At 63.2% G+C, this 115,343-nt stretch carries 92 protein-coding genes, 2 tRNA genes and 2 pseudogenes (2 of these 96 running past the window's edge); 66 read left to right on the plus strand and 30 right to left on the minus strand.

Features of this window, described 5'->3' with window-relative positions:
• Together HMF7854_RS10965 and HMF7854_RS10970 are read right to left on the minus strand one after the other, a co-directional pair.
• On the minus strand, positions 1-410 hold the 5' portion of the coding sequence (locus HMF7854_RS10965) for an ATP-grasp fold amidoligase family protein (RefSeq protein WP_126719125.1). It extends 115 nt beyond the left edge of the window; the window shows 410 of its 525 coding nt (coding positions 1-410); the start codon lies at positions 408-410; the stop codon falls past the left edge of the window.
• 80 nt (positions 411-490) lie between these two features.
• The gene (locus tag HMF7854_RS10970; RefSeq protein WP_126719126.1) at positions 491-1,207 is read right to left on the minus strand and encodes an IS6 family transposase; all 717 of its coding nucleotides are present in this window, start codon (positions 1,205-1,207) and stop codon (positions 491-493) included.
• A 323-nt stretch (positions 1,208-1,530) separates the two neighbouring features.
• Here HMF7854_RS10970 and HMF7854_RS10975 point away from each other — a divergent pair, with 323 nt between their 5' ends.
• Positions 1,531-2,433 (plus strand): alpha/beta fold hydrolase, encoded by a 903-nt coding sequence (locus HMF7854_RS10975; RefSeq protein WP_239016943.1) that lies wholly within the window; start codon positions 1,531-1,533, stop codon positions 2,431-2,433.
• A gap of 530 nt (positions 2,434-2,963) precedes the next feature.
• Here HMF7854_RS10975 and HMF7854_RS10980 read toward each other — a convergent pair.
• On the minus strand, positions 2,964-3,329 hold the full coding sequence (locus tag HMF7854_RS10980; protein WP_126719128.1) for a response regulator: 366 nt from the start codon (positions 3,327-3,329) through the stop codon (positions 2,964-2,966).
• A gap of 134 nt (positions 3,330-3,463) precedes the next feature.
• Here HMF7854_RS10980 and HMF7854_RS10985 point away from each other — a divergent pair, with 134 nt between their 5' ends.
• From HMF7854_RS10985 to HMF7854_RS11000, 4 genes are all read left to right on the plus strand, one after another.
• A complete protein-coding gene (locus HMF7854_RS10985; protein ID WP_126719129.1) occupies positions 3,464-4,204 on the plus strand; it encodes a Crp/Fnr family transcriptional regulator in 741 nt (246 codons plus the stop codon).
• Positions 4,205-4,211: 7 nt separating this feature from the next.
• Positions 4,212-5,621 (plus strand): sensor histidine kinase, encoded by a 1,410-nt coding sequence (locus HMF7854_RS10990; protein WP_185829255.1) that lies wholly within the window; start codon positions 4,212-4,214, stop codon positions 5,619-5,621.
• A gap of 68 nt (positions 5,622-5,689) precedes the next feature.
• Positions 5,690-9,301, plus strand: a complete 3,612-nt coding sequence (locus HMF7854_RS10995) for a chemotaxis protein CheB (protein WP_126719131.1) — start codon at positions 5,690-5,692, stop codon at positions 9,299-9,301.
• On the plus strand, positions 9,301-9,675 hold the full coding sequence (locus HMF7854_RS11000) for a response regulator (RefSeq protein ID WP_126719132.1): 375 nt from the start codon (positions 9,301-9,303) through the stop codon (positions 9,673-9,675). The genes HMF7854_RS10995 and HMF7854_RS11000 overlap by 1 nt, the downstream gene beginning before the upstream one ends.
• Positions 9,676-9,751: 76 nt before the next feature.
• Here the strand turns inward: HMF7854_RS11000 and HMF7854_RS11005 are convergent, their stop codons facing one another.
• Positions 9,752-10,468: an IS6 family transposase gene (locus tag HMF7854_RS11005; RefSeq protein WP_126719133.1), complete on the minus strand. Its 717-nt coding sequence runs from the start codon at positions 10,466-10,468 to the stop codon at positions 9,752-9,754.
• A gap of 298 nt (positions 10,469-10,766) precedes the next feature.
• On the opposite strand from HMF7854_RS11005, the gene HMF7854_RS11010 reads away from it, so the two are divergent.
• From HMF7854_RS11010 to HMF7854_RS11030, 5 genes are all read left to right on the plus strand, one after another.
• Positions 10,767-10,973, plus strand: coding sequence for a cold-shock protein (locus HMF7854_RS11010; RefSeq protein ID WP_126719134.1), 207 nt, complete (start codon positions 10,767-10,769; stop codon positions 10,971-10,973).
• A gap of 1,032 nt (positions 10,974-12,005) precedes the next feature.
• Positions 12,006-12,221: a DUF6894 family protein gene (locus HMF7854_RS16280; protein ID WP_420822376.1), complete on the plus strand. Its 216-nt coding sequence runs from the start codon at positions 12,006-12,008 to the stop codon at positions 12,219-12,221.
• Between the two features lie 122 nt (positions 12,222-12,343).
• Positions 12,344-13,918 carry a Na+/H+ antiporter gene (locus tag HMF7854_RS11020; protein ID WP_185829256.1) on the plus strand — a complete coding sequence of 525 codons (1,575 nt, stop codon included), beginning with the start codon at positions 12,344-12,346 and terminating at the stop codon, positions 13,916-13,918.
• A 158-nt stretch (positions 13,919-14,076) separates the two neighbouring features.
• The gene (locus tag HMF7854_RS11025; protein WP_126719137.1) at positions 14,077-14,715 is read left to right on the plus strand and encodes a hypothetical protein; all 639 of its coding nucleotides are present in this window, start codon (positions 14,077-14,079) and stop codon (positions 14,713-14,715) included.
• Positions 14,712-14,900, plus strand: coding sequence for a hypothetical protein (locus HMF7854_RS11030; RefSeq protein ID WP_126719138.1), 189 nt, complete (start codon positions 14,712-14,714; stop codon positions 14,898-14,900). Before HMF7854_RS11025 ends, HMF7854_RS11030 begins: the two co-directional genes overlap by 4 nt.
• A 427-nt stretch (positions 14,901-15,327) precedes the next feature.
• On the opposite strand, the gene HMF7854_RS11035 is transcribed toward HMF7854_RS11030, so the two are convergent.
• Complete coding sequence (locus HMF7854_RS11035) at positions 15,328-15,591, minus strand: hypothetical protein (RefSeq protein WP_126719139.1); 264 nt, start codon at positions 15,589-15,591, stop codon at positions 15,328-15,330.
• A 142-nt stretch (positions 15,592-15,733) separates the two neighbouring features.
• On the opposite strand from HMF7854_RS11035, the gene HMF7854_RS11040 reads away from it, so the two are divergent.
• The 5 genes from HMF7854_RS11040 to HMF7854_RS11060 all read left to right on the plus strand — a co-directional run bounded on the left by HMF7854_RS11040 (position 15,734) and on the right by HMF7854_RS11060 (position 21,954).
• Positions 15,734-16,863, plus strand: a protein-coding gene (locus HMF7854_RS11040) for an IS3 family transposase (protein WP_126719140.1) whose coding sequence is annotated in 2 segments (ribosomal slippage) — positions 15,734-15,986 and positions 15,986-16,863 — 1,131 coding nt in all. Because the reading frame shifts where the segments join, the coding sequence is not laid out codon by codon here.
• Between the two features lie 187 nt (positions 16,864-17,050).
• Positions 17,051-17,299 (plus strand): biotin/lipoyl-containing protein, encoded by a 249-nt coding sequence (locus tag HMF7854_RS11045; protein WP_420822362.1) that lies wholly within the window; start codon positions 17,051-17,053, stop codon positions 17,297-17,299.
• A 426-nt stretch (positions 17,300-17,725) separates the two neighbouring features.
• Positions 17,726-18,904, plus strand: a complete 1,179-nt coding sequence (locus tag HMF7854_RS11050) for an HlyD family secretion protein (protein WP_126719141.1) — start codon at positions 17,726-17,728, stop codon at positions 18,902-18,904.
• On the plus strand, positions 18,905-20,488 hold the full coding sequence (locus HMF7854_RS11055; RefSeq protein ID WP_126719142.1) for an MDR family MFS transporter: 1,584 nt from the start codon (positions 18,905-18,907) through the stop codon (positions 20,486-20,488). It abuts the gene before it with no gap.
• A complete protein-coding gene (locus HMF7854_RS11060; RefSeq protein WP_126719143.1) occupies positions 20,488-21,954 on the plus strand; it encodes an efflux transporter outer membrane subunit in 1,467 nt (488 codons plus the stop codon). Before HMF7854_RS11055 ends, HMF7854_RS11060 begins: the two co-directional genes overlap by 1 nt.
• Here the strand turns inward: HMF7854_RS11060 and HMF7854_RS11065 are convergent.
• Together HMF7854_RS11065 and HMF7854_RS11070 are read right to left on the minus strand one after the other, a co-directional pair.
• The gene (locus tag HMF7854_RS11065; protein WP_126719144.1) at positions 21,951-22,505 is read right to left on the minus strand and encodes a TetR/AcrR family transcriptional regulator; all 555 of its coding nucleotides are present in this window, start codon (positions 22,503-22,505) and stop codon (positions 21,951-21,953) included. The genes HMF7854_RS11060 and HMF7854_RS11065 overlap by 4 nt on opposite strands.
• Positions 22,506-22,968: 463 nt before the next feature.
• The gene (locus HMF7854_RS11070; RefSeq protein ID WP_126719145.1) at positions 22,969-24,621 is read right to left on the minus strand and encodes a family 43 glycosylhydrolase; all 1,653 of its coding nucleotides are present in this window, start codon (positions 24,619-24,621) and stop codon (positions 22,969-22,971) included.
• A gap of 258 nt (positions 24,622-24,879) precedes the next feature.
• Between HMF7854_RS11070 and HMF7854_RS11075 the strand changes: the two genes are divergently transcribed.
• The gene (locus HMF7854_RS11075; protein WP_126719146.1) at positions 24,880-25,296 is read left to right on the plus strand and encodes a nuclear transport factor 2 family protein; all 417 of its coding nucleotides are present in this window, start codon (positions 24,880-24,882) and stop codon (positions 25,294-25,296) included.
• Positions 25,297-25,717: 421 nt separating this feature from the next.
• Here the strand turns inward: HMF7854_RS11075 and HMF7854_RS11080 are convergent, their stop codons facing one another.
• Together HMF7854_RS11080 and HMF7854_RS11085 are read right to left on the minus strand one after the other, a co-directional pair.
• Positions 25,718-26,434 carry an IS6 family transposase gene (locus tag HMF7854_RS11080; protein WP_126719147.1) on the minus strand — a complete coding sequence of 239 codons (717 nt, stop codon included), beginning with the start codon at positions 26,432-26,434 and terminating at the stop codon, positions 25,718-25,720.
• A 40-nt stretch (positions 26,435-26,474) separates the two neighbouring features.
• Entirely contained in the window at positions 26,475-27,470 is a 996-nt protein-coding gene (locus HMF7854_RS11085; RefSeq protein ID WP_239017039.1) for a recombinase family protein, read from the minus strand.
• 162 nt (positions 27,471-27,632) lie between these two features.
• On the opposite strand from HMF7854_RS11085, the gene HMF7854_RS11090 reads away from it, so the two are divergent.
• Positions 27,633-27,818 (plus strand): hypothetical protein, encoded by a 186-nt coding sequence (locus tag HMF7854_RS11090; protein ID WP_126719149.1) that lies wholly within the window; start codon positions 27,633-27,635, stop codon positions 27,816-27,818.
• Between the two features lie 139 nt (positions 27,819-27,957).
• Positions 27,958-29,733, plus strand: coding sequence for a recombinase family protein (locus HMF7854_RS11095; protein ID WP_126719150.1), 1,776 nt, complete (start codon positions 27,958-27,960; stop codon positions 29,731-29,733).
• Here the strand turns inward: HMF7854_RS11095 and HMF7854_RS11100 are convergent.
• Complete coding sequence (locus HMF7854_RS11100) at positions 29,730-31,481, minus strand: recombinase family protein (RefSeq protein WP_126719151.1); 1,752 nt, start codon at positions 31,479-31,481, stop codon at positions 29,730-29,732. The two genes, HMF7854_RS11095 and HMF7854_RS11100, sit on opposite strands and share 4 nt — an antisense overlap.
• 307 nt (positions 31,482-31,788) lie before the next feature.
• Between HMF7854_RS11100 and HMF7854_RS11105 the strand changes: the two genes are divergently transcribed.
• The 3 genes from HMF7854_RS11105 to HMF7854_RS11115 are packed head-to-tail and all read left to right on the plus strand — an operon-like array spanning position 31,789 to position 33,003.
• Positions 31,789-32,253, plus strand: a complete 465-nt coding sequence (locus HMF7854_RS11105) for a hypothetical protein (RefSeq protein WP_126719152.1) — start codon at positions 31,789-31,791, stop codon at positions 32,251-32,253.
• Positions 32,250-32,651, plus strand: a complete 402-nt coding sequence (locus HMF7854_RS11110) for a hypothetical protein (RefSeq protein ID WP_126719153.1) — start codon at positions 32,250-32,252, stop codon at positions 32,649-32,651. Before HMF7854_RS11105 ends, HMF7854_RS11110 begins: the two co-directional genes overlap by 4 nt.
• Positions 32,623-33,003 carry a hypothetical protein gene (locus tag HMF7854_RS11115; protein WP_126719154.1) on the plus strand — a complete coding sequence of 127 codons (381 nt, stop codon included), beginning with the start codon at positions 32,623-32,625 and terminating at the stop codon, positions 33,001-33,003. The genes HMF7854_RS11110 and HMF7854_RS11115 overlap by 29 nt, the downstream gene beginning before the upstream one ends.
• Before the next feature lie 85 nt (positions 33,004-33,088).
• Here the strand turns inward: HMF7854_RS11115 and HMF7854_RS11120 are convergent, their stop codons facing one another.
• Positions 33,089-34,159 (minus strand): retroviral-like aspartic protease family protein, encoded by a 1,071-nt coding sequence (locus HMF7854_RS11120; protein WP_185829257.1) that lies wholly within the window; start codon positions 34,157-34,159, stop codon positions 33,089-33,091.
• Between the two features lie 759 nt (positions 34,160-34,918).
• Between HMF7854_RS11120 and HMF7854_RS11125 the strand changes: the two genes are divergently transcribed.
• A complete protein-coding gene (locus HMF7854_RS11125) occupies positions 34,919-35,437 on the plus strand; it encodes a Ros/MucR family transcriptional regulator (protein ID WP_126719156.1) in 519 nt (172 codons plus the stop codon).
• A gap of 1,359 nt (positions 35,438-36,796) precedes the next feature.
• Here the strand turns inward: HMF7854_RS11125 and HMF7854_RS16285 are convergent.
• The 4 genes and pseudogenes from HMF7854_RS16285 to HMF7854_RS11145 all read right to left on the minus strand — a co-directional run.
• Positions 36,797-36,907, minus strand: a pseudogene (locus HMF7854_RS16285) (IS6 family transposase); the annotation flags it as partial.
• 453 nt (positions 36,908-37,360) lie between these two features.
• Positions 37,361-37,621, minus strand: coding sequence for a hypothetical protein (locus HMF7854_RS11135; protein WP_126719157.1), 261 nt, complete (start codon positions 37,619-37,621; stop codon positions 37,361-37,363).
• 1,630 nt (positions 37,622-39,251) lie between these two features.
• Positions 39,252-39,620 (minus strand): PilZ domain-containing protein, encoded by a 369-nt coding sequence (locus tag HMF7854_RS16290; protein ID WP_126719158.1) that lies wholly within the window; start codon positions 39,618-39,620, stop codon positions 39,252-39,254.
• A 368-nt stretch (positions 39,621-39,988) separates the two neighbouring features.
• Positions 39,989-40,384, minus strand: coding sequence for a hypothetical protein (locus tag HMF7854_RS11145; protein WP_126719159.1), 396 nt, complete (start codon positions 40,382-40,384; stop codon positions 39,989-39,991).
• Positions 40,385-41,152: 768 nt separating this feature from the next.
• Here HMF7854_RS11145 and HMF7854_RS11150 point away from each other — a divergent pair.
• The 18 genes from HMF7854_RS11150 (at position 41,153) to HMF7854_RS11230 (ending at position 59,663) form a co-directional block, all read left to right on the plus strand.
• Positions 41,153-41,575 carry a hypothetical protein gene (locus HMF7854_RS11150; RefSeq protein ID WP_126719160.1) on the plus strand — a complete coding sequence of 141 codons (423 nt, stop codon included), beginning with the start codon at positions 41,153-41,155 and terminating at the stop codon, positions 41,573-41,575.
• Positions 41,568-41,789, plus strand: coding sequence for a helix-turn-helix transcriptional regulator (locus HMF7854_RS11155; protein ID WP_126719161.1), 222 nt, complete (start codon positions 41,568-41,570; stop codon positions 41,787-41,789). Before HMF7854_RS11150 ends, HMF7854_RS11155 begins: the two co-directional genes overlap by 8 nt.
• Positions 41,790-42,003: 214 nt before the next feature.
• Entirely contained in the window at positions 42,004-42,876 is an 873-nt protein-coding gene (locus HMF7854_RS11160; RefSeq protein WP_239016946.1) for an ATP-binding protein, read from the plus strand.
• A 506-nt stretch (positions 42,877-43,382) separates the two neighbouring features.
• Complete coding sequence (locus HMF7854_RS11165; RefSeq protein WP_126719163.1) at positions 43,383-43,787, plus strand: hypothetical protein; 405 nt, start codon at positions 43,383-43,385, stop codon at positions 43,785-43,787.
• A 329-nt stretch (positions 43,788-44,116) separates the two neighbouring features.
• The gene (locus HMF7854_RS11170) at positions 44,117-44,833 is read left to right on the plus strand and encodes a helix-turn-helix transcriptional regulator (protein ID WP_126719164.1); all 717 of its coding nucleotides are present in this window, start codon (positions 44,117-44,119) and stop codon (positions 44,831-44,833) included.
• A 67-nt stretch (positions 44,834-44,900) separates the two neighbouring features.
• Positions 44,901-45,539, plus strand: a complete 639-nt coding sequence (locus HMF7854_RS11175; protein WP_126719165.1) for an acyl-homoserine-lactone synthase — start codon at positions 44,901-44,903, stop codon at positions 45,537-45,539.
• Positions 45,536-46,954 (plus strand): cytochrome P450, encoded by a 1,419-nt coding sequence (locus HMF7854_RS11180; RefSeq protein WP_126719166.1) that lies wholly within the window; start codon positions 45,536-45,538, stop codon positions 46,952-46,954. The genes HMF7854_RS11175 and HMF7854_RS11180 overlap by 4 nt, the downstream gene beginning before the upstream one ends.
• A 72-nt stretch (positions 46,955-47,026) precedes the next feature.
• The gene (locus HMF7854_RS11185; protein WP_126719167.1) at positions 47,027-47,404 is read left to right on the plus strand and encodes a helix-turn-helix domain-containing protein; all 378 of its coding nucleotides are present in this window, start codon (positions 47,027-47,029) and stop codon (positions 47,402-47,404) included.
• Positions 47,405-47,955: 551 nt separating this feature from the next.
• Positions 47,956-48,600: an NUDIX hydrolase gene (locus tag HMF7854_RS11190; RefSeq protein ID WP_221766438.1), complete on the plus strand. Its 645-nt coding sequence runs from the start codon at positions 47,956-47,958 to the stop codon at positions 48,598-48,600.
• Positions 48,587-50,053: an ADP-ribosylglycohydrolase family protein gene (locus HMF7854_RS11195; RefSeq protein WP_126719169.1), complete on the plus strand. Its 1,467-nt coding sequence runs from the start codon at positions 48,587-48,589 to the stop codon at positions 50,051-50,053. The genes HMF7854_RS11190 and HMF7854_RS11195 overlap by 14 nt, the downstream gene beginning before the upstream one ends.
• Positions 50,050-50,598: a DUF2924 domain-containing protein gene (locus HMF7854_RS11200; protein ID WP_185829259.1), complete on the plus strand. Its 549-nt coding sequence runs from the start codon at positions 50,050-50,052 to the stop codon at positions 50,596-50,598. The genes HMF7854_RS11195 and HMF7854_RS11200 overlap by 4 nt, the downstream gene beginning before the upstream one ends.
• Positions 50,591-51,187, plus strand: a complete 597-nt coding sequence (locus tag HMF7854_RS15940) for a recombinase family protein (protein ID WP_221766439.1) — start codon at positions 50,591-50,593, stop codon at positions 51,185-51,187. The genes HMF7854_RS11200 and HMF7854_RS15940 overlap by 8 nt, the downstream gene beginning before the upstream one ends.
• Positions 51,078-52,199 carry a recombinase family protein gene (locus HMF7854_RS11205; protein ID WP_221766440.1) on the plus strand — a complete coding sequence of 374 codons (1,122 nt, stop codon included), beginning with the start codon at positions 51,078-51,080 and terminating at the stop codon, positions 52,197-52,199. Before HMF7854_RS15940 ends, HMF7854_RS11205 begins: the two co-directional genes overlap by 110 nt.
• A gap of 752 nt (positions 52,200-52,951) precedes the next feature.
• Positions 52,952-53,539 (plus strand): hemerythrin domain-containing protein, encoded by a 588-nt coding sequence (locus HMF7854_RS11210; protein WP_126719171.1) that lies wholly within the window; start codon positions 52,952-52,954, stop codon positions 53,537-53,539.
• Between the two features lie 63 nt (positions 53,540-53,602).
• Positions 53,603-54,382 carry an alpha/beta fold hydrolase gene (locus HMF7854_RS11215; RefSeq protein WP_126719172.1) on the plus strand — a complete coding sequence of 260 codons (780 nt, stop codon included), beginning with the start codon at positions 53,603-53,605 and terminating at the stop codon, positions 54,380-54,382.
• Positions 54,383-55,229: 847 nt separating this feature from the next.
• Entirely contained in the window at positions 55,230-57,191 is a 1,962-nt protein-coding gene (locus HMF7854_RS11220) for a hybrid sensor histidine kinase/response regulator (RefSeq protein WP_185829260.1), read from the plus strand.
• A gap of 508 nt (positions 57,192-57,699) precedes the next feature.
• Positions 57,700-58,242 carry a hypothetical protein gene (locus HMF7854_RS11225; RefSeq protein WP_126719174.1) on the plus strand — a complete coding sequence of 181 codons (543 nt, stop codon included), beginning with the start codon at positions 57,700-57,702 and terminating at the stop codon, positions 58,240-58,242.
• 1,094 nt (positions 58,243-59,336) lie between these two features.
• The gene (locus HMF7854_RS11230; protein WP_126719175.1) at positions 59,337-59,663 is read left to right on the plus strand and encodes a hypothetical protein; all 327 of its coding nucleotides are present in this window, start codon (positions 59,337-59,339) and stop codon (positions 59,661-59,663) included.
• Positions 59,664-60,528: 865 nt separating this feature from the next.
• Here HMF7854_RS11230 and HMF7854_RS11235 read toward each other — a convergent pair.
• The 5 genes from HMF7854_RS11235 to HMF7854_RS11255 form a co-directional block, all read right to left on the minus strand.
• Positions 60,529-61,779, minus strand: coding sequence for a phosphorylase family protein (locus tag HMF7854_RS11235; protein ID WP_126719176.1), 1,251 nt, complete (start codon positions 61,777-61,779; stop codon positions 60,529-60,531).
• Positions 61,764-62,225, minus strand: a complete 462-nt coding sequence (locus HMF7854_RS11240; RefSeq protein WP_126719177.1) for a response regulator transcription factor — start codon at positions 62,223-62,225, stop codon at positions 61,764-61,766. The genes HMF7854_RS11235 and HMF7854_RS11240 overlap by 16 nt, the downstream gene beginning before the upstream one ends.
• Positions 62,222-65,335, minus strand: coding sequence for a hypothetical protein (locus HMF7854_RS11245; protein ID WP_126719178.1), 3,114 nt, complete (start codon positions 65,333-65,335; stop codon positions 62,222-62,224). The genes HMF7854_RS11240 and HMF7854_RS11245 overlap by 4 nt, the downstream gene beginning before the upstream one ends.
• A gap of 425 nt (positions 65,336-65,760) precedes the next feature.
• A complete protein-coding gene (locus HMF7854_RS11250) occupies positions 65,761-71,874 on the minus strand; it encodes a DUF3320 domain-containing protein (protein WP_126719179.1) in 6,114 nt (2,037 codons plus the stop codon).
• A 364-nt stretch (positions 71,875-72,238) separates the two neighbouring features.
• Positions 72,239-72,556, minus strand: a complete 318-nt coding sequence (locus HMF7854_RS11255; RefSeq protein WP_126719180.1) for a DUF5681 domain-containing protein — start codon at positions 72,554-72,556, stop codon at positions 72,239-72,241.
• Positions 72,557-73,532: 976 nt separating this feature from the next.
• Between HMF7854_RS11255 and HMF7854_RS11260 the strand changes: the two genes are divergently transcribed.
• Both HMF7854_RS11260 and HMF7854_RS11265 read left to right on the plus strand, forming a co-directional pair.
• Positions 73,533-73,871: a hypothetical protein gene (locus HMF7854_RS11260; RefSeq protein WP_126719181.1), complete on the plus strand. Its 339-nt coding sequence runs from the start codon at positions 73,533-73,535 to the stop codon at positions 73,869-73,871.
• A gap of 34 nt (positions 73,872-73,905) precedes the next feature.
• Positions 73,906-75,303: an AAA family ATPase gene (locus HMF7854_RS11265; protein WP_126719182.1), complete on the plus strand. Its 1,398-nt coding sequence runs from the start codon at positions 73,906-73,908 to the stop codon at positions 75,301-75,303.
• Between the two features lie 305 nt (positions 75,304-75,608).
• On the opposite strand, the gene HMF7854_RS11270 is transcribed toward HMF7854_RS11265, so the two are convergent.
• Positions 75,609-76,481, minus strand: coding sequence for a hypothetical protein (locus tag HMF7854_RS11270; protein ID WP_126719183.1), 873 nt, complete (start codon positions 76,479-76,481; stop codon positions 75,609-75,611).
• 289 nt (positions 76,482-76,770) lie between these two features.
• Positions 76,771-76,860: transfer RNA gene (locus tag HMF7854_RS11275), tRNA-Ser, on the minus strand.
• Positions 76,861-77,028: 168 nt separating this feature from the next.
• Between HMF7854_RS11275 and hspQ the strand changes: the two genes are divergently transcribed.
• Positions 77,029-77,379, plus strand: coding sequence for a heat shock protein HspQ (gene hspQ, locus HMF7854_RS11280; protein ID WP_239016947.1), 351 nt, complete (start codon positions 77,029-77,031; stop codon positions 77,377-77,379).
• Between the two features lie 39 nt (positions 77,380-77,418).
• Here the strand turns inward: hspQ and HMF7854_RS11285 are convergent, their stop codons facing one another.
• Entirely contained in the window at positions 77,419-80,061 is a 2,643-nt protein-coding gene (locus tag HMF7854_RS11285; RefSeq protein WP_126719185.1) for a TonB-dependent receptor plug domain-containing protein, read from the minus strand.
• Positions 80,062-80,303: 242 nt separating this feature from the next.
• On the opposite strand from HMF7854_RS11285, the gene rplU reads away from it, so the two are divergent.
• The 3 genes from rplU to HMF7854_RS11300 all read left to right on the plus strand — a co-directional run bounded on the left by rplU (position 80,304) and on the right by HMF7854_RS11300 (position 81,807).
• Positions 80,304-80,813, plus strand: coding sequence for a 50S ribosomal protein L21 (rplU, locus tag HMF7854_RS11290; protein ID WP_126719186.1), 510 nt, complete (start codon positions 80,304-80,306; stop codon positions 80,811-80,813).
• 5 nt (positions 80,814-80,818) lie between these two features.
• Positions 80,819-81,091, plus strand: coding sequence for a 50S ribosomal protein L27 (gene rpmA / locus HMF7854_RS11295; protein WP_126719187.1), 273 nt, complete (start codon positions 80,819-80,821; stop codon positions 81,089-81,091).
• 170 nt (positions 81,092-81,261) lie between these two features.
• A complete protein-coding gene (locus HMF7854_RS11300; protein ID WP_126719188.1) occupies positions 81,262-81,807 on the plus strand; it encodes a GNAT family N-acetyltransferase in 546 nt (181 codons plus the stop codon).
• Between the two features lie 118 nt (positions 81,808-81,925).
• On the opposite strand, the gene HMF7854_RS11305 is transcribed toward HMF7854_RS11300, so the two are convergent.
• Entirely contained in the window at positions 81,926-82,810 is an 885-nt protein-coding gene (locus HMF7854_RS11305) for a metal-dependent hydrolase (RefSeq protein ID WP_126719189.1), read from the minus strand.
• A 78-nt stretch (positions 82,811-82,888) separates the two neighbouring features.
• Here HMF7854_RS11305 and HMF7854_RS11310 point away from each other — a divergent pair, with 78 nt between their 5' ends.
• From HMF7854_RS11310 to msrA, 6 genes are all read left to right on the plus strand, one after another.
• Positions 82,889-83,437, plus strand: a complete 549-nt coding sequence (locus HMF7854_RS11310; protein ID WP_239016948.1) for a TetR/AcrR family transcriptional regulator — start codon at positions 82,889-82,891, stop codon at positions 83,435-83,437.
• 48 nt (positions 83,438-83,485) lie between these two features.
• Positions 83,486-84,526 carry a GTPase ObgE gene (obgE, locus tag HMF7854_RS11315; RefSeq protein ID WP_126719191.1) on the plus strand — a complete coding sequence of 347 codons (1,041 nt, stop codon included), beginning with the start codon at positions 83,486-83,488 and terminating at the stop codon, positions 84,524-84,526.
• Complete coding sequence (locus HMF7854_RS11320) at positions 84,523-85,428, plus strand: NAD-dependent epimerase/dehydratase family protein (RefSeq protein ID WP_126719192.1); 906 nt, start codon at positions 84,523-84,525, stop codon at positions 85,426-85,428. The genes obgE and HMF7854_RS11320 overlap by 4 nt, the downstream gene beginning before the upstream one ends.
• A complete protein-coding gene (locus HMF7854_RS11325; protein ID WP_126719193.1) occupies positions 85,428-85,808 on the plus strand; it encodes a DUF423 domain-containing protein in 381 nt (126 codons plus the stop codon). Before HMF7854_RS11320 ends, HMF7854_RS11325 begins: the two co-directional genes overlap by 1 nt.
• A 105-nt stretch (positions 85,809-85,913) precedes the next feature.
• Positions 85,914-86,420, plus strand: coding sequence for a peptide-methionine (R)-S-oxide reductase MsrB (gene msrB / locus HMF7854_RS11330; protein WP_239017040.1), 507 nt, complete (start codon positions 85,914-85,916; stop codon positions 86,418-86,420).
• Entirely contained in the window at positions 86,417-87,028 is a 612-nt protein-coding gene (gene msrA, locus HMF7854_RS11335; RefSeq protein WP_126719194.1) for a peptide-methionine (S)-S-oxide reductase MsrA, read from the plus strand. The genes msrB and msrA overlap by 4 nt, the downstream gene beginning before the upstream one ends.
• Before the next feature lie 4 nt (positions 87,029-87,032).
• Here the strand turns inward: msrA and HMF7854_RS15825 are convergent, their stop codons facing one another.
• Positions 87,033-87,185 (minus strand): hypothetical protein, encoded by a 153-nt coding sequence (locus HMF7854_RS15825; RefSeq protein WP_185829343.1) that lies wholly within the window; start codon positions 87,183-87,185, stop codon positions 87,033-87,035.
• A 132-nt stretch (positions 87,186-87,317) separates the two neighbouring features.
• Here HMF7854_RS15825 and purS point away from each other — a divergent pair, with 132 nt between their 5' ends.
• Positions 87,318-87,548 carry a phosphoribosylformylglycinamidine synthase subunit PurS gene (gene purS / locus HMF7854_RS11340; protein WP_126719195.1) on the plus strand — a complete coding sequence of 77 codons (231 nt, stop codon included), beginning with the start codon at positions 87,318-87,320 and terminating at the stop codon, positions 87,546-87,548.
• A complete protein-coding gene (gene purQ / locus HMF7854_RS11345) occupies positions 87,548-88,216 on the plus strand; it encodes a phosphoribosylformylglycinamidine synthase subunit PurQ (RefSeq protein ID WP_126719196.1) in 669 nt (222 codons plus the stop codon). The genes purS and purQ overlap by 1 nt, the downstream gene beginning before the upstream one ends.
• On the opposite strand, the pseudogene HMF7854_RS11350 reads toward purQ, so the two are convergent.
• Positions 88,213-88,958, minus strand: a pseudogene (locus HMF7854_RS11350) (queuosine precursor transporter). The gene purQ and the pseudogene HMF7854_RS11350 overlap by 4 nt on opposite strands.
• 56 nt (positions 88,959-89,014) lie before the next feature.
• Between HMF7854_RS11350 and HMF7854_RS11355 the strand changes: the two are divergent.
• A tRNA-Arg gene (locus tag HMF7854_RS11355) sits at positions 89,015-89,091 on the plus strand.
• Positions 89,092-89,749: 658 nt separating this feature from the next.
• Here HMF7854_RS11355 and HMF7854_RS11360 read toward each other — a convergent pair.
• Positions 89,750-90,190: a VOC family protein gene (locus tag HMF7854_RS11360; RefSeq protein WP_126719197.1), complete on the minus strand. Its 441-nt coding sequence runs from the start codon at positions 90,188-90,190 to the stop codon at positions 89,750-89,752.
• Between the two features lie 27 nt (positions 90,191-90,217).
• Positions 90,218-90,631 carry a hypothetical protein gene (locus HMF7854_RS11365; RefSeq protein ID WP_126719198.1) on the minus strand — a complete coding sequence of 138 codons (414 nt, stop codon included), beginning with the start codon at positions 90,629-90,631 and terminating at the stop codon, positions 90,218-90,220.
• A gap of 84 nt (positions 90,632-90,715) precedes the next feature.
• On the opposite strand from HMF7854_RS11365, the gene HMF7854_RS11370 reads away from it, so the two are divergent.
• The 6 genes from HMF7854_RS11370 (at position 90,716) to HMF7854_RS11395 (ending at position 101,286) form a co-directional block, all read left to right on the plus strand.
• The gene (locus tag HMF7854_RS11370) at positions 90,716-91,264 is read left to right on the plus strand and encodes a TetR/AcrR family transcriptional regulator (RefSeq protein ID WP_126719199.1); all 549 of its coding nucleotides are present in this window, start codon (positions 90,716-90,718) and stop codon (positions 91,262-91,264) included.
• Between the two features lie 232 nt (positions 91,265-91,496).
• Positions 91,497-94,706, plus strand: coding sequence for a TonB-dependent receptor plug domain-containing protein (locus HMF7854_RS11375; RefSeq protein ID WP_126719200.1), 3,210 nt, complete (start codon positions 91,497-91,499; stop codon positions 94,704-94,706).
• Between the two features lie 235 nt (positions 94,707-94,941).
• The gene (locus tag HMF7854_RS11380) at positions 94,942-95,973 is read left to right on the plus strand and encodes a nucleoside hydrolase (RefSeq protein WP_239016949.1); all 1,032 of its coding nucleotides are present in this window, start codon (positions 94,942-94,944) and stop codon (positions 95,971-95,973) included.
• Between the two features lie 200 nt (positions 95,974-96,173).
• Positions 96,174-99,152: a PAS domain-containing protein gene (locus tag HMF7854_RS11385; RefSeq protein WP_239017041.1), complete on the plus strand. Its 2,979-nt coding sequence runs from the start codon at positions 96,174-96,176 to the stop codon at positions 99,150-99,152.
• A gap of 122 nt (positions 99,153-99,274) precedes the next feature.
• A complete protein-coding gene (locus HMF7854_RS11390) occupies positions 99,275-100,420 on the plus strand; it encodes a M42 family metallopeptidase (RefSeq protein ID WP_126719201.1) in 1,146 nt (381 codons plus the stop codon).
• A gap of 35 nt (positions 100,421-100,455) precedes the next feature.
• Positions 100,456-101,286 (plus strand): aldo/keto reductase, encoded by an 831-nt coding sequence (locus HMF7854_RS11395; protein ID WP_126719202.1) that lies wholly within the window; start codon positions 100,456-100,458, stop codon positions 101,284-101,286.
• Positions 101,287-101,302: 16 nt separating this feature from the next.
• On the opposite strand, the gene HMF7854_RS11400 is transcribed toward HMF7854_RS11395, so the two are convergent.
• Together HMF7854_RS11400 and HMF7854_RS11405 are read right to left on the minus strand one after the other, a co-directional pair.
• Positions 101,303-103,366: a response regulator gene (locus HMF7854_RS11400; RefSeq protein ID WP_221766442.1), complete on the minus strand. Its 2,064-nt coding sequence runs from the start codon at positions 103,364-103,366 to the stop codon at positions 101,303-101,305.
• On the minus strand, positions 103,363-108,747 hold the full coding sequence (locus HMF7854_RS11405) for a HAMP domain-containing protein (protein WP_126719203.1): 5,385 nt from the start codon (positions 108,745-108,747) through the stop codon (positions 103,363-103,365). Before HMF7854_RS11405 ends, HMF7854_RS11400 begins: the two co-directional genes overlap by 4 nt.
• A 274-nt stretch (positions 108,748-109,021) precedes the next feature.
• Here HMF7854_RS11405 and HMF7854_RS11410 point away from each other — a divergent pair, with 274 nt between their 5' ends.
• From HMF7854_RS11410 to HMF7854_RS11430, 5 genes are all read left to right on the plus strand, one after another.
• Positions 109,022-109,447 carry a sugar 3,4-ketoisomerase gene (locus tag HMF7854_RS11410; protein ID WP_126719204.1) on the plus strand — a complete coding sequence of 142 codons (426 nt, stop codon included), beginning with the start codon at positions 109,022-109,024 and terminating at the stop codon, positions 109,445-109,447.
• Entirely contained in the window at positions 109,444-110,541 is a 1,098-nt protein-coding gene (locus HMF7854_RS11415; RefSeq protein ID WP_126719205.1) for a DegT/DnrJ/EryC1/StrS family aminotransferase, read from the plus strand. The genes HMF7854_RS11410 and HMF7854_RS11415 overlap by 4 nt, the downstream gene beginning before the upstream one ends.
• Positions 110,542-110,572: 31 nt before the next feature.
• Positions 110,573-111,001, plus strand: coding sequence for an acyltransferase (locus tag HMF7854_RS16180; protein WP_221766443.1), 429 nt, complete (start codon positions 110,573-110,575; stop codon positions 110,999-111,001).
• Between the two features lie 276 nt (positions 111,002-111,277).
• Entirely contained in the window at positions 111,278-114,457 is a 3,180-nt protein-coding gene (locus HMF7854_RS11425; RefSeq protein WP_126719207.1) for a TonB-dependent receptor, read from the plus strand.
• A gap of 93 nt (positions 114,458-114,550) precedes the next feature.
• Positions 114,551-115,343, plus strand: partial view of a tryptophan halogenase family protein gene (locus tag HMF7854_RS11430; RefSeq protein ID WP_126719208.1) — the 5' portion only. 716 nt of this gene lie beyond the right edge of the window; 793 of the gene's 1,509 nt are visible here — the first part of the coding sequence; the start codon lies at positions 114,551-114,553; its stop codon lies off the right edge, out of view.

The following is a 115,343-nucleotide window of genomic DNA, read 5'->3' on the forward strand; positions in this document are numbered from 1 at the left end:
CAGAATTCCCCGAACCACAGCTTATCGTCGACCTCGTAGAAATCGACCCGCAGGAAATCCCGATCGCCCGCCAGGAATTCGGCGGCGCCCAACATGGCCTTTAGGGTTTTGGGCGGCGGCGCATCGATCGGGTCGTCGCTGAGCGGTCGCCAGTAACGGTCGAACTGCGTCCAGCGATGCTTCTTGCCGCGCTCAGCGTGAAGCTGCACGACCTCGGCGCGACCGCCGAACACATAGATTTTATAGTCCAGAGGCAACTGGGCGCCGGCGCCGCCGAGGAATGGTTCGACCAGCACCAGCTTGCGCGCAGCTCGATAAGCCGGTTCGTTTAGCCAGCCGCCATATTCGCGCGCGAGCCACCGCGGAACCACGCCCCGGGATCGTGCCCAGTCGGAGGGCTCGCGGACCACTACAAACTGGTTGCAGCGGAGGTGTCAGACAAAGGCGAAAGCGTCTCTGCAGCGCGCCGCTCGGTCTTTGATGGTCAGCCCTACTCCACAAGCCCCTGCCACTCGGCCAGGGCGGCCGAGCGGCGGAGCTTGAAGTCGGATCGGCTGACGAGGTGACGTTCGGCATTGAAGTGGTTGTGGAGATTGGCATGGACGGAAGCGAACTTCTGTAAGCTCTTCATCTGCCGAAGCCTGAGCATCGCCCGTTCTCGTCGTCGGAAGGTCAGGTGGCTGTTCTCAACCCGGTTGTTGGCCCACCGGCCAACCTCCTGCTTGGCGGTGTTGCCCAGCTCGCTCATGGCGGCCTTGTAGGAGCGCAGACCATCGGTGGTGATCGCGACCGGCGAGCCATGGCGCTTCAGCGCCTTCTTCATGAACCGGAGCGCTGCCCCCTTGTCCCGCTCCTTCGTGACAAAGCTCTCGAGCACCTCGCCTTCATGATCGACGGCACGCCACAGGTAGCGCATCTCACCATTCACCTTCACGTACATCTCGTCGAGGTGCCAGCGCCACTGGCGAAAGCCCCGCATGCGGCTCACCCGCTGGCGCCGGATGTCAGCCGCGAACAGCGGACCGAAGCGGTTCCACCAGTAGCGGACTGTCTCATGGCAGATGTCGATGCCGCGTTCGAAAAGCAGGTCCTCGACGTTCCGGAGGCTGAGCGGATAGCGGACATACATCATCACCGCGAGGCGGATCACTTCCGGTGAGGTCTTGAAGTAGCGGAACGGGCTGGCAGGGACACGGCGGCGAGGCATGGCGGCTCCCCTACCCGCGCCTCCTTACCGGAAGGTGCATTTGCTCTGACTGGGCCATGGGCATTCATTGACGATTACCGGGAGCTCGGACGGTGAGCTGCCATCGGCGACTTCCGACCCAAAAAAGCGGTCGTGCTGATACAAGTTCGCTCATCCTCGGGGCAGGCATTCTGAACCGGGGTTCTGAAACCCGAAGACTTTGAAAGGCCGTATAGGCCAAACTGGGGAACGAAAAAATCCTTACGACGCTTCTTGGCCGACAAGACCTGATTTGGAGCGATTATGTGAAACGCGAGACAGCACTTTGGATAGGCGGTAGTCTGGTGGCCGCACTAGGTGGTGCAGCGCTCTACACGCGCATCGCCACGAAGCGGATCGAGCGGGAGGTGCCCGTCGACGGCGCTTTTCTCGATGTAGCCGGCGCTCGTCTCCACTACGTAGATCGCGGGACGGGAACGCCGATCGTCCTCCTCCACGGACTGGGCGCACAGCTGCGGAACTTCTCCTACGGCGTTGCTGACGCGCTGGCGTCCGACTTTCGCGTCATCCTCGTCGATCGGCCGGGATCGGGTTACTCGGTATCGACGGGCAGCCAACCCGGCATTTTGGGCCAAGCGGCGATCGTGGCGGCACTCATCGAACAGCTCGAATTGCAGCGGCCACTCCTCGTCGGGCATTCGCTGGCGGGCGCAATCGCGCTCGGGGTTGCGACGCACCATCCCGATTCAATCAGCGGCCTCGCATTGCTGGCGCCTGTGACCCAGCCTCCGCAGTCAATGCCGGCACCGTTAGCAAGCGCGATTAAAGCCGCTCGCATCGGGCGAACGCTGTTCGCCAACCTGCTCGGTACGCCTTTGAGTCGCGCCACATATGGACTGCGCTGGGGCAAGATCTTCGCGCCCGATCCGGTGCCGGCGGATTTCGCGACGCGCGGCGGCGGCGCGCTCGGTGACCGCCCGGTCTCGGTTAATGCCGCGCTCGTCGAACTGGCGAGCGCCAACGAGGACCTGATTGCCATTGTAAGGCTTTATGGCTCGCTAAAGCTCTCGGTCGCGCTGCTTTACGGTCGCGAGGACCAAGTCGTGGACCCCGCGATCGATGGCGAACGTGCGGTCGCAGCCATCCCCGGTGCCACGCTGGAAATGACCGATGGCGGTCACATGCTTCCGGTCGCGCACCCGCAGGCAAGTGCAAGGTTTATCCGCGAGTGCGCCGAACGAATGTAATCGTGAAGACGGCCGATCCGCTCGGCGTCAACTCCGGTTCCGTGCTTGGATAGATCAGGCCGGAATGCGAGCGACGTCGCTCGTATTTTCCTCGGTTATCCTAGATTACTACCATTAAGCGGTTCGATGAGCGCGCGCTTGGCTAGGGCTTATTTCGGGCTGGATGCGGATTCAGGCCATTAGGGTCTGCGAGATCCGCTTACAGTGCACCACGTGTTCCTTGAATGTCGACTGGGCCAGCGTCGCCATATGGCGGCCCGATATCTCTGCCAGGCATTGTCAGAGATCATGCACCGCGCTTTTCCAAGCTGGTTAGTGCGGCAACGACCTGCGCGACGTTCTCTAGATGTTCTGCTTTTTACCGGGTTCAGTTCTACCGTTTGTGCAAGCCTTAAGTAGCTCAGCGCTTTGGTTTGAACCAGATTCTGGTTAGTCTGACAGTACCCTCCGTGCCGCTATGCCTCGATCGAGGTTAGCAAGCTGACAGCGCATCTCTTCAACAAGGATCAGTTTCGATCGCGGGGACTGCGTTACAGCTTGGCGAGCGCCTGTACGATTTGGCGCGCGGTGAACGGTTTCTCCCACCGCTCGACATCGTGATATTCGGCCGGGATCATCTCCGGGGCATAGCCGGTGGTAAAAACGAACGGCACGCCGCGTTTGCGCAGTTCGTCGGCGAGAGGAAAGATCATCTCGCCCCTGAGGTTGACGTCGAGCACAGCTAAGTCGATCGGCTGGCTCGTGAGTGCGCGCGCCCGATCAACCGTATTGACCGGTCCGGCTACTTTCGCGCCCTGATCAATCAGTTCTCTCCTGAGGTCATCCGCAAGGTAAAACTCGTCCTCGACAACGAGAACCCGTCGGCCGGTCAGCTTGCCCGCTTGCGTGTCATTCATCGAGGTCCGTCCTTGCCGCGCACAGGCCAAAGTGCCTGTCCTTGGTAACCGTCACGCGCCTCTGCCAGGTATAACATAGATTGAGCCGATTGGCTCCGCTGTTCAGTAAATCTTCAGAGACAAAGGGAGATCGGATGGAAAACCCGCTGCTCCGCAAGCTGGAACGGTTCACCAAGCTGTCGGCGGACGATCGCGAAGCGCTCGACAGGCTGGCGAGCCAACGTATCCGGCGTCGTCGCCATCGCGAGGACATGATCCACGAGGGCGACAAGCCGGATCACGTTAACCCCATCCTGGAGGGGTGGGCGTGCCGCTACAAAATGTTGGCGGACGGACGCCGCCAGATCCTCGCCTTCCTGGTACCGGGCGACCTCTGTGACCTCCACGTCTATATTCTGCGCGAGATGGACCATTCAATCGGCACTATCACCCCGGTAAAGCACGCCGAGATCACGCTCGAGGACTTCGATCGGGCGATCGACGGGCGGCATCGCGTCATGCAGGCCCTGTGGTGGGACACCCTCGTTACGGCCGCTGTCCAGCGCGAATGGACCACCGATATCGGCCAGCGCAGCGCGATCGAACGGATCGCCCATCTCCTGCTGGAGTTGTTCTACCGGCTTGAATCGGTCGGGCTGACGAACGGCAATGCTTGCGAGCTGCCACTGACCCAAGCCGAGATCGCGGAGGCGATGGGCATGACGCCGGTGCATGCCAATCGCGTCCTTCAGGAGCTGCGAGGCATGGGCGTGATCGAGCTGAGCAGCAAGCGACTGGTCATCCCCGACCGAGCGGCGTTGGGACGAATCGCGCACTTCAACCCCAATTATCTGCACCTCCAGCGTGACGGCAGTCATCTCGATGCCAACGATTGAGGGCGACATGTCCGATGCCGAGCGGCTGAGCGCATACCTCAGTGCCTCGACGGATGTCCGTTACCGCATGAGCGCTGATTGGAGCGAGATGCATGAACTGGTCGGCCAAGACTTCCTCGCCAGCACGGGGGGGACCACCGACCGGTGGTCGATCGACTATATCCACCCGGACGATCAACCGCGTGTCCGCGCGGCAATCGACGAGGCGATCCGATCCAAGAGAATGTTCGAGCTTGAGCACCGTGTCAGGCGGGCAGATGGCAGTTGGGGATGGACGGTCTCGCGCGCGGTGCCGATTCTGGACGCGGCCGGCGAGATCAAGGAGTGGTTCGGGGCTGCAAGAGACGTCACCGCGCGCAAGGAGGCGGAGGCGACGTTACGCGAGGGTGAGCAGCGTTTCCGCATGCTGCTCGAAGGCATCCCGCAGCTCGTCTGGCGCGCCGTCGATCGTGGCCGCTGGAGTTGGGCCAGCCCGCAATGGATCGAATTCACCGGCCAGGCCGAGCAGGACAGCCACGGCTGGGGCTGGCTTGACATGGTACATCCGGACGATCGTGAGATAGCGCGTGCTGCCTGGGATCGCGCGATTTCAATCGGGAGCTTCAATGTAGAGTACCGCCTGCGGATGATCGCGGACGGGCGCTATCGCTGGTTCGCAACCCGCGCGACGCCGGTGCGCAACGAGGCCGGGGAGGTGGTCGAATGGCTCGGCACCTCGACCGATGTCGATGATCTGCGCCAGCTTCAGAAACAACAGCAAATCCTGCTTGGCGAGCTGCAGCATCGGGTGCGCAACAGCCTGGCGGTGATCCGCTCGATCGCGCGGCGAACAGCCGAGACCAGCGACAGCGTGGAACAGCTCAGCATGCATCTCGACGGTCGTTTGAATACGTTTTCGCGCATCCAGTCGGCCGTCACCAGCGACCCGACCCGAGGGCTAGATTTACAGACGATCGTCATCGACGAGTTGATGGCGCATGTCGCTTGGGACGGCGAACACAGCCTCGTTCAAGGCCCGGCGATCCGGCTGCAGTCGAAAGCCGCCGAGACGCTGGCGCTGGCGTTTCACGAACTGGCGAGTAATGCGGTTGAGCATGGCGCGCTAAGCGTTCCCCAAGGCATGGTCAGGGTATCCTGGCGCGTCCAGGCGGGACATGGCGGTCAGGATCGGCTCATCATCATCTGGGACGAGGATCGGCCCGGCCCACCGCTGCCTTCGCCGAGCCACCGCGGGTTCGGCACCGACCTTCTGGAGAGCACGCTCGCCTACGAACTCGACGCCGACACCTCCATCGAATTTCGGCGTGGCGGACTGCTTTGCACGATCACTCTGCCACTGACCCCAGACGTCTCCAGCCAAGCAGGCGGCGAAGGACGTCCTCAGAAGGAGGTTAACTTCCCTCATGGACTGCGATAATGTCCACCGGCAACGAGAGCCTGCTCGCCTGATCCGGTTGGCTTTAGACGTAGCGTGCGGAGAAATCGGTGGCGAATAGCGACAAAGCCTCGGGCAAGCCCACTCCGGGCGGATCGCGAGCTTCTGCCTCGAAAGCTGCTCCTTCTGATCAGCCGTCCGCGAACGACCCGGCAGCGGGACATGGTGGTGGCTTTCCGGTCGTCGGCATCGGTATGTCGGCGGGTGGTCTCGAAGTCGCGACGGCCTTCTTCAGGGCGATGCCAGCGGACAGCGGGATGGCGTTCGTTCTCGTCCAGCACCTCGACCCGACCCGCAACAGCATGTTGGCCGACCTGCTCGGCCGCGAGACGACGATGCCCGTCGTGCAGGTCGAAGACGGGATGCCGGTCGAGCCCAACCGCGTTCATGTCATCGCGCCGGCGAAGACCTTGTTGATCCAAGGCGGCGTGCTGCATCTGGTCGAACCGGAGGAGCCGCGCGGTCATCGTCACCCGATCGATCGCTTCTTCACCTCTCTTGCCGAGGATCAGAAGCAAAAGGCGATCGCGATCATTCTGTCCGGTGCGGGGAGCAACGGGACCGCCGGCCTGCAGGATATCAAGCAGGCCGGCGGCATGGCCATCGCGCAAGATCCTGAAACCGCGCGGTTCGACAGCATGCCGCGCCATGCGATCGCATCCGATGCGATCGACTATGTGCTGGCGCCCGAGCGGATGCCTGAGGCGCTGATCAGCTATATTCACCACAGTCATATCGCCAATCGTAGCCCGGACGCGATCGGCGATGGTTCCTCTACTGATCTGCCCGATGTCCTGGCCTTCCTTCAGGTCGCGACCGGCCACGATTTCCGTCAGTACAAGCGCAACACGCTCGCGCGCCGCATCAGCCGTCGCATGAGCCTCGCGCGCATGGAGAAGCTGGACGACTATCTGACGTTTCTCCGTGCCGATCCCGGTGAAGTGGTGGCGCTCGGCAAGGACTTGATGATCAACGTCACCGCGCTGTTCCGCGATACGGATGCCTGGGCTGCGCTCGACGAGAATGTCATCAAGCCGCTCGTCGACAAGGCCGAGCACAATGCCATTCTCCGCGTGTGGGTGCCGGCCTGCTCTACGGGCGAGGAAGCCTACACGATCGCCATGCTACTGTCGGAGCGTGTCGAGGCATCGAAAAAAGGGCTCGGCGTCAAGATATTCGCCACGGATGCGGGCGACTATAATCTCAACGCGGCGCGCAAGGCGCTCTTTCCAGCCAGCATGGTCGAGAGCCTGTCGGCCGAGCGTCTCGCGCGCTTCTTCGACAAGGGTGCCGACGACACATACCGGATCAAGCCCGCGATCCGGGAGACAGTGCTGTTCGCGCCGCAGAACCTGTTGCAGGACCCGCCCTATTCCAAGATGGACCTGGTGAGCTGCCGCAACCTGCTGATCTATCTCGAGCCGAAAGCGCAGGAGCAAGTGCTGGCGCTGGCCCATTTCGCGCTACGCAAAGGCGGCTATCTGTTTCTCGGAAGCGCGGAGACGATCGGCGAGCGGGACTATCTCTTCCAACCGATATCAAAGCGCTGGCGCATCTATCGGCGGATCGGGCCCGCGAGGTCGGCGGCGATCGACTTCGCCAATTGGCCGAAGCGAGCCGATCTGATCGCGACGCCGGTGCCACCGCCAAAGCTGGCGGACATCGCGACCGCATCTTTGCTCTCGAATTTTGCGCCCGCGTCGGTGCTGGTCGACCGGAATTATCGGGTGCTCCATTTCCACGGAAACACCGACGAGTTTCTGGCACAGCCGTCCGGCGCGCCGACGCTGGATCTGCTGGCGCTGGCGCGTGAGGGTTTGCGGCTGACCATTCGCAGCGCGGTGCGACAGGCGCTCGAAAGCCGCGAAACCGCCGTGCTGCGTGGCAATATCAAGCGCGGCAGGAAGACGGGGTCGGTTCGCGTGACTGCCAACCGGGTCGTCAACGGCAAGGACGCCGGCGAGCTGGTCCTGGTGAGCTTCGCTTTTGACAATGACGCGGACGTTCCCGCCGTTACGGACCACGCCGACATGCCGCCCCGAGCGGCAGCGCCAGAGCGCGACATGGAGGAAGAGCTTCGCGCCGCGCGCGAGGAGATGCGCGGAACCGTGGAGCAGCTCGAGACCACGAACGAGGAGCTGACCGCCGCTAACGAAGAGATTACCAGCGTCAACGAAGAGTTGCAGGCGACCAATGAGGAGCTGGAATCCTCCAAAGAAGAGCTGCAGTCGCTCAATGAAGAGCTGGACACCGTCAATTCCCAACTCGAACGGAAAGTCATCGAGCTGGAGGAGACCGGTGACGATCTTCGCAACCTGCTGATGGGCAATGATGTCGCCACGATTTTTCTCGATACGGCGATGCGGATCAAATGGTTTACCCCTGCCGTGCAGGCGCTGTTCGATCTGATCGAAGGCGATACCGGTCGTCCTATCGCGAACTTTTCCCAGAAGTTCGCCGACGGCGATTTGGTCGAAAAGGCGAAAGCCGCAGTCGAGAAGCTGGCGACGTCAGAGCAGGAGATTCGGGCCGACAACGGCCGCGACTATCGTTTGCGCGTTCTCCCCTATCGCACCCGCGACAACCGCATCGGGGGCGCGGTAGCCACCTTCATCGACATTACGGACCTGAAGGCGACGCAGGCCGAGACTGCCGAGGCGCGCGACTATGCCGAGGCGATCATTGAAACCGTCCGCGATCCGTTGCTGGTGCTTGGCGCCGACCTTCGCCTTCAATCGGCGAACCCGGCATTCTACAAGCTGTTTCAGACTGTCCCGGCCGATGCCGAAGGGCAACTCGTCTATTATCTGGGCGAAGGCCGGTGGAATATCCCCGATCTACGCCGCCTGCTGGAGGAGATGATTCCAGCGCAGAGGCAGATCAATGGGTTTGAGGTCGAACTTACCGTACCGGGGCTCGGCAGCCGGTGCCTTTTACTTAACGCCCGCCGGATCTCCGGAGACGCCCGCAGGCCCGAGCTGATCCTGCTAGCGATCGAGGACATCACCGAGCGCAAGGAAGCAACGCGACATCAGGACCTGCTTGTCGGCGAACTGAGCCACCGCGTGAAAAACATGCTCACCGTCGTGCAGTCGATCGCCGCGCAAACCCGCCGTCACAGTTCGTCCCCGGAGGCATTCGATCAGGCGTTCCAAGGACGATTACAGGCCCTGGCTGGCGCCAACGATGCTGTGATCGAAGGAAGCTGGAAAGGCGTGAAGCTGGGCGAGGTCATGGCTCGCTCAATGAAACCCTTTGGCTCGCCCGGACAGGTCGTCATTGAGGATGGACTCGACCTTGATCTTAATCCGGCGGCGAGCGTATCGCTGGCGATGATCGTCCACGAACTTGCGACCAACGCCGTCAAATACGGCGCGCTCTCCAGGCCGGAAGGTCATGTGCGTATCGCCAGCCACCTGGAGTTGGGCGAGCCGGATCGCATTGTACTCGAATGGGTGGAGAGCGGTGGTCCAACCGTGGAGAAGCCCACCCGGCGTGGACAGGGGACGCGCTTCATCGAGCAGAGTATCAGCTATGAGCTTCAGGGCGACGCCAAGCTGACGTTCCAGCAAAGTGGGCTTCGCGCTCGTCTTGATTTCCCGCTGAAGCTGGCGTCCATGCCGGTCGACGATGAGACGCTTCCAGGCGGAGCGAGCGCCTGATGGCCGACCACGGCCCCCTCTCCGGTTTGCGGCTGCTCATCGTCGAGGATGAATATATGGTCGCGACTCATCTCGAAATGCTGCTGGAGAATTGTGGGTGCGAGGTCGTCGGGCCGGTCGCAACAGTCGATAAGGCGCTGGAGTTGATGGAAGCCGAACGACTGGACGGGGTGCTGCTCGATGCCAATCTGAACGGCATCAGCAGCGCGCCGCTTGCGGATTTTCTCAATGCGCGATCGGTGCCGTTCGTTGTGGTGACGGGCTATGGACGGCTCGAGCTTGCCACTGAAACGCTGAGCGCAGCCCCTCGCATCGGTAAGCCCTTCAGCAAAGCCGAGTTCGAAAAGGTGCTAACCTCAACCTTTCGGCGATAGCTACCCTCCGGTCGGAGGTGTCAGACAAAAGCGAAAGCGTCTCTGCTGCGCGCAGCTGGGTCTTTGATGCTCAGCCCTACCCCACAAGCCCCTGCCACTCGGCCAGGGCGGCCGAGCGGCGAAGCTTGAAATCGGATCGGCTGACGAGGTGACGTTCGGCGTTGAAGTGGTTGTGAAGGTTGGCGTGGATGGAAGCGAACTTCTGTAAGCTCTTCATCTGCCGAAACCTGAGCATCGCTCGTTCTCGTCGTCGGAACGCCAGGTGGCTGTTCTCCACCCGGTTATTCGCCCAGCGGCCGACGTCCTGCTTGGCGATGTTTCCCAGCGCGCTCATGGCGGCCTTGTAGGAGCGCAGTCCATCGGTGGTGATCGCCTCGGGCGAGCCGTGGCGCTTCAGCGCCTTCTTTACAAACCGGAGCGCTGCTCCCTTGTCCCGCTCCTTGGTGACAAAGCTCTCGAGCACCTCGCCCTCGTGATCGACCGCACGCCACAGGTAGCGCATCTCACCATTCACCTTCACGTACATCTCATCCAGGTGCCAGCGCCACTGGCGAAAGCCCCGCATGCGGCTCACCCGCTGGCGGCGGATGTCGGCGGCGAACAGCCGGCCAAAGCGGTTCCACCAGTAGCGGACCGTCTCATGGCAGATGTCGATGCCGCGCTCGTGCAGCAGATCCTCGACGTTCCGAAGGCTGAGCGGATAGCGGACGTACATCATCACGGCGAGGCGGATCACCTCGGGCGAGGTCTTGAAGTAGCGGAACGGGCTGGCAGGGACACGTCGGCGAGGCATCCGCCTCCCCTACCCTCGCCTCTCTTACCGGAGGGTGGATTTGCTCTGACAGAGCCCTTGAAACCGTTATTTGTTGTCGCGGTTACAACATCGAAAAACGGCCATGCGAAATATATGTGCCGGCTTCTCCGCCGAGGCCTATCTTTTGCCAGGTGAGCGTCCATATCACTGGGGCTGACGTCGCCTGCGACGGATATCGGGCCGCTAAAGGCTCCCCCTTTGTCCCTTACTAGCCTCACGAAGCCGGGATGCGCCGATGTCGGCGCGTGCCCGACACGCATGGACAAAGGACATCCAAATGATCACCGGAACCGTCAAATTCTTCAACATCGACAAGGGCTATGGCTTCATCGCGCCCGAGAGCGGCGGCAACGATGCCTTCGTCCATATCAGCGCCGTCGAGCGCGCGGGCATGCGGACGCTCGATAAGGATCAGCGCGTCTCCTACGAAATGGAGACCGACCGTCGCGGCAAGACCTCGGCAGTGAACCTGCAAGCTGCCTGACGACCTGATCGGCGGGGGTGCTGCTGTGCCTCCGCCCTTTCCTCGTGCTTCGGGAGCTATCATGTCGCCATTGCTTTTCTACCGGCAGCAAGCCGAACAACAGCAGGTGGCCGCGGATGCGGCCACGCTGCAGAACGTGAAAGAGCGATGCCAACGCGCATCCGGCGCCTGGGCTGCCTTAGCTGCGCGACCCGAGCGTAGCGATAACGCCGTCTAGAAGCGGCTTCCGCCAAGCTGCTCCAAGGCACGAGCGAGAACCCCGATCGCGGCCTTGCGGCCGCCTCATCGTGGCCGCTGAGCCAGCCCGCCCTTTTCCCGCTAATGTGAGGTGATCGACATGGCCAAAGGTCAGAAGAAGGGCAACAAGGAAGCCCGCAAGCCCAAGAAGGAGGGTCCCGCGAAGACGATCGCGGCCAATCCCTCGATGAACGGCATTGCCAAAGCTTGACCATAAACGTCGCGGGCATCCGAGTTAATCCTTCGTTGTCGATTGTCACACGCGCCAAATTCCTGCCGTCTCCAGGAAGACTGGCTTGCTCACGGAAGGACCGAGCATGCAGCCGTCATCAGGCACTTGCGAAGCGCAAGAGGCGCGACAATCAGAACTAGCGGCTTCCACCAAGTTCCCGCTCGTCAAGGTTGCCGCGGAGCAAGCTGCCCGAGCGTGGAGCAAGCAGGGCGAAGCCGGGCGGGCGCGCGAAGTCCGGGAGGTCGCAAGACTGAACCGAGCTAAGTTGGCCCAAGCGATAAAGCGCTCAGAACTCGACGGCGCGGCCGGGTAAAGTCCAGCAGACTTCGGCGGCGACGGCGATCAAAGCCGAAGGCGGCCTGCGACGAAGTCGGATGAATAAAGGTGATCTTTACCAGTGCTTTGCCAATTGCGGCATGATAGTTGGCCGCATCGCAGGCACGAATTTGAGGCGTCGGCGGCTGAGAGACCATCGCGCTCTCCCCCTCCGAGCAGAGCGCAGCGTGCCACGTTATTTCTTTCATTGGGCCGATGGTGCGCGCGACCCTGACCTGGAAGGTACGATGCTTGAGGATGATGCTGCCGCTCAGATCGCGGCAGTGGCGTTCGCGGGCGAGACGTTGAAGCACTCCCCGGAATCGCTTTGGAAGAAGGGGCAGTGGCGGGTTGAAGTAACCAACCAGCAAGGCGCTCTCCTCTTCACCGTGATAACCCTTGCGGTGGATGCTCCCGTCCCCGGCAAATTACCGCGGATAGCTTCACCAGCATCGAACGACTGAGCGCTTCGGCGGGCTAGGCGAGCACGCCGATCGACTCACTGGATCTGGAACGACGTCTAGCCCGAGCGGTTGACGACAAGTTGCCGGGTAATTCTGGTAACCTCCAAGTGAAAGCGCCGGCCTTGCACACATTCGAGCTTCTGCTCGTCCTCGTCGCGGCTTCGGTTGCACTGGCCTTCGTTGCCCAAAGGCTTCGTCTGCCGACGGCGGTCATGCTCGTGCTTGGTGGTATCGGGCTTGCGTTCGTTCCCGGCATAGGGACGGTAGAGATGGACCCCGAACTTGCGCTCGCGCTCTTTCTGCCGCCACTGCTTCAGGCCAGCGCCTACCGGACGGACTGGGCGGCCTTCCGCTTCAACCTGCGGCCGATCTTCCTGCTCGCCGTCGGCGCCGTCTTCTTCACGGCCGCCGCCGTCACGATCGTCGCCAAGATGCTGGTGCCCGAGCTGCCCTGGTGGGCGGTCATCACGCTGGGCGCGATCGTAGCGCCCCCCGATGCTGTCGCGGCCGCCGCCGTGCTCGAGCAGGTTCGGTTGCCCAAGCGGATCGTCACCGTTCTAGAGGGCGAAAGCCTGATCAACGACGCGTCGGCGCTGGTCCTCTACCGCTTCGCCGTGGCGGCGGTGCTCGCCGGCACGTCCAATTTCGGCGACGGTGTTCTCCAGTTCTTCGGCGTAGCAATCGGTGGTGCGCTTGCAGGTTGGCTCGTCGGGCGCGCGGCAATGTGGGTCTTCGTCCTGCTCCAAGACACGATGCTCGATATCACGGTCAGCCTCCTCGCGGGCTTTGTAGCGTATCTCCTGGCCGAGCAGTTCCATGCCTCCGGCGTTCTCGCAGCCGTGGCCTGCGGCCTCGTGCTCGGCCGCCGCCAGCATGCGGAGTTCACCGGCGAAAGCCGGCTCGGACTTGCGGCGGTATGGGGCTTCGTCGAATTCCTACTCACAGCAATCATCTTCATGCTGATTGGGCTCCAGCTCCGCGGAATCATCGGGCGCTTGGACAACTACGACCTGCTGACGCTTCTCTGGTTGGGTGGCGCTGTCTCTGCCACCCTGATCATCGCCCGCTTCATCTGGGTTTTCCCCGCGGTGTGGCTACCCCGCGTCCTGTCGCGACGGGTCCGTGAGCAGGACCCTTTGCCGCCTTGGAGCCATGCGGTCGTGCTGTCATGGGCAGGCATGCGGGGCGTGGTGAGCCTGGCAGCAGCGTTGGCGCTCCCGCTCCGTTTTCCCGGCCGCGACATCATCGTCTTTCTGGCATTCTGCGCGATCCTTGCCACGCTGATCGTGCAGGGCACAACCTTGGGCGTGGTGGTCCGCCGGCTCGGGCTTCAAGAGGATGATACCTTGCTCCCGGAGCCGGAAATGACGCAAGCTCGCGCGGAACTAGCAACCGCTGCGCTTGGCGCAGTCCAACGCCAGTCCGACAAGGATGGTCCTAGCAACACAGGTGCCGCCGCCGAACTTCTCGATGAGTACAAAGTGCGCGCCGAGCGCGCGAGCGTCGCAGGTCAGGATCTTGAGACCAAGAGCGGTCAGCTCGGGGCGCAGCAAAGGATGCGCCTCGTCGCGATCGAAGCAGCGCGCCGCGAGCTCAAGGAGAAAACGGATCAGATCGACCATGATGCGCACCGTGAACTTGGCGAGGAGTTGGACCTCGAAGAGCAGCAGGTCCGCCGCACCCTCGGCGACGATTGAACCGGGATTTCAGACCCCGGCTGCGTTCAGATAAATGGTCCCTCGGTAGCTCCCCTTGCACTGGGCGAGCGCCCACCCCATGTTATGGCTATCGCGCTTTCTGCCCGAGCACCGCGCGGCTGAGAGACATCGCGCTCCCGCTTCAAGGAGCAGAGCGCATGGACATCAACTATATCCTTGGCCGCGAGCAGACGTCGCTCCACAATGCCCGCATAGCAACCTCTTCGAGCGCACGCGCATCCCATCGCGGTCTGGCGAAGGCTTACCGGCTGCTTCTTGCCGGCAGTACGTTTCCGCACAGGCAGCCCGCTCAGCTTCGCTCCCACTGTAGGGACAGGGACAGTGCCGCTCGGTGGGACGACGACGGGGGAGTTGTTCTAGCCGATGAAGACCTCGCAGTTCGGGGATATGTGGTTCAGACCCCCAATGCGCCGCTCGCCTATAAGACCGTGCTGGAGCACGATCATGGGCCTGCTGCTGAGCGTCCCGCACGATCGGTTCGTGAGGGTGAAGCGTATGTAAGGCAGCACACGCCCACCCCGCCGGAGCGCGACACCTCGCGAGATCGCGACGCCTCACCGAACGTACGATTACTAGCGGATGCTACGCGAGACCCAGATAACCTTTTCAGCGCATTGGTCAGGGCTGTCGAACGAAACGAGCGCCTGCTGGCGTCTCAGTTCGCGGACGGCAAGGTCAGCGCGAAGGCCTTTCAAAACCGCAGCCGCTTCCAGAGGCAAGATCGAGCGCGCTTAGCCGACCCGTCGCATGCCGGTGTTCCGGAGGGCTCCTCGTGAGCGTCGATCCCGAGCGGGGGCTACCGCTACTTACCGAGGCGGAACTGGTCGAAATGCGGCAGCTCGGGATTGTGCGCCAACCGGTCGACTCCTTCAGCGTCAGGGCGTTTCGCTACAGCAACCTCAAAGACGCGGTCGCTCAAGCCAAGCGGCAGATTCCCAATCGGTCTCGGGAAGTTTTTTAGGTCTGAGATGGTCTGAATCGGCCTTACCGAATTAGCGGCAAAACCGAACGGTTGTGACATCGCCTGCGGTGGCGCGGTGGCCGCTTTCGACGAGTTCGATCTTGAAAGCTGTCAGGCAGCAAAGTCCCCACGAGCTGTCGCTCGCAGACCTGGCGAGGCGCCATATTCCGCCACGAAAAAATACGCTAATGCCGCATTTGACGGTGCTGTCAGACTAATCAGCACTCGTCTCCGTTTGACGAGCCTTGGCCTTGAGAGCGATGGCTGGTGAATGTTTTGCCGTTCTTGCTCCAGCGAGGTTTTAAAATGCTTGCGAGCATTGAAGCTAATGATACGAAACGCGTGGGCGAGCGTGCCCTACCTTGCAGATCGTTCGACTAAACCGGTCACGCGTGAAAATCTCAGGATGCGAAAGTGTTGTTCGCAATCACTCAATCAGGTCTCGTTGTAGCTCGATCACCTTGACAAGCCCATCAGGAGTGCGCAGCTGCAGCATGCGGCCAAATGCTTCGTCGCCGGTGCCACGGTGGATGAGCTTCGGGTCGATTGACCGAAGGTGCTGCTCGATCTCCTTCGAGCTTCGTGTCACTGGTGAACTGCAATTCCAGTGGCTCAGGATTGTCCTCGCTTGGTGGATGAGCCAGCAAACTGAGAGATGTGTTTCCGAACCGCACAAGACACCAATCGCCATCGCGGCTTCCGAACAGTAACTCACCTCCTAGGCCTTCGAAGAAAGCCACGCTGATTTCCATCTGCTTTACGTGCAGCATTTGACGTGCTCCCCTGAAACTCTGCCAGTTTGAGCTAGAGTCCGCCTTCGTGAGGAGACGGACGTGAAGAAGACCAGGTTCAGCGAGGAGCAGATCATCGCGGTGCTGCGCGAGCAGGAGGGCGGGATGAAGACCGCCGATGTGTGTCGCAAGCACGGGATCAGCAGCGCGACGCTGTACGCGTGGAAGGCGAAGTACGGCGGCATGGACGTGTCGCAGGCGCGCAAGCTGAAGGTGCTCGAGGAGGAGAACGGCCGGCTCAAACGGCTGCTGGCTGACGCCATGCTCGACAATGCCGTGCTGAAGGAAGTCGCGGCAAAAAATTGGTGAGGCCTGCCGCTCAGCGGAAGGCTGTCGAGCATGCTCGGCAGCTGTTCGGCATCAGCGAGCGTCGGGCGTGTACCATCTTCGGCGTAGATCGAACGTCGGTGCGCTACGCGCCCCGGCATAGTGATGATGGCGACCTGCGGTCGCGGCTGCGTGAGATCGCGGCGGAACGTCGGCGCTTCGGCTACCGGCGACTGGGGATCATGCTGGCCCGCGAGGGGCTGGTCATGAACCACAAGAAGCTGCTGCGGCTGTACCGCGAGGAGAACCTGCGGGTCAGGCGCCGTCGCGGACGGAAGCGAGCGATGGGCACCCGAGCACCCATGACGCTGCCACAGGGACCGAACCAGCGCTGGAGCCTCGACTTCGTTAGCGACACGCTGATCAGCGGCCGGCGCATCCGTATCCTGGCGGTAGTCGACGACTTCACGCGGGAATGCCTGGCGCTGGTGGTCGACACCTCGCTGTCAGGCGCACGCGTCGCTCGAGAGCTCGACGCCATCATCGCTGCCAGGGGCGTACCGCCGCTGATGATCGTCAGCGACAATGGCACCGAGCTGACCAGTCTGGCGGTCCTGAGATGGACGCAGGAACGACCGGTCGAGTGGCACTACATTGCACCCGGCAAGCCGCAGCAGAACGGCTACGTCGAGAGCTTCAACGGCCGACTGCATGACGAATGCCTCAACGAGACGCTGTTCGTGTCGCTCGGCCATGCCCGCTCGGTACTGCGGCTCTGGCGCGACGACTACAACCATGTGCGGCCGCATAGCGGTGTTGGCGGGCTGACGCCCGCCGATGCTGCCAAGCGGGTTGTGCAACACCGCCCCGAGGGGCACCATACCAACCCCGGACTCCAGTTATGACTGGTAGAGCTTTGGGGAGCACGTCACCGCGGCCTAGCGCGTCAGAAAACACCCGAATTCTTCCAACTGGTCTCGGAGCTCCCGCGAACGGCAAGCGGCAAGGTCGTGAAACACAGGCTGCGAGATCAGGCACGGAAAGGCTTTGTGAACCTCGAGGACGTGCAATCTGGATCTGCTCCCCAAAATAATGCTGGAGTTGATGCAAATGGCGAGTGAGATCATACTTCCGAAGATCGGTTTCTCGATGACCGAAGGGGAAATTGCTGAATGGCTGGTCCTTGACGGACAGACGGTCAATGCCGGTGAGCCGCTGTTTCTGCTCGAGGCCGACAAGTCGGCGACAGAAGTGGAGGCTCCCGCGAGCGGCACGCTCCGCATCCTTCGACAGCCGGGCGAAACATGCCCCGTCGGAACCGTGATCGGCCTTATTGAATAGCGAAGCAAAGGCACCGGACAGCTGGAATCTGGTCATCGGGCATTTTAGGCGTCTGGAAAGACCCAGTTGTTGACGTTTAGGCCAAGATTGCTGCGCCCCGAAAGCGGACGTTCGTTCACTGCGGTCGGTAGCACAGCTCAGACCCACACTCAGACATTCGGGCTCGAATCGCTGGTGCCCGATAGCGGACGTTTGTTTTGGCGCCGCTGAGATCCGGAACTGGCCGGATGCAGACCGTCCGCTTTTGAACCGTAGGTCCACAAATACGGCCCTCCGTGCAGCTAAGCTGCTGGTGACCGCTTTCGACCCTCACCTACCGCTCAAGCGGCAATCAACTGAATTCGAACCGCAGCCTTGAAACGGACATTATGTCCGGTTAAGGGGGCTGCGCCATTTACGGTGCACTCTCATCAGCCCGGAAATTAGATGAACCAGAACGAGCTCGATCATGATCGCGAGGCGTCTCCTGCGGCTGACGATCATTCGCCAGAAGGGGAGCCGGCCGCGCCGAAGATCAGCAAGCGAGCCAAGTTGATCCTTCTGGTTGTCGGTGTCGTCGTGTTGATTGCGGTGGCGTTTTGGTATGTTCGTCATCAGGAATATGGAAAGTATTTCCAGGAAACGAATGACGCGCAGGTCCAGGCGGATGCGGTCACCGTGGCGCCTCGCGTCGCGGGCTATGTCGCGGACGTGCTCGTCGCCGACAATCAGGACGTTCACCAAGGACAGCCATTACTTCGAATTGATCCTCGCGATTTCCGGGCCCAGGCCTCGCAAGCGGAAGCGCAAATCGCCCAGGCGGCGGCGGGGAGCCAGAACGCGCAGGCATCGATTGATGAGCAATATGCCATGATCGAGCAAGCTCGCGCGCAACTGACGGCCGCGCGCGCCAAGGCGGCGCACGACGCCGGTGAAGTCGCTCGCTATGCACCGCTCGCAGCGAGTGGCGCCGAAACCCGGCAGCAACTGGCGCAGCTTCGTGCGACGGCGTTCCAGTCAGCCCAGGATGCACGCGCTCAGGCTGCCACCCTGCTAGTGCAACAGCGCAAGGTTGCCGGCTTCCGCGCACAGATCGGGCAGAGTGAAGCGCAGCGCCGCGGCGCGAAGGCGCAGCTCGAGTCGGCCAATGTGAATGTCGGAGCAACGCTGATCCGGGCCGCGATCAACGGTCGGGTCGGCAACAAGACGGTGACTGTCGGGCAGTATGCGCAGGCCGGCACGCGGCTGATGTCGATCGTGCCCCTGGACAACCTCTACATCGTGGCCAACTTCAAGGAGACTCAACTAGCGTTGATGCGCGCTGGTCAGCCCGCGACCATCCATATCGATGCACTTGGCGGCGTCGAGCTCCAAGGCCGGGTTCTGAGCATTTCTCCCGGGACCGGCGGTCAGTTCTCGATCCTGCCGCCGCAGAATGCGACCGGCAACTTTACCAAGATCGTGCAGCGTGTCCCGGTCCGCATCGCCTTGCAGGCCGGTCCCGAGGCGCGCCGCCTGCTGGTACCCGGCCTGTCAGTCAGCGTCACCGTGGACACTACGTCGGCTAAAGGCGATCTTGACCGCATTCGCGAGCAGCAAGACAGGCTGAGCGGGTCAGCGCGCTAAGTGGCAAGCAAGGCGATAAGCTCAAGCCAAGGTGCTGCCTCGGCAGGACCAGTCGCCGAGCCGCGGGCCGACGCCGCCGCCTGGCTCGCCGTCGCCGCGGGAACGCTCGGTGCGCTGATGGCAACGCTCGACATCTCGATCGTCAACTCGGCGCTGCCGACGATCCAGGGCGAGATCGGCGCCAGCGGTACGGAAGGCACCTGGGTAGCAACGGCCTATCTCGTCGCCGAGATCGTTATAATCCCGCTGGCCGCCTGGCTTGAGCGGCTGCTTGGCCTGCGGACATTCCTGCTGATCGCGGCGGGAATGTTCACCATCTTCTCGATGGTCTGCGGAACCGCAAGCAGCCTCACGATGATGATTATCGGCCGTGTTGGTCAGGGATTCACCGGCGGAGCGATGATCCCCACGGCCCAGACCATCATCGCCACACGCCTGCCTCGTCGCCAGCAACCCATCGGCATCGCTCTATTTGGCGTCACGGCCATCCTAGGGCCCGTGATCGGTCCGCTGATCGGCGGCTGGCTGACCGAGAACTTCAGCTGGCATTACGCCTTTTTCCTCAATCTGCCGATCTGCGCCGGACTGGTCGTGCTGCTGCTGCTCGGGCTGCCGCACCATAAGGCTAAGCTTGCGTTGCTTACACAGGCCGACTGGCTCGGGATCGCGGGCTTGGCGCTCGGCCTGGGTGGACTGACGGTTCTCCTGGAAGAGGGTCAGCGCGAACTGTGGTTCGCCTCCGCGCTGATCCAGCGCATGGCTCTCGTTTCGGCGGCGGGTTTTACGATGCTGTTCGTCGGTCAGGTCCGCGCGAAGCGTCCGGTGATCAAGCTCAGCCTGCTTCTGGATCGGCAGTTCGGCTCGGTCGCGCTGATGGGCATGGTGCTTGGCGTGGTGCTCTACGGCACTTCCTACGCCATCCCTCAGTTTCTCGCCGCTGTAGCCGATTACAACGCTCTTCAGTCGGGCAAGGTGGTGCTGCTCTCAGGCATTCCCAGCCTGTTCATGATGGCCATCGTTCCCATCCTGCTGCGTACCGTCGACGTTCGCATCGCGGTCGCCGGCGGACTCCTCATCATGGGATTGGCGGCCCTGCTGGATGCGCATCTAACGATTGACTCGGCGGGAGCCGACTTCACCGTATCGCAGCTGTTGCGCGGGGTCGGGCAGATCCTGGGGATGCTGTTCCTCAGCCAAGCGGTGGTCCGGTCGGTGCCGCCCGAAGATGCCGGTGACGCCTCCGGATTATTCAATGCCGTACGCAATCTCGGCGGCAGCTTCGCGCTGGCCGGCATTTCCATTCTCCAAGAGGGGCGCGTGTGGCTGCACTCGCGCCGGATCGAAGAGGGCCTCACCGCCAATTCGCCGGCGGTACAGAGTTATGTCAGCGGCGTGTCGCAGGCCGTGGGCGGTGATGCTGCCGCGTTCCGGCTGATCAGCCAGCAGGTGCAAGGCCAAGCGCTCGTCATGGCGTTCAACGACATCTTCTGGATCATGGGGATTGGGACGTTTCTCGTCCTGCCCCTGGTCCTGTTCTTACGTCCATTCCCGAAGGACGCTGCACCTGCAGCGGTGATGCATTGATGAGAGAGAAAGTATTCCTAATTCCGGCTTGCGCGTTGCTGGCTGGCTGCACCGTCGGTCCGAACTATGCGGGTCCACCTGTCGCGGCTTCCGACGCCGTCGCGCGCGGCACTTTCGTTCGGGCCAGCGATCCGTCGTTTCGCGCAGACCTGGGTGTCGCTCGCTGGTGGGAAAGCCTCAACGATCCGCTACTGACCAGGCTGGTAGACGACGGACTGGCCCAGAGCCCCAACATTGACCTGGCTCAGGCGCGCATCCGTGAGGCGGCTTCGCAACTGACCCAGCAGCAGGCCAATCAGCTGCCCTCGATCAGCGCCAATGGTACTTACCTACGCGCGCAGCTGCCGGGTACGGGCCTTGGCGGGGGTAGTTCCGCTCAGGGGGGCGGCTCTTCGTCGACCCTGACCTTTTACAATGTCGGCGCCAATGCGTCCTGGGAGCCGGACCTGTTCGGCGGCGGACGGCGCGGCGTCGAGCAGAGCCGCGCCAACGTCGGCCGCCGCTTCGCCGATCTGGCCGACGCCCAGGTCAGCCTCGCCGCCCAGATCGCCCAAGCCTACGTCAATCTGCGCGATGCGCAGGAACGGTCACGCTTGAATGCGCAATCCAGCGAACTGCAGAAACGTGCGATCACGCTGACGAAGCAACGTTTTCAGGCGGGTACCGCCTCGACGCTCGATCTGGAGCGATTGCAGACTCAGTTTGATCAGACCCAAGCCCAGAACATTCCACTGAAGACGCAGGTGGATGAGTATCTGAACCAGTTGGCGGTCCTAACCGGCCGAACGCCGGGCGCCCTAGACCCGCTCCTCACTAGCGCCACGCCCGTCCCGCTTCCGCCGGCCAAGGTGCCGATCGGCGACCCCGCGTCGCTCATCGCCCGACGCCCCGACATCCGCTCGGCCGAGCGAGCGCTGGCCGCGAGCAACGCGCAAATCGGAGTCAACACGGCAAAGCTCTATCCCAGCCTGCGCTTCATGGGCATCCTTGGTCTTGGCGGGAGCACGCCGGGCGCAGTGCTCGACCCGTCCAACCTATCGACGATCCTTGCCCCGATGCTGAGCTGGTCATTCCTCGACTTCGGCCGCACGCGCGCTTCGATCCGACAGTCGGAGGCGCAGCGCGACCAAGCTTCGGCCCAATATCGCGAGGCGTTACTTGAAGCGCTCCAGGATGCCGAGACCAGCCTTTCGCGATTTGGCACTCTGCGTCTTCAGCTTGCCCAACTGCTCCAGGCGGAAGCTTCGGCGTCGCGCGCGGCCAATCTTAACGCCCAGCGGCTGCGGGCAGGAACAACCAGCCTAATCGACCAGCTCGATGTCGAGCGGCAGCGCCTGTCTGCGGCAAGCGCCGTGGCGCAGGCCCGGGCGCAGCTGACGATCAGCTATATCGCGGTGAACAAGAGCTTGGGGCTTGGGTGGACGGAGCTGGGCACACCACCGCCGGCCCAGGTACGATCGCGCTAACGAGGTCGAAGGCCAAGCATCAGCAAATCGAGAGCTTCGTTGATCCGCTCGCCAACTTCACGCTGATGGATGTTCGGCAGGACCGACCCGCTGACCATCCGCATTGCCAGCAGGACTTGTTGCGGGGTGACGCCAAAGCGCAGCTCGCCGCGTGCCTGAGCGCCTTCGACCAACGGAAGGAGCAGGTTCTCGAGCCGGGCGCCCAGCCGGTCGAACGCTGCAAGATTGTCCCCGTCCAACGAGATCTCAGATGTTAGGCGCGAGAAGAGCGCCGACGCGCCTGCACCATGACGGACCATGTCCGCGATCGTCTGCTCGACCGTGCCGTCTCGATCGAGCCGCTCCTCAATAAGGTCGACCTCATGTTCGAAGATAGCGATGGCGAGGGCCATGCGATCTTTGAAATTTCGGTAGAGCGTACCGCGACCGACCCCGGCACGCACAGCAATGTCTTCAAGTGGCACGCCAAAACCTGACTCGGCGAAGCATTGGGAAGCGGCGTTAATCAGTGCAGCCCGGCGCAAGCTTGCGTCTCTTCGCATCGGTTTCATTCGTTCGTGCTCCAGAGGACAGGCAAATACGAGAAGCGCTCGCTTGTACCCGTTCGTGGATGAACGAGCATCAGCCTAAGAACGTCAAAGCTCAGGCGGGACACGGATGTGTTTAACGAGGTTGAACCGCAGACGGAATCGGCCGAAGCCAGGGAGCAGGGCTTGGTGCTCGCAGCCATCGACGGCGATAGCTTCGTTGGGCATTGTCAGAAATAATACATCGCCGTTCTCCAAGCTGGTTAGTGGGGCGACGACGGGCGCGATGTTCTCCAGATAACCTGCTTCCTGCCCTCTTATGATCAAGCGTGATCGATGCGGATCCTGACCTCAGAAAGCAGCTTTGAACCAAATTCTGGTTAGTCTGACACTTCCCTGCCATCCGTTCAATTCGCCGCGGAGGGCTGCTTACGACGCTTCGCAAACATCGCGCAGGGCGAGTCATTCTGCTCCCGCCGCGTCTGGCTCAGCTCAACGCCCGATAACGATAGCGCCTGAACCGCGCCTCACCTTTGCCGGCCGCGAAGAGCGCTGGACGGAGGCTCAGCAAGTCGTCGACGGTGTTCGCATTGTAGCCGGACACCTCGCTCCGAACGCCGTGACGGGTCCAGGTCTTGCCATCAAGGCTATAATAGAATGTCACGATCTGATGATTGTTGACGATCCGCATATGCAGTCGACGGGTTGCGGGCGCGGGCTCACGCCAGTAGCTCAACTTGCCGCCACGATAGCTCCTCATCTGCTGGCCATCGATGCCCATGCCTAGGAACAGCCGGTCATTGAAGAACAGGACGAGCCCAGCTTCGGCACCACCCACCAACTCGACGTCCACGCTGACGTCGTACGCGCGGTCTCCCACCTGCTGAGTAAGCGGCGAGCAGTTGTGCGGGCCATCGCCCTTGCCCGCGAGCAACAATGCGCCGGCCTGCGTCCGGACCCGGCCTGCTTCGCCAGGGGCACTGGCATATAGGCTCCAGCGGGTTCCTAGAGATAGATCGACGAAGTCGTCCGAGCGTTGGAGGCCGTTCGGGACCGTTGACCCCAACGGCTTGCGCAAGGGACGGGAGAGGTCGGCGCCGGTCGCCCGGAACCAGCCGTCAGGGGTCCATTCGATCGGCTCCAGCAGGGTCTGGCGACCAAGCGTTCGATACCCGTTCTCGAACCCGTGATAGACCATGAACCAGCGGCCGTCCTGTCCTTCGACACAGGTCGCATGCCCGCGCGACCACCAGCGTTCCTCCGCCGTCGTCGTCCGTACGATCGGATTGTGCGGGCAATGTTCCCAGGGTCCGTTGATCGACTTCGATCGTGCGGCAACGACCATGTGGCCGGTTGGGGGGCCGCCGGTTCCGCCAACCGCATTGACGAGGTAGAAATAGTCTCCGCGCCGGAACAGTTTCGGGCCCTCGGGAGCGTAAGCCTCCGTGATCCAGGTCTCGGGATAGCGCCAGGCCTGGTACACCGCCTCTACCGGGCCCGCGGTGGCCAGACCGTCGCGGGACAGGCGGACCCGCTTGCCATCGTTGAAGAAAAGGTAGCGCTCGCCATCCTCGCCAACGACGTGACCCGGATCGATCAGGTCCGTGACTCCAAGATCGATCGGATCGCTCCACGGTCCATGCATGGAAGGAGCATGGATGACGTAAATGTTGGCGAAGCTGCGCAGCCCCTTAGACCAGGCGGCGGCCATGAACGGGATGTAGATGAAGTAACGGTTGCCATGCTTGGCGATGTCAACGGCGAAACAGGTGCCGAGCGGCTTTCGGAGCGCGGGGCCGATCGGGCGCCAGTTCACGAGATCGCGCGAGTGCCAGATGAGGAGACCCGGCGATGCGTCGAACGACGAGTGCGTCATGTAATAGTCGTCCCCGTCCTTCAGGACGGAAGGATCAGGGTAATCGCCAGCCAGCACCGGGTTCAGATAACGACCGTCGCCCAGGTCGGCCTTCCGCTGCCCTTCTATCCCGCGCGGCCATTGCACGACCGACTGGCCGCAAGAGGTTTCCTGTGCCGACGCCAAATCATCATTGAGCGATGCTGCGGCAGCGCGGGAGGTCATCGCGGGCATCCCAACGGCTCCGGCGAGCCAAAGCTTCAAGGCCTCGCGACGGCTTTCCATGTATGCGGCTCCTATATTAGAAGGTTCGTTCTAGTTTTAGGAGATGTCGGTCGCAAGAGTTATGTTGCCACTGTTTCCACCCTGAGTGGGCAATCTGCGAGTGGAAGCCGATCAGGCTAGGCGAGCGCCTCTGATTGGTGGAAAGCTGAAGGTCCGCTTTCGGAACGCGCGGCCAGGAAGCAGACGCTCGAAGGTCGAAGGTACGGTTTACTGTTCAGCACCCATTGCGGAGATCCCAAGGCAAGCTAACCTAACCCAATGAGCGATATTCATGAGCAAATCGAAGCAGTCGCAATCGAGTGGATGCAGGCTTGGGTGAGGTCTGATGCGGCCACGCTTGAAAAGTTCCTAGCCCCCGACTTCGCACTGATCGTGTCGGCAACTCCAAACCATCGGCTCGAACGGACGAATTGGCTAAACACTGCGTGCACGCGTTATCGGGCCAGCGAGTTCAGATACAGAGACGTGCAAGTTCGCGATCTTGGCGACGGCATTGCTGCCATGTCCTCGATCGCTGAGTTCAAGGCCGAGATCGATGGCGACCCTCGTACGGGTCCCTTATTCTTGGTCGATGTGTGGCGGCGAATGGAAGGGTGCTGGCGCGTCTGCACCCGCTACAGTTCAGCTCCAGAGGACGTTCGAACCGGATCCGCAGCGGTGACGACCTTACGCTGACGCCTACCAGTTGTCATATATGCCCCCGACCGTCGGCAGGTGGTGGTTAGCGGACCGACTGCTTTTGGGTGAAGACGGGGGAAAGCCGACGCCCGTTCAGGCGGCGCCGGAGGTCTGCTTAGCGCCCCATCTAAGACATTCAGGTCCAATGCGAGGCACGCAGTAAGCGGCCCTTCGTTCAGATTCGCCCGATGACGACCGTTAAGGAAAGCCAACGATTTTTCGCTTTTCTGTCGTTCATCCGGGGGCCGTTGTCTTCGAAGTTGAGTCACAGTGATCCGCCCAGATTTGACACATCAGCAGCTTAGGCGGGACAGGACGGCTGACGGAATGTGAATGTCAAGGCAACTGAGCGACCGGAGGTGTCAGACAAAAGCGAAAGCGTCTCTGCTGCGCGTAGCTGGATCTTTGATGTCCAGCCCTATCCGACAAGCCCCTGCCACTCGGCCAGGGCGGCCGAGCGGCGGAGCTTGAAGTCGGACCGGCTGACGAGGTGACGTTCGGCGTTGAAGTGATTGTGGAGGTTGGCGTGGACAGAGGCGAACTTCTGTAGGCTCTTCATCTGCCGAAATCTGAGCATGGCCCGTTCTCGTCGTCGAAACGCCAGATGGCTGTTCTCCACCCGGTTGTTGGCCCAGCGCCCAACCTCCTGCTTCCTCGTGTTGCCCAATTCGGTCATTGCGGCCTTGTAGGAGCGCAGCCCGTCAGTGGTGATCGCCTCCGGCGAGCCGTGGCGCTTCAGCGCCTTTTTCATGAACCGGAGTGCCGCGCCCTTGTCCCGCTCCTTGGTGACGAAGCTCTCGAGCACCTCGCCTTCATGGTCTACGGCACGCCACAGGAAGCGCATCTCGCCGTTCACCTTCACGTACATCTCGTCGAGGTGCCAACGCCACTGGCGGAAGCCCCGCAAGCGGTTCACTCGCTGGCGGCGGATGTCAGCGGCAAAGAGCGGGCCAAAGCGGTTCCACCAATAGCGCACCGTCTCATGGCAGATGTCGATCCCTCGTTCGTGCAGCAGATCCTCGACGTTCCGGAGGCTGAGCGGATAGCGAACGTACATCATCACCGCCAAGCGGATCACCTCGGGTGAGGTCTTGAAGTAGCGGAATGGGCTGGATGGAACACGGCGTCGAGGCATCCGTCTCCCCTACCCGCGCCTCCTTACCGGTCGGTGCATTTCATCTGACAGTGCCATCCTGCCCCTTGTAATAGCCTTCCTTGACCGCATAGCCGGGCGCAGCGGTGACTGTTCCCATGCGCCGCCCTAGCTCGTCGTAGAGAATGCCGGCGAGAAAACGGTCGGGCGACGGCCGGTTTGGAGCGCGCTGGTGTCGAAGGAGATCAACTCGGTTCCATGCCTCCCAGCTGATCAGCGGCGGAACGTTGATTTCGACCCATTCACCGTGCCGCCTCACTCGGCCGGAATAGATTGAGTTGGCGAGGATTTTGCCGACCGTGGCCGCGGTCATCGGCTGTCCGCCATGATCCAGGCCCGACTTCGACCGCCAACGCCGAGTTGTGATACCTCGCTGCTGGAGATCTCTAACCAGTTCACGAAGAGGCGTGATCTCGTACCGTTCGAACAGTTCTGCGACGAGCGGTGCCCGCTCCGGATCGATGACGAGCCGTCCGCCCGGCTCAACCAAATAGCCAAATGGCGGAAGGCCCCCAGCGAAGAGGCCGTTTTTAAGCAAAGCCGCCTTCTTGTCGCGGACGCGGTCCGACATGAGTTCCCGCTCGAATTGGGCGAAGGTCAGAAGGATGTTGAGGATGAGACGCCCGAGGCTGTCGGAGGTGTCGAAATTCTGAGTCACGCTGACAAAGGTGGCATCGTGCCGTTCGAACACGTCGATCAGGCGTACGAAGTCCAGCAGCGAACGGGTTAGTCGGTCGATCTTGTAGACGACGACCAGATCAACTCGGCCCGCCTCGATGTCCGTAAGCAACGCGGCGAGCGCCGGTCTTGCCAAGGTGCTTCCGGAGTAACCGCCGTCATCATAGCGCCCCGGCAGTTCGCGCCAGCGGCGATGAGCTTGGCTCTTAATGTAGGAGTGGCAAACTTCGCGCTGCAGATCGAGCGAGGTGACTGCCTGGTCGAGGCCACGTTCAGTACTTTTGCGCGTGTAGATCGCGCACCGTACGAACGGGGCAGAAGGAAAGGCGCGGCCAACCATCGCGATCAATCTCGAAAGGTCGTTCTTCTACACCTGCAGACCTCTGTCGGCGCCGACCTATGTTGGCGTAAGCGAACGAAGCTTTTCCTCCATTCAGTTTCGAACTAACATCCTGCCTCCACTGTGGGCTGCAATTTACAGCTACTTTCATGGAGGCTTGACATGCGCTTCATTCTTACGCTTGCCGCTGCCGCATCCTTGCTGGCTCCCCCCGCCTTTGCGGCGCCGTGTCGCGACGGCAAAGGTAAGTTCGTGAAGTGCGCCGAGACCAAGGCAGCCCCGAAGCGCTGCAAGGACGCCAAGGGTAAGTTCGCCAAGTGCGGCATTCCGGGTTCCAAGCCGGCTTGATCGACCGGATGGTTTAAGGCATATTTCTACTTGGTCAGCGTGCCGCTGATTGGATGGTGGGCCGGTTGCGAGCGATCGCGCCGGCCCTTTTCATGTTCTGGCGCTGCTGGCGTCCGGCTCTCCTCGCGGGAGAGGCTCCATGAACGATCTGCCAACACCTGCTATTCGCTGCGCGATCTACACCCGAAAGAGCAGCGAAGACGGGCTGCTGTCGAACCTCAATTCGCTCGAAGCGCAGCGAGAGGTCTGCCGCGCTTACATACAGTGCAATGCACATCGGGGTTGGAACGCTGTTCCGACCGACTATGACGACGGAGGTTTCTCCGGCAGCACCCTTGAGCGGCCAGCCTTGCAGCGCCTGATCATCGATATTCGTGAGCGCCGGATTGACGTCGTCTTGTTCTACAAAATCGATCGGCTGACGCGCTCGTTGGCAGATTTCGTCCGGCTGATGGAAGCTCTGAAGCCTTTCAAGGTGTCGTTCGTCAGCGTCACTCAGTCGTTCGATACCAGCGACACCATGGGCCGGATGATCTTGAATATCCTACTCACCTTTGCCCAGTTCGAACGCGAGATGATGGGCGATCGGATCCGCGATAAATTCGAGGTGATGCGAAGGCGCGGACTTTACATCCACGGCCTTCCCCCGCTCGGCTATGACAAGGTCGATCAGCAGCTGGTCGTCAACCACGCCGAGGCTCGAACCGTCGTGCGCATCTTCGAGCGCGTCAAAGAATGCACAACGATCCAGGACCTTGCGCGAACACTCTGCGCCGAAGGGATCCGCAGCAAGCGCTGGACGCTGCGTAACGGGCGAAGCAAGGGTGGAGGACCGATCACCGCTTTCAACCTGTACAAGCTGCTGCACAATCCCGTTTATCGCGGATGCGTTGTTCACGGCGGCAGACAATATCCTGCTCGCCATCCGGCCATCATCGACGAGGCCTTGTGGACCGAGGTACAGAACTGGCGGGAGCGTCGCGCCCGTCCGCGGATCAAATGGGACCCCGAGCGCAATCTCCTTCGCGGTTTGCTCTTCGACGAACATGGTCGACCGCTTCAAGCCGATGCCACCGGCGTATCTCCTCGCGCCTATCGGTCCTACGCTTCGCAGGTGAAAACCAAACGCCCCTTTGAAGATCTGCCGATCGTGCGAGTGCGGGCAGAGCGGGTCGAGGAACTAACGCTCGCCTCATTGATCGCCTTTTATGACGATCATAGCGAGGTCAGGCGCGCATTGCTCTGCATCGGCAGCTATGTCGATGAGCCTCGCGACCTGTTCCACCGCTGCGCTGCGGTTCGGGCGCGACTGGCTCAGCTGACCAGAGAGGAGCAGCGTTGCTTCCTGCGTGACCAACTCAGCCGGATTGAAATCAGTACCTCCGAGCTGCGCTTGTTTGTTCGCTGTTCCTCCATCCAGCGCTTGCTCGAGACCCATACCCTCGCCGACCTACTGACATCTCGAGCGCAAGATGGTGAGCGAACTCACCTTGTGACCGTGAACGCCTATCTGCAGGGTCCGTATGCTCGATTAAGGTTGCCCTTGAATGCTCGTTCAAACGAGGATCGGCGTTCAAACCCTGAATTGGTGGCTCTCCTCAACAAAGCCATTCAGCTGCGAGCCGAGGTGATGCGCAGGCGCGCTGACGATCTGCGGGAGATTGCGGCTTCAAAGCGCATGAGCGTCAACTATCTGTCCCGACTGATCCGCCTCACCTATTTAGCGCCTGACATCCAGGCAGCCATTCTCGATGGCTGCCAGCCCGCTTCGCTCACGCGCGATCGGCTACTCTACTGCGGACTACCAGCCGCTTGGCCCCAGCAACGCGCGTTGCTCGAGTTCCCCGAGCCATCGTCGGGCATAACCGACTGCTCTGGTCATATGCGGCCTCGCCTCGGCCAGAGCCCGCCCTAAGTGATGACGGCACCAACATCGACAGGGCTGCTCTCTCTAGCGCCATCGATTTCGGTGAACTTGAAGAAGCGGCGCTGCTGCGTCCAGTCGAGCGGCATGGGCTTGTACATGAGGTCACGCACGCTCAGCCCTGAAGGCTGTTGCCCATCCAAGATGGCGGCGCGGATGTCGGGTGCTAAATAGTTGACGCGCAACAGGCGATGGAATGCACTCACGCTAAGCCGGAAGCGTTTGGCGAGGACCTCCGGCGAGGTCTCCCGTTCCTCAAGGATCAAACGTTGAGCACTAAGCGCACGGCGAAGCAGGTTCACCAGCTTGCGATTGGGTGCCCCGGTTCTTCCGGAGCGCTGCACGGGCAAGCTGAAATCACGATGCGCACAGGTGAGTTGGGCATCCAAGCTCAAAAGGTAGAGCCGCTCACCCTTCTGTCGTTCCACCGGAACTTGGAAATGGCCAAAGCCGTCCCACGAGAGAAACTGCTCGAGGGCAGCGATCGAGATGTAGAGCCTCAGGTCAGTCACGGTCACAACCAAGTGATCGAGAACGGCTACGAGCCATTCTCTCAAAGCCGTTCGGTTCATCATGTCGACCCGCTGAGAGGCAACCGACCCGGCGTCTTCGAGGTGTTTATCGGAGGGACGGGGCTGACCGGACAGGAGGAGACGCTTTAAACGGGTTCGATCATCGAGCAGGCCGCGTAGCGCCACGACTACCAGTCGTTCGGTCTCGTCCGCATTGACCCGAACCAGACCCGGCGAGCAGGGATCCCGGCGGGACTTGGGGGCGCTTTGATAATAGCGGACGCCGCCACCGCGCTCGGAGCAGTAGTAGCGTCGGCCATCATCGCCAAGCAGCAGGTCTCGCAGCAGAAACTTACCGCGATCCCAAGGAACCTTGGCCTTGGTTCGGACAGCACGAAGTTGTTGCACGCTGTCCCACAGCGACCGTTCCACGATCGGCGGGTGAACGCCCGGAAACCACTCCGTTCCAGACCTGATGAAGCCGATATAGACGGGGTTCTTTAGGACTGAGTACATCGTCCCGCGCTCAATCAATCCTCCCCCGCGAACCTTGCCTTTTCTGGTGAGGATCTGCTTGCAGCGGACGCCTTCCGCCTGGAGCTGGCGGAGCACCCCATGGGCGTTGGGGAATTCCTGGTAGCGCTCGAAGATGGTTCGAACGAGCTTGGCCTCGGCTTCGTTGACGACCAGGCGACCTTGCACACGGTCATAGCCCAGTGGTGGCGGGCCTTGAACATGAAGCCCACGCTGACGCATCGACAGCAGCTTGTCTCGCACCCGATCGGACAACATCTCCCGTTCAAACTGGGCGAAGGTGAGCAAGATATTGAGGACCATCCGACCCATGCTGGTCGACGTATCGAAGGATTGCGTGACGCTCACGAACGCCACGCCGAGGCGCTGCACCCCGTCCATCAGACGCACGAAGTCGGCGAGGGACCGGGTGAGCCGATCAATCTTGTAGAAGAGTACGACGTCGATCTCGCCCGCTGCCATATCGGCCAGCAGGCGCGTCAAGGCTGGGCGGTTGAGATCGCCGCCCGACCAGCCCTCATCGGCATAGAGGGTGGACACTTCACTCCAACCAAGGTGCGCGTGGCAGCGAATATAGGCCGAGCAAACCTCCCGTTGTGCCTCGAGAGACGTCCACTCCTGGCTGGCACCAACGAGCGTGCTCTTTCTGGTGTATATCGCACACCGCACCGAGTTCTGGCCGCGGTCTTCCATTCTTCCCTCCTGAGGTCATTTGGCGAGCCTTGGAGAAGAACAATGTGGACGTTCAGAAGCAGCCGCTTGATCGCTCTGCAGAAAAGTTCCTCACCATTTTCGCGCCGATCTGGTTTGAGCTATCTCGTAAGCGCTTGATTTTCTTCAAACCAATGTGACTGTTTAAGCTCACTGTTACGTTTGACATGCGAGCCAGCAGTCCTCGAAGGCAGCCAGGTCTAACGATCAACCGCCGCCCGAGAGCAGGCAAGGCGTCACTCCTCCTAGGCGTCCAAACCTGGCCATTTGTCGTCAGGGAGTATCTTCAATGCGTATCATCACACTGGCGTTGCCGGTGACGATCCTGCTTGCCGCCGTTCCGGCGCAGGCCGCCAACGTGACATTCACGGGCGTACTCACCAACAGTTGCACGCTTAGCCTTACTACGCCGGGCATCCTGGCTCCCGCCACCAGCGGCACCATCTTCGGATCGGAGCAGAGTGGCGGCACAGCGGCAGTCATGGCCGTTGCGGCAGTGGGCGTCTTCCCCACGATCACGTTCAACGCTCCTTCGGTAACGTTGGCGCCGACCAACTGGACGGCCACGCACACCGACGAGATCCGTTATACGAGCGCCAATGGTGCGAGCCAGGTGTACACTTCCGGGAGCAGCAGCTTTCGCGAAACCGGATTGCTTGACACCTTCACCGTTCACGGCCGCATCAGCAGTGCCGAGGGGTTTGCCGGCGGCAGCTACGCGCTGACCAGCGTCGTGACCTGTTCGCAGCTATGAAGAAGCCGTCGATGATCTGCGCAGGCGTGGCGGTTCTTGCTGCTCCGCCTGCGGCGGCGGTCAGCCTCGGACCGCTTACGAAGAGCGGCATCACCGATGGACCGGACAAGGCCTTCTACCTGAGCCTGGGCAACCCGTACCAGGGCGAGGAGAGGTTCGTAGCTTCGGCCATCGGCGCGGATGATGAGAACGCCCAGGGGCGTGTCACCATCTTTCCGTCCGACGTCCGGCTCGGGCCGCAGATGCGCCGACAGATCCTCATCATTATCCGGAACCTTGAACCGGGTGAACACTACAGCTTCCGTGTCTGCGCGGAGCGTGCCCCCCTCCCCTCGGAGACCGTCCGTGCCCGTGTCTGCTCGAAACTCAATGCTCGCCGCCTGCTTGTTCGCGGCTAGCGCACCCGCGCTGGCCGGCGGCTTCTACCTTCCGCCTGCGCCCACCGGATCGGGCGGCGAGGACCGCATCGAAACCTCGTCTGGAACGCGCTGCAGCCAAAGCATGAACTCGAGCGGCGCCTATGTCGACGTGGGCGTTGCGGGGAGTTCGTCAACCGGTCGCGACCAGTCTAGCTACGCCGCGCCGCTGGCCGGTCCGGACGCTGGCCACTCGTCAGAAGCGCTCGGCTATGCTCGGGTCACCATCCCGCTCGGCCGTCGTCCGGAACGGCTCGACTGCTCGCGCCTCTATGAACTCGAGATCGCACGCATGAAGCGTGAAATTGAGCTGTTGAAGATGGCCGCAGAATAATCGCGTCCACCGCTCCCGAACGGTCGTCCGCTTGTGGCACGAGAAGACATCAGACCGCTTACACGCGACGCATCGCTCCCTCGCCTTAAGGCAGGCAAGCCTCGTTGCCGTTGATGCCCGAGATGCGCGAGTAGTTGTCCGGGTTGGTGCTGATGACAATTCCCTGCGAGGCGCAGCGGCGGAGCTGGAAACGGACCTTCCGGTGATAAAAGTCCAGCGACACGCGGCGGAACTGCTCCATGAGGTCGGTGCCGAGCAGGAGCGCGGGCTGGTCGGCGAGCCCGAACAGCTTGAACGGCGGCGCATCGACGAAAGCGATCGGCACGTCGTGCAGCAGGATCGGCCCGATCTCCAGCTCGTCGACGATCGCCATTTCGATCTGCATGGTTCCACCGGTGACGCCGATCACGTCGATGGTCCGGACGTTCGCGCGCCGCTTACGGATCAGCTTGTCGCGCAGCGCGATGTTGCCGATCGTCACTTCGCTCCCGCTGTCGATAATCGCGTCGAGCCGCTGGCTGGACGCCCGCACCGCGGTCAGGATCAGCTGCCCGCGCCGGCGCCGGGCGACGACAACGATCTCGCCCGGCAGCGCGCGGATCGCGGCGCGGCCGTCCTCGACCTTGATGAGCCTCTTGTCGAAGTCCATCAGCAAACGCTGCTGCACCAGCGCGTCGAGCCCAATCATGCCCGCCCCGCCGACATCGCCCTCGTTGAGTGCCGGCAGTTCGAGGTCGTGCACGGTCGTCCCGCCCAGCGTGAACGAGGCGACCTTGACCCGCGCGACCAGCGCGCTCTCCGTCATTCCATGGAGCGTGACCGGGGTCCCGAGTGGAAGGGCGAGCTGCCCCGCCAGCCCGGTTCCGACCACCGAGGTGTCCGCCCCGCTGTCGACAATGAATTTATAGGGTCCGCGCCCGTTGATGAGAACGTCGACGCTGAGCCGGGTCTCGACCTTGCGAGCCTTGACGTCCGTGCCGCCGATCTGAAGCGCCGGGTCGTAGCTGGCGGGCGGCAGCGGCGCGATGGTCGAGGGCCGGTCCGGCGCCGGCTGCGGTCGTCCAATCCGCGGCGGCTCGGGGGCAGCGGAGGCCGGCGGGACCGCGGCGGCGAGGCTCAGGAAAAGGGCGCCGATATGGACAGGCGGCGGGAACATGGGGACCTTCTTGCTCAACCTAAACATCTTACCACAGGCAGCTTTGGAATCGAACAGAGTGCAAGCGCGCGAACACACTTCCGGGTCGACCGCCGCGCTCAACATGGTTTGACCCGTCCCATTGTTGAACGGAGACCCCGCTCCTCCTTTCGCCGACCCTCATTGTGGCTAGCTTTCAGTGACCGGAAAGGAGAGCCGCTATGCCTCTTTGGTTACTCGTGCTGCTACTCTGGGTCGCTCCAGGAGTGTTGTTGTTCGGTGCGCTTGCAGCATCCATCCGCGGAAGGATGACAGGAATTTGCTGGTGGAAAGGCCGCGCCGTGGCCAAGCTTCGGAGAGCGCCTTTCGAGCGACCTCAGGGCCATGCTCTTGGCAATCATGCGCACATGGGCTCGAAGATAGTCGCGCCATCAGCCCTGGCGCCCGCCCTACTCGTTCTGCACACTGTTCAGGTAACATACGCAGCGCTCTACTTCTCACCGACAAACTTTGATCAGTCGGTCACATAAGTCTACGTAGTCGATCGCTCAGCTAACGATCTGCTGTGATCAGCAACATATGCTTGGCTGGCCACTCGCGGAAGCGCTCAGTCGCTCAAACCAATTCCCTATTCACTTACGCCGTTTGACGCCTCAGACTTGATGTCAAAGAGTTCTTTAGATACGATTGTCTCGAAAACGACGGAGCACTCGATAAAGCTCGTTTGAGCCTCCTCAGTGCACATTTTTTCATCTCTCTTGTTTTTCACTGGAATTAAGCATGGCAGACGAACAGAGTTTCGATGCGGTCGAACTCGCCACCGAGCTGACGATCGCTTGGTTATCGAACCCCAACAATCGGGCACACGCGAGCGAAGTGCCGGCAGTTCTTCAGACCATGCACAAGGCGGTGCAAGACCTTTGCGGTGCGCCGACGACGCCAAGCGAGCAAGCCGGAGACAAACGCGACTATACCCCGGCTGTAACGGCGCGCCGCTCGCTGGCGTCACCAGATCACATCATTTCGATGATCGATGGTAAGCCATACAAGACGCTAAAGCGCCATCTCTCGACCCATGGATTAACACCTGTCCAATATCGTGAGCGCTATGGCTTGAAGCCAGACTACCCGATGGTTGCGCCCACCTATTCCGCAAAGCGCCGCGAGACGGCTCATCAGATCGGCTTGGGGCGGAAGCGGCGTACCGATGCCGATGAAAGTGCGGTTGCCAAGGCGGCCCCAGGACAGCCTGAATCCAAGCGCCGGAGGCGTAAGTCGGCCGCAGTTGCCGCCGAATAGCGGTTTATGAGTTCTTTAGATGAACAAGCCGTCGGCCATGAAGACCCAACTCCATCTTTCAAAGGCGCCTTCATGCTCTTATAAGTAATTATTCGTTTACGTAGCTTTCTAGCAGCAGAACCGGGATGGAAGCGAATGAGCCGCTTCGTCTAATATCGCCCGCTTGCAATGTCCCGAAGCGTCGTTCGACTTCTCTGGACGACGCGACCTTTCGGGGTGCTGTAGGTGCATCCGTTATCGTCGCAGATAACTCCGGATGGCTTTGATTCAAGTATCCATCTACACCCGTAAACACCCAGGCTTTCCAGGTATTGAGCGTTATGCATATTCCGGCAAAAAGCTTTTACTTCAGCCTCAGTATATCTGCCAATTTGCCGATGAGCGGCTTGCACAGGTGTATTAATGATTCCCAGAAGCACTAAAAGGCTCGCGCCAACGAAGGCTAGGCGTGGAATTGCCATCGTGATTCCTCCTAATTGAAGGACTGCCGCGTTAGCTCAACGAGGTCGAAGCTGCATCAGCTTCTCTGTTCGAAGGACCTGCGAGCGATTAGCCTGGCGATAAACCACGCATTTATGAGATTTGTTGCAGAGAACCATTTGGTGGTCTGGGCCGCCATCGCAACCATAGTGACCATGCTCGTCAAAACCGAGCAGCTCTCCGCCAATTGCGTTGCAGTACTTCCGGACATCTGCGGGCGAGTAGGTCCCCCGCGTTGCGGCGAGAGCATAACCCGAGGTGCCAAGAGCCATCGCAGCAAAAGCGTATATCAGAGCCTTTCGAAGCATTATTGTTCTCCTCAGGACCGTTTGTAAACGCCACGAGTCGACACTTTCGTGTAGCAGAAAGCTGTCAAATTTGCATGCCCGAGTAATAATTCGGCCGGAAACTCGATTCGGTGTTTAGAGCAGACAGTGTCTATCATTGCCCTTTGCAGGCCTCGACCAGAACCATTCGCCGCCATTCGGGAAGCTATTATGGAACGCAGTCAAATGTTTAGGCTTAAGTGACCGTTTCCTGCAGGCGCTCGCTCCTCATCGAGGTTGCTCACCCCCAAACGCCCATTTGCCTGCATTCAAAGCCGCCTGCCCACCTTCTAGAGGCAGGCGTTTGCCAAGTGGACTGCTGGCGGCTTGGACTTGCCGTAAGCAGACCCTCCGCCGTTAGCGACAACCACCACGTCGGCTGTATGTTGGGCTAAGACTTCGAAGCGGGTAAGTTTGCAAGGCGGCCGATCGTGCATGTCAGACATAGATCTCGTCGGAGGTGTCAGACAAAAGCGAGAGTGTCTCTGCTGCGCGAAGGCTGGTCTTTGATGGTCAGCCCTATCTCACAAGCTCCTGCCACTCGGACAGGGCGCTCGACGTTGACCACGCTGAGCGGATAGCGAAAGTACCTCAGCACCGCTAAGCCGATCACCTCGGGTGAGGTCTTGAAGTAGCGGAACGGACTAGCAGGGACACAGCGCAAGGCATGCGCCTCCCCTAGCCGCGCCTCCTTAGCGGAGGGTGCATTTGCTCTAACAGAGCTTTTGGCGGCCTCAGATCGATGAGCTTATCGCGACTTGGCAGCCCGTTCGAGTACGGACTAAGATCGAACTGCGAAAGCAGTCCAGCCCCTTCAGTCGAAGCCGGCGAAGCATGTGAGAGCGTCGCCATGCCCGGCGTTCCGGAGATCCAAGCCGCGGCCGTACCATGATACTCACGCCTGAGGCTTAGGCGTGCGAAGTCCGCAGTATTGTAGGAACAAGCGAGTAAGCGGCGGGTTATTCTATTGTTCGCTCGTACATCCCCCCCTTTGAAGCGAGCGAGCAGTCAGACAGGGCCCTAGTGCTGAGAAGGCGCTGGGGCCTTGTTCGTTAGAGCCGCTCGTGGGCTGCCGTCGGCGCAGCGGACAACGCCTGGTGCGGACAGTGGTACTCCCTCAGCTGGCGACGCTGGCGGTAATCGAAAGTGCCACATAGCTGTAATCGACGCCCGACTGGTCGGCCAGCAATGCCGTGAGCTCTCGCTCTCGATCGGCCTTTAGCAGAAGCTCCCGCTCGGACCTCCGAAGGTACAGCCGCCGAACTCCTGGTGTCTTTGCAGTCTCGGCGGATCTCCGATGGTTCTCGGCCATGCGCGCGCACTGCCTGATGACTTTCTCGAGATAGCGCGTCTCGCGCTGCCAGTTGGGCAAGTCCAAGTGCATTTCCTGAGAATGCCGCAGTAATTGTAGAGCTTCAACTACCGGAAAATTAACAGCTTGAAACGCCGGGAGGTGGGAGGGGGAACCAGCTCATAGGTGATAAAATTAGGCCCGGCGCGCGTGACGCCGGGCCTAGTCTGGGAGGCGGGCAAGATGCCCAGTGCCTGTGGCGGGGAACTGGCTGGAAGCCATCGCCACGCTCATGAGCTTGCTCTTAGTGATACAAAGCGCAAGCAGAGAGATGGTCTAGTACCAAAAGCAAACAACCGTATTGGCGCACAGCCCGCTTGTGTTATCTTCGCGCAATGGAGGAGCAATCTTTTCGTTAGATTTGTGAGCGGGAGGGTTGCGATCAGCGCGCCACGATTTTGCACGATCAGAAGGCGCTTTGCGGCAAGCACGCCTTTGAACTGGTGGAGGACAGACGGCCGCTCAAGTAGCCGTAGCCTGCGACGCCCCTCCACCCCGTCGAGTTTCAGAACGCCGCAGGTTCGGTCAACCAGTTGGGTGTGGCCTGGCCGGCACAAACCATTTAGCACAATCAGAAACGGCGGAAAACAAGCAAAATCGATACCGGGTTTGGTCAATTTATGGTATGCGATTCGCATCCAAAGCGGTGGGGGCCGACATGGATGCCGAGATATTTTATCTGGAGCGACGGGCCAAAGAGGAGCGTGCGCTCGTTCAAGGGGCTACGTGTGTTAAGGCGCAAGCAGCCCATCGCACTATGCTGCTCATCTACGAGCGCCGCCTGAGGCTTGCCCTACAGCAGCGTGACGCCGAGACTATTGCGGCAGCACTGACGGAAGACCGGGATCAATTTCCATCAGCGGCTCAGCCTTTTTGTCACCTGATCGACCCAGCCGCCGGCCGCGACCTGTGGTCTCCGGGAGGTTGGGGCTTAAAGAGGCCACAGGTCCGACCGAGCGCTGTCGGCGAGTGACCTCTGCCGACGCCACCATGCGAACTCCAGTCGGGAAAAGGGCCTAGAACCTCAGCTGGTACTGTCAGGGATAATGCACCACCACTCCCCTATTGGCTGGTGAGCGGCGATCCGTCACCTTGAGCAAGCACCGCTGGCAAAGCGCGACCGAGCCCGGCGGTCGACCGTATTACGTTCGTCATCGTGGCTGATTGGCGATGCAATCCCTTCAACCTCTTTCCCCGCTCACACTCGTTGCGGTCGATCGATACAGGTGCCTTCGAATTGGATATGCAGCGGTCTGAGGAGCAGTCTTCAGTTAGGTGCTGGCCGCTTCGGCCGCTTTCCCACTAGCAATGTCGGTTAACCGACTTAGCTTGACTAAAAGTTTGAATTACGGGAAGGTTACGACGCGACGCGCGAGGGGGCGTAGCGGGGCGGTCCGGCAGGTTACCATGCCGGATCGCCCATTTTTTAGGACAAGAGAGTCCGTGTGGCACCGCTGCGAATGCTGCGATGTTCCGCCGCTTCGTCGGACGAGAGATCGCGGCAGGCTTGGTCAGCAACCTGTCCACTTGTGCCGGCGCAACTCGATCACTTATCTCGGCGAACAACCTCAAGCTGCATAATCTGCGATCCCTCCTTCGTCTTTGCGTTTTTCATCTTAAAGACAAAGGAGAGCGAGGAGATGATTTTCGCAACGCTCTAGCGAGCAAAGCCGTTTTTCCAGTGGTCGAACGCCTGTCGAACATCGGCTGGCATCCATGCCGATCGGGCGACATCATTGCAAAGCGCGGCAATCTCTGGCCCGCTGAGCGGCAGATCGAACTCAAGACCGCACTCGGTGTCTTTGCGCCAACATACCACGGCAAAGGCGTTTAGGGACTCGAGCTTTAGCTCAAGTTCGGTACCGATCTCGGGAAGGTCATCTCCTCTCAACCGGGCACCGGTGATGGACAGGTCAACGGCTTCAACGCTGTAGGTGCGCCCAAGTGTCGTAAGCAAAGCCGGAAGAGGCGTTGCTTCTCGCTTCGCAGGTCGGCGTCCGCCACCCTGACGTATTCCAAAGTGCATCTCGGCTTCTCTGGCCCTCGATCAAGAAGCCTTATGAGGTCCGCCGTTTACTCCTTTGTTGATAGCTAAGCTTAACCGCAGTGCGGGGTTCGGCTAACGGGTGGAGCCCTTGTCCTCGTACAAATACGATCTCGCCCGCCGCCTCGCCCGATTAGTATGCACCGCACCCAAGCCGCGCAGTTGTAACCGCAACCCAAGAGGCGAAAATGGGTAGAAGTGTCGTTCAGCTTCAATCTCCCAGCGTTGATGGGCCAGAGACCGTTCGGGCGCTCCTAATTGATGCACTCCAGGTGTGCAGCACGGGCGATTTGTTGCTGGCTGCCGCAAAGATTTCGGAAGCGATGGACGCACTTCCTTCTTTGAGAAGGTCACAGCTGTCGTAGACAGGACGGCAAGGCTGGAAGCTCCTGCTCGAACATTCGATCAGCGCGCGCTTCCGCTACCGCGAGCACGAGATCGCCGATCGTAAACGGTTTTTCCATCACCACCGAACCCTTCTGTCGATCAATCTTCTGACCTGGATCGGTAATAAGGTAGATCGTCGGCACTGATGCCGATGCCAACGCAGCGAGTGTATCAGCGCACTTCCAACCATCGTCCCAGCGGTAAGCCGCAAAGAGAAGATCGGGTATACGGCGCTCGTAGTGCGTGATTGCACTTTCGAGGTCGGTCGCGACATCGACAGTGTCGAAGCCTATCATTCCCACAGCGTGTTCGACCGACAGCGCTACGAGCGCATCTTCCTCGAAGATCAGCGCATGCATTTTCAAATGGCCCCCCGGCCTAGCCCCCCAAGTGAGTACGCGATTCTTGGTCGCTGCGAGTTTTGCCTATCGAGTAAGCAGGAGGCACCACCGGATTTTTACGGTTCCCAACTTCTTACCTCTAGGCCGCCATGGGCACGTCGGCGCCTTGTCGGACAGACTGGCGATAGCCGCGGCTTGCGTTATCGCTTTGTCGTTTTAGTGGCTGCTTTGCCAATCTGTTCATAATGGACGGCAACTTTCGGCTTCCAGAGCTGCCACCAACGCCGGCGGACTATCACCCTAAGCACCACTCGGTTTACGTCTCGGTTCATCCAAGTGGCACCTTTGTCTGCTGACCGACTTAGTGACAGCTAGCACCTGACCCGAGCAATAATAGAGCCATTGTGGTGTGGGCGTGTTTGTCTCCGGAGCGAGATAAAGAGATCACTCCTGCCAGTCGGTCTTGCCAAGGACACGCATGGGCGCCTAAAAGGAGTGCTGCTCATCCGTCGTGGTCGTCTCACTCGAGCCGTAGCATCTCAACGCATTGTGATGGAGAACGTTTACCTGGCCGCGGGGCGGATCATCTCGGGTGATGTCTTAGAGTAGCTCAACCGGCTCGCAGCGACCGCGGTGGGGAACACATTCACTTCACTGCCCTCGCTCCTCACCGCAGCTTGCGTTTAGCTTTACGAATCTAGCGGACAAGCTGGAGCCAACTGCGCGAGCCTTGACAGGCCTATAACAAACTCGTTACATGTAACGTGTTTGTTACAGGAGATGTCGATGCTTTCGATGCAGAGCCCTCAGCAACTCGCTTCGCGCCGCTCAGCAATGGTCGCCGGTAATTCCCTTGCAGCGCTCGTCTACTCGGTTGTCACAGTGCTGAACTATGGAACTCAGTCGCGGTTTGCCACCTTTGCATGGTTGGTGTGGCTTGCCTGTTCAATGCTGTGGGTGTTCGGCACACCTGGACGGTTCCGTTTCACGAGAGATCAGCGTGCCTTAGTAAATGACGAATACGTCCGTCATCACCAGTGTCAGGCCGCCAAGTTTTGCATGACATTAGCCGTACTTTCACTTGCCATTGCATCAGTTGCAAGCCTAGGTTTTATTTCATTAGCTCCATGGTCCACACCTGCCGCACTTTCAGGCTCAATCGTGGCAACAGGCTTCTACTTCGCGTGGCTTGAGCGGACTGATGGCTGAGCTAATTGTCCACGTGCGTCAATTTCGCGTTGCTGCGGGGCTTACGCAGCAGGAATTGGCGGATCGGGTCGGCGTTTCTCGCAAGACCATCAACGCGCTAGAGAGCGGTATCTACGTTCCTCTTACAACTCTCGCATTGCGACTTTCAGCAACGCTTGGACGACCCGTACAGGACATGTTCGAGCTTTCGACGCGTGACCCCCAAAAAAACTAAATATTGGTTTCTACGCTTTTCGTTGCTTCAGCATTTACAAACCTCTGAACGGACAAGTTCAGCGTTCATGTCTTCCTGAGATCACCGCGGAACTTCTCTACTTGTCAGTCGGCTGATCGATGGTGCGCTACAAGCCGCGGAACGGGCGAAGACACTGGTACAGCGGCTGCTCGCCTTCGCTCGTCGCCAGCCGCTCAAGCCCGAAGCGGTCGACGTGGGATCGCTGATCGAGGGGATGGCCGACCTGATTGCGAGCACCTCAGGCCCGCGCGTCCACGTCGAGCTAGACGTCGCGCGCGACCTTGCGCCAGCTCAGGCCGACGCCAACCAGGTCGAAATGGCGCTGCTCAACCTGTCCGTGAATGCGCGCGACGCGATGCCGGAGGGTGGTAGCCTGACGATCGCCGCGGCCGTCGAGCAGGTGAGCAAAGGCCACCGCGCGGACCTGGCGCCGGGACAATATGTGCGGATCGCTGTGTCCGACACGGGCCGTGGGATGGATGAAACGACGATGGCGCGTGCGGCCGAGCCGTTTTTTTCCACTAAAGGAATCGGCAAGGGAACGGGTCTCGGCCTGTCGATGGTTCACGGGCTCGCCGCGCAGCTTGGCGGCGCAATCGCGATCGGAAGCAAGCTCGGGCTTGGAACGACCGTCGAATTATGGCTACCGGCCAGCCAGGAGAATTCGGTCGTTCCCGAAGCCGTTCTGGTAGAGCCGAACCTCGAGAAGTTCGGGACAGTTCTGCTGGTCGACGACGAGGACCTTGTGCGCGCCTCGACGAGCGACATGCTGGCCGAGCAGGGCTACGTCGTCATCGAGGCAAGTTCAGCCGAAGAGGCCTTGCTATTGATCAATGACGGCCTGGCGCTGGACCTTCTGGTCACCGATCATCTCATGCCGGGAATGTCGGGCACCGAGTTGATCCGGCACTTGCGTGCCGAACAACCTGATCTTTCAGCTCTCGTGATCTCTGGCTACGCAGATTTGGAGGGCATCGCTCCTGATGTGCCGCGTCTCGTGAAGCCGTTCAGGAGAGCCGATATGGCGATGGCCATCGCCGAGGTCACTTTTTCTAATAATAAATGAAACGTCGTGATCGAGTAGCAAGTACAGATTTGGAGTTATACCAATTAACTATGACGAGAATACATTACCAGGCTAAGCATTTTTTTGTCTATAGGACAGTACTGAGTGCATTTCTCGCTCGTAAACGCGTGATCGGACGAGGAGACTTCCGGATCGCCATTGCAAGCCTCTAAGCGGATAAGAGTGTAAGGGGCTCTATGCTAATGTCGTTTTGCGAACTCACTAACCAGTGGTAAGCGCTCACTATCGACAAAGCACAGGGCAACGGTGACATGTTTTGCTGGGGCTTACAGATCCGATCTTGGATGTAGTATGGCTGCCGACGTAAGCGCCGAGCGATGTCCCCTCTTCGAGTCTGCTATTTGTACGCGTCGACGCATGCGAGGCGATTCGCCGATGATTGTGCTTGGTCGGCAGCGAGGCGCTGCTGGACGCGGCGGACACGACGCGCGTCGCAGCCGGCTCGCCACCTTGGAACCTGCCTCAGCGGCAACGAGTAAAATGCTATGATCGAGCCAAAATTGATTGGTGGGCGGGCGTGTATGCACAACCCGGCATTAAAGCCGTTAGAATTCCTGCTAGGTGATTGGCGAACCAGCGGTACCCATCCGCTAGTTCCTGGCCAGAGCCTCGAAGGTCGTACGTCGTTTGCATGGTACAATGACGGCGCGTTCATCATCATGCGCAACGAGGTCGCCGATCCCCGTTTCCCCGATGGCGTGGCGATCATCGGCAGCGACGATGCCTCCAATCGCTTTTCCATGGTTTACTTCGACGAACGCGGCGTCTCGCGGGTCGGTAAGTCACTTAAAGCTGCCGTTCACCGCGCTGGAGGAATGGCGGCTTCGTCCCAGTGTTGGTCGTTCCCGAATTCGTTGATGTGTTTGCGAAGCTGCTTTCCAGTCGGGTAGCGAACTTTCGACAATGACTGGCACCGAAAATTCCGAGGCGTCACTTATGCGGCGGCATTTAAAAGCGGCAATGTCAATGCCCGCTAAGCGCGACCCGACGCCTAAAGCGGACGGTCAGCTATCCACCATACCTAGCCGCGTGCTGGGCTTAGCTTGACCGTCCCTACAGGCGCTGCCTGAAGCGCAGCGCAACGGCTTTAACGGGCCTAATGCTGAACCATCTCACCTGCTACCATCATTTTCCCGTCGTGCCGCGTTCCTCCCGCTGACTAGGCCTCTCAGAGGTAACATCATTGCTTGCCGTAGCGGCGAGCGATAGCGAGCGCTCCATGGACGCTTTCCAGCTGCTTGTTGACGAGCTTGGGTCGGCGGACTCTAAGGAGGCCGCCGTCCGCAGCTTTCTGCGCTACCTTCTGACAGCCCAAACCCCTCACTTCGCCTATCTCGGGTTTCAGCGAGGGCCAGGCGAGGAAAGGGTGCCGTTCCGAGCGGGAAGCTATCCGGCAGCATGGATCACCGAATATATGGCGGCGGAGCTTTACTCGGCGGATCCTGTGGTCCTCCAAGCAGCGACATCGGCCGTGCCCATTACTTGGAGCCTGGATCTTCCCCTGGCGAGCGCCAGCCGCGGTACGACGATGGAGCTGTTCGAGCGCGCGGCAGCGCACGGGATACGCTCCGGCTACACAGTCCCAATCCGCAGCAGTCTTGGCCACCTCGCAACCATGACCTTCGCCTCCCCACTCCCTTGGCGACAGTTCGAGCGGGAGGTCGCGCGTATGCAGTCACAATTTCATCTTGCCTCCTTTTACTTTCATGCCGCCATAGAACGCATTCTGACCCCTGCCGAACGGCCGATGCTGACGGAGCGGGAGCGGCTCTGTCTGGCGCTTGCCTCGCAAGGTCTCACCACCAAGGAGTCGGCTCGGACTATCAAGCTTAGCCCGCGGACGGTCCGCTTTCATCTTGATAACGCCCGCGCCAAGCTGGGTGCGGTCAACCTTAGTCAGGCCATTGTCAGCGCAACGTGTGCGGGCGTGATCTAACTGTCGTTTGTGACAGGCTGATCAACGGAAAAAGACGTCTATCTCCGAGATCAAACGGAGATTGATTATGATCCTTGCCGTCCTTCCCCAACATCGTAGCCAATATGTCGACCTACTCGCGGCCATGCATCGCCTTCGCTTCCGCGTCTTTCACCAGCGACTTGGCTGGGAGGTGACCACCGTCGGCGATCTCGAGATCGACGACTATGATGCGATGGCTCCCATCTATCTCCTGCAGCTCGACCGCGCCGGTGAGGTAAAGGGCTGTGCCAGGCTGCTCTGCAGCACCGGCCCCACTATGCTGTCGCGCACCTTTCCCAGCCTGCTCGGGTCGAGCCCGTGCCCCGAGCATCCTTTGACATGGGAATCTTCGCGCTTTGCGGTTGAAGCGGGTCAAGACCGCCGTTCGCCGGGCATTGGTCAAGCTACGATCGAGCTGTTCGCCGGTCTGCTCGAACTCGGGCTACACTTTGGTTGGCGCGAGGTTTTAACCGTCACGGATCTGCGGCTCGAGCGTGTTGGGGTTCGGGCTGGTCTTGAGTTCCAGCGCTTCGCCGAACCCCAGCAGATTGGTAGAACCCAAGCCGTGGCTGGATCCGGCCGGGTGTCTGTCGCCACGCTCCGACGAATTCAGACCGTCGGCGGTCTAGCTGGTCCCGTTCTCCAGGTAAGCAGCGACATTGTTCGTCCAGGGCTCGCAGCATGAACGCGCCAGTCGACGTTCGACGCGCGTCGAAGATCCGCGATCTTGCAAGAGTCACCAGACCGCTCGGGTCACCTCTATGCGCCCCCGCTGCCGCCGACTTGGAGCATATTCCCGGTAAGAAGGGCTTGCCTTGGGTGGGCGTGCTGCCTGAAGCAGCAGCCGATCCGCTGCTATTCGCGCAGAGGATGCACCAGCGGTTCGGACCAGTGCACCGCTTCTATGCGCTTGGCGAATGGAACGTCCAGTTAGTGGGGCCGGAGGCCAGCGAACTTCTGCTGTTCGACTCACAGCGGAACTTCTCTGCTACCCATGGTTGGTCGCGGGTACTTGGCCCTCTTTTTCCTGGCGGGCTGCTTCTGCGAGACTTCGAAGATCACCGCGTACACCGACGAGCGGTTGGAAGCGCTTTTAAGCCGGATTTGGTCGCTGCGGGACTCCAGATTTTCGAAAACCAGACCAGAGCGATGATCGATCGCGTCAGCGGTACCCGCCTCTTTTTTTATCGGGAACTGCGGGAGGTCGCGCTCGAGGCCGCTGCGCTGGGCTTTCTCGGGCTCTCGCCAGGAGCGGACTCACAGGAGTTCAGCTTGGCGTTCACGGCGCTGGTCTCGGCTACCGTGGCCATTTTGCCCGGCTGGTTACCCGGCAGCTCGCTCCACCGTGGCCGTACTGGCCGTCGCCTCCTCGAGAAATTTATCAATGCTCGGATTGCTGAGCGAAGGATCGGTGGCGGAGACGACCTGTTTTCGCAGCTTTGCATCGCTCGCTATGACGATGGCACCCCTTTGACCAATCAGGAGATCGTTGATCACCTGATCTTCGTGCTAGCCGCGGCGCACGACACGCTGACCTCGTGTCTGGCCTCAACGATCTATTTTCTGGCAGCAGAACCCGACTGGCAGGCTCAGGTCCGATCGGAGTGCCGAGCGGCAGGACTGTACAAAAATGACGTGCATGCGAACGTGCAACTGCTCTCGGAATTGCCGGTTACCGATGCGGTTATCCGGGAGGCTCTTCGACTGAATACGCCGGCACCGATCATCTGGCGCCGCGCCATTCGGCGTTTCGAGTTCAACGGGATCACGATTCCAGCCGGGACTCCGACTGCGACCAATGTCCTCTTAACGCATCGGCTGCCGGAGCATTGGCGGAATCCAGAGCAGTTCGATCCGCACCGCTTCCTCCTCCCGGCACCAGATCGTCATCGCTTTGCGTGGACCCCTTTCGGAGGAGGAGTTCACATGTGCCTTGGCCTTCACCATGCCATGCTGCACGCCAAGTCGTTCCTCGCTCAACTCTTAGAGAGAAACGAGGTTGTGCTCGACCCCGGCTACTCGCCGCGATGGTATTGGTGGCCCAACTGTCGCCCTTTGGACGGCCTTCCCGTAACGTTAGTGCGGCTGTCCGAGCGTTGAACCAATTCCTGCATCTACGTGCAGCATCAGGCGAACACCTACGATCAAAGACCGGGAGCGGAGTTGAATCCTATGATGATCAACGACGATGACGGCAGTACCCTACCTACCGACCCGAGTGACCGGGCTGACTTGAAGAACGAGGCTCGCCAAGAGTTGCTTAAGCGACAGGCGCGATTGACGACATTACCTCGGGCGATGTTCGGCGAGGTGGCTTGGGACTTGATTCTAAACTTACTGCTGAAAGATGGTGACAGTTCGAGCTTAACTGAACTCGCGAGCGACGTCGGAGTCTCTGCCTCAAGCGCAGAGCGCTGGCTGAACTACCTAGTTGCTGAGGGGTTGGTTCTAACGTCTGGTGCAGCCTGCCTGCTTTCGGAACGTTACTTCACGATCTCCAGCGACGGCAGGCGCAAGATGTTCGATGCTTTGAAAGCCCGGTCGATGTAGACGAGCTCGTTAGAGGCCTTTCAAACGACAAAAAACTGGAGCAGAATTGTGGTTTACGGTGCGGTTGACAAGGATTGAGCCGTAACAGGTTGATCTGGCAAGTAAGATGACGTTAACGAAAGCCGGTTGCGTTCCTCTGCAATGAAGGTGAGGACTTCATGAATTCGTGCCCCAATGTGGGCTTGGCATTGCGAAGCATCAACTTGCTGTAAGGCTTCGCGTAGATGCTGTTCGGCCACCTCTAGGAACGAGCAATTAGAAAGCTCGCCAGCGATGGTTCCTGCGCCATAACTAGTCATGCTTACATGTCCCCTCAACGCGGGTGCAGCCTAAACCAAGTACAGCAAGGTGGCGGATGATGAGCGTGCCTTGGCTGGGAGCTTGATTCTCGGAACGTCGGGACATGGCCTGTGGTTGCCGGAGCCCTGACCACTGGTTCTGCTGGCGCTTGTTCAGTCTAAAGGAGTTGACATATGCGTCAGTGACGCATAACTAGTTTGGTGACTGACGCTGAGTTCCTTGAGTCGTATGATCCTGCCGACTACCCGCCGATGGCGGTAGCGGTCGATCTGGTGCTGTTTACCGTTGCAGAAGGCAGGCTTCAGGTCCTGCTAGTCAGGCGCGCCGCGCAGCCTGCGCGAGGCCAGTTCGCGCTTCCGGGCACCTTCGTTCGGCTGCGCGAGTCTCTGGACCAGGCGGCCGCGCGCGGCTTTCGCGAAAAGGCGGGCCTCTCGGGTAGCGTTCGGCAGTTTGCCGCCTTTGGCTCACTCGATCGAGACCCTCGCATGCGGGTCGTCAGCATCGGGTACATGGCCCTATCGCCCCGGCGCTCGGTTCCGCTCAGCACGGATCGCCGGCTGGTTCCGGTAGTCCGGGGGGTGGCTCAGGATGAGCATGGCCCCCTCACCCTTCCATTCGACCATGCGGAGATCATCCGCTCAGCCTTTCTCCATCTTCGCGCCGATCTTGACCACAGCCTGTGGTCGTTCGGTCTTCTGGAGCAGGCGTTCAGCCTGCGCGAGCTGCAGGAGGTGCATGAAGCGATCCGCGAGCAGCCGCTTAACAAGCCGGCGTTTCGCAAGCGCCTGCTCCAGAGTGGCAAGCTGATCCCCACCGGCGGTTCGGAGCAGGGCAATCGCTTCCGCCCGGCTCAACTCTACTCCGTCAATCAGGACTGGCGCGATGAAGAACGGTAAGCTCCGCACCAGCCTCACCCACCCGCTGGAGATCGCCGCGGTGCCGGTTGGTGCTGGTCTCGGCTCGGTGGGGCTGACCTTCTGCCCCGGCAAGAAGCAGCCGCTGGCGATGACCGGCGCGTGGGACCGCGACCTTGGGCTCGACGTCGGCGCGATCGCCGACTGGGGCGCAGCGAGCGTCGTCACCCTGATCGAGGAGCATGAGATCGCGGCGCTCGAGGTGGGCGGGCTCGGAGATGCGGTCGAGGCCGCCAACATGGAATGGCACCACCTCCCCATCCCGGACGTGTGGGTGCCGGACGCCGAGTTCGAGCGGTGCTGGGCGAGGCTCGGGCCCAAGCTCCAGGATCAGCTTGCCGCCGGGTTCAACGTGCTGGTCCACTGCAAGGGCGGGCTCGGGCGCGCCGGCACCATTGCTTCGCGGCTGCTGGTCGACGCCGGGTGGGAAAGCGAGCCTGCGCTGAGCGCCGTTCGGGAGGTCAGGCCCGGGTCGGTCGAGACTGCCCACCAAGAGATCTACGTGCTTGGGCTTGGGCGGTCGCCCTCTCCTCTTCCCGATCCTGCCTCCAGCGAGGATCGCGCGCTCGGCGCTTTCCTCGGACTTGCCGTCGGCGATGCGCTCGGCACCACGCTGGAGTTCAGCCGCCGCGACAGCAAGCCGCGCGTCACAGATCTGGTTGGCGGTGGTCCCTTCCGGCTCCAGCCCGGCGAGTGGACCGACGACACCGCCATGGCGCTGGCGCTCGCGCAATCGCTAGTCGCCGACCCGCGCCTCGACGAGACCGACCTCATGCACCGGTTTGTCGACTGGTACCGCAACGGCACCACCTCGTGCACCGGCGAGTGCTTCGACATCGGCATCACCACCCGCAGTGCGCTCTCGCGCTTCAGCAGCAGCGGGAACCCGGTGGCGGGCAGCACCGACCCGCACAGCGCCGGCAACGGCTCCCTCATGCGCCTGGCGCCAGTCGCGCTGGCGCAATGGCAGGACCGCCCTGCCCTGCGAGACATCGCCGCGCGGCAGAGCGCGACGACCCACGGTGCTCCCGAGGCGGTGGACGCCTGCGTGGCCTTCGCCGAGCTGCTGGCGGACGCGATCGCCGGCCAGCCGCACGCCGAGGTACTCGCCCCGCGCGAGTTCGCCGGGGCACCGGCGGTCGCCGCGGTGCTCGCCGGCTCGTGGCGCGGCAAGCCGCGGGATGCGATCCGCTCCTCTGGCTATGTCATTCACTCGCTCGAAGCAGCGTTGTGGTGCGTAGGCCGGACCAGCAGCTTTCGTTCGGCGGTGACCCTCGCCGCCAAGTTGGGCGATGATGCTGACACGGTAGCCGCGATCACCGGCCAGCTCGCCGGCGCGCTCTACGGCTTGAGCGGTATTCCGGCCGAGTGGCTCGAAGTTCTCGCATGGCGCGAGAAACTGGAAGCGGCCGGGCGGGAGCTGCTGGCCTCGTGAGCCGGCCGGGCGCCACGCCCGTCCTCAGTTCAGACGCGGCGTCTGCCCAACGCCGAGCGGAAGAGCGCTGGACCGAGCTGTTCGGCTGCGCGCCCATCCGCCGCCCCGACGGCTTTGCCGCGCAGGCAGTCGCCTGGCACGAGCAGGCGATGGAGCATGGCGACGTGCCGCTCGCCATCCGCCGCGATCTCGATGCGGCGCTCACCCAGGTGCTTGCCGCCCGCGAGCAGAAGGTGGCGGCGCTCGAACCTCATGCACCATGCGAAAAGTTGGCCGGCAACGACCCTGAACTTCTCGCACCATGCACGAACTTGCCCCTGCCCCCCGCCTCGAGCCAGCTCTTGGTCGGCACCCGACTAGTGAAGAGCCATGGCGGCAAGACCCATGTCGTCGAGGTGACCGACGCCGGCATGCTCTACGAGGGCGAGCTGTTCAGCAGCCTCTCTGCCGTCGCCAAGAAGATCACCGGTACCCACTGGAACGGCCTGCTCTTCTTTGGCCTTCGCAAGCGCAAGACCTACGAGCGGAAGAAAGCCGATGGCTGAGCCGAGCATCATCCGCTGCGCGGTCTATACGCGCAAGTCGAGCGAGGAGGGCCTGGAGCAGAGCTTCAACTCGCTCCATGCTCAGCGCGAGGCGTGCGAGGCCTACATCCTCTCGCAAAAGCATGAGGGCTGGCAGCTGGTGCCCACCGCCTATGACGATGGCGGCTACTCGGGCGGCAGCATGGAGCGACCTGGGCTCAAAGCACTGATGGCCGATCTCGAGGCGGGGCTCGTCGACATCATCGTCGTCTACAAGGTCGATCGCCTCACCCGCAGCCTGGCTGACTTTGCCAAGATGGTCGAGCGGTTCGATGCCCGCGGTGCCTCGTTCGTTAGCGTGACCCAGGCGTTCAACACCACCACCAGCATGGGCCGGCTGACGCTTAACGTGCTGCTCTCCTTCGCCCAGTTCGAGCGCGAGGTCACCGGCGAGCCGGATCCGCGACAAGATCGCCGCGTCGAAGGCCAAGGGCATGTGGATGGGCGGCGCGGTCCCGCTTGGCTACGACGTCGTCGGGCGCCAGCTCGTCGTCAACGCCGCCGAAGCCGAGCAGGTACGGAAGCTGTTCCAGCTCTACGCCAAACTTAAGGCCGTTGACGACTTGGTTGCAAAGGCCGCTGAGCTGGGCATCCGCTCCAAGCTGCGCAGCGTTGGCGGCAAGCAGGAGGGCGGCATCCCGCTCAGCCGCGGCTCGCTGTACCGGATCCTCGCCAACCCGGTCTACGTCGGCGAAATCCCGCACAAGGAGATCCGGCACAAGGGCCAGCACGACGGCATCGTCGAGCCGGCGCTGTTCAACGCTGTACAGGAGATCCTCGAGAGCAACCGCCGCAAGAAGCGTGGCGCGGTCTCCGCGGCGGTGCCGGCGCCGCTGGCCGGGCTGGTGTGGTCCGAGGAGGGCCAGCGCCTCACCTCGACCCACACCAGCGGGCGACGGCGCTACCGCTACTATGCGCATTCCAAGCTGCGCATCCCGGCCGGTGAGCTGGAGCAGCTGGTCATCGATGCGCTGCGTGACCGGTTCAGCTCGCTGGGCAAGCTTGCCACCCTCCTCCCCCGCCTTGACCTGCTCAGCGCCGAGCTGGGCAACAAGGCGGCTACGCTCGCCCAGCAGCTGTTCAAGCCCACGCCGCAGCAGCTTCGCCAGGCCATGCTCGACCTGGTCCAGCGGGTCACTGTCGGCTCCGCCTCGACCATCATCGACATCAAGCTGGCGCCGCTCGGGCTTGGGGGGCAGGCCGAGCTGATCGTCCCAGCCGCCCTTGGGCGCTCGCGGGCCAAGCTGTCGCTGGTGGTGCCGGGGCAGTTCAAGGCCGAGCCCGACGCCGCGCTGATCGGCATCGTCGCGCAGGCGAGATCCTGGGTCGACGCGTTGACGAGCGGGGCTGCCCCTACCCTCGTTGCTCTCGCTGAAGCGCATGCCGTCACGCCCGCCTACATCCGCCGCTACCTCGGTGCGGGATTCCTCGCGCCTGACCTCGTCTGCCGCATCGTTGAAGGGCGGCAGCCGCGCGCGCTCACCGCGGCCAAGCTTGCTGACCTGCTGCCCCTGCCCTCCTCCTGGTCGGAGCAGCGCAGCATCTTCGCCAAGCTTAATTGAGTTAGCCGGAGGTGCTTCGGCGCCTCGGATCAGAAAGCTCTCAGCGTCTGCCTTCCAACCAACGGTGGATCGGCCCGGGCCTGCCGGAGAGTCTTGCTGATTAACGGACCGGCTGCTCTTGGGTGAGCACGGGGGAAAGCCGACGCCCGTTCAGCAGGAGCCGGCGGTCTGCTTAGCGCCCAAAGCGGCCGCTCCGGAGGACGCGAGGCGGTCCCGCGAGCTGCCATTCAATCGGCAGCCCGTGCTTCGATGCGCGAGAGCGCTTCCCGTTGCGGGCGAAACCCCGCTTGCGTCCGTCACACGGACCAATAATTCTGGACCGACGGGCGACGCGAAATGGCGAAGGATCTAATGGGTTGGGCTGCCGAGCAGCCTAACTGAGTGCAGGACAGCCTGCGGAGGATCGCCGTCGCAGGGGATCACTCCCTTGAGCCGGAGGACGCAGACTGCATCCTCGACAACGTGCGTGCTGCGGCCGGTGCCAGCTCTCCACCCCACCCCATGACCGCGATCGACGCTTCCTCATTTGGCCGAGAGTGGGCGGTCCGGTCCCTGTGAACTCCGACTGTTAGCTGACATCTAAGCGCTACCGAGAGTGTGGCGTTTTGGGTCAGGCACCAGCCATCACGACTGGAGCAGTGCTAATATAAGTTATTGAAATTAAATGGGTTCTTGAGAAATGAGAGCCTAGCGCGACAACAGTCAGTGTTTTCGCAAGAAGTCCGTCCTACGTAAGATCTGGAGCTTTACTCATGTCCATCGTCGACGACGCCGTTGCGACCCTCACCCCCGCACCTAGCGAAGAAGATCGTGCCCAGGCGCGCGATGCTGCGAGATCGGCGTCGAGCGACAATGACTGGCTCGCGATGGTGGTCGGTCATCATGAACAGCTTGAGGATGCATTCGCGCGAACGCTCGGCGAGACCTCGGCCGATGGGCGAAAAGCCGCGTTCAAGAAACTGGCAATCATCCTGACTGGTCATGCCGGCGCTGAAGAAAGCGTGATCTATCCCGCAATGGATATGTCGGGGGAAACGCGGCACGCGAATCATGCCTATGACGAGCAGGTCACCGTCAAGAAGGAGATGGCCGCTCTCGAGCAGCTCGATCCGACGAGCCAGGATTTCACCGACAAGCTTGAGCAAGTCCGGACAGCGGTCGCACACCATATGATCGAGGAAGAAGGAGCGTGGTTTCCGGACCTGATTCAAGCTGACGGCGTCGACCAGCAGATGCTGACCATGCGCTACAAGGAAGAATATGACCGATACACTCGCGGGGGTTCCGAGCCGGCCGCGATAGGCATGTCTCGTTCGGCGGACTCCGGACCACGGATGTAAAAACGCCAGTCAACGAATTACCTTGGACTGGCGGCATCAGCCTTCGCTGCGGAATTTTTATCCATGCATCATCTTCGAACCGGCTCCGGTCCTCCCCTGATCCTCGTCCACGGGCTCGGTAACACGCCTCGCGCCTGGGATCCGATAGTTCCGGCACTTGCCGCGCAGCGCGATCTGATCATTGTCACGCTCCCCGGCCATGACGGCGAGCCGATGGAGCACGACAGTGGCACGTTCGCCGGATTGGCACGCAGCGTCGCCGATTTCGTCGCGGAACACCGACTTGAGAATGCTGCCATGACTGGCAGTTCGCTGGGCGCGCGCGTGGTGCTGGAATTGGCACGTCGGGGACATTCAGGTCCAGTCGTCGCACTCGACCCCGGCGGCTTCTGGCTCGGCGCGGAGCGGACGATGTTCCGAACCACCCTGCGCGCGTCGCTGGCCCTGCTGAAGGTGCTCGATCGATCACACATTCTCAAACCGCTGGCGAGAAGTGCGTTCGGGCGGACGTTCCTGCTCGCGCAGCTATCCGCACATCCGTGGCAGCTCGACGGGACGATCGTGGCCAATGAATTGGAATCGCTGGCGCGGACGCCCACCGCAGGGATGCTGATCGACGATTTGGCGCGCGGACCTGCGCAGAAGGGTCCCGCCGCAGCCGGAGCTGGACGGGTGACGATCGGCTGGGGGCGACGCGACCGGCTATGTTTGGCTCGACAGTCACGCCGGGCTTTGGCGGCCTTTCCCAGAGCGCACATGCACTGGTTCGACCATAGCGGTCACTATCCGATGTGGGATGAACCGGCCGCGACCGCACGCGTGATCCTCGACGCTACAGCATAGGTCACCGAATAGTTTGCCGCTGCCTATGATACGCGAGGCGTCGCGATCGGGTGCACCGCAGCCGTCGTCAGGCACCTGTCCCCCGTTGGCACGGCCTAGGCGAAAAGGGCTCATGGCAGGGAAAGGGTTGAAAGCTGCCGTTAGCGGACGGTCCGCTAGCGACCAATTCCGGACATTCTTGGTGCCCAAAGCTTTCCAGCCGGGTCGAAAATGGCGCACCCAGCATGTAAGTGATGGGCACTCATCTCATTGGGAAATTTTCGTCCCGCTAGTCAAGTAGCGCCGGCTTTGCGCCCATTCCGGACGCTTAAGGCCACAGTTCGGGTGCCAGGAAGCGGTAGTTCGTTCAGGAAACGGTGAATGTCTGCTTCCGACCCGTTGCAGACGTTCGGTGAACGGGGCAGGAGTTCTGAATGGGCAAGCGTTCAGGCGTTCCGCATACGGACGAAGAATTGGCGGCTCTGACTTTAGAAGAGCTGCAAACCGAGCTTCAGCGGTCGAGGATGCGTCTTTCAATCCCTCAGTCCACAAAGATGTCGAAGCAGTGGCATAAGCGAATTCATTGGCTCGAGAGTGCCATCGCGAAGCGCGTCTGAGCGTCCGGGATCCACCCGTTCCCGACATCCAAAGCTAGGTCGGTCCAGAGGCGGTAGTTGGTGGGAAGCGGAACGTCTGCTCTCGGATGAGGTGACGGCGTAAGCCGACGTTCGTTCAACTTTCAGCGATGTCTGCTTTCGATTCGTTGCGGGTTTTGAGGACCTTTCACCAAGATCGGCGCCGCCGATCGCAGGACCTGCCCGTCAGCACCGCTGACAGGGATGAGATCCGCGTCGCAAGGGGGAGCGAAGTGGCCAGCAGCATGCGCGCCTCGGCCACTTTTCTCCCATTGATTGACCGGCTTGCTTCGTGTCTGCTGGTGCCCATGCCTGACGATCACGCTTTAAGCCCTTTCTGGCGCAACAGTCAGGATCTTCTCGGAATAGCCGACACGAATGGAGTATGGCTCTCAGTCAATCCGGCCTGGTCGCGCACGCTTGGATGGGAAGTCTCCGATATTGTCGGACGAACGTCGGAATGGATGGAGCATCCCGACGATCGTGACGCCACGCGCCGGGAAGTGGCCGAGCTTGCCGCTGGTTCACCCACATATCATTTCGAGAATCGCTTTCGGACGAAGAATGGCGATTACCGAACGCTGTCCTGGACTTCGGCGACCGAGGACGGGCGCCTCTACTGCGTGGCGCGCGACGTCACCGAACTTCGCGCGCGAACGCTGGCTCTGGCCGATCTCGTGGCCAAGCGTTCGCGCACCTGGGATCTGACGCCCGACCTCCTGTCGGTCATCGATCTCACCAGCGGATGCTTCGACAACGTGAACCTGGCTTGGACGGCCGTGCTCGGCTGGACGATCGACGAGGTAGAGGGCAAACCGTTCGCCGACTTCCTCCATCCCGACGACCTGGCGGGGAGCGCGCAGGCGTTCGAGAAGGCCCGCCGGGGAGAGCCCGTGATCCGGTTCGAGAACCGCTACCGAACCAAGGATGGCGGCTGGAAGTGGCTGTCGTGGGTGGCCCTTCCGGACGGCGACAAGCTTTACTCGAGCACCCGCGACGTCACCGAGGAAAATGACCGCGCCACCGCTTTGGTCGATGCGCAGGAAGGCATGCGGCAGGCGCAGAAGATGGAGGCCGTGGGCCAGCTCACCGGCGGCGTCGCCCACGACTTCAACAACCTGCTCACCGTTATCCGCGGCTCAGTCGATCTGCTGCGGCGGCCAAACCTCCCGGAGGAGAAACGGCACCGCTACATCGACGCGATCGGCGAGACGGCGGACCGTGCGGCCAAGCTGACCTCCCAACTTCTCGCCTTCGCCCGGCGGCAGACCCTGAAGCCCGAGACGTTCAACCTGGTCGACAGCATCGATCACGTCGCCAACATCGTCCAGACCCTGGCGGGCTCGCGCATCGAGCTTGAGGTGATCAGGCCCGCAATTCCGCTGCTCGTCACCGCCGACAAAAGCCAGTTCGACACGGCGATCGTCAACATGGCGGTCAATGCGCGGGACGCCATGAAGGGTGAGGGTCGGTTGACGATCCGGGTCGGTGCAGTCTCCAACATTCCTGCGCGGCGAACCCATACGTCCGTGGTCGGCGACTTCGTGGCGGTGGTCGTCACCGACACCGGAACTGGCATCGCCGAAGCCGATCTCATGCGGGTGTTCGAGCCGTTTTTTACCACCAAGGGTGTGGGCCAAGGAACTGGACTAGGTCTGTCGCAGGTCTTCGGGTTCGCCAAGCAGTCGGGCGGCGATGTGCATGTCGAGAGCACCGTCGGCGAAGGAACGACCTTTACCCTCTACCTTCCACGTGAATTCGAACAAACCGAGAAACCGGCGAGCGTGCCGCTTTCGTCCGTTGGAGGTCGAGGATTATGCGTCCTTGTGGTCGAGGATAACGAGAGCGTTGGCGACTTCGCGTCAGAAGCCCTAGTCGAACTCGGCTACGACAGCATTCTGGCCCGGACCGGACAGGAAGCGCTGGAGCGCCTGGCAGAGGATTGCGGGCGATTCCGCGTCGTTTTTTCCGACGTCGTCATGCCCGGAATGAGCGGGATCGAATTGGCCGAAGCCGTCCGCCGCGACTATCCGCAGCTCCCGGTCATCCTGACCAGCGGCTACAGCCACGTTCTGGCCGAGAATGGTCAGCACGGCTACGAGCTGCTGCACAAACCCTATTCGATCGAGCAACTCTCGCACCTTCTCCGCAAGGCAATCGCTTGGCAAAACAACGAGCGAGAAGTCCCAGCCTAACGGCTACTTTTCACCTGTAGCCGACATTCAGCTCTCAAGCCGGTGAGCGGTAGCAATTGGTGGTTTGCAGACCGTCCGCTCTCGGGTGACCAGCCTAGGTTTCCGGACGCTCGTTGCCCTAGCTGCGGGCGACTGCTCTCGACTCATTGCGGACATTCGCACGCTCGCTCATCACCAATGCATGAGGTTAGGAGCGAAAACGCAAGGCAGGCTAACGGGCCTCCTCTTGCTGAGCTGTCTCAGTTGCAGCCCTGCCAAGCAACCGCCCCCGAAGCGGGAAGAAATTGTTCAACCACGACCCGAGAACGTTAGGTTCTACGAGCGCCCTGCTTCCTTGGCCGCTGTCCGACATTCCGGCAAAGCCGTTCCGATACTAGTCCTGATTGAGACAGATCCGTGGCTCTCGGTCGTTGGGTCCGAATCTCCAACTTTCGTCCTCTACGAAGACGGGACTGCAATTTGGCGAGATGGTAGCGGGTTCCGAATCACACGCCTTACGGGTCCAGACTTGCAGGGCTTCCTTGCTGCTCTGAAGCTCGACGCGCTCCATCCCCTTTACGGGCATTATGACGCGGATACGGCGACGGACCAACCGGAGGAAAACTTGCTCGTCTACCGGGGCGACAAGCCTACCTTCATCTCCGTTTATGGGTCGCTCAAGACGCCTGAGGTGCGGTCACAAGTTCCGGCCCCGATCGTCACGCTTTATGACACGCTGAAGAACGTCAACCTTCGCCCCAACGCCGAGTGGTTGCCCGACAGGATCGAGGTAATGGTATGGCCATATAACTACGCGCCAGATGCATCTACCAAATGGCCAACCAACCTCCCAGACCTGAACGATCCTCGGACAATTAAGCGCGGGGACTCGTTCAGCATCTACATCCCTTCGTCCAAGCTGGCAGAAGTTCGCGCCTTGCTCGCTCGCCGCACTGAGAAAGGCGCAATCAAGATCAATGGCAAGAAGTGGGCGGCTAGCATCCGGTTTCCATTCCCGACAGAGCGCCTTTGGCTGGCGCCCAATCCCGAAGCCAAGCACGCGAGCGATTAAAGAAGCCAAGTGGGCCTTGCGTCCGCTTTCGACCCATTGCGGACATCAAGCTTGTTCGCTTAGCGTAGCGGCTATGCGCAGGTCGGTGGCCCTCTTTTTAATCGCTGCAGCGAGCGCTGCGGACGCGACGCAAGGTTGGGCTGAAGAGTCTCTCGCCACTCACGGTACGCGGGGAGCGCAAGAGGCTTACAAGGTCTGCCTCACCCGGATGATGCGAAGTCTGCAGACATCGAAGCTGACGATCCAACAGTCTTCAGACGTGGCGCTCGGTCGATGCATCTCGGAACGAGACGCCTTTACAATGTCGCTCCTCGCACTCTTTGCTTCGGACCGCGTCACCTCCGATGAAAGCAGGCAAGCGGCGTTTCAGACACTCGGGCGCGAAGAGCACTTGATGTTGATGGAGGCGAGGCGACGGATGGCCGCAGCCAGAGGGCTCAAGTGGAACGAAGAGCTTCATACAAGCTATGATTAGCGTCTGAGCGAACGTCCGCTTTCCACCGTTAGCAGACGATCTGGGACGGTAGGTCGGGCTAGACCGACGAGCGCCTGCATCCGGTGGATTGCAGACCGTCCGCTCTCGGGTGACCAGCCCACGCTTCCGGACATCCGTTCAGCCAAACCACGGATGGCTGCTTTCGACTCATTCCGGCCAATTGAGGTCGTCTCCACTACCAGAATGTAGCGTGACAACTCATAAGGTGTTCATGGACAGGTATCGCAAAGCACAACTCGCCGAACGCGTGCTCTTCGGTGTGCTTGTGGCGCTCCTCGCGGGCGGGGGGTTCGTTTACGGGTTGTTCAAGGATGAAGTCTCGCCTCGGCCACTGGTTGGAGGCGTGATCGCTTACATGTGCGCATGCTACCTCATGTATCGCCTTGCGCTGGGAGTGGTTCTTCGGAAGCTCTGACCGTTCACTTTCCGACCAAGCATACGCCTAACCCGCGGCGGGATAGACTGGCCGTGTCTGGTGGATTTCAGACCGTCCGCTCTCGGGTGACCAGCCCAAGTTTCCGGACGCTCGTTCAGCTACCCTGCGGGATGGCTGCCTGCGACCGATTGCGGCCATGCGGCTACGCGATAAACAACGGCCATGAACAAGCAGGAACGTCTCTACCAGCAAGCCGAGGAGCTTGAGCGCGAGTATCGCATCGTGCTGACCACTGCACTGTCAGAGTGCGCGGCTGGTAGGTGGGGCCTTTTCGGCCACAACGAACACCTTCATGGTTATGAAAGCCCGAAGGAGTTGGGTGATCTTCGCGCGTTAGCCCAAGCTATAAATCGATTCCGCGCCCGCGTCGGCGTGGGCCCATTCTCGCTCCATGACGAGTTCGAAGCAGCGAGAGGCCGGGCTGACGCCAATGCTCCCGGCGAACCAAAACAAGCGGAAGTTTGGCTCTTACGGGTGGCTGGCGCTTAGGACCGCTTTCCACCCAATCACCGTTCGAGCCGATCGGCAGCGATCGACCCATTGCGGACATTAGCAGGTGCGGCTTAGGCTCGCCTTGTGAAGCAAAAGTTGAGGAACGTCAGCGTTGGCTGCGCGGCTCTCGCCGTGCTGTTGATCGTTGCTGCGTGGCTCGGTTGGCCGCCTATCTGGGACCTTCTTTTTGGGACGGCTTACTGTCTTGATGGGTATGGCGGCTGCCCCTGGGACTAACGTCCGCTTTCCACCCATTGCGGACATTCGCGCTGCGAGCCATTGTTAGTCGAGTGACGGCATACAAACGGATACGTGGGTTTGTTGATCGAGACCTAGGCATGCAAACAGGTCGCCCCGGCGCACTCGTGTTCTTGGTCGCGGCTCTGCCGTTCTTAGGCGTGCCGATGATCGGCAACTGGTGGTGGATACCCTCGGTGCTGTTTTCTGCTGCTTGGCTCGGCTTCGCTGGCTGGCGTGTCTGGTGGATCTTTAGAACGGGCCTGATTGATGCTGACCGCACGGATTGGGTTGACCCAAAGTAACGTCCGCCTCCCACCCGTTCCCGACATACAAAGCCAAGTCGGTCCAGAGGCGGTATCTGGTGAGAAGCGGAACGGCAGCTTGAGGGTTTGCATAACGGGGTTGCAGACGTTCGTTCACGCGAGGCGTGGAGCGGCTTAGCAAACGCCTCGATCGTTGGCAGTTGATATCCCGGCGCCCGAAAGTCGCCCTTAGTTGAGCTGCTGATCCGGCAGGCAGGCTATGTTTACGATCAGCTAATCTGTCAATTCGGCGCCTTACGCACATCAGCATCTGTCTTGCCGGTACTTAAGCCGAGGTAGCGACGGCTACACACCTACGATCAGTTGTTACCCTCGGAGTCAAACTCCCAGAGCTCTGTAGCGATCACCCGGGCGATATAAGCGGAGGAGTATGAGCAGGAGGCGTGCAGCCGGTCATCCTTCTCGGGGCCGCATTCGTCAGCGACAGACTTTATGCACAGGAATTCAGGGGGTGCAGCATGGGGGTACTTACAGGCGAAGTAAAACCCGAACGATTCCATGTCCACACCCCCAATGTCCTCGTTGAGTGACTTGATGTCTACAAGCACGTTTGGATCACCGATGACTGCAGATCCCGAGGCAAATGGAACAAGCCTCAGTTTCGGCTCAAGAACCTCGCCCTTTGACAAAAGTGCAACCTGCGCATTCAAAGATTTGGGATCTTGAATGCCTTGCTCCACCAGCTGGCGTGCAACCCGATGTGTGCGGCTATTCCGAATGACCACGGGCTCAGGTCGAGAGTAAAGCCGAGCAGCTTGCTCCGAAGGCTTCCACTTCCCGTAATCCCAATCGAAAGCAGACCCGGCGAAGAGCACGTCTCCCAAATCTGCTTTGTTTGGCACACCACCGCAGAAGCCCGTCATGATAGCGAGGCGGGGACGCAACTGGCAAATCAGCCCTTGAGTCTCAGATGCAGCTGACGGTTGTCCTGCCCGACCGATCGCGAAGCATGCACCACGCCGCGGCTGCCCATTACGATCCGTGAACACGAAATCATGCAGTCCGGGTGTTGCCCGGTTCTGCTCAAGCTGAAAAAATTCGCGGAAGGGCGAGAGTTCTTTGTCCAGGGCGGTCACGATCAGTAAATCTAGTTCGTGCTTGGTAGACAGGGATCTTGAGCGAGATTTGCCCGACTCCAAAACATACCGAACACGGTCGCTAAGTTGCTTCCGCCAGGGACTGCCGTCCTTCTCCGCTATGACGGCCATCAAGTGCGGGCCGATATTGTTCTGGACGTTATCGAGTGCGCTCTCATCTTTCGTAATGCCCAGAATGTTCCCAGGATTCAGCAGCACGGGCGAGGCGAATAGTTCCTCCAGCAAGCCTTCCGCGACGCGGAAGTCGTGCGATCCGCGTCCGGAGACAACGGGGATGGTAAGGTCAATAATGAGCAGATCGTAGTAGAGGTCTGCCAGACGAGCGCGAGCTGTCGACGCGTCGTCTACCAAGTGAACTTTAGCCTTTGAGCACAAGGCATGCACGAGGCTTTCGATTTCGCGTCCAACATCTTCGCGATCATGAACTATGAGTACATTCACGAACCACTCCACTGCTGCAGCATGCGGCTGAACTTTCTATTCCAGTTTGCTGCTCCATAGCGAACCGATCCAATGTACGACTTTCCGAGCCAATCAGACGCAAGGCCGCTTATATCGGCGAGGTTCATTATTGCATTGTCGAAGCGATCAGGATCTTGGAAACTATCGAAGCCTGTCACCACTATGGTTGGGTGCGCAATCTTGAAGAGAGCCATGCGCTCAAGAACATCAAGCCCTCCTAGGGTCGCATGTCCTGCTCCTTGCATGGCCCCACTTCCGTTTATGTCCATCGAGAGATCAACTATCACCAAGTCCCAACCTGGCATCATCACCGCGTCCTCCGCCTCGTTCAGGTTGAAGGCGCGTTGAAACGTGTGCAGGCCTGGGAAAACGGAAACAATTATCGAACGCACTTCGTCAAATTTGCTCTGCACATCCTCGATGATCAGGATTTTCACGTCGGCATCGCCTTAGGCTCACTTCCGAACGCCGCTAGTGGAACGGCGACGTGGAAGTACATTCCTTTTCGGCAAACATGAACGCTTGTGTTGGCCCTGACCAGGGAAGCCGCCAAGTAGGCAACTTTTTTCAAGCCGGAATTGCCTTCACCAAATAGCGCCTCTTGGAGAGTGGCATAGGGGTGTCCAACAATTACGTCGACGCCAGCTTCGCCTTCTGCACGACGGTTGGAAAAAACAAGAAAGCTACCGCTCGACCCACTGGAGCGTGATATGTGCAGGGCGGCACCAGGCTGAGCGGCGTACTTGCGGACGTTCTGCACGATTTCACTCAACAAGTCGTAGACGTGCCGAATGTTCGCGGGCGAAATCTCATGCGAGCTGACCGGACCGGGCAAGCCCTTCAAGCGCAGGTTACCGGCGGCTTCATCAAGGCGAAAGCGCTGTCTAACAGCGTTGAACACCTCGTCGATGCTCAGGCTTTGATCACGATTGCCTTCTGGGATCCTAAACCATTCATCCAGCTCTTTGGTTCGCCGCATGAATGCCGCCGCGACAGCGTCAGCTACCCTTTGATGCTCTTCACTGGTGCCCCCGTGCTGCGCCTGTTCTAGCCGGGTTGTTTGCACCCTACGTTCCAAGGCCGGACCAAGCTCAGCCGCCAAAAACTCCCTTGCTCTTTCGAGGTCCTTCTCCAGGCGGGGCTTGATCCAATCAAAAACGTGGCGAACGATACCTTCAAGGTCGCTTCCTTGAGCTATCTCAAGAAGCGCACTCATTTCGGCTTTCGTAGGAATGTAATCGAACAAACCTTGCGATTTGTCTTTACGATGCGTGTGCATTCTCGCATCGAGCCAGCGCTGTATTTCACGATAGACCGGTGGAGGATAGCTTGCCACAATCTTCCGGCTTCTGGCCGGGGACACGCCGGCAACATCACCGATCTCTACTTGCTTGATAGCGTTTTCGTATTCTCGTCGGAATGCGTCGTGCCTGATCCGGACAGACAGGATTGATTCGATTCCAGTAGTCGGGTGAGTAAGGAAGGTGTCGATCACACCTCCGATGACGAGAACCAGTGGCCAATCCCTGTTAGGAGCTTCGTAGTCTCCAGTGGCGGCGTTAGCGAACTGGTACGGCGAGGTTCGCCTTGTATTTGCGACTGCGTCCTCCGGAACGGCTAGTGAGACAGCTTCGTAAGCCGAGTATGCGTCCCTCGTTCTCTCTAAAGCACTCTCGAAGAGGGTGTCCCAGCCAACTTCAAATTGCCGCGCACCAACACTCATCCTGCACAACATTGCGGTAAGCCGCGCTTGCTCGCGCTCAAGGTCACCCTGGTCGAAAACACCCTCCTTGAAGTCGTACTTCTTTACGGCACGAGTCAGGAGTTCCAGCCGGTACGAGACGGCGGCGACATAATTGTCAGTAAGACGAAGCTTGAGAATGGTGTCCGGGGTCAGAAAATAACGAATGAAGGCGCTGCTATCTGCTCCCAGGTTGTTGTGCAGCCACTCACTGAACTCCTCGACGGATCTTATCTTGCGAGTGATAGGCTCGATCGAAACCCGAAGAGGCACGGACTCCCGGCGAAATTCTTCCAGCTGGCGGAGAAAAAGGCAGAAGATGACATCTAAGTTGCCGACCAGCGGCCCCATGCCGACTGCGCTGATGAAGCCGGACAGCCAATTCCAGTCTAGCCCACTAAGGTACCGTGGAGTGATCAAGACCGGAAAACGCGCTCGCGCCAGGTTTGCCCACTCATGGATACGCCCTTCGGCCTGACTCTGAAGAAGCGACCAGTTCGCAGCCTTGATCCAGATGCGGTCTTCGCGCTTTTCGGTCAGTGGTCCGAGGTGGGACGCTACTTTGTCGATGAGTTCTGTCGCGCTGAGGTCGCTGTTGAATCGGCCAAGTTTTGCAACTGCGTAGCCTTGAGGGCCACTGAACGCGAACGGGTTTAAATTCCCTGTGATGAGAATGCCACTGAGCAGGTCAAGGCGCTCCTGCTTCGGTTCGGTCCGGCTGAACAGGTACAAGCTGGTTGCCACGTGCCGAACCAATCGAGCGCTGGCAAGAACCGCGAATTTTCGGTGAAAGCTTGCAAGCTCATCGAAATGCTTTGGGTCCGGATACCTAGACCATCGAGCATCTCTTAATGCCAGTAGCACATCCTTCTCTTGACTGATTTCCGGAGGTGCTTGGCAATCCATGTCAAAAATAGATCGCAGCATGCCCAATTCTGATCCCGAGGAATCAAGTGCTATCCCGTGAAACTCAGCAGGACATTCGACGTAAGGTAGCTGCTCGCCACGAGCTAAGCTGACCAAGCGAGAAACGCGGTGCTGCGGGAAAGCCCGCGCCAGCAGCTCAAATTGCTCGAGGTAAGTCGGTTCTATTCGGTCACCGTAAGCAAAACGACGCGCCAAGTCAGTTGTGAGATATTCAAGCGCATCATAAGGGTGGCTCAGCAATGCAACGTAACACCGCATAGCCAGATTAGCCGTTTCCGGCTGGTCAGGGGTCAGGAGAAACTTCGCGAGGATCTTTTCGGCCGGACCCGTGCCCTTACGGGGAAGTATCTGCCCTAGAAGTTGATCAAGAGCGTGCGGCTCCGGCAGATTTATGAAGTAATACACAAACGGATATAGTAGCCGGTTCTGAGTCCAGTGGGATGGCAGATTTGTGTCTAGGTATTCCCGGATCATTTGGTCGGAAAAGCTATGGAGAGCAGCATACAGCTTCATGGATGAAAGTGCTTGCTGATCAACAGGCCTCAAAGCCAGTAGGCGAGCCTTTAGTCCCTCCGCATCCCCGGCGAACGACAGGGCAGACCCAACCCTATCTAAATCTATCCACGCGTTCACCCGATCCGGATTAGCAATGATGTATGCCACAGCGAGCTTGAGATAATTGAGCTCGACTGCAGCATTTGTCTGCCGACTCAGTTTCTCAATCTGAACCAGATTTTCATTATCTATGTCTAAGGCTTTTCCAAATGAACTTTCGGCGATGTGAAGCCAGCTTTGAATAGATTGGGCGGGTAGCTCTCCGATCACCTGCGACTGCCGCGAGGTAATGACGCGGTGGATGGTTAATATGGTATCGGCCATTGCCCCCTTGCTTCGCAGAGCATTCGTGAGGTCTGCCTCCAGAGTTCCCCGCTTGTTCCGCCTGCTCGACCCGCTCATTTGTGTCCGTTTCTACGCTTTGACAGAGCCACTCTTCCAGACAAGCGCTTGAAGAAGCAATGGCGATAAACATTAATGGATACTTTAGCCGCTTACATTCATCGATCGTCCGCACGGAGAAGAATGCGTGAATCAAAAGGCAGGTGCGGGCGTCATTGGAGCAAGAGCAATCACGTTCCGGGATTGTGTCCGCTTGGACCCCAGGCGAACCGGAAACTGAGGCGCAGTATGCGGCCAGGTCCAGCCATTGCCCGCAGGCACCGACGTCTAAATGTGGGAAGCCGAGAAGCGGCCTTGAACGTCGGCTTATGGGTCCTACCGGTCTGTTATATAGAAGGCTGCGAGCATCAGGTGCTCCCATAGTGCTCCCGGATGTATGGCGTTGCTTCGCTCAGCCTGAGTTCCTGCGTCGAGTTGCCCGATCGCACGTAGAAGCGCTCGGCCATGTTACCGGCCCGGTCCACGAGGCTGACGAACACTGGCTGGGCTGAACGGTCCATGTCGACCCGGCACACGGCCGTACCGTCCTGGTCGGGGAAGCTCACGCGGATCTTCGCCGCCCGGCAGGCTTGGCCGAAGTGCTTGGTGAAGAGGTTTGTCAGGTGCAGTTCCAGCTTGTCGCGGTTGCCCCCGAGGCAGGCGTAGTCACGGTCCAGCCCCTTTGCCTGACCATCGTCAGCGACGCCGATCAGCAGCGTGCCGCCAACGCGATTGGCGAAGCCTGCCAGCGTCTTCACGACGACGTCCTCCAGCTTCCTGTTCTCCTGGCCCAGCGCTACGTCCCATCTCAGCGTCTCCTTGAACTCGAGGCGCTCGTGCTCGCCCTCCGCGATGAGCGCGGCGAGCGCGGACGGCGGCCGTTCCGGAGCCGGCACGGGGGCGTGCGGCCCGAGCACCAGCAGCCCGTCCCGCTGGGCCAGCCAGCCCTTCACCAGCGCCGCCTCGCGCACCTCGGCAATGGCGTCCCGCAGCTGACCGCTCGTCGACTTGAAGCCCAGCGCGCGGGAGACCACCGAGCATACCTGCTCGTCCGACGCGCCGAAGTTGGCACGCACGACGTCCAGGATGGCAACCTCGATCTCCGCGGGAGGCAGCGTGTCAGGCCGCCTTAGGCTTGGCGAGTGCACCGCGCTGCGGTCTCTGACCATAGCCTTGCGGCCGGGCACCGTTACGAAGTCGCCGTCTCGCGCAATGCGGCCGGAGCGCATCGACACGCCGATCGCCCGCTCGACCGCGTCCTGGATACGACCGCCGGCGCGCTTGAGGCCCCAGGCGTCGCGTATCCGATTCACCACCTCGTCGACGTGGACGGGCCCCTCGGTCGCAACCGCCGCCTCAACGAGCTGCGACAAGGCGCCGGTCGGCGCGTCGTGCAGTTCGCATCCTAGGTGCGGGGGCCGCTGGAGCACCGCCTCCTCGTAGGCTGCGGCCGCGGGCTTGTCGTCGCTGGCGGCGAACCCGATCTCGGTCACGTCTTCGCGCTCGACGGTCACGATGTCCACGGGCACGGCCCGTGCGGCGCGCCTTCCCGTCGCCTCCGCGTCGTGCTCGGCCTTGGCAGCCTCGATGCGCGCGACCACGATCTCGAGCTGCTCGTTCGGCCGCTGGAACCAGTCGGTGCTCCAAATGCGATGGATCGTCCAGCCGTGGCTCTCCAGCACCGACTGGCGGAGCCGGTCGCGGTCGCGTGCCGAGCGCGCGTCGTGGTAGGAGGCGCCGTCGCATTCGATGCCCAGCAGGTAGCGGCCAGGGCGCTCGGCGTCCGCCACGGCTAGGTCTATGAAGAAGCCGGCAAGCCCGACTTGGGGGTGAACCTGATAGCCCCTGGCTTGGAGAGCCTTTGCCACTTGTTCCTCGAACACGCTGTCGTGGTCGCGGCCGGTGCTCTCCGCCATGGTCATGCTGCCCGTTCGGGCGAAGTGCATGAACATCTTGAAGGCGAACACGCCCTTGCGGGTCTGCGCGAAGTCGAGGTCGATGTCTTCGTCCGACATCGACGCGAACACTTCGCAGCGCTGCTTCGCGCGGCTGATGAGTACGTTGAGCCGGCGCTCGCCTCCTTCGGTGCCGAGCGGGCCGAAGCGCATCGGCACGCGACCGCCGGGCGTGGTCGGCCCGTAGCCGACGGAGATCAGGATGACGTCGCGTTCGTCGCCCTGCACGTTCTCCAGGTTCTTTACGAAGAACGGCTCCGACGGGTGCGCCTGGAAGAATGCCTCCACCTCGGGCGGCAGCGTGCGTCGCAACAGCTCGAGCTGGTCCAGGATCGCGCGGCGCTGCGAGGTGGAGAACGTCGCGACGCCGAGCGACAGCTTCGGATTGTCGCGCGCGTGCGCCGCGATTGCCTGCGCGACGACCTTCGCCTCGACGGCGTTGGTCCGGGTGCCGCCAGCGTCCCAAATCCCCTGGGGAATGTGGTGGTAGCGCAGGCCCATCCCCGCTTCCGCGGTATAGGGGCTGGGCACGATGAAGAGCTTGTTCTCGTAGAACTGGCGGTTGCTGACGGCTATCAGCGACTGGTGCTTGCTGCGGTAGTGCCAGCGCAGCATGCGAGTTGGCAGGCCACGCGCGGTGAAAAGGCCGAGAATGCTTTCTATGTCGGCGACCCGGCTGCCCGTCTCGTCCTCGTCGTCATTCGCCGCTCCGCTCGTCACCTTCGAGAAGAAGGCGGTGGGCGGCAGCTGCTTGGGGTCGCCGACGACCACCACCTGCTTCGCCCTGGCGACCGCGCCGAGCGCGTCCACCGGCTGGATCTGGCTCGCCTCGTCCATCACGAGCAGGTCGAACTCGAACACGCCTGGCGCTAGGAACTGCGCGACGGACAGTGGGCTCATCATGAACACGGGCTTCAGGGCCTGGACGGCGGGTGCCGCCTTCTCCATCAGGCGGCGGATCGGCATGTGGCCGCGCTTGCGTGCGATCTCGGCCCGCAGCACGCCAAGCGGCCCTATGGCGCCTCCGTCGCGCGGCGGAACGCGCTTGTGATGCGCGCTCACCACCTCGTAGCTCGCCGACGAGATACGCTGTCGGTCCATGTCGGCGAACTCGCGAGCGAGCCGTCCGTGCAACGTACCATCGAACCTGCCGAGTTCGGGTTCGGCGCGCACCTGGTCCGCGTAAATCGCTTCATAATAAGCCATCTCGAACGCGCCGATCGCGCCGTCCGGGGCGAGCCTTCCGTCGGCGAGCCTGTCGACGATGTCGCCGCAGCCCAACGTGCAGGCGCTCTCGGTCCGGTCGCGATAGGCGACCCACTGGAAGAGCTTCTCCCCCGAGCGGGACCATGTCTCGAGCCGGGCGTGCAGGTCGGCGGTGCCAAGGGTCTCGACCCGGTCGGTGCCGAACGCGCGAACGCGGTTCAATGCGATCGCGTCGAAAGCGGAACCCAGGTCCGCCAGCAGGTCGTCCTGCAGCTGCTCCAGCTGCTGGGCCAGACGCCCCGGTTCGGAGCGGTCGGCAGTTCGGCTCGCTAGCATGCGGATGTCCGCGTTGGCCGCCATCCACTCCGCCGTGATGCCCAGCTTGCGCCAATCCGATGCCGTGCCCTGCCAGCCTTCCGCGAACGCAGTCTCCCCAAGGGACGCCGCGGCTTCGATCCGCGCTGACAGCTCTTGGCCGGCCGCCACCCGTTCCAGCAGGGACAGGCGGCGACCCGCCGTCAACCCGGTGGTGGCGAGTAGGCGGCCGGAGGTTTTGTCCGCCTCGTGCATGCGGACGGCGAAGGCGAGCAGAGAGGTGAGGTCCGCCTGGAGCGCGTCGACCCCATCGCCAAATGCCGACGCGCGCTTGTCTCCGAGCGCATCCCATAGCCTCGCGGCGCTGCTGGCCAGATCCGTCGCGAGCGACGTCGTCCGCGCGGCGCGCGTGCCCACCTCCGCCTGATCGGGCTTCCTGGCGGCGATTAGGCGCGGCTCGGCGCCAAGGTCGCGTAGCGAGCGCATCCAATCGACGAGCGCGAGCAGAGGTTCTGACGCGGAGCGGTCGCCTCGCCAGTGCGAAGCGAAGGCGCTGCGGCCGAGCGCTTCGTCGGCCCCGATTGAGCGCTTCGCTGCCTGGCCGGCGGCGAGCGCGTCAAGCATGCCGAGCACCTCGTCCAGTGGTGCTTCGGGACGTGACAGCACCGACCGGACGAGCCTGTTGGAGCGCCGCCATTCGCCGCTGAAGATCTTGAAGAAGCCAGCACCGTGCGTGGCGAGTACCGTCCGGGCGCCAGCGAGGTCCATGCCCCAGGCCGCCTCTGACAACCCGTCTCCGATGCGGATCCTGGCCGACTCCAGCCTAGCGACGGCTTCCGCCAGGTCCGCGGCGCGCTCCACGCCGCCGTCCCAGAGATCGGCCGCGAACGCCTCCGCGCTGGCGTCGGGGGCGGCAGCGACCCGCTCGCCGACCTGGGCTAGCTTGGCGGCGTCGCGCATCGTGGTCGGCGCATCCCGTCCCATCGCTCGGGCGAGCGACGCGGAATCGGAAATGAGGCGGGATAGGCCGTCCGCGAGCACGGTCACCGACGCGAACGCATCGGAGTCCAGCCCGGAAGGAAGCAGCCAGAGGGCGGCGATCGTCTCCCCCAGGTCCGCCGTCCAAGCGCCTTCTCCAACGGACGGCGCCAGCTCCAGCCTCAGCGCTGCGTGATCTCTTCCGATGGCGAGCAGCGCGGCGATCTCGCCGGCCCGTTCGTCCCAGGCGGGCGCGGCAATCGCCGCGGCCGCCAGTCGGGGCGCCTCGGCTATGCGGCCGGCAAGCGCCGCGAGCGGCGCGAGAGCGTCCAAGGTCGCAGGTCGCGGCTGCTCGAGCTGCACAGCCAGGCCCGCGACCGCCTCGTTGTGGTCGGCGAGGCGCTCGGCGAGGGTCGCAATGCGGCCGGTCAGCCGCTCGACGTCTGTCGGAAGGATCGATGAAAGGCCGACCCCATGCCAGGTGTGGTCCTCGGGCCGGCCGATGACCTCGATCCTGTTGACCAGGTCCGAGATGACGCCGTGCCGCTCTGCAAAGGCGTCGGGTGTCCAACCCTGCGGGTCGGCCAACGCGATGTCGTTCGGCTTCTCGCCACCAAGCCTTAGGCGGCTGAGCTGTCCAATGACCTGGAACGGCGTCAGCCCAGATCCGGCGTGCGGCGCGTGCATCCGCGCGGCGTGCCCGTTGAGCCTGTCGCGCGCTTCCCGCAGGCGCGCGTGGAGCGATCCCGGCTGTTGCCCCCGTGGTGCGCCGAGCTCCCACGTCCGGCGCAGCTCCTCGAGCAGGGCGCGCTTGTTTGCCTTACTGCTGTGCAGCTCTAGGCACGCGTCCCCGACGCCGGTGGAATCTAGCCGCCGCTTGACGACCTCCAGTGCCGCCATCTTCTCGGCCACGAACAGGACGGTCTTGCCGTCCGCCACGGCCGAGGCGATCAAGTTGGCGATCGTCTGACTCTTGCCGGTGCCCGGCGGGCCCTGGATAACGAGGTTGCGGCCGCGGCGCACCTCGTGGACCGCGAGTGCCTGCGAGCTGTCGCTGTCCACGATGTGGAGCATGTCGCTGGGCGGAATGAACGGATCGATGTTCGCGTCCTCGGGGATCATCTCCCCCGAGCCCTCGAAGCCGTCATTGAGCAGGCCCTGCACTAGCCCGCGATCCGTGATCCTAGCCGCGGCGGGCCAGCTCTCCGGGTCGAGGTCCCGGTACATAAGGAACTTCGCGAAAGAGAAGAAGCCGAGGACGATGTCATCAGGGGCCACCGCCCAGCCCGGCTTGGCCGAGACAGCATCGGCAACCTCGGCGAAGTAGCCAGTCGGGTCGAACGCATCGCCCGCCTCAAAGGCGGGCAGCCGGATCCCGTGGACGCGGTCGAGGAACGCCTCCAGCGACAGGTTCGACGCGTAGTCCTCCTGTCTCGCTCGCAGCTTGAACTTCTCGCCGGCGTTGCCGCGCTCGAGCGACACGGGGATGAGGACGAGTGGCGCGAAGCGGATGTTGGTGGCGTTCTGCGGGTCAACCCATTTCAGCGCGCCGAGCGTCAGGTAGAGGATGTTGACACCCTGCTCCTCCTCCAGCGTGCGAGCGTCGAAGAACAGGTCGAGCAGGCGACGCTGCAATCCCTTGGGCGTCAGCCGAGTCTGGAGCCGAGTGTCGGAATGACGCGCCTGGATACCGCGGTCGTCGACCTCGTCGTCTTCGGGCTGGGCGAGTTCTTCTATCTCGTCCGCTTCGTCTCCATCCTCAACAGTTTCGGCGGCGGATTTGCCGGCCGTAAACGAGAAGACCCGGTTCTCGCGCACGAGCAGGCGGAAGACCTCGGCGCTGAGTTCGTCGACTACCTCAAGAGCCCGAACGCTCTTCGAAGACCTCGGCATGTTGAGCAGACGGTTGCGGGCTGACAAGTCGAGCAGTGCCATCCGCGCCCGGTCCAGCTTCTCTCGGATGGGCAGAGCGCTCTGGAACACCGACATGGACTCGTCGGCCTGCTCGCTGATCGGATTACTAGCCACGCCAAGTCCCTCCCTAAACCAGCAATATGAAAGGGTTCCGGGCGCACTGTCGAGTCATTTGGGTCGCCTTATACAACGGCCGATGCTGCCATGGCTTCAAGGCAGCGCGGTCATCTTCCTCTCGGGTTGACCATCAACTCGACACTAGGCCGTGAACGACTGGCGGGTTTAGAAACCAGTCATCACGCGCTTGACGGCCGATTGTGGGTCTTCCCGGCCCCAACTGGCCTTATGAACGAAGGTCCGCTCGCGGGCCGTGTACCTGTGCGCAAAGTCAGGCTACTCAAGGCAGAAAGGATGCTCGCAAACAATTGCCGCGAGCACCCGATCATGCATTGGTAGCAGTTGTCAATTTGCCAAACAGTTACTTGTCTGGACTGGGTATGCTATGCTCCAAGTCAGCCCGGGGCTCGTCTTGTCCGCCATCATTCTCGAGCAGGTACTGAGCGGCTTTCAGATTACCGTTCATTGCCTCTATAAAGAGATTTTCAACTAGTACTTCTCGGATCGAAACGTCACTGCGATCAAGCGGTGACTTGACCTCTTGATCCAACAAGCGACTTACGATTGTTTTCAAATTTCTGGATCCACGTGGCCGCCCTTTCGGGTTGCCCGACTGACCTGGCTTGAACTGGTAAAATTTCGGCGGGCGCCCCGGCCCGACCTGCTCCTCCTTGTTCATCAGTCCACCGCCTTTCGGCGCGCGCCAGCGCAGCATATGAAAACGTGAAGGACCGGCGTGGAAGTGAATGACCGCTGATTGTTGTGTCGCTGAGCAACCCACATCTGCGGGTACGGACCCGCTTCAAGACGGAGTCCTCGCGGCTTTCTCCATATCACGAAGTTGAGGATCATTGCTGCCTACAAGACTTGCCTGGTCACACACCGACTTGGGCGAGCGACCTTGTGAATGGCAAACCTTCAGCACCAGACAGCAACGGTGCGAGAGGGCGCCGGAAAAATGACATCCCGGAGCCTTGACGAGCAAGGCCTTGCCCCCCGTGTTCCGCACATCGGCACGACTGTCAAGCTGTGAGTTCGTCCATTGTTCCTGATGTGATCCTTCAGCGGGCACTGCCTCACCGCCTTGGTGGAGACCGTGCGCGAAGGCGCTGACTCAGCCCCTAACAGTGGCGCAGGTCTGGGCTCCGTCGTCCCTTCCCTGTTTTCACCCTGTAAATAGGGTCGATCCTGACATTGATCCACCCTCCGCGGCTCCGACTGCCGGAGAACGCGGTGACGCTTTGATCGACGTTCAGCGGGCTACGCAAATCAGGTGAGAAGAGCAGCGGGGCTCGTCTGCGGGATTGCCGAGGGGGAACGCCGAGTGTCGCCGGTGAAGGTAGGTCCGCCGACCTGCTCTCCTTGCTGGTTCCTGGATAAAAGCCGCGGTGCTGGTTGTCGTGCTGAACTGACGATTTCGCGTCGTTTCTGCTTGCGTCCGGTCGGCAAGGACGCAATCTTTGTGTCGCTCCCGAGATACGCGGGAGCGGGGCGTGGAAACCCCGCTAGTCAGCTCGGTCGTCAGCTATCGCTGTGGCCGGGTGGCATGCGCGCATGTCCAGCCGGCAACGGTAAAGGCGCATGCGCCTGTGACTAGCAGGTTTCCAACATCCGGCTTCGGCCGTCGCCCCCGAGAGGAACATAGGGGGTGACAGATGTCGAAGCTGAAGATCGTCGTTTCGGCCGGAACGCTGCTCGCCAGTGCGTGCGCCTCGACCTCTGGGATGCTGCACAACGAGGTGGATGAGGTTTTTCACCTCGCCCGTTCGCAGTCTGAGGTGGCCGCCTGCTTTGAGCAGAGGGATCACCTCCGCCTCATCGAGCGACCCGACGGCGCTCGAGTGGCCATCTTCCGCAACGGCTACGGCATCCCCTTCAAAACCTTCTCGATCTATCCCGAGGGAGCTGGGTCGAGGGTCGAGGTGCGGCATAGTGCGGCACTAGGTTTGAGCCTGCCGTGGAAGCGCTGCGTCGGCTTGAAGCCGATGCGCTGAGCCGCCCCCAAACATCATTCAGTGAGGCGTAGACATGGCTCGAGAAGACTCTCCGACGAAGGCCGCTGCCGATCGGCTCTGGGCCCTGATCACAGCAGTCCAGCAGGCCTTTCCTGGTGCGGAGCAGCAGGACCAGGTCCGCGGCTTCCTACAGGCTCTCCGTGGGCTGGCAATGCAGGTCGCCACGGCCGACGGGACGCTGACCCAGGCTGAAGATGAGACGATCCGTACCATCTTCTGGTTTGACCGCTCGACGACCAACCAAGCGACGCTCAGCCTCATTCAGAACGCACCATTGTTGGAGGCCTTCTCGAAGGAGGTTGAGCAGGTTGGGCCGCTCATCTCCAAGCTGAACATCAAGGATCTGAATTTTTCGAAGACGATCGAGTACATCTTAGGCGTTGTCGCCTCAGCGGACGGAGTTCAGCCGCGAGAGAATGCGCAGTTGGCCTGCTATTCCGCCCGCCTGCAAGCAGCTCTTCCTTCCGACTATCTTCAAGACAAGCCGCTCGAGCTAACCAACCCGCTGGCGCCGGCACGAGCACCAAGTGCTGCTCAGGCCGGGTCACCCGAGAGCCCGCACCAGGACTCCGACGCTCGCTCCGTGCAATCCGTCATGGGCAAGCTCGATCAACTGATCGGGCTAGCGACCGTGAAGCACGAGGTCGAAACGCTGACCAACCTCGCCAAGGTCTTTGCCATGCGGAAGCAGGCGGGTCTGCATGTCCCTGACATGTCCTTCCACCTGGTGTTCCTCGGCAATCCAGGCACCGGCAAGACCACTGTCGCGCGGATTATCGCTGAACTGTACGGGTGCTTGGGCCTGCTCTCGAAGGGGCACCTGGTAGAAGTCGATCGCTCAGGCTTGATCGCGGAGTATGTCGGTCAAACTGCCATCAAAACGCAAGGCGTGATCGACAAAGCGCTTGGCGGCGTTCTGTTCATCGATGAGGCCTACGCGCTCGATGGAGGCGAGGACAACGACTACGGCAACGAAGCCGTGGCAACCCTGCTGAAGGCGATGGAAGATCATCGCTCCGACCTCGTCGTGATTGCCGCCGGCTATACCGATCAGATGAACCGCTTTCTCGGGATGAACCCTGGTCTACGCTCGCGAATGAGCCGCGACATCAGCTTCCCCGATTACTCACCAGCCGAAATGCTTCAAATCCTCTACGAGCTAGCGAAGGCGGCACAGTACAGCTTCGCTGAAGGTACGCGGGCTCGTCTCGAGCAGATTATTCAGAGTATGTGGGATCACCGCGCCAAAGATTTCGCCAACGCCCGCGATGTGCGCAATCTCTTTGAGCAAATCGTTGAGGCGCAGGCGAATCGAATAGGGCAGTTGCCGGCAGCAGATCGGGATGAGATCTGCGAGATGTGTGAGATCACGGCCGGCGACATCGAGGCGACACAGCCAGCGATTGTTTGACTGCTGATTATGCAGCTGAGACTAACCGCGTCCGGACGCAGTTAGTCTGCTGAGGCGCGCCCGACTTCGGCTATGATCGGCCGATGGCCGAGACGCCCCTTTTCAGCGGCAAGCGAGCCGCCCGCGGTACTCGCACGGGCACCGACAGCCGGCGTGTCGCTCCGGCTTGCTGCACCCGCTGTTCGCACCTGCAGCGGCATACAGCGGAGGGGTTCGTGCCACGACCAAGTCGGGCGATATCAGCAACGCTTACTTCGCGCATGGTGCATGAAACTCGAGGCAGCGCCGCGGAGGAGCGTGAGCCTTTAGTACTGGGGACCCCCGATGAACGGGCTGACAAACGGGATCTTCGGCTTGTTGAACGGGATGCGGCTTACCCGGTGCCCCTGCCCCTCAGGAGGCTCGACGCGCTCGGGCGTAGAGGGTTGCTGGACCTCGCCCGGTCCAAGCGGCCCGGACGGGCTCAGCAGCTCTTCTACAAGCTCGCGTCGAGGCTCCCGGTAGACACCGCGGAGGCCGAAGTCGCCCGGCTCCCAGCCGTAGCCGATCGCACCGGGTGCGGGCGCGATCAGGGGCATCTCATCCGTCCCCAGCCACCGACCCCGGGAGCGGAACCGCAGTTGCGGGGAGAAGTCAGTCACCTCCTCCTCTCGCAGCTTGCGGATCAGGGCATCTCGCTTCCGCCGGAGGATCGCCCGCTTGGCGGCGTTGCGCTTGGTCTCCTTCACGGCAGCAAGCTTCGCCTCGATCTGAGCCTTGTCGTAGAGAACCCGGTCGAGCACACCGAGGCGCTGGGTGATGCTGACCAGGCCTTGGCAGCGGGAGCAGCTCCAGTCGCCTCGCACATAGTAGATCCGCTGGCAGCTCCGACCGCACTGCCGGCAGGCCATCATGGTCTTGGTCACATTCTCGTTGACCACAAAGGAGCGAAGAGCAAGGTTGCGGGGCCCGATCCCCACCTCGACGTTGGTGGTCCCGAAGAAGCGGAAATGGAAGTCAATCCGCCCATCCTCGAGGCTGCGCACTTGGGCATGGCCGATGATCAGGCCGCGCTCGTCGGTCCACTCGATGCACTGTTGACCCCTCGCCAGCATCTTACGAGACTCGCTGATGTCGAGCGAGGGGAAAGCCTCACAGTAGGGCCGGCCAGGTCGTTTCCGTTTCTGGTGCTGCCCCATGCACTCCCTCCCACAGCGGGCTCTACCGCCTCCCTATTTTTTCTAGTCGACAAGTCGGCAGCACAATTCCGGATTTCTACGGTAAGTTGGCGCAACGGTGAACCGTTAACCCATTGAAAACAGGCACTCCACCAGTTTGGTCTGAGCCACGTGCAAGACCGCCGAGAAATTCAGGAATTCAATCGCAAACTTCGCAGCATTTTGAGCGGCGTAGACGCGCGCGATCGAATGCCAAGCTGCTGTTTTTGAACGGAAAACGGCGTAGACGCATCAGCTAGTACTGACGCAGTGGCGGAGAGGGTGGGATTCGAACCCACGGTACCGTTGCCGGCACGCCGCATTTCGAGTGCGGTGCTTTCGACCACTCAGCCACCTCTCCGCGAGGTCTTGAACGAGGGCTCCGGCGGCTGCCGGCGGGTCGTTGCCGGGCCCCTAGCAGCGGTCGGCAGGCTTGCCTAGTCGCTTCTGCGCTCCCGCGCATCGCGCTTGTGCTGCGCTGCAGCGACACTAGATTGCACCCATGTCCTCGCTGCTTCGTTCTTCCGACATGACGTCGGGTCTCCATGCTCCGCCTGTCAGCCGCGCCCGCTTCGCGATCGGTGACGTGGTGCGGCATCGGCTGCTCGATTTTCGCGGGGTGGTGTTCGATGTCGACCCGGTCTTCGCCAACAGCGACGAATGGTACGAATCGATCCCCGAGGCGATCCGGCCGAGCAAGGAACAGCCCTTCTACCACCTGCTCGCCGAGAATGCCGAGGCGAGCTACGTCGCTTATGTCAGCCAGCAGAACCTGATCGCCGACGAGGAGAGCGGCCCGGTTGACCACCCGGCGATCGACGGCCTGTTCGATGCCTTCGAGGAAGGCCGCTATCGCCTTCGCCGCGAGCACAAGCACTAGGGGCGGAAGGCGCATCCCCGCGCCGCCCGCCCCACGCCATTAGAAGTTCACCGACAGCCGCCCGTAGAGGAAGCGGCCGTTGAATCCGAACGGCGAGAAGTTGCTGAACGGAGCCACATAGTTGGTCGCCGGATCGTTACGGGCGAGACCCGTCAGTGGATCGACACCGCGGCCGCGCGGCACATTGTCGGGATAAACGTCGAAGATGTTGTTCCCGCCCAGCGCCAGCACCAGCCGGTCGCCGCCGAACGGCTTGAACCGCACTTCCAGGTCGGTGATCGTCTTGGCCGACAGCGGCACGTCGAGGAAGGGCTCGCTGCCTGCCCCGAGCACCTTGCCGTAGCGGGTCGCGCGGATCGTTCCGCCCAAGCGGCCCGCATCATAGTCGAGCGAGCCGTTGAGCTTGCTGCGCGGCTGCCCCTGCTCGATCCGGAGCGACTCCTGCCGTCCGAACAGCACCAGCCCGGGAATGGTCGCGAGCGCGCCCAGCGAAGCGTTGTTGCGGGTGATCCGGGTCTTGTTGAGGTTGAGCCCGCCGGTCAGGTTGATCCGGCCGCCTAGGTAGGTGCCAGGCGCGCGATAGGTGGCGACCACGTCGAGCCCGCGGGTGCGGGTGTCGATCCCGTTGATGAAGAACCGAGCCGCGGTGACGCTGGGGAAGCCGGCGCTCGCCAGCAGCGCGCGAACTGCATTGTTCTGGGCCGTCGTTCCGAATGCGCCCAGATTCTCGGTAACCACGATCCGATCGCGGATCTTGATCTGATAGGCGTCGACGGTGATGCTGAGCCGCGGCACCGCGGTGAACACGACGCCGCCCGACAGCGCGCGCGACCGTTCCGGCTTGAGCGGTTGCGCGCCGAGCGCGAGCGCCGCCGGATTGTTGACCGGCAGCGTCACCGTATCGAGCAGGATGCCGTTGACGTTGTTGGTCGCCTGCGCCGCGTAGAACTGCTGCTGAAGCGACGGCGCTCGGAAGCCGGTCGAAGCCGAAGCGCGGAGCGCGATCCCGCTGACCGGCTCGAAGCGGCCGGCGAGCTTCCAGTTCAGTTTGCTCCCGAAATCGCTATAGTCCTCGTAGCGGAGCGCACCCTGCACGTTGATGGCCTTGGTGATGTCGCTGTCGACCTCGGCATAGGCCGACACGTTGTGCCGCTTGTGCGGATCGGCGACGCTCTGGCCGGCGATGGTCGGTTGGAAGCCTGGGAAGACCTGCGCCCCGGGGGCGCCACCGGCCGGCCCATTGGCGTAGCTGGCGAGCTCGCCCGGGCGGATGTCGAACAGCTCGCGGCGATATTCCGCCCCGGCCGAAATCGTCGTCTTGCTGGTGAACGCAAGCGCGATGTCGCGGCTGACATCGAGGTTGAACAACGCCTGCGAATATTTGAGCCCGCCCGAGTCGAACTGGGTTTGCGAGGCCGCGCCGAAGCTGCGGTTGAGGCTGTTCTTGATCGTGAAGTCGACCTTGTCGCGTCCATACTGGCCGGACAGGTCCCAGCGGAACCCGGCCAATTCGCCGCGCACACCTAGGGTCGTCGCATAGTCGCGGGTCAGCGTGCCGATCAGCGGCAGGAAGCCGTTGGGATAGATGCTCGGTACGTTCCGAGCGTCATTCGCCAAGCGGTAAAAGCCCGCGCTCAGGCCGCGCCGCCGGTTGAGCGTCGAGAAGCCGTAAAGCTCAGCCTCGCCGAGCGGCAGCGAATAATTGGCGAAAAGCTTGTAGTCGTGGGTGGCGGGATCGCCGTAGATGTGGCTGAACCGGTTGAAGCTCAGCTCGCGCGTGTCGAGCACTCCGCCCGCGAGAAGGTTGTATTGGCGGCGTGGGTCCGCGCCCGTGCGATGGGTCGCGTTGCGGTTTTGATATTCGCCGGCGATGTTGATCTGGCCGCGGGCGCCGAGCGGAAGCCCAACGACCGCTGCCAGGGTCGCCGTCGCGCCGTCGTTGCGCTTGATGTCGCGACCGGTCGAGGTCAGCGCCAACGTCCCGTCCGGGGCGAGCACCGGGGTGCCCGCGGCGGTCGTCTGCACCCCGCTGTAGCCCTGCACCCCGCCGACATGGGTGTCGTACTCGCCATAGGTGACGCTTGCGCGCCCGCCGCTGCGGGAATTGCGCAGCTGGAAGTTGATGACGCCCGCGATTGCGTCAGACCCGTACTGCGCGGCGGCGCCGTCGCGCAGCACTTCGACCCGCTGCAGCGCCACGGTCGGGATAAGATTGATGTCGACAGCGGAGGTACCGCGTCCGACCGAGCCGTTGATGTTGAGCAGCGAGGACGTGTGGCGGCGCTTGCCGTTGAGCAGCACCAGCGTCTGGTCGGGGCCGAGGCCGCGCAGCGTGGCCGGGCGGATCACGTCGGTCCCGTCGGTGATCGAGGGCTGCGGAAAGTTGAAGCTCGGCACTTCCTGGTTGAGCGCGCGGTTCACTTCGGTGAAGCCGGTGTTGCTCAGGCTCTGTGCCGAGATGACGTCGACCGGAACCGGCGAATCGGCGACCGTGCGGTCGATCCGGCGGGTGCCCGTGACGATGATGGTCGATTGGTCGGGCTGCTGCCCCTCGGCCTGTGACTGCCCGACCCGATTGGCGTCGTTCGCCTGCTGGTTTTGCTGCGCCGAAGCCGGCGCGGCGATGGCAAGCAGGCTGCCGCCCGCCAGAAGTAGCTGAGATCCGATCCGAACCCGTCCCATGATGCCCCCCGGAACATTGGCCTAAGTGCCCGGGAGCAGATGAAACCTTGCCGTAAGGAAGCGCAAGCGGACGCCGACGTTTGCACGGATCGAGTCACCGATTTGCAACGCTTTCGGAACGCTTTCCCGCGGTTGACTTGCCTTGTGCCCTCCCCTAGTCGGCACGCTTTCCGCGCGCAGGCCTCGGCTTGGCGCCCCAGCCGTGCGTGGAAGCGAAATACTAGACCGAGAAGAGACCTATAATGTTCGCAATCGTGCGCACGGGCGGAAAGCAGTACCGCGTCGCCCCGGGAGACAAGATCGTCGTCGAGAAGCTGGCCGGTGACGCCGGTGACAGCATTACCCTCTCCGACATCCTGTTCGCGGGTGACGGGTCGGACGTGAAGAGCACGGACGGGCTCACCGTCGGGGCGGAGATCATCGCCCAGGCGAAGGGCGAGAAGGTCGTCGTGTTCAAGAAGCGGCGCCGGCACAACTATCGCCGCAAGAAGGGCCATCGCCAGCAGCACACCATCCTGCGCATCGTCTCGATCGGCGACCAGAAGGAGCAGCCGAAGTCTAAGGCCGCCAAGGCCTCGACCCCGGCCGCCGATCAGTCGGCCGGCGCAGGCACGCCGGCGGCGGAAACCAAAGCCCCGGCGCGCAAGTCCGCTGCCAAGGGCGACACCGCCTCGACAAGCGATGCTGCGCCTGCTAAGGCGCCGGCCAAGAAGTCTGCGGCTCCGGCCGCGGCCACCAGCACCGAAGAGTAAATCACATGGCACATAAGAAGGCCGGCGGTTCCTCGCGGAACGGCCGCGACAGCGAGAGCAAGCGCCTTGGCGTGAAGAAGTTCGGCGGCGAAGCGGTTCGCGCCGGCAACATCATCGTGCGTCAGCGCGGCACGCGCTGGTACCCGGGGACGAACGTCGGCCTGGGCAAGGACCATACCCTCTTTGCGCTCAGCGACGGTCGCGTAGCGTTTCGCGATGGCCGCCAAGGCCGCAAGTACGTCCATATTGAGGCGATGCTTAGCGAAGCAGCAGAATAGGAGTTGGCCGATAAAGGGCCGCTCCAAGAAGGGGCAGCCCGGAACCGGTTCTCAAGCGAGATCCAGCTCACAGGGAGAAGAAGGCAGCCCCTTCTTCTCCCTTTCTTTTTCTTCTCCCGAAACTGTCACGCGGTGCCCCTAACGGGTCGCCCGAGGAAGGGAGAAGTACCATGTTCGCAAGGACCGAAAGGCTGCTGCTGCGGCCCGGCTGGATCGAGGATGCGCCCGCGCTCGCCGCCGCGATCGCCGACGAGCGCATCGTCCGCAACCTGTCGGCGGCACCCTGGCCATACCGGCTTGCTGACGCGGAAGCCTTCCTCTCCGCACCGCGCGATCCCGTGCTGCCGAGCTTTCTCGTCTTTGTCCGAACGACCGCCGCGCCCGAGCTGATCGGCAGCTGCGCGCTGGTTCGTCGTCCCTCGGGCGCGGTCGAACTCGGCTACTGGATCGGCCGTGCCCATTGGGGCCGCGGCTATGCCACCGAGGCCGGACGCGCCCTCATCGAGATTGCACGAGCCCTCGGCCTGCGCCGTCTGGAAGCCGCCCACTTCGTCGACAACCCGGCGTCGGGCCGCGTGCTCGAGAAGCTCGGTTTCGTGTCTACCGGTCTTAGCGCCGAGCGCACCAGTTGCGCCCGCGGCACGGCGGCCCCGGTCCGCCTTGTTCGGCTCTTATTGGACGAAGTACAGGAGGAAGCAGCTCCGCTGGCAGCCTAGAAAACCATCGCTACGCGCCTCCCCCGGCCGGCGGGGAGGCGCACGTAACTGACAATTGGGCGGTGATAGCGGGGGGCGGGACTCGGCAACCCTCGCGATCGCCCTTCCCAGAAAACCCTCAGGCGGCCGTCCTCACCTTCCGCGGCGGTTCCTGCCGGAACTGGTAGTCGCTCTCGAAACCCTTGATCAGCGCGCGGTCGTCCTCCTGCCACGGATGGAAACCGGGCATGAAGAACTGCACCCAGGCAGAGAAGATCTTGCGCATCACGCCGGGCCGGCCCCACATTTCCCACAGCAGCGGCGCCCACGCCCTCGCGCCCGTGATCCCGTCCTGCCGAAGCAGTTCGAGCGCACCGGCAGTGCGGTCGACGATGAAGTTGCGGGTGACGAACAGCATCACCTTCGCCTTGACCTTCCAGCGCTTGCCCCGCGGCCAATGCTTTGTCGCCTCGAGCCAGGTGTCGTAGGCAACGCCCTTGTGCTCGATCTCTTCCGCCGCGTGCCACCGCCACAGCGCGGCGCTCTCGGCATCGGCGCCCTTCAGATGGCGCGAGTCCTTGAGCAACTCGTGCGCCAGGATGGCGGTGAAATGTTCGAGGGCCATGGTCGCCGCGAGGCTCGCGATCGGCGGCCGCGACTTGGTGATCGCCAGCCGGTCCTCGACCCGCTTCTCCAGCAACGACAGGTCGTAACCCGCGTCCGCCGCGCGGCGGTTGAACGCCAGATGCTCGCGGCTGTGGATCACCTCCTGCTTGGTGAAGGCGCGGATCTCATCGGCGAGCCGCTGGTCCTCGACGTCGCGGAACTGGCGGACGCTCTCGACGAAAAAGGCCTCCCCCTTCGGGAAGGTCGCCGACAGCGCGTTGAAGAAGGCGGTGCGATAGGGATTGCCGCCGTGCCACCAGCGCGGCGTGGCCTCGTCACGCCCGAAGCGCCGGTCGCGCGGGGTGATTGTCAGGTCGGCGGGGGTCAGGCCACGGCGGGCCAAGCTTGCGCTCGTCATCTTGTTACTCCAACCACTCGAGACCTTAAATGAGTTCTGCTGACACTAATGTCAATAAGATTACCATCGCGTAAACGGATGGATGCGGCGGAAAGCAAGGCGACGGCGCTGGACGCCGCGCATGCCTTGCTGATCGAGGATGGGGCGGCGGCGGTCACGCTGCAGGCAGTTGCAGCGCGGATCGGGCGGACCCATGCCAACCTCCTCCACCACTTCGGCTCGGCCGCCGGGCTTCAGCGCGCGCTGGCCGAGCGAATTGCCGAGCGCATCGCCGCCAGCATCGGCGCGGCGATCGCCAGCCGCCGCCGGGGCGAGGCAAGCCCGCGCGATGTCGTCGACATCATGTTCGACAGCTTCGAGCGCGAGCGCGCCGGCGAGCTGATCGGCTGGGTAGCGCTCAACCGCCAGCGCGAGGCGCTGGCGCCGGTCTATGCGGTGATCGGCTCGATCCTCGCCGACTTCCGCGCGGTCGGCGACCGCCGCCCCCTCGACAAGGTGATTCTCGGCCTCGTCCTTCTCGCAATCGGCGACAGCCTGGTCGGCGGTGAGATCGCCGAGGCGACCGGGCTTGAGCGGGTCACGGTGCGCGAGGATGCCGCCGCGCTGATCGCCGCGCTCGCGCCCTGAACCCCACCCCGCTCGCCTTTTCGCGCCCCCTTCCCTACATGGCGCGCCATGCATTTCCTCGACCAAGCCAAGATCTACGTGCGCGCCGGCGCGGGCGGCCCCGGCGCGGTGAGCTTCCGACGTGAGAAGTTCATCGAATACGGCGGCCCTGACGGTGGTGACGGCGGAAAAGGCGCCGACATCGTGTTCGAAGCGGTGGCTGGCCTCAACACGCTGATCGACTTCCGCTACACGCAGCACTTCCGGGCCCCGCGCGGAAAGGGCGGGTCCGGCTCCAACCGCACCGGTGCGGGCGGCGAGGACCTCGTCATCAAGGTCCCCGTCGGCACCCAGATCCTCGCTGACGACGAGGAGCGCAGCCTGCTCGCCGACCTGACCGAGGTCGGGCAGCGGCTGGTCTTCCTCGAAGGCGGCATGGGCGGTCGCGGCAACGCCAGCTACAAGACCTCCACCAACCGCGCTCCGCGCCAGCACCAGCCAGGCGTCGCGGGCGAGGAGATGTGGCTCTGGTTGCGACTGAAGCTGCTCGCCGATGTCGGGCTCGTCGGCCTTCCCAACGTGGGCAAGTCGACTTTCCTCAATCGCACCACGAACGCGGTCGCCAAGGTCGGCGACTATCCGTTCACGACCCTCCGTCCGCAGCTCGGCGTGGTCCGCCACAAGGGGCTGGAATTCGTCCTCGCCGACATTCCCGGACTGATCGAGGGCGCGGCGGAGGGCGCCGGAATCGGCGACCGCTTCCTCGGTCATGTCGAGCGCACTCGCGTTCTCCTTCACCTGGTTGACGCCGCCAGCGAGGATCCGGCCGAGTCCTACCGCATCGTTCGCGATGAGCTCGATGCTTATGGCGCTGGTCTAGAAGACAAGGTCGAGATCGTCGCCTTGTCGCGTGCCGACCTCGTCGACGAGGATAGGCGGGCGCACATAGCCGCCACGCTCGAAGAGGCTTGCGGCAGTCGTCAGTTCACCGTCTCAGCCGCGACCGGAGATGGGGTCGAGCCCCTGCTCGACGCCATCGCGGAAGCGCTCGGCCATGCGCAGGAGGAAGCGGAGGCCGAAGAGCCGGCGGGGAACTGGTCGCCACTGTGAGACTCGCGCTGACCGGCGCCACCGGGTTCGTCGGCGGCCACCTGCTCGACTTGGCGCTGGACGCGGGCTGCTCGGTCAGCGCCCTCGCCCGCCGTCCGCAACCGTCTCGCGCCGGCGTGCAGTGGATCGCCGGGGACCTCGCTGATCGTGCCGCGCACGGCCGGCTGGTCGACGGCGCGAAAGCGGTGATCCATGTCGCAGGCGTGCTCAACGCGCCCGATGAGGCCGGGTTCGAGGCGGGCAATGTCGCCGGCACCGCCGCCATGCTCGCGGCGAGCGAGGCGGCGGGCGTCCGTCGCTTCGTCTTCGTCTCCTCCCTTTCCGCACGCGAGCCCCGGCTCTCCCTCTACGGGGCGTCCAAGGCGCGCGCCGAGACGTTGGTCGCAGCCTCGCCGCTGGACACGGCGATCGTCCGTCCCCCCGCCGTTTACGGCCCGGGCGACCGCGAGACGCTCGATCTGTTCCGCATGGCCAGGCTCGGCGCGGTTCTGATGCCGCCTGCCGGCCGAGTATCGCTGATCCACGCCGACGACCTCGCCAGGCTGTTGCTTGCGCTCGCCGCCGACGACGACGTTCCCAGCGGCCCGCTTGAGCCCGACGACGGTACACCGGGCGGGTTCAGCCACGGCGACTTCGCCCGGCTGCTCGGCGCGGCCGTCGGACGCCGGGTCGTGCCGCTCTCGACACCTGCGCCCCTGCTTCGCCTAGCCGCGCGGCTCGATGGGCTGGTCCGCGGACGCGGCGCCAAGCTCACCGCCGACCGGGTCTCCTACTTCTGCCATCCCGACTGGGTCGCCGATCCCGCCCGTGCCGTGCCCGAGCGGCTTTGGGCTCCCGAAATCCCGACGCCGCGCGGGCTGGCGGACACCGCCGGCTGGTACCGCCAGGCGGGCTGGCTGTGATGAGCCCGGCCGATCCGGTCCGCTCCCGCCTCGTCGCGGCCGGCGCGCTGCTCGGCGGCCTCGCTGTTGTCCTCGGCGCCTTTGGGGCGCATGCGCTCAAGAGCCGGCTCGGCGCGGAGCAGACCGGCTGGTGGGCGACCGCTGTCCAGTACCAGATGGCGCATGCACTCGCGTTGCTGCTGGTCGCCCCCCTTCCGATCCGCCGCCCCGCTCTGGTCGGCGCGGCCTTCGGCGTCGGCGCCCTCATCTTCTCGGGCACGCTCTACCTGATGGCGCTTGGCGCGCCGCGCTGGCTCGGCGCGGTGACCCCGCTCGGCGGCCTGCTGATGATCGCGGGATGGGTCCTGCTCGCCGTCGGTGCTCTCCGGCCGCGGCGTTGAAGGTCCGCATCCGCAGCAGGCATCGCCGCGTATCTCGTTCAGACTGGCCTCAGCCGACTGCCGCCAAAGCGGCCGGAACAGCACGGGACGACGCGCATGACGACGATGACGATGAGGATGAGCAAGCGGACCTTCCTCGGGGCGACCGGCACCGCGCTATGCGGGCTCGTCGCAGGCGCCTGCGCGCGGCAGAGCGAGGCCGCGCCCGGCATGACCTTCGCGGTCAACCACAGCGACGCAGACTGGCGCCGCATGCTCGGCCCGCAGCGCTACCCGATTCTCCGCCAGGCGGCGACCGAGCGGGCGTTCACCTCGCCCCTCCTCAACGAGCATCGGGCCGGCACCTTTACCTGCGCCGGCTGCGCCAGCCCGCTGTTCAGCTCGCGCACCAAGTTCGAGAGCGGCACCGGTTGGCCGAGCTTCTGGCAGGCGCTGCCGGGGCGGGTCCTCACCCGCGCCGACCACAGCCTCATGATGGAGCGGACCGAGGTCCTCTGCCGACGCTGCGGCGGCCATCTCGGCCACGTCTTCGACGATGGGCCGCGGCCGACCGGCAAGCGCTTCTGCATGAATGGGCTGGCACTGAAGTTCGCGCCGGGAGCCGCGGCGTGACCGCCCGCGCGTTTGCCCTTGCCGCGACCGCTGCGCTGGCGCTCGCCGGCTGCTCCAGCTCGACGGCGGCGCCTGCCCCTCCCGGCCCGCGCGCCACAGCGGTGTTCGCCGGCGGCTGCTTCTGGAGCATGGAGAAGGACTTCGACCATCTTCCGGGCGTGGTGGACACGACCGACGGCTACTCGGGCGGCCACACCCGCAGTCCGAGCTATGAGCAGGTCAGCGCAGGCGACACCGGCCATCTCGAGGTGGTCAAGGTCACCTACGACCCGAGCCGCGTCAGCTACCAGCAGCTGGTCCGCTACGAGCTTCGCCACAGCGAAGTGACTGACGCTGCCGGCCAGTTCTGCGACAAGGGCCCAGAGTATCGCTCGGCCATCTTCGTGGCCGATGCCAATCAGCGCCGGATCGCGGCGGCGGAGATCGCGCTGGCGCAGCGCCAGCTCGGCCAGAACGTGGTGACCCAGATCCTCCCCGCCGCGCCCTTCTGGCGGGCGGAGGAGTATCATCAGGATTACTATCGGAAGAACCCGGTGCGCTACAATCTTTACCGGCAGGGATGCGGGAAGGACGCGCGGCTCGCTGAACTGTGGCGCGGCCGCGGCTGAGCGGTCAGTCCTTGACCTTGTAGCCGCAGACGATGCCCAGCACGAAGCAGGTGAACAGCGCGAGCTGGACCTTGCCGCTGGGATCATCCCAGCCAAAATAGCTGCCGCCGAAGCCGATCAGCGCAATGAACAGCGCCAACGCCAAGCCGGTGATCATGGTTCGCTCACTCCAATCGCCACCTTTGCCCCGGCCGCGATCTCGCATGCGCAGGGTTAAAGCGGGGTAAAGCTTGCCGGACGCCCTAGGCCGCGCCATAGGCGCCGCATCCAGCCAAGGGAGTGCTCGACCGTGAAGGCGCGCGTGTTCGTGACATTGAAGCCGGGGGTGCTCGACCCACAGGGCAAGGCGATCGGCCATGCGCTGGAGGGGCTCGGGTTCGCCGGAGTCGGCGACGTCCGTGCCGGCAAGTTGATCGAGCTGGAGCTCGCCGACGGCACCAGCGACGAAGCCATCGACCAGATGTGCCGCCAGCTGCTCGCCAACACGGTGATCGAGAACTACCGGGTCGAGAAGCTCTGATGGACAGCGCGGTCATCGTCTTCCCCGGGAGCAATTGCGACCGCGACCTTGCCGTCGCTCTGGAGACGGTCACCGGCAAGGCGCCGCGCATGGTCTGGCACCGCGACACCGACCTGTCCGGCGTGGATTTCATCGCCGTCCCAGGTGGCTTTTCCTACGGCGACTATCTCCGCTCGGGTGCGATGGCGGCCCGCTCGCCGGTGATGCAGGCGGTGGTCGAGGCGGCCGGGCGCGGCGTGCCGGTGCTCGGCATCTGCAACGGCTTCCAGATCCTGACGGAGGCGGGACTGCTGCCAGGCGCACTGATGCGCAATGCCAGTCTTCATTTTCTCTGCAAGCCGGTGAAGCTGTCGGTCGAGAACAGCCAGACCCTCTTCACCAGCGGCTACCAGGCGGGCGAAACGATCACCATCCCGATCGCGCATCATGACGGCAACTACCAGGCCGATCCGGAAACGCTCGACCGGCTGGAGGGCGGGGGTCGCGTCGCCTTCCGCTACGCGACCGGCTGCAATGGCTCTGCGCGCGACATTGCCGGGATCGTCAACGACGCGGGCAATGTGCTTGGCATGATGCCGCACCCCGAACGAGCCCTGGAGCCGGCGCATGGCAACACCGACGGCCGCCGCCTGTTCGAAGCTGCGCTCGGCGCGCTCGCTACCGCCTAGACCGCGACTTCGAACGGGTTGAAGTCGGTACCGACGTCGTAGACGTCGATTCCCTCGCGGGCTTTGAGGAACCCGACCACCGCATAGGTGATGGGGGTCAGCAGCACTTCCCACGATACCTTCAGCACGAACTGGCTCAGCATCACGGCGCCCAGCGCCGCAATAGGCCAGTCCGCCATTCCATAGAAGGCCAAGGGATAGAAGATCAGGCTGTCCGCCCCCTCCCCGACGATGGTGCTCCCGATCGTCCGCGTCCACAGCATCCGCCCACCGGTCCAGATCTTCATCTTGGCGAGCACCACCGAGTTGAGGAAGTCGCCCACCGCGAAGGCGGCCAGCGACGCGAGGATGATCCGCCAGCCTGATCCGAACACCCGCTCGTACGCCGCCTGCCCGGTCCACCCTTCCGCCACCGGCAGGTGAACGACCACCCACTCCATCACCGCCATGAACAGCAGCGCGGCAAACCCCGCCCAGGTCACTCGCCGGGCACGGGCATAGCCGTAGACCTCGGTCAGCACGTCGTTGAGCACATAGCTCAGCGGGAAGAAGAGGATGCCTGCGCCGAACGGCCACGGCCCGACGAGCGGGAGTCGATCACCGAGCGCTTCTCGGCGCCGATGACGTTCGACAGCAGCAGGATAACGACAAAGGCCGCCATCACGAGGTCGAAATAGCGGAAGTGCCGCCCCGCCATCGCACGCGCCTCGACCGCGGCGATCTCCTGCCCCTGCCCCCTCATCCCGTCAGCCTAGCGCGGTTCCCCGCCGAGGCAAATGCGGCTAGGGCTGCGAGCGGGCGCCCGTAGCTCAGTTGGATAGAGCACGTGCCTTCTAAGCTCGTGGTCGCTGGTTCGAATCCAGCCGGGCGCGCCATTTATGTCGGCAGCAACAGCGTCGCTGCCGGGGCGCGCGTCTTCAGTGAACAGCAGTCGAAATCTGCTGGGCAGTCGAATCTTCAACATGCAACGAGCTTAGACAGGAGCGATCTTGGGCTATCACTGCCGGGGGGAACTCTTCGAGTGAGATCCTGTATCGGAATGCGCTGGTTCGAACGCAGTAAGTACCCGACAGCCTCACCTATCCGGCCCTTTCTTCCGGACGACGCACTGGTCAGGGCTTGCGCAAATATTCACCTGCTGCCCTTCAGCATTGGCGTCATCCTTGCAATTGCCCTTTCCGCCAGTTCCGCGCTCGCCCGTGGAGCCAATTACTTCGATGCGTTTGGATGGCGGATCTCCAGACCCAGATGGGGCAGGCCGGCTTCGACACCTATCTCATTGTCGATAGCCACTACCATTGTGAGAGTTGTCGCCCGCCACGAACCTACGTCGCGGATGGCAGAATGCGGCCGGTTCCGGGAGATCCGTCGGTCGTCTCAGAAAGGGTTTCCATGATGCCTCTTGGTGACGGGCGACGCGCATGGCCGACCCAAGGTTCGCTTTCTGCTTTCTTTATGCCCCTGCGGAGGAGTTCTCTGGCTCCCGAGGAATGCGCCACGAGCCGATGCAAACCGCAGAAGCCAAGCGCAGGATCAGCCCCGGTCGGAACTTGCCGGCCTCCATTGTGCGTCCGCGGTGCCGTCTGGGCTTGAGAGCACGACAGGGTAGCCGTCGGGGTCCTTCAGCCATACTTCCCAGTGATTGGGGCCGCCCTCCTGCGGTGGTGGAGGGTTGCGGTGTCTGGGGAGGACGACCTCGGCGTTCATCCGCTCGATCCGCTCCATCGCGAGGTCGAAATCGTCGACTTCGAACCAGAGGAGGACACCATTGCCAAAGGGCCGGTCGTTCTTGTCCCCAATCCGTCCATGGTCATGTTCGACATCGAAGCTGTGAAGCTGGAGGATCAGCGTGCCGTCGGCGACGAGGCGCTCATAGGCCGGACCGCCGTGATCGCTCCGGCAGCCCAGCAATTGCTGGTACCATCGGCTGCTCGCTTCGACGTCGGTCACGGCAATCAGCGGCTGCGGGCGCATCGGAGATCCTTTCGTCGCACAGGTACATCAGCGGCCATCCAAGGACGAGCGGCGATGCATCGCCAGCATCCCCGTCAGGCCGAGCAACAGCAGGACCGGTCCGAGCTTGTGGCAGACAATGTCCACGGCTCGCGGAGCGGAGCACAGCCGGAGCACCTCAAGGTCCGCATTGCAGAGGTGGGCCGCTGCGAGGCCGAACAGCACCAGCGTCATGCCTGTCACCAGCAGCAGGGTTGCGACCGTCCTGCTCAGGCGGTGGCTTGTCGCTGGTGTGACCTGTTTGCGGGCCGAGTGAGCGACGACCAGCGCCAACGCCGCGAGCACGGTGGTGGACAGCCCCGCATTGCTCATGATCAACCCGACGATCCCGAGATGAACCAGCACGATTACCCCTAGGGTCATCGCCAGCACGCTTCTCGCCCGTTTGTCTCGGCGGATCATGGACAACGCCTATCCCACGCTCAAGGTGGACAAGCGAGTGGAGATGCCGGACACATTGCTCATCAGTGTTCCGGAACCACTGTAATGGATCGCCGCGCTGCCCGCACCCGAGCCCAGCTCCAGCAAGCGCTTGTCCACTTGTTGTCCGAGCAGGACTATGAAGCGGTCACCGTGGAAGCGCTTTGCAGTCGCGCCGGGGTCGGGCGTTCGACCTTCTATGCGCATTTCCGCGACAAGGGTGAGCTCAAGCGGAGCCAGTTGAAGTCGCTGCACCAGCGATTGGCCTCGACCGACGGCGAGCAGGCGAGCGACCTGCATTTCGCCTTCAGTCGCCCGATGCTCGCGCACGCCAAGGAGAATCTCGCGCTCTACCGAGCCTTGGTCGATCAGGGTGGCACCGAGGCCATGTTCCCCGCCATCCGCGACATGCTGGTCGAGCGCGCTCGGGCCGAGCTTGCCGGACGGACACTGCCGGGACCACTGGGGCGGCTCCCACGCGATCATCTGGCCAAGGCGGTGGTCAGCACCTTCTTCGCCCTCATGCTCGCCTGGCTGGACGATGGCGCGACCGCACCGGAGCAGGAGGTGGACGACGCCTTTCATGCATTGTTGCGCCTGGATGAAGCCGCTTGACGCCCGATCATCAAACATTGTTGCCGGTGCGCCACTATGAGCCAAAATGATGCGCGCCGACACATGTCACGCGCTCTTCTCGAACTGACTTCCGAGCCACAGTTCACCGCGAACAGCCAACTAGATAATTAAGACTAATTACTTTTCGCCCAAATCATGCTTGTATCCCGCGTCCGCGCTTCCACGCGTCGGATGGTTTCGCGCTTCCACACATCGACGAGCGGGACACGACATGAACCAGCTTGAGAAAAAGGCGATGCTGCTTGCGACCACTCTGGCCGGGCAGCTGTGGATTGCTGCGCCGGCACGTGCGCAGGATCAGGGCGCTACGCCAAGTTCGACGACACCGCAGAACCAGACCCAGTCCTCCTCGTCCGCGCCGCAAGCCGGCACACCGGCTCCCACCACGCCGGTCGAGAGCGCCAACCAGAGCCCCGCTCCGGAAGAGATCGTGGTCACCGGGACGATCTTCCGGCGGACGAACACGGAGACGTCGTCACCGGTCACCGTGCTCTCGTCGGAGTCGCTGGCGCGCCGCGGCATCACCAACGTCTCCGACGCGGTCCGCTCCGTCTCGGCCGACAGCAGCGGTAGCATTCCTAATGCGTTCGCCGGCGGCTTCGGGGCCGGTGCCTCCGCGCCGTCGCTCCGGGGCCTGACCGTGAATTCGACACTGACGCTGGTCGACGGCCAGCGGGTCACCAACTACCCGCTGTCGGACGACGGACAGCGCTCCTTCGTCGACCTCAACACCATGCCGCGCGTTTCGATAGAGCGGGTCGAGGTGCTGAAGGACGGCGCCTCGTCCACCTATGGTGCCGACGCGATCGGCGGCGTCGTCAACATCATCCAGCGCAAGTCCTTCCGCGGTCTCGACGCGACGCTCGAAGGCGGCACGTCGCAGCATGGCGGCGGCAATACGTACCGCGGGTCGATCCTGGCCGGCTGGGGCGACTATGCGAACAAGGGGCTGAACTTCTACGTCGGCGCCGAGTACGAGCTCAATCGCAAGATCTTCGCTCGGCAGCGCGGTTTCCCATTCAACACGAACGATCTGACCCGCCTGCCCGGCGGTCTCAACCTCAACGCCGACCTGCTCGACTCCGGCACCACGCCGACGGTCGCCGAGGTTCGGCGGGCAACCCAGCTCGCCAACAACAATCTGCTGGGCGCCATTCCGCTGTCCGCGGCGGCCGGCGGCAACATCTTCACGCTGCTCAACCCTGCCCAATGCGCGCAGGTCGGTGGCGCGATCACGACGGATCCGGATAACGGCAGCCAGAGCTGCGCCGAGAACCAGGTCGCCAACTATGGCGAGATCCAGCCGGAGACCAAGCGCTACGGGCTGGTCGGCCACATGAGCGCGCGGGTCAGCGACGACATCGAAGCCTATATGACGCTGAGCTGGTACCGCAGCGACCTGACCGCCGGCGGCGTGCCGCAAAGCCTGCGCGTCACCAGCCCGACGCAGACCACCACCTTCGTGCTGCCCAACTATGTCTGCGCGGCCGGCGTGAATTGCGACACCGCGGCCGACCGTCGCCTCAACCCCTACAATCCCTATGCGTCGGGCGTGGGCGACCCGTTGGCCAATGCGGCCCAGCTGTTCTACCGCTTCTCTGCACGCGACGGCTTCGACACAAACACCAGGCTGCGCAACGAAGTGCTGCGGGGAGCCGTGGGTGTGTCCGGCCGGTTCGGCGACGGGTTCGAGTTCCGCGTCGACGCGACGGCTTCGCAGAGCCGGCTCCGGCAGTCATCCGATGTCATCAGCCTGTCCGGCTTCACGCAGGCGATCGCGACCGGTCAATACAACCTGCTCGATCCGACGCAGAACAGCCAGGCGATTCGCGACGCGGTGGTCCTGCGGAACATCAACACGGCGACGTCCGCGCTCTATGCGATCCAGGGCGTGCTGACGAAGAACCTGTTCCAGCTGCCGGGCGGACCGTTGCAGCTCGGTATCGGCGCGCACTTCCGACACGAGTCACTCGACAACCCGAACGTCAATCCGACCGCCGACTTCATCGGCGTGAACCAGGTGACCGCCAAGGGCGACCGCGATGTCGAGGCCGCCTTCTTCGAGATCTCGGCGCCGGTCCTGAAACAGCTCGAGCTGCAGGTCTCGGGGCGCTACGACCATTACTCGACCGGGTTCAGCAACTTCTCGCCCAAGGCCGGGTTCAAGTTCGCTCCGATCCGCCAGCTTGCCTTGCGGGGCACCGCGTCGCGCGGGTTCCGCGCCCCGTCCTTTGCCGAGACCTCTGGGCAGATCACCGGCTTCACCACCTATAATCCCGGCAGCTTCCAGACGCTCTGCGAGCAGCATGGCGGCGTCTTCACGTCCGGGTCGTGCGTCGGCGGCAGCCCCTACACCCGCAGCGGTCAAGCTCTCGGCTTTCGCAACAACGCCAACCCCGATCTCAAGCCCGAGAAGTCGGAGAGCTTCACGGCGGGCCTGATCCTCCAGCCCATCCGCCAGGTCAGCCTCACCGTCGATTTCTACCACATCAAGAAGAAGAACATCATCACCGGCGGCCCGCTGTCGAACTCCGCGCTCGATGCCTATTATGCCGGAACGCCTCTCCCGACGGGCTACTCGGTGATCCTGAACGGGATCGACCCACTGTTCCCGGCCGCGCTCCGCTCCGTCGCCATCATTGTCGGCCCCTATGCGAACGCGTCGTCGCTGGTCACCTCCGGGGTCGACTTCGAGGCGCAGGCCGACTTCAGGCTGCCCGGCGGGATCCGCTGGTCGAGTAACCTCGAAGCGACCCGGATCAACAAGTTCGACTTCCGCGCCTGTTCCGACGGCACCGACCCGAGTTGCGCGACGCAGCACTATGTCGGCACCCAAGGACCCTACATCCTCTCCTCCGGCGCTGGCACGCCGCGTTGGCGTGGCAATTGGTCGAACAGCTTTGACATCGGCCGCGCGACGCTCACCGCCACCGTCAACTACATCAGCGGCTATCGGATGACGGCCGAGGACCAGAACGGACCTGGCACCGGCAATGATTGTTCGACCAACCTCTACAATGCGGACTTCGCCTGCCGGGTGAAGCATTATACCTGGGTCGACCTGGTGGGCAGTTATAAGCTCACCGACCGCCTCACCGTCTACGGGAACGTGCTCAACCTGTTTGACACCAAGGCGCCGATTGCGCCGGCGGACTATGCGGCAGCCAATTACAATCCGACCTACACGCAGTCGGGGGCGGTTGGCCGCTTCTTCCGGCTCGGCGTGAACTATCGGTTCGCCCCACCGGCGCGGATGATGGAGCCGCCGCCGCCGCCGGTCGCGCCGCCGCCGCCGCCGCCGGCACCGGTCGCGACCCAGACCTGCCCTGACGGCACGATCATTGAAGTGACCGCCCAGTGCCCGCCGCCGCCGCCACCCCCGCCTCCCCCGCCGCCGCCCCCTCAGGCGGAGCGCGGCTAGGCGGATCGCGGCGACGGCCAGAAGGCTCGGGCAGCAATCGCCCGCGGCTGTCGTCGGTTGGTTCCATAAGGGAGCGGCGCATGGCTTGAGCCACCGCATCGAGCCGTCTTCAGGGTCGTGGCCGCGCGTCCGCTTAGCATGGACATAGTCCTGGCCTATGCCCGGCCCAAATCGTCCTATTTTCCGCGTGCCAGCCGGCTTGCTACACCGAGCCCGGGCTGCGGGGAGGTGCAGGGTGTCGCTGACGATCGATCGACGGACATTCCTGGGCGCCAGCGCCTCGCTTCTCGCTGTCCCGCGAGCCATGGCGGCGCCGTTCGTCCAGCCGCCGGTCGCGCGGGTGATCCTCGACAACGACTTCGCCGGCGACCCTGACGGGCTGTTTCAGCTGGCCCACCACCTGCTGTGCCGCTCCGTCCGTATCCCGCTGATCATCGGCTCGCACCTTCCGGCGCGGTTCGGCAGCGGGCACGATGCGGTCGACTCGGCCCAGCGCGCCGCTGACATCGTGCGGCTGCTCGGGCTGGCCGGATCCTACCGCCCGTTGGCGGGCGCCGAGACTCCGCTCGGGTCTGCCGGCAGCGCGGTGCGGAGCGCGGCCACCGCCCCGATCGTCCGCGAGGCGCTGCGCGAGGACACGCGGGTGCCGCTGATCTACGCGGCCGGCGCCGGGCTGACCGAGCTGGCGCTCGCGTGGCGGGCCGACCGCCGGATCGGCCGCCGCCTCAGGCTCATCTGGATTGGCGGCAACACCCACTCCGACGTGGCGCCCCCAGGGGCGATGGACCGCGAGCCCGAATTCAATTTCTCGATCGACCCGGTCGCCGCCCAGCTCATCTTCAACGAATCCGACATCGAGATCTGGCAGGTGCCGTCCGCCACCTACCGGACCATGTTGTTCGGCACCGGCGAGCTCGACGAACTCGGGGGGACGGGCCCACTCGGCGCCTACCTCAAGGCCGCCGTCGACAGCGTGCCCGCCATGCTGGCCAGGATCCCGGGGTTCCCTCCCCTGCCGCAGACCGACGCCTATGTTCTCGGCGACAGCCCGCTCGTGACCCTGTCGGCGCTGGTCACGCCGTTTGCCGCCGACCCCGCCTCGAGCGACTACCGGCTCATGCCCACCCCGCGGCTGAACCCCGACGGCAGCTACACGGCACGCGCGGAGGGCCGGCCGATGCGGGTCTACACCCGGATCGATACCGGCCTGACCTTCCGCGACATGATGGCGCGCTTCCGGCTGGAGGCGCTCCGAGCCGGGCGCTGACGGCGGCTGAGTGGCGTGCCTTCGGCCGCATTTTCCCAATTTCCGAAGACGGTTGAGTCGGTCATATAGGAACCGAATGGCGGTTCGGTTGACCTTGCGCGCTCGCGGGAAGGCAATCGGAACCGGACGCGACCGGGCCGCGCCAGTATGCGCAGGAAGGCGCGTCCGGGAGCCGGCGGGAAGCAAGGAAGTCGACGTTGGTGCAAGGGTTGGAGCCGGATCATCTCTCCGGCGCGCTGGGGTTCCTGAAGGGCGGCGGCGAAGCGACCCGCCTGATTCTCGCCCGCGACTGGAGCGGACACCCGCTCGGCCCGCCGGAAGGCTGGCCCGACACGCTGAAGGTTTCGCTCGGCACCATCCTCAACTCGCCGGAGTCGATGATCCTGGCCTGGGGCGAGGAAGAGCTGACCTTCTTCTTCAACGAGACCTATTTCCCGCTGTTGGGGCCGCGTCTCGATTGGGCGATGGGCGCCCCCTTCCGCGAGGTTTGGGCGGACGCCTGGGATCAGGCCAAGCCGATCATCGACGCCGCCTTCGCGGGCGAAAGCAAGCGCTTCATCGACCTGCCGTGGCGCCTCGCCACCGACCGCGGCCTTGCGGATACCTGGTGGACCTTTTCCTACTCGCGGGTGCTCAGCCCCACCGGCGGCATCGACGGGTTGTTCATCCTCACCAGCGAGACCACCGCCAAGGTCCTTGGCGACCGGCGGCGGGGCGAGGTCGAGGCGCTGCTCCATCGCGCGCAGGAAGCCGGCGGGATCGGCCTCTTTGCAGTCACGCCCGACGGCACCATCAGCCCGACCCCCTCCTTCTGCGCGCTCTATGGATTGCCGGCAGCCGACACCCTCCCCGCCTCCGCCTTCGAGGAGCTGGTCGTCCCCGAGGACCGCGGACAGGTCTCCAGCCTCGCTGCCCGTGCCGCCGGCGCAGCACCGCTCGATGTCGAATACCGCATCCACCGCGCCGACACCGGCGCGCTCCGCTCGATCGCCCGCAAGGGCGAGATCGAGCGCGACGGCGATGGCCGCTTCGTTCGCTTCGTCGGCATCGCCCGCGACGTCACCGAGGAGGCCGCGACCCGGCGCGCGCTGATCGAACAGCAGCGGCTTCAGGCCGCCCTGCTCGATCTCGCCGACCTTACCCGCGACCTCACCGACGCGGGCGAGATCGCCTTTGTCTCCGCCCAGCTCCTCGGGCAGACGCTCGGCGTGGAGCTCGCCGGCTACGGCGACGTCGATCCAGAGCGCGAGCATCTCACCGTCGAGCGCGACTGGACCGCCAACGGCGCGCCCAGCCTCGTCGGCGAGGTCCGCTTCCGCGACTTCGGCACCTACATCGAGGATCTGAAGCGTGGCCAGGCGGTGGTCGTCACCGACGCGCTCAGCGATCCGCGCACCGCCCCTTTCGCGCAGGCGCTGCTCGCCCGCGCTGCCGGAGCCTTCGTCAACCTTCCGCTGTTCGAACGCGGTCGCTTCGTCGCGCTGCTGTTCGTCAGCCAGCGCAGCCACCGCCACTGGACGGAGGGCGAGCTCGACTTCATTCGCGAAGTCGCCAGCCGGGTCCGCGTCGCAACCGAGCGAGCGCGGCTCGAGCAGGCCCGGGCGCAGCAGGCGCGCGAGCTGCTCGAGATGAATGCGACGCTCGAGCAGGAGGTCGCCCGCCGCACCACCGACCGCAACCGGCTGTGGCAGCTGTCGGCCGACCTCATGCTGATCGCCGGCTTCGACGGCCGCATCGACGCCATCAACCCGGCATGGGAGCGAACGCTTGGCTGGGACGAGGCGGCGCTGGTCGGGACCTCGCTGTTCGACCTCATCCACCCCGACGACCTCGCCCACACGATGGAGGGCGCGCGCGGCCTCTCCGAGGGCGAGATCTATGCCCGATTCGAGAACCGCTACCGCCATCGCGACGGCAGCTATCGCGACATCGTCTGGACCGCCGGACCGGGTGAAGGCTTCATCGTTGCCGTCGGCCGCGACGCCACCGAGGAGAACCAGCGAGCCGGTGCGCTCAAACTGGCCGAGGAGCAGCTTCGCCAATCGCAGAAGATGGAGGCGGTCGGCCAGCTGACCGGCGGCATCGCGCACGACTTCAACAACCTACTCCAGGGCATCACCGGCAGCCTCGAGATCATCCAGCGCCGCGTCGCACAGGGGCGCACCGGCGAGCTCGATCGCTTCATCAACGGCGCCTCGACAGCGGCCAATCGGGCCGCCGCCCTCACCCACCGGCTGCTCGCTTTCTCGCGCCGCCAGCCGCTCGACCCGCGGCCAGTTCGCGCCAACGCGCTCGCCGCCTCGATGGAAGACCTGCTGCGGCGAACCATCGGCGAGCGGATCGAGCTGGAGATGGTGCTCGCCGGCGGGCTGTGGCTGACCCACTGCGATCCCAACCAGCTCGAGAACGCCATCCTCAACCTGGTGATCAACGCGCGCGACGCCATGCCCGACGGCGGCCGGCTCAGCATCGCGACCTGCAACACCCACGTCGATTCCGCGGCGGCCGCCGGAAGGCAGGGGATGAGCCCCGGCGAATATGTCTGCGTCAGCGTCAGCGACACCGGGACCGGCATGGACTCGGACACGATCGGCAAGGCGTTCGAACCCTTCTTCACCACCAAGCCGATCGGCCAGGGCACCGGGCTCGGCTTGTCGATGATCTACGGCTTCGCGCAGCAATCCGAAGGTTACGCCCGGATCGACAGCGAGCTTGGCAAGGGCACCACCATCAGCCTCTACCTCCCCCGCTTCCGCGGCGCCGCCGAGGACGACGAGGCTCCCGCCGACAGTGGCGAGACTCACCGCGCTGACCAGGGCGAGGTGGTGCTGGTGGTCGAGGACGACAGCGTCGTGCGCGGCCTGATCGTCGAGCAGCTGGCAGAACTCGGTTACGGCGCGATCGAGGCCTCCGACGGGCCGAGCGGCCTCGAGGTGCTCCGCTCGAAGCGACGGATCGACCTTCTGGTGACCGACATCGGGCTGCCCGGACTCAACGGCCGCCAGCTCGCCGACGCCGCGCGGGCGCTCCGCCCCGGGCTCCGCACCCTGTTCATGACCGGCTATGCCGAAAATGCGGCGCTTGCCTCCGGTTTTCTCGAAGCTGGCATGGAAATGATCACCAAGCCCTTCGCGATGGACGCATTGGCGAGCCGTATTCGGACGATGATCGAGGCCTGACCGGCGCCCGTCGCTTGGCGCGGCGGGTTCGTCGAAGCGGCGCCTGCTCAGCCGGGTGCGGCAATTGCGGAGCCTGGCTCGATCGGCAATGATCCCGGTGCCTCCCGAGTATCGGATCGTTCATGCGTTCACTCCCGCTTCTTGCCCTCGTCGCCGCCGTCCTCACCGTTCCCGCCGCCGCCCAGCCCGCCGTCGATCGAACCGCCGGCCTGCTGCGCGAACTCGCCGACGCGCCCGGCCCGCCGGGCTTCGAGGAGGGCGTGCGCCGGATCGTCGTCCGCGAGGTCAGCCCGCTCGCCGACAAGGTGAGCTACGACGGGCTCGGCTCGGTGATCGCCCAGCAGGGCACGAGCGGGCCAAAGATCATGCTCGACGCTCATATGGACGAGCTTGGCGGCGTGGTCCGGCGGGTCACCGACACCGGCTTTCTGTCGATGCAGATGCTCGGCGGCTGGCTCGATCAGGCGCTGCCCGACCAGCGCTGGGTCATCATCGGGCGCAACGGCCCGGTCACCGCAGTCACCGGCATCCGCGACGTCCATGTCGTCCCCGCCGACGAGCGCACCCGTGTCTTCCCGCGCGACAGCCTCTACCTCGACATTGGCGCCCGTACCCGCGCCGAGGTCGCCGCGCTCGGTATCGAGCCCGGCGATCCCGTCGTGCCCGACGCCCCCTTCTCGATCCTCGCCGGCGGCCAACGCTATCTCGGCAAGGCGTGGGACGACCGGGTCGGCATCGCGGTGGTGATCGAGGCGATGCGACGGCTACGCAGCCAGGGCCATCCCAACCAGCTGTTCGTCGCCGCCACTGTCCAGGAGGAAGTCGGGCTGCGCGGCGCGCGCACCGCCGCCGACCTCATCAAGCCGGACATCGGCATCGCGATCGAGGGCGGGATTACCGGCGACAGCCCTGGTCGCAACCCGGAGGAGACGCAGGCGGTGCTCGGCGGCGGCCCCGGCATCTTCCTCTATGACAGCTCTGCCATCCCCAACCGCAAGATGGTCCAGCTCGTTGCCTATACGGCCCGCTCGATCGGGGTCCCGCTCCAGCGCGACCTGGTGCAGGGCTATGGCGACGATAGCGCCGCGATCCAGGCGACCGCGGGCGGCGTTCCGACCGTGAACCTGGTCGTCCCCGCGCGCTACACCCACGCCCACAACGGGATCATCGACCGCGCCGACTTCGATCGCACCGTCGATCTCGTCGTCGCGATGATACGCCGGCTCGACGCGCGAGAGGTCGCCCGGCTGCGCGACTTCACTCCCTAGGCGGACCGAACCCGGGCAAGGCGCGTTGCCCGGGCATGAAGACGATCCGCTTTTCCGACGGCACCCAGGTGCCCGCGCTCGGCCAGGGCAGCTGGATGCTCGCCGAGCAGCCTTCGCGACGCCGCGAGGAGATCGATGCGCTGCGCACCGGGCTCGACCTTGGGCTGACCCTGATCGACACCGCCGAGATGTACGGCGAGGGCGAGTCCGAGCGGCTGGTGGGCGAGGCGATCGCCGGCCGCCGCGACGAGGTCTTCCTCGTCAGCAAGGCCTATCCGCAGAACGCCTCGCATGCCCGCCTCCAGCGCTCGTGCGAGGCGAGCCTCGAGCGGCTCGGCACCGACCGGCTCGACCTCTACCTGCTGCACTGGCGCGGAAGCGTGCCCCTGGCCAAGACGGTCGAGGCGATGGAAGCGCTTGTCGCGGCCGGCAAGATCCTCCGCTGGGGGGTCAGCAATCTCGACAGCGACGACATGGAGGAGCTGTTCGCCGCCGGCGGCGAGGCCTGCGCCACCGACCAGATCCTCTACAACCTGACCCGCCGCTCCCCCGAGCACGACCTCCTGCCCCTGCTCGCCACGCGCGGCATCCCGGTCATGGCCTACAGCCCTGTCGAGCAGGGCCGACTCCTCGCCGATCCGGAACTCGCCGGCCTCGCCGAGGAGCTCGACGCCACCCCGGCCCAGCTCGCGCTCGCCTGGCTCCTCCAGCGTGACGGGATCATCCCCATTCCCAAGGCAGCAAGCGCCGACCACGTCCGCGAGAACCGCGCCGCCGCCGACCTCCAACTCCCCGAGGACGTCCTCGCCCGCCTCGACCAATCCTACCCCGCACCCACCCAGCCAGTCGCGCTGGAGATGCTCTGACCGGTCAGGCCGAACCTCAGTCGCCCGTCACCTTGCGCATCGCGCCGGCGAGTTCGGCGAGGGTGAAGGGCTTGCCGAGCACCGCCACGTCGTCGGGCCGCTCGCCGATCTCGTCGGCGTTGGCGTAGCCGGTGATCAGCAGTGCCGGCAGTTCCGAGCGGACCTCGCGGGCGAGGCGGACCACGTCGCATCCGCTGAGGTGCGGCATCGCATAGTCGCTGACCAGGAGGTCGACTGTTCCTTCGTTGGCCGTGAGCGCCGCGATCGCCTCCGAACCCTGGCTCGCTTCGATGACCTGGTGGCCGAGGTCGACCAGCATGCCGGCGGTGGTGGCGCGGACCTCGGGATGGTCGTCGACCAGCAGCACCGTCAGCGTACGCCCGGCCGGTTGGTTCGCCAGCTCCGGTGCGGAATCAGCTTCTCCGCCCTCGTCCTCCCCGGCGCGTGGCAGCCACAGCTGCGCGGTGGTCCCCTCGCCAAGCCGGCTCTCGAGCCGGATCGTTCCGCCCGACTGCTGCGCGAAGCCGTAGACCATGCTGAGCCCGAGCCCGGTGCCCTTGCCCACCTCCTTGGTGGTGAAGAAGGGCTCGAGCACCTTCTCGAGATGCTCCGGGGCGATCCCCGTCCCGCGGTCGATCACCGAGAAGACGACATAGTCGCCCGCGTCCAGCCCGGCCGGGCCGCCGCGCTCGCCGACGCTCTGGTGCGCCGCGGCGATCCGGATCGTGCCGCCGTTGGGCATCGCGTCGCGCGCGTTGATGATGAGATTCATCAGCGCCAGCTCGAGTTGCGAGGCGTCGGCGAAGGCCGCCCAGCCCGCTTCGGCAAGGCTCCACTCCAGCTCGACCCGGCCTCCCAGCGTGTGGGTCATCAGGTCGTTGACGCCGCGGTGAAGCGCCGCGATGTCGACCCGCGAGGGTTGCAGCTGCTGCTGCCGGGCGAAGGCCAGCAGCCGCCCGACCAGCTCGGAGCCCTGGTCCGCCGCGCGCTTGGTCATGGTCAGGACCTTGAGATGATCGTCGGCGAGCCCCGCCCGCCGCTCGATCAGCCCGATCCCGCCCAGCACCGCGGCGAGCAGGTTGTTGAAGTCGTGCGCAATTCCGCCAGTCAGCTTGCCCAGCGCGTCCATCCGCTGCGCCTGGACCAGCTGGCTCTCGAGCAACTTGCGCTCGCTGACATCGGTCAGTGTCCCGGCAAACTCGAGCGGCGACCCGTCGGAGTCGCGCAGAAGCACCGCCTGGTCGTGGAAATGCTTGTAGCTACCGTCGGCGACCTGCCAGCGATACTCGACCGACAGCCGGCCGGCGCGGTCGCGCTCCGCAATCGCCGCCAGCACCCGGACGCGGTCGTCAGGGTGGAGCCGCGCGGCCCACAGCTTGGGTTGCTCCAGCACGTCGGCGAAGCGGTAGCCGGTCATCGCCTCGAAGTCGCCGCTGACGAAGTGCGGACAGCGTGTCGTGCAGGTCAGCGGCTCGAGATAGAGGATGATCGGCAGCGACTGGATGATCGCCGCCTGACGCTGCTCGGCGCGGCGCAGCTCCTGCTCGGCCTGAAGCAGCTCGGCGTTGGCGCGAAGGTTGGCATCGAGCAGCTCCTGCTCGGCCTTGGCCTTGCGCTCGATCTCCTTGGTCTTGGCGAACAGGTCGACGAACACCGCGACCTTGGACCGCAGGATGACCGGGTCGACCGGCTTGAACACATAGTCGACCGCGCCCATCGCATAGCCGCGCATCAGGTGCTCGGCTTCCTTGTTGACCGCCGACAGGAAGCAGATCGGGATGCCGCGCGTCTGTTCTCGCTGGCGAATGATTTGTGCGGTCTCATAGCCGTCGAGCCCGGGCATGTAGACGTCGAGCAGGATGACCGCGAACTCGCCGCGCAGCAGGTGCCGCAGCGCTTCCTCCCCCGAGCGCGCGACCACCACCTCGCCGACCTCCTCGAGAACTGTCTCGATCGCCAGCAGGTTGCGCTCGTCGTCGTCGACGACCAGCACGCGGGGACGTTCGATCCCCTGATTCGCGCCCATCGGGTCGGCGCGCTCGGCGGCACCGATGCCGCCCGGCCTCGACTGCACGTTCACTCCGCCGCCTGCACGTTGCGCGACTCAGCCGAGGCGCGCGAGCGAGTGATCCACACCCGCAGCAGCGCGAGCAGCAGTTCGATGTCGACCGGCTTGGCGATGTAGTCGGACGCGCCCGCGTCGAGGCACTTCTGGCGATCCTCCTTCATCGCCTTGGCGGTGACCGCGACCAGCGGCAGGTCGGCGAGGTGCGGCCGATCGCGGATCTGCTGCATTGTCTCGTAGCCGTCCATCTCCGGCATCATGATGTCGATCAGCGTGACATCGATGTCGTGCGTCGCCTCGAGGATGGCGATGCCCTCGCGCCCGCGCTCGGCGTGGAGCACCTCGACCTCGTAGCTCTCGAGCACGCTGGTCAGCGAGAAGATGTTGCGGATGTCGTCGTCGACGATCAGCACCTTGGCCCCGGCGAGATCGACGTCGCTCGCCTCTCCTCCGCTCGCCGACGTTGCTGGTGGCGCCGTTGCGCCCGCCTTGAGCCTGGCCCCGCGCGCAGCCTTCAGGAGGCCGGTAAAGACCCGTTTCAGCTCGCGCTCGTCGGCGGGCTTGGTCGACACTCCGAACGCGCCCAGTCCGGCCGCGGCGGCCGCCTTGTCGGTACCGGTGATGACATGGACCGGCAGGTGCGCCGTGTCGGGGTCGTGGCGGAGCAGGTCGAGCAGGACCAGCCCGTCGATGTCGGCGAGGTTGAGGTCGAGCGTCAGCGCGGTGGGCTTGAGCTTGCGCGCCATCTGCAGCGTTCCGGCGCCTGCGGTCGAGACCACGCCCTTCATGCCCACCCCGCGCGCCGCTTCGAGCAGAATAGCGGCGAAGGTCGGGTCGTCCTCGACGATCAGCACGAAGGGGGTCTGCCCGAGCTGGTCGCGATCGTCGGCGACCTCGAACCCGGTCGGGAGCGCGGTTGGAACCACCGCCCCGCTGTTGTCGTAGCGCGCCGGCGTCCGGGCCGAGCCCGCCGGTCGTGCCGGCTCGGCCGCGACCTGCAGCGGGATGAACAGGGTGAAGGTCGAGCCCTGCCCCGACTTCGAGCTGACGCGCAGCTCGCCACCCAGCAGCCGGGCGATCTCGCGACTGATCGACAGTCCGAGGCCGGTGCCGCCATATTTGCGGCTGGTCGTCCCGTCGGCCTGCTGGAACGCCTCGAAGATCAGCCGCTGCTTGCTTTCGGGAATGCCGATGCCGGTGTCCGTCACCGAAAGAGCGATCGCGTCCTCCGCGCCGCCCAGCACGGGGTGGCTCGCGCTCCAGCCCTCCGTCGCGCGGCGGACGTCGAGCGTCACGCCACCCTTGGACGTGAACTTGAACGCGTTCGACAGGAGGTTGAGGATGATCTGCTGGAGCCGCTTCTCGTCGGTCCGGATCGCCCCGGGCAGGTCGCCCGCGAGCTTCATGCTGAACTCGAGGCCCTTGTCCGCCGCCAGCTGGCGGAAGGTCCGCTCCATGTGCTGGCCGAGCGACGACAGCGGCATGTCTCCGACCTCGATCGTGACCGTGCCGGATTCGATCTTCGACAGGTCGAGGATGTCGTTGATCAGGCTCAGCAAGTCTGATCCGGCGGAGTGGATCGTCCGCGCGAACTCGACCTGCTTGTCGTTGAGGTTGCCCTGCTGGTTGTCGCTCAGCAGCTTGGACAGGATCAGCAGCGAGTTGAGCGGGGTGCGCAGCTCGTGGCTCATGTTGGCGAGGAACTCGGACTTGTACTTGGAGGTCAGCGCGAGCTGCTCGGCCTTCTCCTCCAGTGCGCCGCGCGCCATTTCGATCTCGAGGTTCTTGGCCTCGACCTGCCGCTTCTCGTTCTCGAGCGCGACCGCCTTCTCCTGCAGCTCCTCGTTGGTGGCGTGGAGTTCCTCCTGCTTGGTGGTGAGCTCGGTCTGCCGCGACTGCAGCTCCTGGGTCAGCAGCTGGGACTGCTTGAGCAACCCCTCGGTGCGCATCGTCGCAGCAATCGTATTGAGCACGATCCCGACCGATTCCATCAGCTGGTCGAGGAAGTTCTGGTGGGTCTCGTTGAAGTCGTTGAACGAGGCGAGTTCGATTACTGCCTTGACGTCGTCCTCGAACAACGCCGGCAGGATGCTGACATTGGCCGGAGTCGAATGGCCCAGACCCGAGCCGATCCGGACGAAGTCGGGCGGGACGTCCTTGAGGAGGATCGGCCGACGGTCCGCCGCCGCCTGCCCGACAAGTCCCTCGCGCAGCCCAAACTTCTTCTTGAGCGCATCGGGGTTGTCCGCACCGTAGCTGGCGACCAGCTCGAGGGTGGTCTTCTCCTCCTCGCGCTTGGTCACGTAGAAGACGCCGTATTGCGCGTTCACCAGTGGCGCGAGTTCCGACATGATGAGGTTGGAAACGGTCGTCAGGTCGCGCTCGCCCTGAAGCATCCGCGAGAAGCGCGCGAGATTGGTCTTGAGCCAGTCCTGCTCTGCGTTCTTCAAGGTCTGATCCTTGAGGTTGCGGATCATCTCGTTGATATTGTCCTTGAGCGCAGCCATCTCGCCCGAGGCTTCGACGGCGACCGAACGGGTGAGGTCGCCCTTGGTCACGGCGGTCGCCACATCGGCGATCGAGCGAACCTGATTGGTCAGGTTCGCTGCCAGCTCATTCACGTTGTCGGTTAGATCGCGCCACAGGCCGGCGGCGCCGGGAACTCGCGCCTGGCCGCCGAGCTTGCCCTCGATGCCGACCTCGCGGGCCATATTGGTGACCTGGTCACCGAACGCCGACAGCGTGTCGATCATGAAGTTGATCGTCTCCGCCAGCGCTGCGATTTCGCCCTTGGCATCGACGGTCAGCTTGCGCTTCAGATTGCCCTGCGCAACCGCAGTCACGACATCGGCGATGCCACGTACCTGGTTGGTGAGGTTGGTCGCCATCAGGTTGACGTTGTCGGTCAGGTCCTTCCACGTCCCGCCGACGCCCGGCACTTGAGCCTGGCCACCGAGCTTGCCCTCGGTGCCGACCTCTCGGGCGACGCGGGTCACCTCGGAGGCGAAGCCGTTCAGCTGGTCCACCATCGTGTTGATGGTGTTCTTCAGCTCGAGGATCTCGCCCTTCACGTCGACGGTGATCTTCTTCGACAGGTCACCCCGCGCCACCGCGGTCGTCACCTCGGCGATGTTGCGCACCTGACCGGTCAGATTGTCACCCATCAGGTTGACGTTGTCGGTCAGGTCCTTCCACGTCCCCGCCACGCCGCGGACCTGGGCCTGGCCGCCAAGCTTGCCCTCGGTGCCGACCTCGCGCGCCACGCGCGTCACCTCGCTGGCGAAACTGTTGAGCTGGTCCACCATCGTGTTGATGGTGTTCTTCAGCTCGAGGATCTCGCCACGGACATCGACGGTAATCTTCTTCGACAGATCGCCGAGCGCCACCGCGGTGGTCACCTCGGCGATGTTGCGGACCTGTCCAGTGAGGTTCGCCGCCATCGCGTTGACGTTGTCGGTAAGGTCCTTCCAAGTACCGCCGACCCCCGGCACAGCCGCCTGGCCGCCGAGCTTGCCCTCGGTGCCCACCTCGCGCGCGACGCGGGTGACCTCGCCGGCAAAGGCGTTGAGCTGGTCGACCATGACGTTGATCGTGTTCTTCAGCTCGAGGATCTCGCCGCGAACCTCGACCGTGATCTTCTTCGAGAGGTCGCCCCGCGCAACCGCGGTGGTGACCTCGGCGATGTTGCGGACCTGCCCGGTCAGGTTGCCGGCCATCAGGTTCACGCTGTCCGTCAGGTCCGCCCAGGTGCCCGCGGCACCCTCGACCTGCGCCTGGCCGCCGAGCTTGCCTTCCGACCCGACCTCGCGCGCCACGCGCGTCACCTCGGAGGCGAAGCTGTTCAGCTGGTCCACCATCGTGTTGATGGTGTTCTTGAGCTCCAGAATCTCGCCCTTCACATCGACCGTGATCTTCTTCGAAAGATCGCCGCGCGCCACCGCGGTGGTCACCTCGGCGATGTTGCGGACCTGGCCGGTCAGGTTGCCGGCCATCAGGTTCACGCTGTCGGTAAGGTCGGCCCAGGTACCCGCGACGCCTTCGACCTGCGCTTGGCCGCCGAGCTTGCCCTCCGAGCCCACTTCGCGCGCCACGCGAGTAACCTCCGACGCGAAGCTGTTGAGCTGGTCCACCATGACGTTGATGGTGTTCTTGAGCTTCAGGATCTCGCCTTTCACATCGACGGTGATCTTCTTGCTGAGATCGCCGCGCGCCACCGCGGTCGTCACCTCGGCGATGTTGCGGACCTGGCCAGTGAGGTTCGCCGCCATGGAGTTCACATTGTTGGTGAGATCCGCCCAAGTGCCCGCGACACCCGGCACCTGTGCTTGTCCGCCAAGCTTGCCCTCGGTGCCGACTTCTCGGGCGACGCGAGTCACCTCGCTGGCGAACCCGTTCAGCTGGTCCACCATCGTGTTGATCGTGTTCTTGAGCTCCAGGATCTCGCCCTTCACGTCGACCGTGATCTTCTTCGACAGGTCGCCACGCGCGACCGCGGTCGTCACCTCGGCGATGTTGCGGACCTGGCCCGTAAGATTCTCGGCCATGGAATTGACATTGTCTGTCAGATCCTTCCACGTCCCGCCGACGCCCGGGACCTGCGCTTGGCCGCCCAGCTTGCCTTCGGTGCCGACCTCGCGCGCGACGCGCGTCACCTCGGAGGCGAAGCCGTTCAGCTGGTCCACCATCGTGTTGATGGTGTTCTTGAGCTCGAGGATCTCGCCCTTCACGTCGACGGTAATTTTCTTGCTGAGATCGCCTCGCGCCACCGCGGTCGTCACCTCGGCGATGTTCCGAACCTGCCCCGTCAGGTTGGTCGCCATCGCGTTCACATTGTCGGTAAGGTCTTTCCAAGTCCCGGCGACTCCCTTGACCTGGGCCTGACCGCCAAGCTTGCCTTCGGTGCCCACCTCGCGCGCCACGCGGGTCACCTCGTCGGCGAAGCTGCCGAGCTGCTCGACCATGGTGTTCACCACCTTGCCGATGCGCAGGAACTCGCCGCGCAAGGGCCGGCCGTCGATTTCCACCGCCATGCTCTGCGACAGGTCGCCCTTGGCGACAGCCCCGATCACTCGAGCCACCTCGGTGGTCGGCTGGACCATGTCCTCGATCAGCTCGTTGACCGCGCGAATTTTGACGTCCCACCCGCCGGTCGCACCCCGGACCCGCGCCCGCTGAGAGATCCTGCCTTCCTTGCCGACCACCACCGAGAGCCGCTCGAACTCCCGGGTGATCCCCTCGTTCATGGCGACGACTTCGTTGAACAGAGCCGCGATCTCGCCGTCGAGCCCGTCCGCGCCCTCCGGCAGTCGGATCGCGAAATCGCCGCGCCGGAGGGCCCTGAGCGCCGTGACAAGCTGGCGGCGGGGAAGATTTTCGAGAGGCTCGGCGACGCTCAACGCTTACTCCTGAAACAACCATGACCCGGTCGTCCGCCGTCGCAGCGCCCGTGTAAGTCGTGCCCATAGCAAGGTTTTCTTGCTGTCAGATGTAGATTTTCATCAGCGCCGCCCGATAAGCGCACGCCCGGCCGGGGATGCCCCGAACATTCTTGCGTGCGCTTGAAGCCGTCGCCAAGGCGAACCTCGCCCGCATTATCCTGTTGGCTCCGCACCGAAACTGGGCAATGCCAGCGGGCAGTTCCAGCTTCCTCTCGAAGGCGCCTCCACCCGAATGTCCCAGCCCTCCCTCTCGGACTGCACGCTCCAGCGCCTTCCCGTCTACGGTGACGAGCGAGGCCAACTCGCCGTGATCGAGGGCGAGGCGCTGATCGGCTTTCCGGTAAGGCGCGTCTATTATCTGTTTGGCACGGTCGGCGCGGTAAGCCGGGGGTTCCACGCCCACCACCGCCTCCAGCAGCTCGCCATTGCCGTCCGGGGCTCGTGCCGAATGCTGCTCGACGACGGGCGCGAGCGCACCAGCATCTGGCTCGACGATCCCGGTAGCGCGCTGCGGTTGCCACCGATGATCTGGCACGAGATGCACGACTTCAGCGACGATTGCGTCCTGCTGGTGCTCGCCGATTACGAATATGACGAGCGCGACTATATCCGCGACTATGCCGAGTTCCGCCGTCTTGCGGCGGGAGAGTCGGTATGATCCCGTTCCTCGACCTCGCGGCTGCCACCACCGAGCTGCGCGCCGGCATCGACGAGGCCGCCGCTCGCGCCCTCTCGTCGGGCTGGTACATCGGTGGCCCGGAAGTCGAGGCCTTCGAGAAGGAGTTCGCCGACTATTGCGGCGCCAGCAACTGCGTCGGTGTCGGCAACGGCCTGGACGCGCTCCACCTCGTCTTGCGAGCGCTCGAGATCGGGCCGGGCGACGAGGTAATCACCGCGAGCAACAGCTATATCGCCACGCTGCTCGCCATCTCGATGACCGGGGCGACCCCGGTGCTGGTCGAGCCCGATCCCGCCACGTTCAACCTCGACCCAGCGCTGGTCGATGCCGCGATCACACCGCGTACCAAGGCGCTCCTTCCCACCCACCTCTACGGGCTTCCTGCTGATCTTGATCCGTTGCTCGAGATCGCCCGCCGCCACCGCCTCTTCCTCGTCGAGGATGCCGCGCAGGCGCACGGCGCGCGTTACGGCGGCCGCTGCCTCGGCGCGCATGGCCATGCCGTCTGCTGGAGCTTCTACCCGTCCAAGAACCTTGGTGCGCTGGGTGACGGGGGCGCGGTGACGACCGACGATCCCGACCTTGCCGAGCGTGTTCGCGTCCTCGGCAACTATGGGTCGCGCAAGCGCTACTATAACGAAGTTCAGGGCGTAAACTCGCGGCTCGACCCGCTCCAGGCCGCGGTGCTGCGGGTCAAGCTCAAGCATCTCGACGACTGGAACAAGCGCCGTACCGCTCTTGCGAGCCTCTACCGTGAACGCCTGTCTGGGCTCGACCTTGTTCTCCCCGCGGAACCTGACGGGACGCAATCCTGCTGGCACCTGTTTGTGGTCCGGAGCGCCCGACGCGATGCGCTGCAGCAGCGGCTGACCGCTGCCGGCGTCCAGACGCTCATCCACTATCCCGTCCCACCACACCGCCAGCAGGCCTATGCCGGCACGGCGTGGAACCAGGCCAATTTACCGATCGCCGACCTCCTAGCCGGGCAGGTGCTGAGCCTGCCGATCGGACCGCATCTCCCCCTCGAGGCGGCCGAGCAGGTCGTCGCCGCGGTGCGCGCCGCGCATGATTGATCCCGCCGCTCTCATCCATCCGCTGGGCGCGGTGGCCGACGATGCGACAATTGGCCCGCGCACCCGCGTCTGGCAATTCTCCGTCGTGCTCGCCGGGGCGGCGATCGGTGCCGACTGCAACCTCAATGCGCACACGCTGGTCGAAGGCGGCGCGCGGATCGGCGACCGGGTGACGCTGAAATGCGGCGTCTATGTCTGGGATGGGGTCCAGCTCGGCGACGACGTCTTCTGCGGCCCCAACGCGACCTTCACCAACGACCGTCGTCCTCGCTCGCGCCAGCGGCCCGAGGCCTTCCTGTCGACGATCGTCGAGGACGGCGCGTCGATCGGCGCGGGGGCAATCATCCTGCCCGGCCTTCGGATCGGCGCACGCGCGATCATCGGCGCCGGCGCCGTCGTCACTCGCGACGTTCCGGCCGGTGAGACCTGGGTCGGCAACCCCGCCCGCCGACTCGGCTGACGCGTTTCGCCACGCAGGCCGCAAGCTGAGCGGCAAGACTGAACGGTGGCGTTCGGCGACTTCGGGCCAGCGTGTGAAATCCCCGGGATTCAAGCAACAAGCGAGCCTTTGTGGCGCAAAAGCCACAAGAAAGGCTGACACCGGAATGGATATTGTGAACATTCACAATCTGAGGTAGCAGTGTCACCAACATGTCAGGAAAGGCATGCGCGGATCTGACGGGTGCCGGGGGCCGGTAGACACGGAGGGCCGCGAAAAGAGGGGAGAATTACCGGGATGACCCGTATCGCCGCCCGAGTCGCGGGCCTGCTCTGCACCACCATCATCGCCTCGCCAGCGTTTGCGCAGGAAGCGCCGCCTTCGTCGCCGTCGCCGGCCACGACCACTCCGCCGGCGGTCGCCGCGGGCGCGCCGTCCGACCAGACCGACGCCAACGCGATCGTCGTCACCGGCATCCGCGCGAGTCAGGCCAAGTCGATCGACATCAAGCGCAAGGCCGACGCGATCGTCGACGCAATCACCGCCGAGGACATCGGCAAGCTCCCCGACGTTACCATCACCGACTCGCTGCAACGCATTCCGGGTATCCAAGTCCAGCGCAGCGCCGGCGAAGGCGCGACCCTCAACATCCGCGGTCTTCCGCAGGTCTACACGCTCATCAACGGCGAGCAGTACCTCTCGCCGGGCAATCTCGGGACCGCCCAGCCGAACCTTGACGACGTCCCCGCGCAGCTGCTCGGCGGCGTGGTCGTCTACAAGTCGGAAGACCTCCGCAACGCGCTCTCGGGCGTGTCCGGCACAGTCGACCTGCGCACCCGTCGCCCGCTCGATTTCCGCAACGGGCTGACCGTCTCTGGTCAGGCCGAGTATGATCGCGGCACGCAGACCAAGGGCAAGGACTATCTCACCAGCGGCCTCGTCAACTATCGCCACGGCAACTTCGGCGCGCTGATCAGCGCCGCCTATTCCAAGGCGACCCTCGGCAACAACTATGCCGGCTGGGGCGGTGGGATCTTCGGCAACAACGATTGGGGCGGCTCGGGCCAGAACTGGATCGCGCCGCACGGCTACGAGACCTTCCATCGCGAGGTCGAGCGTCGCCGTCTCGGTATCTCGGGCGCGGTTCAGTGGGAGATGGTGCCCGGCCTGACCTTCACCGGCGAGGGCTTCTACACCAAGTTCATCGAGCATGACCTGCGCGCGGGCATGAACATCTCGAACCGCTGGACCGGTCTCGGCTGGACCACTCCGACCCAGAGCCAGACCACCTCGGTCAACGGCAGCAACGGTCAGCCCTGGCTCGACGTCGACCAATACGACCTCGACGCCTGGTGGGTGAACTCGTTCAGCGTCAACCGCAGCATCCATTCAAACTCGAAGGATTTCAGCGGCGAGCTGAAGTGGGACAATGGCGGCGCCTTCACCGGCTCCGTCCGCGGCATCTACGCCAAGGCCAACTACCTCAACACCAACGGTCAGGTTCAGGGCGATCTGTCGAACTGGCAGTATTACCCGGATCGCACGTTCACGCTGTTCCGCAATCCCGCCGACCGCACTCGCGGGACCTTCTACCCGTCGAATATCGCCTCGCAGTATCCGGGTCGCTACTCTAACGCGATCGTCGGCTCGAACGGCGGCCGCTACGTCAACCCGAACCCGCAGGGTTATGCCGGCGACCCGCTGCTGCACATTGACCTCAGCAACAACGACGTGCGGTGGAGCGGCTTCAACACCGTCCTGCCGACCGTCGGCGGCCTCGGGCCGGGCAAGAGCCTGGCCGATTATATGGCCAATCTCGGCAGCTACACCGTCGCGGCGTTCAGCTCCGAGGGCAACAACCGCAACAACTCGGACCTCTACGCGCTCCGCGCCGACGGCAGCTACGACTTCGAGAAGCATAGCGATGGCGGCCTGTTCGGCTTCCTCGGCCGGGTAGACTTCGGCGCCCGCGCCTCCCGTCGCAAGACTTCGATCGTCGTCTATCACCTCTTCTCGCGGCTCTATGCGGGCCAGGCGAGCGACCCGGCGGGCTGCGCCGTGCAGTGGAAGGCGATCGACGTCGTGCTCGACAACACGTCGGGCTGCACCGCCGGCGAGCAGGTACCGAACCCGGCATTCAACCCGGCGCTGCCGGTCAGCGCGGCCAACCCGCAGACCATCTTCCAGGGCTACACCGCCTGGAAGCCGACTGCGCTCAACCAGTACAACAACGTCTATTTCCTGTCGGACTTCGGCAGCCAGACGAAGGGCTTCCCGGGTATCTGGGTCGCTGACCCGAAGGACTTCAACGATCCCCTCGCCTTCCAGACGCGGGTGTTCGGCAATGCCTTCCCGGTCATCATCCCGGGCTCGACCTATGACGTCACCTTCCACGACGTCAGCTTTTACGGCAACGCGGCGCTCCACTTCGGCGACAACATCAAGGCCAATGTTGGGCTGAAGGCGATCCGCACCCGCCTGAACGTCAAGCAGAACCAGACCGGCCCGACGGTGCCCTATGGCGACACCAACACCGACACCGGCGACACCTTCACCAAGAACAGCTACTGGGACTGGCTGCCGTCGGTGAACGCGCAGTGGGACATCAACCGGCGGATGAAGCTGCGCGCGGCCTTCGCCAAGACGATGATGCCGCTCGATCTCGGCAGCTATGGCGGCGGTCTTACCATCGCTACCAACGATGCCCAGTGCGACCCGACCAAGCGCGTCGCCACCGACGCGCCGTGCGGCCAGCGGCAGGTCACCAGCGCCTCCTCGGGCGGCAACCCGTTCCTGGAGCCATGGCGCGCCACCAATTATGACCTGGCGTTTGAATGGTACCCGGGTCGCGCCTCGATCGTGAACGTTGGCCTGTTCAAGATCGATATCGCCAGCTTCGTCACCACACAGACGCTCAACGACGGCCAGTTCCCGGACAGCGACGGCGTGATCCGCCGCACCGTGCCGTTCACCCGCCCGGTTCAGGGCCGCAGCGGCAAGCTTCAGGGCATCGAAGCGGGCACCAAGCTGGCGTTCAGCGACCTGACATCGCCGGGCAATTTCCTGCATAACTTCGGCATCGACGCGAATTTCACCTACGCGCCGAACAAGGACAAGTCGTCCGGCCGACAACTCGACGGCGAGTATTTCCCGTTCCCGGACAACAGCAAGTTCCAGTACAACGCTGCGCTCTGGTACCAGGACAGCCGCCTGCAGGCCCGCATTGCCTACAATCGCCGCTCGCCGCGCCTCAGCGGTCGGGTCGACGGCATCCCGATCTTCCAGGACACCGCGCAGTACGTCGACGTCAACGTCACCTACGCGCTGACGCCGAACATCTCGCTCTATGCGAACGGCTCCAACATCCTCGGCGAGATCGAGAAATACTATTACCAGTTCGACAAGAAGCATCAGCAATTCTCGTCGTCGAACCAGTTTGAACCGCGTTACTCGATCGGCCTCCGCGCGAAGTTCTAACGGGCCTCTCCTGCCGGCGGCGTGCTGCGGCGCGCCGCCGGTTTTTTTGGCTCCTCGCCAAACGGACGGACAATGACTAGTCAGTCCCCCAGCATGAGCGACGCCGACCCTGCCCGGATCGCCTCGGTCCTGATCGTCGGCGGGGGTACCGCGGGCTGGATGGCGGCCGCGGCGCTCGCCAAGCATTTCCATGGCTCAGGCCTCGTCATCACCCTCGTCGAGAGCGACGAGATCGGCACCATCGGGGTCGGCGAGGCAACCATCCCGACCATCCGCCGCTTCATCGCCCGCCTCGGTCTCAGCGACGAGACGGTAATGCGCGCCACCGGCGCCACCGCCAAGCTCGGCATCTTGTTCGAAGACTGGCACCGCAAGGGCGAGGGCTTCATCCATCCCTTCGGCCTCTATGGCGAGGACTATGGCGAACTCGGCTTCCACCACCTCTGGCTGCAACGCCGGCGTGGCGGCGACGAGCGCCCGATCAACGACTATTCGTTCGGCGCGCAGCTTGCCGAGCGCGGGCGCATGGCGATCCCGCCGCGCGATACGCCGCGCACTCCCTTCGCCGTGTTCGACTGGGCGCTCCACCTCGACGCCGCCGCCTTTGCCCGGCTGCTGCGCGACTATGCCGTCAACAGCGGGGTCAAGCGGGTCGAGGGCCGCATCATCTCGGTGGAGGCGGACGCCGGCATGGTCCGCAGCGTCACCCTCGCCGACGGAAACACGCTCGCCGCCGACCTCTTCATCGACTGCTCGGGCTTCCGCGGCCTGATGATTGAGAAAGCGCTCGGCGTCGGCTTCGAGGACTGGAGCGAGTGGCTGCCGTGCGACGCCGCCGTTGCCGTGCAGAGCGAATGGAAGGCGGGCGATCCCCCGCCCTTCACTC

The sequence above is a fragment of the Sphingomonas ginkgonis genome (assembly GCF_003970925.1).
GTDB classification, from domain to species: Bacteria; Pseudomonadota; Alphaproteobacteria; order Sphingomonadales; family Sphingomonadaceae; genus Sphingomicrobium; species Sphingomicrobium ginkgonis.

Bases quoted from the DNA above. Each gene is read 5' to 3' on its own strand.
- HMF7854_RS10970 (WP_126719126.1), bottom strand. From the start codon at position 1,207: ATGCCTCGCCGCCGTGTCCCTGCCAGCCCGTTCCGCTACTTCAAGACC.
- HMF7854_RS10980 (WP_126719128.1), bottom strand. From the start codon at position 3,329: ATGAATGACACGCAAGCGGGCAAGCTGACCGGCCGACGGGTTCTCGTT.
- HMF7854_RS10985 (WP_126719129.1), top strand. From the start codon at position 3,464: ATGGAAAACCCGCTGCTCCGCAAGCTGGAACGGTTCACCAAGCTGTCG.
- HMF7854_RS10990 (WP_185829255.1), top strand. From the start codon at position 4,212: ATGTCCGATGCCGAGCGGCTGAGCGCATACCTCAGTGCCTCGACGGAT.
- HMF7854_RS11000 (WP_126719132.1), top strand. From the start codon at position 9,301: ATGGCCGACCACGGCCCCCTCTCCGGTTTGCGGCTGCTCATCGTCGAG.
- HMF7854_RS11005 (WP_126719133.1), bottom strand. From the start codon at position 10,468: ATGCCTCGCCGACGTGTCCCTGCCAGCCCGTTCCGCTACTTCAAGACC.
- HMF7854_RS11010 (WP_126719134.1), top strand. From the start codon at position 10,767: ATGATCACCGGAACCGTCAAATTCTTCAACATCGACAAGGGCTATGGC.
- HMF7854_RS16280 (WP_420822376.1), top strand. From the start codon at position 12,006: ATGCTTGAGGATGATGCTGCCGCTCAGATCGCGGCAGTGGCGTTCGCG.
- HMF7854_RS11025 (WP_126719137.1), top strand. From the start codon at position 14,077: ATGGACATCAACTATATCCTTGGCCGCGAGCAGACGTCGCTCCACAAT.
- HMF7854_RS11035 (WP_126719139.1), bottom strand. From the start codon at position 15,591: ATGGCGATTGGTGTCTTGTGCGGTTCGGAAACACATCTCTCAGTTTGC.
- HMF7854_RS11045 (WP_420822362.1), top strand. From the start codon at position 17,051: ATGCTGGAGTTGATGCAAATGGCGAGTGAGATCATACTTCCGAAGATC.
- HMF7854_RS11050 (WP_126719141.1), top strand. From the start codon at position 17,726: ATGAACCAGAACGAGCTCGATCATGATCGCGAGGCGTCTCCTGCGGCT.
- HMF7854_RS11060 (WP_126719143.1), top strand. From the start codon at position 20,488: ATGAGAGAGAAAGTATTCCTAATTCCGGCTTGCGCGTTGCTGGCTGGC.
- HMF7854_RS11065 (WP_126719144.1), bottom strand. From the start codon at position 22,505: ATGAAACCGATGCGAAGAGACGCAAGCTTGCGCCGGGCTGCACTGATT.
- HMF7854_RS11070 (WP_126719145.1), bottom strand. From the start codon at position 24,621: ATGGAAAGCCGTCGCGAGGCCTTGAAGCTTTGGCTCGCCGGAGCCGTT.
- HMF7854_RS11075 (WP_126719146.1), top strand. From the start codon at position 24,880: ATGAGCGATATTCATGAGCAAATCGAAGCAGTCGCAATCGAGTGGATG.
- HMF7854_RS11080 (WP_126719147.1), bottom strand. From the start codon at position 26,434: ATGCCTCGACGCCGTGTTCCATCCAGCCCATTCCGCTACTTCAAGACC.
- HMF7854_RS11085 (WP_239017039.1), bottom strand. From the start codon at position 27,470: ATGGTTGGCCGCGCCTTTCCTTCTGCCCCGTTCGTACGGTGCGCGATC.
- HMF7854_RS11090 (WP_126719149.1), top strand. From the start codon at position 27,633: ATGCGCTTCATTCTTACGCTTGCCGCTGCCGCATCCTTGCTGGCTCCC.
- HMF7854_RS11095 (WP_126719150.1), top strand. From the start codon at position 27,958: ATGAACGATCTGCCAACACCTGCTATTCGCTGCGCGATCTACACCCGA.
- HMF7854_RS11100 (WP_126719151.1), bottom strand. From the start codon at position 31,481: ATGGAAGACCGCGGCCAGAACTCGGTGCGGTGTGCGATATACACCAGA.
- HMF7854_RS11105 (WP_126719152.1), top strand. From the start codon at position 31,789: ATGCGTATCATCACACTGGCGTTGCCGGTGACGATCCTGCTTGCCGCC.
- HMF7854_RS11110 (WP_126719153.1), top strand. From the start codon at position 32,250: ATGAAGAAGCCGTCGATGATCTGCGCAGGCGTGGCGGTTCTTGCTGCT.
- HMF7854_RS11115 (WP_126719154.1), top strand. From the start codon at position 32,623: ATGCTCGCCGCCTGCTTGTTCGCGGCTAGCGCACCCGCGCTGGCCGGC.
- HMF7854_RS11120 (WP_185829257.1), bottom strand. From the start codon at position 34,159: ATGTTCCCGCCGCCTGTCCATATCGGCGCCCTTTTCCTGAGCCTCGCC.
- HMF7854_RS11125 (WP_126719156.1), top strand. From the start codon at position 34,919: ATGGCAGACGAACAGAGTTTCGATGCGGTCGAACTCGCCACCGAGCTG.
- HMF7854_RS16290 (WP_126719158.1), bottom strand. From the start codon at position 39,620: ATGCACTTTGGAATACGTCAGGGTGGCGGACGCCGACCTGCGAAGCGA.
- HMF7854_RS11145 (WP_126719159.1), bottom strand. From the start codon at position 40,384: ATGCATGCGCTGATCTTCGAGGAAGATGCGCTCGTAGCGCTGTCGGTC.
- HMF7854_RS11150 (WP_126719160.1), top strand. From the start codon at position 41,153: ATGCTTTCGATGCAGAGCCCTCAGCAACTCGCTTCGCGCCGCTCAGCA.
- HMF7854_RS11155 (WP_126719161.1), top strand. From the start codon at position 41,568: ATGGCTGAGCTAATTGTCCACGTGCGTCAATTTCGCGTTGCTGCGGGG.
- HMF7854_RS11165 (WP_126719163.1), top strand. From the start codon at position 43,383: ATGATCGAGCCAAAATTGATTGGTGGGCGGGCGTGTATGCACAACCCG.
- HMF7854_RS11170 (WP_126719164.1), top strand. From the start codon at position 44,117: ATGGACGCTTTCCAGCTGCTTGTTGACGAGCTTGGGTCGGCGGACTCT.
- HMF7854_RS11175 (WP_126719165.1), top strand. From the start codon at position 44,901: ATGATCCTTGCCGTCCTTCCCCAACATCGTAGCCAATATGTCGACCTA.
- HMF7854_RS11180 (WP_126719166.1), top strand. From the start codon at position 45,536: ATGAACGCGCCAGTCGACGTTCGACGCGCGTCGAAGATCCGCGATCTT.
- HMF7854_RS11185 (WP_126719167.1), top strand. From the start codon at position 47,027: ATGATGATCAACGACGATGACGGCAGTACCCTACCTACCGACCCGAGT.
- HMF7854_RS11190 (WP_221766438.1), top strand. From the start codon at position 47,956: ATGGCGGTAGCGGTCGATCTGGTGCTGTTTACCGTTGCAGAAGGCAGG.
- HMF7854_RS11195 (WP_126719169.1), top strand. From the start codon at position 48,587: ATGAAGAACGGTAAGCTCCGCACCAGCCTCACCCACCCGCTGGAGATC.
- HMF7854_RS15940 (WP_221766439.1), top strand. From the start codon at position 50,591: ATGGCTGAGCCGAGCATCATCCGCTGCGCGGTCTATACGCGCAAGTCG.
- HMF7854_RS11205 (WP_221766440.1), top strand. From the start codon at position 51,078: ATGGGCGGCGCGGTCCCGCTTGGCTACGACGTCGTCGGGCGCCAGCTC.
- HMF7854_RS11210 (WP_126719171.1), top strand. From the start codon at position 52,952: ATGTCCATCGTCGACGACGCCGTTGCGACCCTCACCCCCGCACCTAGC.
- HMF7854_RS11215 (WP_126719172.1), top strand. From the start codon at position 53,603: ATGCATCATCTTCGAACCGGCTCCGGTCCTCCCCTGATCCTCGTCCAC.
- HMF7854_RS11230 (WP_126719175.1), top strand. From the start codon at position 59,337: ATGAACAAGCAGGAACGTCTCTACCAGCAAGCCGAGGAGCTTGAGCGC.
- HMF7854_RS11245 (WP_126719178.1), bottom strand. From the start codon at position 65,335: ATGGCCGATACCATATTAACCATCCACCGCGTCATTACCTCGCGGCAG.
- HMF7854_RS11255 (WP_126719180.1), bottom strand. From the start codon at position 72,556: ATGAACAAGGAGGAGCAGGTCGGGCCGGGGCGCCCGCCGAAATTTTAC.
- HMF7854_RS11260 (WP_126719181.1), top strand. From the start codon at position 73,533: ATGTCGAAGCTGAAGATCGTCGTTTCGGCCGGAACGCTGCTCGCCAGT.
- HMF7854_RS11265 (WP_126719182.1), top strand. From the start codon at position 73,906: ATGGCTCGAGAAGACTCTCCGACGAAGGCCGCTGCCGATCGGCTCTGG.
- HMF7854_RS11270 (WP_126719183.1), bottom strand. From the start codon at position 76,481: ATGGGGCAGCACCAGAAACGGAAACGACCTGGCCGGCCCTACTGTGAG.
- hspQ (WP_239016947.1), top strand. From the start codon at position 77,029: ATGACGTCGGGTCTCCATGCTCCGCCTGTCAGCCGCGCCCGCTTCGCG.
- HMF7854_RS11285 (WP_126719185.1), bottom strand. From the start codon at position 80,061: ATGGGACGGGTTCGGATCGGATCTCAGCTACTTCTGGCGGGCGGCAGC.
- rplU (WP_126719186.1), top strand. From the start codon at position 80,304: ATGTTCGCAATCGTGCGCACGGGCGGAAAGCAGTACCGCGTCGCCCCG.
- rpmA (WP_126719187.1), top strand. From the start codon at position 80,819: ATGGCACATAAGAAGGCCGGCGGTTCCTCGCGGAACGGCCGCGACAGC.
- HMF7854_RS11300 (WP_126719188.1), top strand. From the start codon at position 81,262: ATGTTCGCAAGGACCGAAAGGCTGCTGCTGCGGCCCGGCTGGATCGAG.
- HMF7854_RS11305 (WP_126719189.1), bottom strand. From the start codon at position 82,810: ATGACGAGCGCAAGCTTGGCCCGCCGTGGCCTGACCCCCGCCGACCTG.
- HMF7854_RS11310 (WP_239016948.1), top strand. From the start codon at position 82,889: ATGGATGCGGCGGAAAGCAAGGCGACGGCGCTGGACGCCGCGCATGCC.
- obgE (WP_126719191.1), top strand. From the start codon at position 83,486: ATGCATTTCCTCGACCAAGCCAAGATCTACGTGCGCGCCGGCGCGGGC.
- HMF7854_RS11325 (WP_126719193.1), top strand. From the start codon at position 85,428: ATGAGCCCGGCCGATCCGGTCCGCTCCCGCCTCGTCGCGGCCGGCGCG.
- msrB (WP_239017040.1), top strand. From the start codon at position 85,914: ATGACGATGAGGATGAGCAAGCGGACCTTCCTCGGGGCGACCGGCACC.
- HMF7854_RS15825 (WP_185829343.1), bottom strand. From the start codon at position 87,185: ATGATCACCGGCTTGGCGTTGGCGCTGTTCATTGCGCTGATCGGCTTC.
- purQ (WP_126719196.1), top strand. From the start codon at position 87,548: ATGGACAGCGCGGTCATCGTCTTCCCCGGGAGCAATTGCGACCGCGAC.
- HMF7854_RS11360 (WP_126719197.1), bottom strand. From the start codon at position 90,190: ATGCGCCCGCAGCCGCTGATTGCCGTGACCGACGTCGAAGCGAGCAGC.
- HMF7854_RS11365 (WP_126719198.1), bottom strand. From the start codon at position 90,631: ATGATCCGCCGAGACAAACGGGCGAGAAGCGTGCTGGCGATGACCCTA.
- HMF7854_RS11370 (WP_126719199.1), top strand. From the start codon at position 90,716: ATGGATCGCCGCGCTGCCCGCACCCGAGCCCAGCTCCAGCAAGCGCTT.
- HMF7854_RS11375 (WP_126719200.1), top strand. From the start codon at position 91,497: ATGAACCAGCTTGAGAAAAAGGCGATGCTGCTTGCGACCACTCTGGCC.
- HMF7854_RS11390 (WP_126719201.1), top strand. From the start codon at position 99,275: ATGCGTTCACTCCCGCTTCTTGCCCTCGTCGCCGCCGTCCTCACCGTT.
- HMF7854_RS11395 (WP_126719202.1), top strand. From the start codon at position 100,456: ATGAAGACGATCCGCTTTTCCGACGGCACCCAGGTGCCCGCGCTCGGC.
- HMF7854_RS11410 (WP_126719204.1), top strand. From the start codon at position 109,022: ATGTCCCAGCCCTCCCTCTCGGACTGCACGCTCCAGCGCCTTCCCGTC.
- HMF7854_RS11415 (WP_126719205.1), top strand. From the start codon at position 109,444: ATGATCCCGTTCCTCGACCTCGCGGCTGCCACCACCGAGCTGCGCGCC.
- HMF7854_RS11425 (WP_126719207.1), top strand. From the start codon at position 111,278: ATGACCCGTATCGCCGCCCGAGTCGCGGGCCTGCTCTGCACCACCATC.